This window comes from Brevundimonas viscosa (assembly GCF_900116065.1).
Lineage (GTDB): Bacteria > Pseudomonadota > Alphaproteobacteria > Caulobacterales > Caulobacteraceae > Brevundimonas > Brevundimonas viscosa.
In genome coordinates this window covers 657408-767044 of sequence record NZ_FOZV01000001.1, presented here as the reverse complement: position 1 = coordinate 767044, position 109637 = coordinate 657408, and the positions used below count along the sequence as shown (strand labels likewise).

General features: G+C 70.3%; 117 protein-coding genes, 1 tRNA gene and 1 pseudogene (2 of these 119 cut by a window edge). 60 read left to right on the top strand and 59 right to left on the bottom strand.

All coding sequences use genetic code 11. The annotated features are described in order from the left end of the window. On the bottom strand, window positions 1–136 hold the start of the coding sequence (locus BM333_RS03855; RefSeq protein ID WP_092307442.1) for an amidohydrolase. Its footprint begins 1169 nt before the window's first position; the window shows 136 of its 1305 coding nt (coding positions 1–136); the start codon lies at window positions 134–136; the stop codon falls past the left edge of the window. A gap of 84 nt (window positions 137–220) precedes the next feature. On the opposite strand from BM333_RS03855, the gene BM333_RS03850 reads away from it, so the two are divergent. Next, entirely contained in the window at window positions 221–1516 is a 1296-nt protein-coding gene (locus BM333_RS03850) for an MFS transporter (protein WP_092307440.1), read from the top strand. A 43-nt stretch (window positions 1517–1559) separates the two neighbouring features. Further along, window positions 1560–1991: an SRPBCC domain-containing protein gene (locus BM333_RS03845; RefSeq protein ID WP_092307438.1), complete on the top strand. Its 432-nt coding sequence runs from the start codon at window positions 1560–1562 to the stop codon at window positions 1989–1991. Window positions 1992–2241: 250 nt separating this feature from the next. Here the strand turns inward: BM333_RS03845 and BM333_RS03840 are convergent, their stop codons facing one another. The 10 genes from BM333_RS03840 to BM333_RS03795 form a co-directional block, all read right to left on the bottom strand. Next, window positions 2242–3231 carry a type II secretion system F family protein gene (locus BM333_RS03840; protein ID WP_092307436.1) on the bottom strand — a complete coding sequence of 330 codons (990 nt, stop codon included), beginning with the start codon at window positions 3229–3231 and terminating at the stop codon, window positions 2242–2244. Between the two features lie 9 nt (window positions 3232–3240). Continuing rightward, window positions 3241–4215 carry a type II secretion system F family protein gene (locus BM333_RS03835; protein ID WP_092307434.1) on the bottom strand — a complete coding sequence of 325 codons (975 nt, stop codon included), beginning with the start codon at window positions 4213–4215 and terminating at the stop codon, window positions 3241–3243. Between the two features lie 3 nt (window positions 4216–4218). Next, the gene (locus BM333_RS03830) at window positions 4219–5808 is read right to left on the bottom strand and encodes a TadA family conjugal transfer-associated ATPase (RefSeq protein ID WP_092307432.1); all 1590 of its coding nucleotides are present in this window, start codon (window positions 5806–5808) and stop codon (window positions 4219–4221) included. 3 nt (window positions 5809–5811) lie between these two features. After that, complete coding sequence (locus BM333_RS03825; RefSeq protein WP_092307430.1) at window positions 5812–7335, bottom strand: CpaE/TadZ family protein; 1524 nt, start codon at window positions 7333–7335, stop codon at window positions 5812–5814. Between the two features lie 5 nt (window positions 7336–7340). Continuing rightward, complete coding sequence (locus BM333_RS03820; protein ID WP_092307428.1) at window positions 7341–7997, bottom strand: CpaD family pilus assembly protein; 657 nt, start codon at window positions 7995–7997, stop codon at window positions 7341–7343. Between the two features lie 11 nt (window positions 7998–8008). Beyond that, window positions 8009–9430: a type II and III secretion system protein family protein gene (locus BM333_RS03815; RefSeq protein WP_092307426.1), complete on the bottom strand. Its 1422-nt coding sequence runs from the start codon at window positions 9428–9430 to the stop codon at window positions 8009–8011. After that, window positions 9427–10335: a Flp pilus assembly protein CpaB gene (gene cpaB / locus BM333_RS03810; RefSeq protein WP_092307423.1), complete on the bottom strand. Its 909-nt coding sequence runs from the start codon at window positions 10333–10335 to the stop codon at window positions 9427–9429. Before cpaB ends, BM333_RS03815 begins: the two co-directional genes overlap by 4 nt. Window positions 10336–10445: 110 nt before the next feature. After that, on the bottom strand, window positions 10446–10958 hold the full coding sequence (locus BM333_RS03805) for an A24 family peptidase (RefSeq protein WP_092307421.1): 513 nt from the start codon (window positions 10956–10958) through the stop codon (window positions 10446–10448). A gap of 104 nt (window positions 10959–11062) precedes the next feature. Then, entirely contained in the window at window positions 11063–11242 is a 180-nt protein-coding gene (locus BM333_RS03800; protein WP_092307419.1) for a Flp family type IVb pilin, read from the bottom strand. A 214-nt stretch (window positions 11243–11456) separates the two neighbouring features. Further along, window positions 11457–11636: a Flp family type IVb pilin gene (locus tag BM333_RS03795; protein WP_092307417.1), complete on the bottom strand. Its 180-nt coding sequence runs from the start codon at window positions 11634–11636 to the stop codon at window positions 11457–11459. A gap of 292 nt (window positions 11637–11928) precedes the next feature. Here BM333_RS03795 and BM333_RS03790 point away from each other — a divergent pair, with 292 nt between their 5' ends. Genes BM333_RS03790 through BM333_RS03780 form a run of 3 tightly spaced genes read left to right on the top strand, consistent with a single transcriptional unit; the run spans window position 11929 to window position 13425 of the window. Further along, window positions 11929–12348: a pilus assembly protein N-terminal domain-containing protein gene (locus BM333_RS03790; protein ID WP_092307629.1), complete on the top strand. Its 420-nt coding sequence runs from the start codon at window positions 11929–11931 to the stop codon at window positions 12346–12348. Window positions 12349–12358: 10 nt separating this feature from the next. After that, a complete protein-coding gene (locus tag BM333_RS03785) occupies window positions 12359–12895 on the top strand; it encodes a TadE/TadG family type IV pilus assembly protein (protein ID WP_281246032.1) in 537 nt (178 codons plus the stop codon). Further along, window positions 12892–13425: a TadE/TadG family type IV pilus assembly protein gene (locus BM333_RS03780; RefSeq protein WP_092307413.1), complete on the top strand. Its 534-nt coding sequence runs from the start codon at window positions 12892–12894 to the stop codon at window positions 13423–13425. The genes BM333_RS03785 and BM333_RS03780 overlap by 4 nt, the downstream gene beginning before the upstream one ends. Here the strand turns inward: BM333_RS03780 and BM333_RS03775 are convergent. From BM333_RS03775 to BM333_RS03760, 4 genes are read right to left on the bottom strand one after another with little or no spacing between them, the layout of a single operon-like run. Beyond that, entirely contained in the window at window positions 13422–14714 is a 1293-nt protein-coding gene (locus BM333_RS03775) for an anthranilate synthase component I family protein (RefSeq protein ID WP_092307411.1), read from the bottom strand. The two genes, BM333_RS03780 and BM333_RS03775, sit on opposite strands and share 4 nt — an antisense overlap. Beyond that, a complete protein-coding gene (locus BM333_RS03770; RefSeq protein ID WP_092307409.1) occupies window positions 14711–15490 on the bottom strand; it encodes a tyrosine-protein phosphatase in 780 nt (259 codons plus the stop codon). Before BM333_RS03770 ends, BM333_RS03775 begins: the two co-directional genes overlap by 4 nt. Before the next feature lie 42 nt (window positions 15491–15532). Beyond that, the gene (locus BM333_RS03765) at window positions 15533–15835 is read right to left on the bottom strand and encodes a winged helix-turn-helix domain-containing protein (protein ID WP_092307407.1); all 303 of its coding nucleotides are present in this window, start codon (window positions 15833–15835) and stop codon (window positions 15533–15535) included. A gap of 3 nt (window positions 15836–15838) precedes the next feature. Continuing rightward, window positions 15839–16459 carry a hypothetical protein gene (locus BM333_RS03760; RefSeq protein ID WP_092307405.1) on the bottom strand — a complete coding sequence of 207 codons (621 nt, stop codon included), beginning with the start codon at window positions 16457–16459 and terminating at the stop codon, window positions 15839–15841. Window positions 16460–16633: 174 nt separating this feature from the next. Here BM333_RS03760 and BM333_RS03755 point away from each other — a divergent pair, with 174 nt between their 5' ends. Next, window positions 16634–17416, top strand: a complete 783-nt coding sequence (locus tag BM333_RS03755) for an SAM-dependent methyltransferase (protein ID WP_092307403.1) — start codon at window positions 16634–16636, stop codon at window positions 17414–17416. Here BM333_RS03755 and BM333_RS03750 read toward each other — a convergent pair. Genes BM333_RS03750 through tsaD form a run of 3 tightly spaced genes read right to left on the bottom strand, consistent with a single transcriptional unit; the run spans window position 17383 to window position 19890 of the window. Next, window positions 17383–17760: a Rieske (2Fe-2S) protein gene (locus BM333_RS03750; RefSeq protein ID WP_092307401.1), complete on the bottom strand. Its 378-nt coding sequence runs from the start codon at window positions 17758–17760 to the stop codon at window positions 17383–17385. The two genes, BM333_RS03755 and BM333_RS03750, sit on opposite strands and share 34 nt — an antisense overlap. Beyond that, a complete protein-coding gene (locus tag BM333_RS03745; protein WP_092307399.1) occupies window positions 17757–18755 on the bottom strand; it encodes an NAD(P)H-dependent glycerol-3-phosphate dehydrogenase in 999 nt (332 codons plus the stop codon). Before BM333_RS03745 ends, BM333_RS03750 begins: the two co-directional genes overlap by 4 nt. Before the next feature lie 10 nt (window positions 18756–18765). After that, window positions 18766–19890, bottom strand: a complete 1125-nt coding sequence (gene tsaD, locus BM333_RS03740) for a tRNA (adenosine(37)-N6)-threonylcarbamoyltransferase complex transferase subunit TsaD (RefSeq protein WP_092307627.1) — start codon at window positions 19888–19890, stop codon at window positions 18766–18768. A gap of 42 nt (window positions 19891–19932) precedes the next feature. Here tsaD and hemC point away from each other — a divergent pair, with 42 nt between their 5' ends. The 21 genes and pseudogenes from hemC to pnp all read left to right on the top strand — a co-directional run bounded on the left by hemC (window position 19933) and on the right by pnp (window position 39383). Next, window positions 19933–20871 (top strand): hydroxymethylbilane synthase, encoded by a 939-nt coding sequence (hemC, locus tag BM333_RS03735; protein ID WP_092307397.1) that lies wholly within the window; start codon window positions 19933–19935, stop codon window positions 20869–20871. 20 nt (window positions 20872–20891) lie between these two features. Continuing rightward, a complete protein-coding gene (locus tag BM333_RS03730) occupies window positions 20892–21551 on the top strand; it encodes a uroporphyrinogen-III synthase (protein ID WP_245777130.1) in 660 nt (219 codons plus the stop codon). A 38-nt stretch (window positions 21552–21589) separates the two neighbouring features. After that, a tRNA-Thr gene (locus tag BM333_RS03725) sits at window positions 21590–21665 on the top strand. A gap of 94 nt (window positions 21666–21759) precedes the next feature. Then, window positions 21760–21909: pseudogene (locus tag BM333_RS16330) on the top strand (helix-turn-helix domain-containing protein); the annotation flags it as partial. A 112-nt stretch (window positions 21910–22021) separates the two neighbouring features. Then, a complete protein-coding gene (locus tag BM333_RS16085; protein ID WP_245777129.1) occupies window positions 22022–22282 on the top strand; it encodes a hypothetical protein in 261 nt (86 codons plus the stop codon). A 131-nt stretch (window positions 22283–22413) separates the two neighbouring features. Next, complete coding sequence (locus tag BM333_RS03715; RefSeq protein WP_092307393.1) at window positions 22414–22866, top strand: hypothetical protein; 453 nt, start codon at window positions 22414–22416, stop codon at window positions 22864–22866. A gap of 55 nt (window positions 22867–22921) precedes the next feature. Further along, window positions 22922–24118 (top strand): methionine adenosyltransferase, encoded by a 1197-nt coding sequence (gene metK / locus BM333_RS03710; RefSeq protein ID WP_092307391.1) that lies wholly within the window; start codon window positions 22922–22924, stop codon window positions 24116–24118. 71 nt (window positions 24119–24189) lie between these two features. After that, entirely contained in the window at window positions 24190–24885 is a 696-nt protein-coding gene (trmB, locus tag BM333_RS03705; protein WP_092307389.1) for a tRNA (guanosine(46)-N7)-methyltransferase TrmB, read from the top strand. 83 nt (window positions 24886–24968) lie between these two features. Continuing rightward, window positions 24969–25256, top strand: coding sequence for a hypothetical protein (locus tag BM333_RS03700; protein ID WP_218151405.1), 288 nt, complete (start codon window positions 24969–24971; stop codon window positions 25254–25256). 11 nt (window positions 25257–25267) lie between these two features. Continuing rightward, complete coding sequence (locus BM333_RS03695; protein WP_092307385.1) at window positions 25268–26983, top strand: methyl-accepting chemotaxis protein; 1716 nt, start codon at window positions 25268–25270, stop codon at window positions 26981–26983. 136 nt (window positions 26984–27119) lie between these two features. Beyond that, window positions 27120–27668: a ribosome maturation factor RimP gene (rimP, locus tag BM333_RS03690; RefSeq protein WP_092307383.1), complete on the top strand. Its 549-nt coding sequence runs from the start codon at window positions 27120–27122 to the stop codon at window positions 27666–27668. A gap of 3 nt (window positions 27669–27671) precedes the next feature. Next, window positions 27672–29426, top strand: a complete 1755-nt coding sequence (gene nusA, locus BM333_RS03685; RefSeq protein ID WP_092307381.1) for a transcription termination factor NusA — start codon at window positions 27672–27674, stop codon at window positions 29424–29426. An 18-nt stretch (window positions 29427–29444) separates the two neighbouring features. Further along, the gene (locus BM333_RS03680) at window positions 29445–30113 is read left to right on the top strand and encodes an RNA-binding protein (protein ID WP_092307379.1); all 669 of its coding nucleotides are present in this window, start codon (window positions 29445–29447) and stop codon (window positions 30111–30113) included. A gap of 88 nt (window positions 30114–30201) precedes the next feature. Further along, window positions 30202–33198: a translation initiation factor IF-2 gene (gene infB / locus BM333_RS03675; RefSeq protein WP_092307377.1), complete on the top strand. Its 2997-nt coding sequence runs from the start codon at window positions 30202–30204 to the stop codon at window positions 33196–33198. A 73-nt stretch (window positions 33199–33271) separates the two neighbouring features. Further along, window positions 33272–33781, top strand: coding sequence for a hypothetical protein (locus tag BM333_RS03670; protein WP_092307375.1), 510 nt, complete (start codon window positions 33272–33274; stop codon window positions 33779–33781). Between the two features lie 39 nt (window positions 33782–33820). Beyond that, on the top strand, window positions 33821–34501 hold the full coding sequence (locus BM333_RS03665; RefSeq protein ID WP_143105760.1) for a hypothetical protein: 681 nt from the start codon (window positions 33821–33823) through the stop codon (window positions 34499–34501). After that, a complete protein-coding gene (locus BM333_RS03660) occupies window positions 34498–35214 on the top strand; it encodes a DUF2459 domain-containing protein (protein WP_245777128.1) in 717 nt (238 codons plus the stop codon). The genes BM333_RS03665 and BM333_RS03660 overlap by 4 nt, the downstream gene beginning before the upstream one ends. 63 nt (window positions 35215–35277) lie before the next feature. Continuing rightward, entirely contained in the window at window positions 35278–35724 is a 447-nt protein-coding gene (rbfA, locus tag BM333_RS03655) for a 30S ribosome-binding factor RbfA (RefSeq protein ID WP_092307372.1), read from the top strand. Continuing rightward, complete coding sequence (gene truB, locus BM333_RS03650) at window positions 35724–36656, top strand: tRNA pseudouridine(55) synthase TruB (RefSeq protein WP_092307370.1); 933 nt, start codon at window positions 35724–35726, stop codon at window positions 36654–36656. Before rbfA ends, truB begins: the two co-directional genes overlap by 1 nt. 12 nt (window positions 36657–36668) lie before the next feature. Beyond that, the gene (rpsO, locus tag BM333_RS03645; protein WP_092307368.1) at window positions 36669–36938 is read left to right on the top strand and encodes a 30S ribosomal protein S15; all 270 of its coding nucleotides are present in this window, start codon (window positions 36669–36671) and stop codon (window positions 36936–36938) included. A gap of 213 nt (window positions 36939–37151) precedes the next feature. Then, entirely contained in the window at window positions 37152–39383 is a 2232-nt protein-coding gene (pnp, locus tag BM333_RS03640; RefSeq protein ID WP_092307366.1) for a polyribonucleotide nucleotidyltransferase, read from the top strand. A gap of 131 nt (window positions 39384–39514) precedes the next feature. Here pnp and BM333_RS03635 read toward each other — a convergent pair whose 3' ends face one another. Next, on the bottom strand, window positions 39515–40117 hold the full coding sequence (locus tag BM333_RS03635; protein WP_092307364.1) for an SOS response-associated peptidase family protein: 603 nt from the start codon (window positions 40115–40117) through the stop codon (window positions 39515–39517). A 244-nt stretch (window positions 40118–40361) separates the two neighbouring features. On the opposite strand from BM333_RS03635, the gene BM333_RS03630 reads away from it, so the two are divergent. After that, complete coding sequence (locus tag BM333_RS03630) at window positions 40362–40838, top strand: DUF421 domain-containing protein (RefSeq protein ID WP_143105759.1); 477 nt, start codon at window positions 40362–40364, stop codon at window positions 40836–40838. On the opposite strand, the gene BM333_RS03625 is transcribed toward BM333_RS03630, so the two are convergent. Next, a complete protein-coding gene (locus BM333_RS03625) occupies window positions 40835–41209 on the bottom strand; it encodes a DUF1622 domain-containing protein (RefSeq protein ID WP_092307360.1) in 375 nt (124 codons plus the stop codon). The two genes, BM333_RS03630 and BM333_RS03625, sit on opposite strands and share 4 nt — an antisense overlap. A 479-nt stretch (window positions 41210–41688) precedes the next feature. Between BM333_RS03625 and BM333_RS16080 the strand changes: the two genes are divergently transcribed. Further along, complete coding sequence (locus BM333_RS16080; protein WP_245777127.1) at window positions 41689–41841, top strand: hypothetical protein; 153 nt, start codon at window positions 41689–41691, stop codon at window positions 41839–41841. 1 nt (window position 41842) lies between these two features. On the opposite strand, the gene BM333_RS03615 is transcribed toward BM333_RS16080, so the two are convergent. Beyond that, window positions 41843–42568 carry a rhomboid family intramembrane serine protease gene (locus tag BM333_RS03615; RefSeq protein WP_177221786.1) on the bottom strand — a complete coding sequence of 242 codons (726 nt, stop codon included), beginning with the start codon at window positions 42566–42568 and terminating at the stop codon, window positions 41843–41845. Window positions 42569–42755: 187 nt separating this feature from the next. Here BM333_RS03615 and BM333_RS03610 point away from each other — a divergent pair, with 187 nt between their 5' ends. From BM333_RS03610 to BM333_RS03585, 8 genes are all read left to right on the top strand, one after another. Continuing rightward, window positions 42756–43112 carry an endonuclease domain-containing protein gene (locus BM333_RS03610; RefSeq protein ID WP_092307355.1) on the top strand — a complete coding sequence of 119 codons (357 nt, stop codon included), beginning with the start codon at window positions 42756–42758 and terminating at the stop codon, window positions 43110–43112. Between the two features lie 525 nt (window positions 43113–43637). Continuing rightward, window positions 43638–44144 (top strand): hypothetical protein, encoded by a 507-nt coding sequence (locus BM333_RS03605; protein WP_092307353.1) that lies wholly within the window; start codon window positions 43638–43640, stop codon window positions 44142–44144. Beyond that, window positions 44141–44341 (top strand): hypothetical protein, encoded by a 201-nt coding sequence (locus tag BM333_RS15595; protein WP_143105758.1) that lies wholly within the window; start codon window positions 44141–44143, stop codon window positions 44339–44341. The genes BM333_RS03605 and BM333_RS15595 overlap by 4 nt, the downstream gene beginning before the upstream one ends. 168 nt (window positions 44342–44509) lie before the next feature. Next, window positions 44510–44812, top strand: a complete 303-nt coding sequence (locus BM333_RS15590) for a hypothetical protein (RefSeq protein ID WP_177221785.1) — start codon at window positions 44510–44512, stop codon at window positions 44810–44812. Window positions 44813–44869: 57 nt separating this feature from the next. Beyond that, complete coding sequence (locus tag BM333_RS03600; protein WP_143105756.1) at window positions 44870–46123, top strand: TolC family protein; 1254 nt, start codon at window positions 44870–44872, stop codon at window positions 46121–46123. Window positions 46124–46155: 32 nt separating this feature from the next. Next, window positions 46156–47286, top strand: a complete 1131-nt coding sequence (locus tag BM333_RS03595; protein WP_245777126.1) for an efflux RND transporter periplasmic adaptor subunit — start codon at window positions 46156–46158, stop codon at window positions 47284–47286. Between the two features lie 12 nt (window positions 47287–47298). Further along, on the top strand, window positions 47299–50520 hold the full coding sequence (locus BM333_RS03590) for an efflux RND transporter permease subunit (RefSeq protein WP_092307349.1): 3222 nt from the start codon (window positions 47299–47301) through the stop codon (window positions 50518–50520). Continuing rightward, entirely contained in the window at window positions 50517–51113 is a 597-nt protein-coding gene (locus BM333_RS03585; RefSeq protein ID WP_245777125.1) for a cation efflux transmembrane domain-containing protein, read from the top strand. The genes BM333_RS03590 and BM333_RS03585 overlap by 4 nt, the downstream gene beginning before the upstream one ends. Window positions 51114–51125: 12 nt before the next feature. Here the strand turns inward: BM333_RS03585 and BM333_RS03580 are convergent, their stop codons facing one another. Then, entirely contained in the window at window positions 51126–51422 is a 297-nt protein-coding gene (locus tag BM333_RS03580) for a hypothetical protein (RefSeq protein ID WP_092307347.1), read from the bottom strand. On the opposite strand from BM333_RS03580, the gene BM333_RS16325 reads away from it, so the two are divergent. Beyond that, window positions 51383–51670 carry a helix-turn-helix domain-containing protein gene (locus tag BM333_RS16325; RefSeq protein WP_425425116.1) on the top strand — a complete coding sequence of 96 codons (288 nt, stop codon included), beginning with the start codon at window positions 51383–51385 and terminating at the stop codon, window positions 51668–51670. The two genes, BM333_RS03580 and BM333_RS16325, sit on opposite strands and share 40 nt — an antisense overlap. Window positions 51671–51719: 49 nt before the next feature. Here the strand turns inward: BM333_RS16325 and BM333_RS15875 are convergent, their stop codons facing one another. Next, window positions 51720–52088, bottom strand: a complete 369-nt coding sequence (locus BM333_RS15875) for a DUF6471 domain-containing protein (protein ID WP_177221784.1) — start codon at window positions 52086–52088, stop codon at window positions 51720–51722. A gap of 158 nt (window positions 52089–52246) precedes the next feature. Between BM333_RS15875 and BM333_RS03565 the strand changes: the two genes are divergently transcribed. Further along, window positions 52247–53932 carry a transposase gene (locus BM333_RS03565; RefSeq protein ID WP_092307343.1) on the top strand — a complete coding sequence of 562 codons (1686 nt, stop codon included), beginning with the start codon at window positions 52247–52249 and terminating at the stop codon, window positions 53930–53932. Here the strand turns inward: BM333_RS03565 and BM333_RS03560 are convergent. After that, window positions 53904–54464: a hypothetical protein gene (locus tag BM333_RS03560; RefSeq protein WP_092307341.1), complete on the bottom strand. Its 561-nt coding sequence runs from the start codon at window positions 54462–54464 to the stop codon at window positions 53904–53906. The two genes, BM333_RS03565 and BM333_RS03560, sit on opposite strands and share 29 nt — an antisense overlap. Before the next feature lie 602 nt (window positions 54465–55066). On the opposite strand from BM333_RS03560, the gene BM333_RS03555 reads away from it, so the two are divergent. Next, a complete protein-coding gene (locus BM333_RS03555) occupies window positions 55067–56017 on the top strand; it encodes a DUF2971 domain-containing protein (RefSeq protein WP_092307339.1) in 951 nt (316 codons plus the stop codon). A 113-nt stretch (window positions 56018–56130) separates the two neighbouring features. Here the strand turns inward: BM333_RS03555 and clpB are convergent, their stop codons facing one another. Next, window positions 56131–58719: an ATP-dependent chaperone ClpB gene (gene clpB / locus BM333_RS03550; protein WP_092307617.1), complete on the bottom strand. Its 2589-nt coding sequence runs from the start codon at window positions 58717–58719 to the stop codon at window positions 56131–56133. Window positions 58720–58867: 148 nt separating this feature from the next. On the opposite strand from clpB, the gene BM333_RS03545 reads away from it, so the two are divergent. Continuing rightward, window positions 58868–59515 carry a LysE family translocator gene (locus tag BM333_RS03545; RefSeq protein WP_245777124.1) on the top strand — a complete coding sequence of 216 codons (648 nt, stop codon included), beginning with the start codon at window positions 58868–58870 and terminating at the stop codon, window positions 59513–59515. On the opposite strand, the gene BM333_RS03540 is transcribed toward BM333_RS03545, so the two are convergent. Continuing rightward, a complete protein-coding gene (locus tag BM333_RS03540) occupies window positions 59516–61798 on the bottom strand; it encodes an outer membrane beta-barrel family protein (protein ID WP_092307337.1) in 2283 nt (760 codons plus the stop codon). It abuts the gene before it with no gap. A 299-nt stretch (window positions 61799–62097) separates the two neighbouring features. Then, window positions 62098–62496 carry a DUF6766 family protein gene (locus BM333_RS03535; protein WP_092307335.1) on the bottom strand — a complete coding sequence of 133 codons (399 nt, stop codon included), beginning with the start codon at window positions 62494–62496 and terminating at the stop codon, window positions 62098–62100. Between the two features lie 111 nt (window positions 62497–62607). Here BM333_RS03535 and BM333_RS03530 point away from each other — a divergent pair, with 111 nt between their 5' ends. Then, on the top strand, window positions 62608–64224 hold the full coding sequence (locus tag BM333_RS03530; RefSeq protein WP_092307333.1) for a serine hydrolase: 1617 nt from the start codon (window positions 62608–62610) through the stop codon (window positions 64222–64224). Window positions 64225–64229: 5 nt separating this feature from the next. After that, window positions 64230–64511, top strand: a complete 282-nt coding sequence (locus tag BM333_RS03525) for a hypothetical protein (protein WP_092307331.1) — start codon at window positions 64230–64232, stop codon at window positions 64509–64511. A gap of 6 nt (window positions 64512–64517) precedes the next feature. Here BM333_RS03525 and BM333_RS03520 read toward each other — a convergent pair whose 3' ends face one another. The 6 genes from BM333_RS03520 to prmC all read right to left on the bottom strand — a co-directional run bounded on the left by BM333_RS03520 (window position 64518) and on the right by prmC (window position 69004). Then, window positions 64518–64919, bottom strand: coding sequence for an SPFH domain-containing protein (locus tag BM333_RS03520; RefSeq protein ID WP_092307329.1), 402 nt, complete (start codon window positions 64917–64919; stop codon window positions 64518–64520). Window positions 64920–64988: 69 nt separating this feature from the next. Further along, window positions 64989–65687, bottom strand: coding sequence for a DUF4893 domain-containing protein (locus BM333_RS03515; protein WP_092307327.1), 699 nt, complete (start codon window positions 65685–65687; stop codon window positions 64989–64991). A 50-nt stretch (window positions 65688–65737) separates the two neighbouring features. Next, window positions 65738–66391, bottom strand: a complete 654-nt coding sequence (locus tag BM333_RS03510) for a DUF4893 domain-containing protein (RefSeq protein WP_092307325.1) — start codon at window positions 66389–66391, stop codon at window positions 65738–65740. Between the two features lie 98 nt (window positions 66392–66489). Next, on the bottom strand, window positions 66490–67416 hold the full coding sequence (locus BM333_RS03505; protein ID WP_092307322.1) for a DUF4167 domain-containing protein: 927 nt from the start codon (window positions 67414–67416) through the stop codon (window positions 66490–66492). A 279-nt stretch (window positions 67417–67695) separates the two neighbouring features. Then, on the bottom strand, window positions 67696–68100 hold the full coding sequence (locus tag BM333_RS15585) for a hypothetical protein (RefSeq protein ID WP_143105754.1): 405 nt from the start codon (window positions 68098–68100) through the stop codon (window positions 67696–67698). A gap of 10 nt (window positions 68101–68110) precedes the next feature. After that, a complete protein-coding gene (prmC, locus tag BM333_RS03500) occupies window positions 68111–69004 on the bottom strand; it encodes a peptide chain release factor N(5)-glutamine methyltransferase (RefSeq protein ID WP_092307320.1) in 894 nt (297 codons plus the stop codon). A gap of 140 nt (window positions 69005–69144) precedes the next feature. On the opposite strand from prmC, the gene BM333_RS03495 reads away from it, so the two are divergent. Next, window positions 69145–70311, top strand: coding sequence for a YihY/virulence factor BrkB family protein (locus BM333_RS03495; RefSeq protein ID WP_245777123.1), 1167 nt, complete (start codon window positions 69145–69147; stop codon window positions 70309–70311). Between the two features lie 3 nt (window positions 70312–70314). Here the strand turns inward: BM333_RS03495 and prfA are convergent, their stop codons facing one another. Further along, window positions 70315–71382 carry a peptide chain release factor 1 gene (gene prfA, locus BM333_RS03490; protein WP_092307316.1) on the bottom strand — a complete coding sequence of 356 codons (1068 nt, stop codon included), beginning with the start codon at window positions 71380–71382 and terminating at the stop codon, window positions 70315–70317. Between the two features lie 152 nt (window positions 71383–71534). Here prfA and BM333_RS03485 point away from each other — a divergent pair, with 152 nt between their 5' ends. Further along, entirely contained in the window at window positions 71535–72314 is a 780-nt protein-coding gene (locus tag BM333_RS03485; protein WP_092307314.1) for a sulfite exporter TauE/SafE family protein, read from the top strand. On the opposite strand, the gene BM333_RS03480 is transcribed toward BM333_RS03485, so the two are convergent. The 5 genes from BM333_RS03480 to BM333_RS03460 all read right to left on the bottom strand — a co-directional run bounded on the left by BM333_RS03480 (window position 72311) and on the right by BM333_RS03460 (window position 79024). Beyond that, window positions 72311–72907, bottom strand: a complete 597-nt coding sequence (locus BM333_RS03480; RefSeq protein ID WP_092307312.1) for a glutathione S-transferase N-terminal domain-containing protein — start codon at window positions 72905–72907, stop codon at window positions 72311–72313. The two genes, BM333_RS03485 and BM333_RS03480, sit on opposite strands and share 4 nt — an antisense overlap. A 16-nt stretch (window positions 72908–72923) precedes the next feature. Further along, window positions 72924–74069, bottom strand: coding sequence for a flavodoxin-dependent (E)-4-hydroxy-3-methylbut-2-enyl-diphosphate synthase (ispG, locus tag BM333_RS03475; RefSeq protein ID WP_092307310.1), 1146 nt, complete (start codon window positions 74067–74069; stop codon window positions 72924–72926). Between the two features lie 58 nt (window positions 74070–74127). Beyond that, complete coding sequence (locus BM333_RS03470) at window positions 74128–75243, bottom strand: helix-turn-helix domain-containing protein (RefSeq protein WP_092307308.1); 1116 nt, start codon at window positions 75241–75243, stop codon at window positions 74128–74130. Between the two features lie 189 nt (window positions 75244–75432). Further along, window positions 75433–77637 (bottom strand): phosphoenolpyruvate--protein phosphotransferase, encoded by a 2205-nt coding sequence (gene ptsP, locus BM333_RS03465; RefSeq protein WP_425425115.1) that lies wholly within the window; start codon window positions 77635–77637, stop codon window positions 75433–75435. Window positions 77638–77749: 112 nt separating this feature from the next. Continuing rightward, window positions 77750–79024, bottom strand: a complete 1275-nt coding sequence (locus BM333_RS03460; RefSeq protein WP_092307612.1) for an aspartate kinase — start codon at window positions 79022–79024, stop codon at window positions 77750–77752. Between the two features lie 55 nt (window positions 79025–79079). Between BM333_RS03460 and ubiG the strand changes: the two genes are divergently transcribed. Together ubiG and BM333_RS03450 are read left to right on the top strand one after the other, a co-directional pair. After that, a complete protein-coding gene (ubiG, locus tag BM333_RS03455; protein WP_092307304.1) occupies window positions 79080–79883 on the top strand; it encodes a bifunctional 2-polyprenyl-6-hydroxyphenol methylase/3-demethylubiquinol 3-O-methyltransferase UbiG in 804 nt (267 codons plus the stop codon). Window positions 79884–79984: 101 nt separating this feature from the next. Further along, window positions 79985–80209: a hypothetical protein gene (locus tag BM333_RS03450; RefSeq protein WP_092307302.1), complete on the top strand. Its 225-nt coding sequence runs from the start codon at window positions 79985–79987 to the stop codon at window positions 80207–80209. Window positions 80210–80218: 9 nt separating this feature from the next. On the opposite strand, the gene BM333_RS03445 is transcribed toward BM333_RS03450, so the two are convergent. Genes BM333_RS03445 through BM333_RS03420 form a run of 6 tightly spaced genes read right to left on the bottom strand, consistent with a single transcriptional unit; the run spans window position 80219 to window position 83558 of the window. Further along, window positions 80219–80704, bottom strand: coding sequence for a GNAT family N-acetyltransferase (locus BM333_RS03445; RefSeq protein ID WP_143105753.1), 486 nt, complete (start codon window positions 80702–80704; stop codon window positions 80219–80221). A gap of 11 nt (window positions 80705–80715) precedes the next feature. Then, window positions 80716–81168 carry a DUF6265 family protein gene (locus tag BM333_RS03440; RefSeq protein WP_092307297.1) on the bottom strand — a complete coding sequence of 151 codons (453 nt, stop codon included), beginning with the start codon at window positions 81166–81168 and terminating at the stop codon, window positions 80716–80718. A 49-nt stretch (window positions 81169–81217) separates the two neighbouring features. Further along, on the bottom strand, window positions 81218–81649 hold the full coding sequence (locus BM333_RS03435; protein ID WP_092307294.1) for a DUF1178 family protein: 432 nt from the start codon (window positions 81647–81649) through the stop codon (window positions 81218–81220). Next, on the bottom strand, window positions 81646–82482 hold the full coding sequence (locus BM333_RS03430; protein WP_177221783.1) for a carbon-nitrogen hydrolase family protein: 837 nt from the start codon (window positions 82480–82482) through the stop codon (window positions 81646–81648). Before BM333_RS03430 ends, BM333_RS03435 begins: the two co-directional genes overlap by 4 nt. Beyond that, complete coding sequence (gene grxC, locus BM333_RS03425) at window positions 82482–82739, bottom strand: glutaredoxin 3 (RefSeq protein WP_092307289.1); 258 nt, start codon at window positions 82737–82739, stop codon at window positions 82482–82484. Before grxC ends, BM333_RS03430 begins: the two co-directional genes overlap by 1 nt. A gap of 24 nt (window positions 82740–82763) precedes the next feature. Further along, window positions 82764–83558, bottom strand: a complete 795-nt coding sequence (locus BM333_RS03420) for a ComF family protein (RefSeq protein ID WP_092307287.1) — start codon at window positions 83556–83558, stop codon at window positions 82764–82766. Here BM333_RS03420 and BM333_RS03415 point away from each other — a divergent pair. Continuing rightward, the gene (locus BM333_RS03415; RefSeq protein WP_092307285.1) at window positions 83557–84441 is read left to right on the top strand and encodes a methyltransferase domain-containing protein; all 885 of its coding nucleotides are present in this window, start codon (window positions 83557–83559) and stop codon (window positions 84439–84441) included. The genes BM333_RS03420 and BM333_RS03415 overlap by 2 nt on opposite strands. A 9-nt stretch (window positions 84442–84450) precedes the next feature. Here BM333_RS03415 and BM333_RS03410 read toward each other — a convergent pair whose 3' ends face one another. Genes BM333_RS03410 through BM333_RS03395 form a run of 4 tightly spaced genes read right to left on the bottom strand, consistent with a single transcriptional unit; the run spans window position 84451 to window position 87367 of the window. Further along, window positions 84451–84630 (bottom strand): Flp family type IVb pilin, encoded by a 180-nt coding sequence (locus BM333_RS03410; protein ID WP_092307283.1) that lies wholly within the window; start codon window positions 84628–84630, stop codon window positions 84451–84453. 18 nt (window positions 84631–84648) lie between these two features. Then, entirely contained in the window at window positions 84649–85047 is a 399-nt protein-coding gene (locus BM333_RS03405) for a (deoxy)nucleoside triphosphate pyrophosphohydrolase (RefSeq protein ID WP_177221794.1), read from the bottom strand. Between the two features lie 8 nt (window positions 85048–85055). Then, window positions 85056–86435 carry a bifunctional glutamate N-acetyltransferase/amino-acid acetyltransferase ArgJ gene (gene argJ / locus BM333_RS03400; protein WP_092307279.1) on the bottom strand — a complete coding sequence of 460 codons (1380 nt, stop codon included), beginning with the start codon at window positions 86433–86435 and terminating at the stop codon, window positions 85056–85058. After that, complete coding sequence (locus BM333_RS03395) at window positions 86432–87367, bottom strand: peptidylprolyl isomerase (RefSeq protein ID WP_092307277.1); 936 nt, start codon at window positions 87365–87367, stop codon at window positions 86432–86434. Before BM333_RS03395 ends, argJ begins: the two co-directional genes overlap by 4 nt. 238 nt (window positions 87368–87605) lie before the next feature. Here BM333_RS03395 and secA point away from each other — a divergent pair, with 238 nt between their 5' ends. Beyond that, the gene (gene secA, locus BM333_RS03390) at window positions 87606–90500 is read left to right on the top strand and encodes a preprotein translocase subunit SecA (RefSeq protein WP_092307275.1); all 2895 of its coding nucleotides are present in this window, start codon (window positions 87606–87608) and stop codon (window positions 90498–90500) included. Window positions 90501–90502: 2 nt separating this feature from the next. Next, window positions 90503–91672 carry an aminotransferase class V-fold PLP-dependent enzyme gene (locus BM333_RS03385; RefSeq protein WP_092307273.1) on the top strand — a complete coding sequence of 390 codons (1170 nt, stop codon included), beginning with the start codon at window positions 90503–90505 and terminating at the stop codon, window positions 91670–91672. A 118-nt stretch (window positions 91673–91790) separates the two neighbouring features. Here the strand turns inward: BM333_RS03385 and BM333_RS03380 are convergent, their stop codons facing one another. The 5 genes from BM333_RS03380 to BM333_RS03360 all read right to left on the bottom strand — a co-directional run bounded on the left by BM333_RS03380 (window position 91791) and on the right by BM333_RS03360 (window position 96241). Beyond that, window positions 91791–92684 carry a hypothetical protein gene (locus tag BM333_RS03380; RefSeq protein WP_092307270.1) on the bottom strand — a complete coding sequence of 298 codons (894 nt, stop codon included), beginning with the start codon at window positions 92682–92684 and terminating at the stop codon, window positions 91791–91793. An 87-nt stretch (window positions 92685–92771) separates the two neighbouring features. Then, the gene (locus tag BM333_RS03375) at window positions 92772–93236 is read right to left on the bottom strand and encodes a GNAT family N-acetyltransferase (RefSeq protein ID WP_092307268.1); all 465 of its coding nucleotides are present in this window, start codon (window positions 93234–93236) and stop codon (window positions 92772–92774) included. 4 nt (window positions 93237–93240) lie between these two features. Further along, complete coding sequence (locus tag BM333_RS03370; protein WP_092307266.1) at window positions 93241–94743, bottom strand: CoA-acylating methylmalonate-semialdehyde dehydrogenase; 1503 nt, start codon at window positions 94741–94743, stop codon at window positions 93241–93243. Between the two features lie 75 nt (window positions 94744–94818). Then, on the bottom strand, window positions 94819–95709 hold the full coding sequence (locus BM333_RS03365; RefSeq protein WP_092307264.1) for an alpha/beta fold hydrolase: 891 nt from the start codon (window positions 95707–95709) through the stop codon (window positions 94819–94821). 37 nt (window positions 95710–95746) lie between these two features. Continuing rightward, window positions 95747–96241 (bottom strand): Fur family transcriptional regulator, encoded by a 495-nt coding sequence (locus BM333_RS03360; RefSeq protein WP_092307262.1) that lies wholly within the window; start codon window positions 96239–96241, stop codon window positions 95747–95749. Window positions 96242–96322: 81 nt separating this feature from the next. Between BM333_RS03360 and BM333_RS03355 the strand changes: the two genes are divergently transcribed. Then, window positions 96323–98362, top strand: a complete 2040-nt coding sequence (locus tag BM333_RS03355) for a TonB-dependent receptor domain-containing protein (protein ID WP_245777122.1) — start codon at window positions 96323–96325, stop codon at window positions 98360–98362. An 82-nt stretch (window positions 98363–98444) separates the two neighbouring features. Beyond that, window positions 98445–99242: a SapC family protein gene (locus BM333_RS03350; RefSeq protein WP_092307258.1), complete on the top strand. Its 798-nt coding sequence runs from the start codon at window positions 98445–98447 to the stop codon at window positions 99240–99242. A 143-nt stretch (window positions 99243–99385) separates the two neighbouring features. Here BM333_RS03350 and BM333_RS03345 read toward each other — a convergent pair whose 3' ends face one another. Both BM333_RS03345 and BM333_RS03340 read right to left on the bottom strand, forming a co-directional pair. Further along, window positions 99386–99793, bottom strand: coding sequence for a hotdog family protein (locus BM333_RS03345; protein WP_092307255.1), 408 nt, complete (start codon window positions 99791–99793; stop codon window positions 99386–99388). A gap of 14 nt (window positions 99794–99807) precedes the next feature. Continuing rightward, a complete protein-coding gene (locus tag BM333_RS03340) occupies window positions 99808–100830 on the bottom strand; it encodes an NADP-dependent oxidoreductase (RefSeq protein WP_092307252.1) in 1023 nt (340 codons plus the stop codon). A gap of 312 nt (window positions 100831–101142) precedes the next feature. On the opposite strand from BM333_RS03340, the gene BM333_RS03335 reads away from it, so the two are divergent. Beyond that, complete coding sequence (locus BM333_RS03335) at window positions 101143–101523, top strand: hypothetical protein (RefSeq protein ID WP_092307249.1); 381 nt, start codon at window positions 101143–101145, stop codon at window positions 101521–101523. A gap of 69 nt (window positions 101524–101592) precedes the next feature. On the opposite strand, the gene phyR is transcribed toward BM333_RS03335, so the two are convergent. Beyond that, window positions 101593–102387 (bottom strand): anti-anti sigma factor/receiver protein PhyR, encoded by a 795-nt coding sequence (gene phyR, locus BM333_RS03330; protein ID WP_092307247.1) that lies wholly within the window; start codon window positions 102385–102387, stop codon window positions 101593–101595. A gap of 189 nt (window positions 102388–102576) precedes the next feature. On the opposite strand from phyR, the gene nepR reads away from it, so the two are divergent. From nepR to BM333_RS03300, 6 genes are all read left to right on the top strand, one after another. Then, window positions 102577–102771, top strand: coding sequence for an anti-sigma T factor NepR (gene nepR, locus BM333_RS03325; RefSeq protein WP_092307610.1), 195 nt, complete (start codon window positions 102577–102579; stop codon window positions 102769–102771). Then, entirely contained in the window at window positions 102768–103376 is a 609-nt protein-coding gene (locus BM333_RS03320; protein ID WP_092307244.1) for a sigma-70 family RNA polymerase sigma factor, read from the top strand. The genes nepR and BM333_RS03320 overlap by 4 nt, the downstream gene beginning before the upstream one ends. A 4-nt stretch (window positions 103377–103380) precedes the next feature. After that, a complete protein-coding gene (gene phyK, locus BM333_RS03315; protein WP_342741657.1) occupies window positions 103381–105150 on the top strand; it encodes a sensor histidine kinase PhyK in 1770 nt (589 codons plus the stop codon). A 40-nt stretch (window positions 105151–105190) separates the two neighbouring features. Next, on the top strand, window positions 105191–105328 hold the full coding sequence (locus BM333_RS03310; RefSeq protein WP_092307242.1) for an entericidin A/B family lipoprotein: 138 nt from the start codon (window positions 105191–105193) through the stop codon (window positions 105326–105328). 169 nt (window positions 105329–105497) lie between these two features. Then, window positions 105498–107165, top strand: coding sequence for an MFS transporter (locus BM333_RS03305; RefSeq protein WP_092307240.1), 1668 nt, complete (start codon window positions 105498–105500; stop codon window positions 107163–107165). A 34-nt stretch (window positions 107166–107199) separates the two neighbouring features. Beyond that, the gene (locus BM333_RS03300) at window positions 107200–108648 is read left to right on the top strand and encodes an NAD-dependent succinate-semialdehyde dehydrogenase (RefSeq protein WP_092307238.1); all 1449 of its coding nucleotides are present in this window, start codon (window positions 107200–107202) and stop codon (window positions 108646–108648) included. A 6-nt stretch (window positions 108649–108654) separates the two neighbouring features. Here the strand turns inward: BM333_RS03300 and BM333_RS03295 are convergent, their stop codons facing one another. Next, on the bottom strand, window positions 108655–109158 hold the full coding sequence (locus BM333_RS03295; protein WP_143105752.1) for a hypothetical protein: 504 nt from the start codon (window positions 109156–109158) through the stop codon (window positions 108655–108657). A gap of 59 nt (window positions 109159–109217) precedes the next feature. After that, complete coding sequence (locus BM333_RS03290) at window positions 109218–109499, bottom strand: ArsR/SmtB family transcription factor (protein WP_245777121.1); 282 nt, start codon at window positions 109497–109499, stop codon at window positions 109218–109220. Between the two features lie 97 nt (window positions 109500–109596). Here BM333_RS03290 and BM333_RS03285 point away from each other — a divergent pair, with 97 nt between their 5' ends. After that, a protein-coding gene (locus BM333_RS03285; RefSeq protein ID WP_092307232.1) for an SRPBCC family protein crosses the window boundary here: on the top strand, window positions 109597–109637 show its start. 436 nt of this gene lie beyond the right edge of the window; the window shows 41 of its 477 coding nt (coding positions 1–41); it begins with the start codon at window positions 109597–109599; the stop codon falls past the right edge of the window.

Below are 109637 nucleotides of genomic sequence, written 5' to 3'. Positions count from 1 at the left end.
CGCGCCGCCATTCCACCACCCTCGGCGTCGCCGTCTCGACGGCCGCCTCGATCCGCTCCAGCGGTACCTGGGCGACGGCGCCGGCGGCGGAGAAGGCGAGGGCCGTCGCGGAGAGGGCCAGCAGGCGAAGGGGCATGGCGTCGTCCTCGTCAGGGAGAGAGGCAACCGTCGCGGACCACGGCCGCTTCCGCAAGGCCCCGCTCCAGCCTACGGTCGCCGCGTGAACCTCCGCTCCCCCGCCTTCGCCATCCTGTTCGCGGTCAGCCTGATCGCCGCCGCCGGCAACATGGCGCTGCAGTCGGTGCTGCCGGCCATCGGCCGGGAGTTCGGCCTCAGGGACACCCTCGTCTCGGCGGCGTTCGCCATCTCGGCCCTGATGTGGACCCTGACCTCGCCCTACTGGGCGCGGCTGTCGGACCGGCTGGGGCGCAAGAAGGTCATCATGATCGGGCTGGGCGGCTTCGTCGCCTCGATCGGCGGTTTCGGCCTCGCCACCACGGCCGGGCTGCAGCTCTGGCTGGCCCCGCTGGTCGCCTTCGCCTTCATGACCGTGGCGCGGACGATTTACGGCGTCTTCGGCTCGGCCTCGCCCATCGCCGCCCAGGCCTATGTCGCCGACCGCACCACCCCGGAGCAGCGCACCCAGTCGATGTCCCTGCTCGCTTCGGCCCAAGGCTTGGGCACGGTCATCGGGCCGGCCATCGCCCCCTTCTTCATCCTGCCCTTCGTCGGCCTGGCGGGACCGATGTACGCCTTCGCCCTGTTCGGGGCGGTGGTGCTGTGGATCGTGTGGCGCCGCCTGCCCAGCGGCGACGTCGTACGCCAGCCCACGGGCCGTCCGGGCGAGGCCGGCAAGGGGCTGTGGCGCGACCCCCGGGTGCGCGACTATCTGCTGTACGGCCTGCTCGTGACCGGCGCCCAGGCGGTCAACATTTCGGTGCTCGGCTTTCACGTCATCGACGAGCTGGCGGCGACGGGCCTGTCGGTCCGCGACGCGCAGCCGTTCATCGGCATCGCCATGCTGGCCGGCGCCGCCGCGACCCTGATGGCCCAGTGGGGGCTGATCCCGCTGCTCAAGCTGCAGGCCGCCGACCTGATGCGCTGGGGCGCGGGCCTGGCCTTGGTCGGCAATGTCATGACCATCGCGGCGCCCGGCTATTACGGCGTGGTGGTCGGCTATGCGGTGATCTCGCTGGGGATAGGCTTCGCCCGTCCCGGCTTCACCGCCGGTTCCTCCCTCTCGGTCGGCCGGCACGAGCAGGGCGCGGTGGCCGGGCTGATGATGTCGCTGGCCGGGCTCAGCTTCCTCGGCCCGCCGGTGATCGGCGTGGCCCTCTACGAGCTGGCCGAGGCCGGACCGTTCGTGGCCAACATCCTGCTGCTCGGCCTCGCCACCCTGCTGTGCTTCACCAGCGCCCGCCTGCGGCTCGGCCCGCCAGACCTCCCCGATCGGGACGAGACGCCGTCCCCGGAGACTCCGCCTGCGTCCCAGCCGGGACCGGAGGGGGGCCGGTAAGCGGCGTCTTTTCAGCGCCGGAAAGGCGTGTCAGACCGTCGTCATGGACATCGCCCGCATCGAAAAGCGCATCGGCGTGCGCGCGCCGACCGACCGCATCTGGGACATCATCGCCGACCTGCCCGGCTGGGATCGCTGGAACCCCGTCGAGAAGGCCGCGGAGGGGGCCATCGCCTACGGCGGCCAGATCACCCTGACCGAGTCGTTCGAGGAGCTGCCGGAGCGCCGCGTCGTCGCCAAGGTCGGCGAATGGCAACCCTACGCCCAGCTGGTCTGGACCGAGAGCCGCGGCGTGTGGTTCCGCTCGATCCGCTATTTCGAGATCGAGGAGCTTGAGCCCGGCAGCTGCATCGTCTCCAACGGCTTCATCTTCTCGGGCCTGCGCGGCGAGATGTTCTTCGACAAGCATCGCAAGCGGCTGCGCCACGGCGTCGACGCCATCGCCGAGGCGTGGAAGGCGGCGGCCGAGGGCTGATCGCGCGTCAGGAATAAATTCCTTGTCCCGTCTTGTCCACACGATCTCGCCCGCCCATCTCCCGGGCGGGTCTTTGACAATCGAGCGTGATCGGCGCCGGTCAGGCGCCGGGAGTTTCCGATAATCTGGCAGGGTGCCACGCCGCGCGCGCAGGTTTCTTTCGGGAACTCCGCAAGATAAGCCGTGGCACGGTGGCAGGTTTGGCGCCCCGAATTGGTGACACAACCCCCGCTGTGGGCATCCCCGGCCTCTAGCCGCCCTTGGCCATGGTGTCCTGGATGCTGATGATCGCCGGCGTCAGGATGACGATGAACAGCACCGGCAGGAAGAACAGGATCATCGGCACCGTCAGCTTGGCCGGCAGCGCGGCGGCCTTCTTCTCGGCCGCCGACAGGCGCAGCTCGCGGTTTTCCTTGGCCATGGTCCGGAGCGCCGCCCCCAGCGGGGTGCCGTAGGTCTCGGCCTGGGTCATGGCCGTGGCCACCGACTTCACACCCGGGTGATTGGTGCGCTTGGCCAGGCCCTCGTAGGCCATGCGGCGGTCGGGCAGGTAGCTCAGCTCCGCCGACAGCAGGGTCAGCTCCTCCGCCAGGTCGATCGACGAGCCGCCGATCTCCTGCCCGACCTTCTGGATCGCCGCCTCGATCGACATGCCGGCCTCGACGCAGATCAGCAGCAGGTCCAGGGCGTCCGGGAAGGCCTGCATGATCGAGGTGCGGCGTTTGGCGATGCGGTTGGCGAGGAAGATGTTCGGCGCATAGAAGCCGGCCACCGCCGCCGCCATCACCGCCGTCACCCGGGTCATGAACGGCAGGCCGAAGTCATTGAAGATGAACAGGTAGAAGGCCGCGATCGCCAGGAAGACGAAGGGCATGGAGAAGCGGAAGAAGTAGAAGGTCGTCAGCGGCTTGGGCCCGCGATAGCCGGCCTGGGCCATCTTGTCGGCGACCTTGGGATCCTCCAGCAGCTTGGTCAGGTTCAGCTGCTCGACCACCCGCTTCTTGAAGCCCTCGTCGGTGTGCCGCAGCCCCCCCGGGCCCTGCCCCTGGGCGGCGATCGCCTGCCGCGACCGGCGCTTCAGCTCCTCGCGGCGGACCGCAACCGCCTTCATCCGGCCCTCGAGCTTCGCCCCGCCGCCGACCGAGCCGAGCAGGGTCACCAGGGTGGCGAACACGAGAAAGCCGACCACCATGCTGAGGATGTTCACGGGATCGGTGAAGAAGGGAATGAGGCCCGGCATGTCTGGTCCTCAGAACTTGAAGGAGATCATCTTCTTCATCACGAAGACGCCGAAGCTCATCATGACGACGGCGACCAGGAGCATGAACTGGCCGCGGGGATCGGTGAACAGCTTGGCCATGTAGGCCGGGGTGGTCAGGCTGACGAGGATCATCACCGCCGGCGGCAGCGAGCCGATGATGCCGGCCGAGGCGGTGGCCTCCGACGACAGAGCCTTGATCTTCTCGCCCATCATCTTGCGGGCGCGCAGCACCGCCGAGAGGTTCGACAGCGCCTCGGCCAGGTTGCCGCCGGTCTTCTGCTGGATGCCGATGACGATGGAGAAGAACTTCAGCTCCGGCGTCGGCATGCGCTCGTACATCTTGTCCAGCGCCTGCGGCAGGGTCAGGCCGACGCCCATGCCCTCGACCAGGCGCTGGAACTCCGGCCCCAGCGGCGCCGGGCTCTCGCGGGCGATGATCTTGAAGCAGTCGTGCACCGGCAGGCCCGACTTGATGCCGCGCACGATGACGTCGACGGCGTCGGCGAAGTGGCTGGAGAACTTCTTGCAGCGGCGCTTGCCCAGGAAGCCGACCACCCAGCGCGGCAGGCCGAGGCCGAAGACCAGTCCGAGACCGAGGGCGATCAGCGGGTTGAGGCCGAAAAGCATGGGCAGCAGGGCCGCGACCACCCCGAGGACGGCGCTGACGATCCAGAAGGTCTGGACGTTCATGGACAGCCCGGCCTGCTTCAGCTTGGCCGGAAGGGTGAGCCGTGCCTTGCGCTCGAGCCGGTCCGCCTCCTGCAGCTGCTGCATGATCTGCTTGCGCCGCGCCTCCGGCGTGTTCGCCGCGGCCTTGCGCGCCGCGGCGGCGTTCTGCTTGGGGGCGCCGAAGGACTGGGCGCGCTTGACAGCGGCGTCGCTCGAGTCCCCGCCGCCGACGAAGGCCCAGCCGAGACCGCCGATGGTGATGAAGGCCAGAACGGCGGCGAGGACGGGAAGCATGGCCTACTCCGCCGCGTCCAGGGCTTCCGCCAGTTCGCGTTCGAGCCCGTAGTAGCGGGCGCGGTCCCAGAAGCGGGGGCGGGCGATACCGGTGGAACGGTGACGGCCGACGATCTTGCCGTTCTCGTCCTCGCCGGTGATCTCGTAGAGGAACAGGTCTTGGGTGACGATGACGTCGCCCTCCAGCCCCACCACCTCGGTGATGTGGGTGATGCGGCGCGAGCCGTCGCGCAGGCGGGCGGCCTGGACGATGACGTCCACCGAGCCCACGATCATCTCGCGGATGGTCTTGGACGGCAGGCCGTAGCCGCCCATGGTGATCATCGACTCCATCCGGCTGATGGCCTCACGCGGCGAGTTGGCGTGCAGGGTGCCCATGGAGCCGTCGTGGCCGGTGTTCATGGCCTGCAGCAGGTCGAAGGCCTCGGGTCCGCGGACCTCGCCGACGATGATCCGCTCGGGACGCATGCGCAGGCAGTTCTTGACCAGATCGCGCATGGTGATCTGGCCCTGGCCCTCGAGGTTGGGCGGACGGGTCTCGAGACGCACCACGTGCGGCTGCTGCAGCTGCAGCTCCGCCGCGTCCTCGCAGGTGATGACCCGCTCGGTCGGGTCGATGAAGGCGGTCAGGGTGTTGAGCAGCGTCGTCTTGCCGGAGCCGGTGCCGCCCGAGATGATCAGGTTGCATCGCGACGCGCCGATGACCCCGAGCACGCGCGCGCCCTCGGGACTGATGGAGGCGTACTCCACCAGGTTCTTCATCGTCAGCTTGTCTTTCTTGAACTTCCGGATCGTCAGCGTCGGGCCGTCGATGGCCAGCGGCGGGGCGATGACGTTGACGCGGCTGCCGTCGGGCAGGCGGGCGTCGCAGATGGGCGAGCTCTCGTCCACGCGGCGGCCGACCTGCGACACGATCCGCTGGCAGATGTTCATCAGCTGGCCGTTGTCGCGGAAGCGGACATTGGTCAGCTGCACCTTGCCGCCGACCTCGATGAACACCCGGCCGGCGCCGTTGACCATGATGTCGGCGATGTCGTCGCGGGCCAGCAGCGGCTCCAGCGGGCCGTAGCCGAGCACGTCGTTGACGATGTCCTGGACCAGGTGCTCCTGCTCGGCCACCGACATCGAGACGTTCTTGATCGCCACCAGCTCGGCGACGATGTCGCGGATCTCCTCCGCCGCCGCCTTCTGCTCCAGCTGGGCCAGCTGGGCCAGATCGATGGTGTTCATCAGCGCGTTGAAGATCGTCGTCTTCGTGGCGTGATAGTAGTCGCTCTGCTCGCGCACGATCTCGGCGACCGCCTGGGCCTTCTTCAGCTGCTCGAAACCCGGCGTCGCCTTCGGGCCCGGCCCCTGGGTCTTCGGCGCGGGAGCCTCCGGCCGCGGCCGGCTGGCCAGGGCGTCGAGGCGGTCGGCGGCCTCCGAAGGGGGACGGCGCGACGCTTCGGGACGTTCGATCTCGGCGACATCCGCACCCATCGAGAAGGCCTGGGTCTGCAGACCCTGCGCAGGCTGGGCCGCCGGCGGGGCGGCCGGCGCCGGCCGCGGGGCGGGCGCGGCGGTTCCGGGCTGGGCTGTGCGTTTGCCGAACACGGCCTAGGTCTTCTTCCTGAACAGGCCCGAGAGCATCGACCTGGCCGCGGCCTTCCCCTTCGGCGCCGCCAGCTGCGGCAGCTCACGGCGCGAGACGATCTGGGCCAGAGTCTGGAAGGCCTCGGCGGCCTTCGACTTGGCGCCCGCATCGAGAATCATCTGGCCGTTGTTGGCTGCGGCCCCGAAGACCTTGGCGTCGAACGGGATGATCAGGCTGGGATGGACTCCGAGCGCATTGCCGAACTCCTTGGCCGGGATCTCCGGCCGACCGGGCACGCCCACCTGGTTCAGCACGAGCCGCGGCGGCGCGTCGTTGGGACGGCCCTGCTTGATCAGGTCGATCATGTTCTTGGCGTTGCGCAGCGAGGCCAGGTCGGGCGTGGCCACGACCACCACCTCGTCGGCGGCGATCAGGGTCCGCCGCATCCAGCTGGACCAAAGATGCGGCAGGTCGAGGATGACGAAGGGCGCGGTGGAGCGGATCTGGGTGGTCACCTCCTCGAACGCCTCGGGCGAGACGTCCCAGTCGGTGTCCAAGGTCGCCGGGGCCGCGAACAGGCTCAGCTTGTCGGTGCAGCGGACCATCATGCGATCCAGCAGGACCGGATCGAGGCGGTCGGGCTGGCTCAGCGCGTCCGCGACGCCGTTCAGCGGATCCTGGTTGAAGTCCAGGCCCGCCGTGCCGAAGGGCAGGTCGTAGTCGACGATCACCGTGTTGGCGCCGATCCGCTCGGACATGGCGTAGGCGGTGTTGTGGGCCACGGAGCTGGCCCCCGCCCCGCCCCGGGCGCCGACGAAGGCGATCGAGCGGCCGACAAAGGGCTGGGCCGGGTCGGCGAACAGTCCGCCGATGGCGGAGATCAGTTGCAGGGGCTGGATGGGCGCGACCAGGTATTCGCTCACCCCCCGGCGCATCAGCTCCCGGAACAGCAGGATGTCGTTGGTGGCGCCGATGATCACCACCTTGGTGCCGGCGTCGCAGACCTCGGCCAGCTGATCGACCTCCCACAGCAGGGTCTGCGGGTCCTTCAGGCATTCGACGATGATCAGCGGCGGTGTCGGCTCGTGCCGGTAGGCCTCGATGGCCGCCGCGACGCCGCCGACGCGGATCTGGGTGGTGGCGCGGGACAGGCGGCGGTCCTGCCCGGCGCGCTCGGCGGAGGCGAGGGTGTCCTGACGCTCGGCGAAGACGTGGATGGCGATGCGCGGCACCGACACCTCGGCCGCATGGGCACCGAGCGCCGGCGGTGAGAACGCCGCCGCGGCCCCGGCGACCAGGTCGCCGACCGGATTGAAGTCGGAGACCGCCGGAACCTGCGTCGCTTCGCCGGCGGGATAGGCCGACGGACCGGCGGGCGCCGCCGAGACCGGCGCCGAGAAGCGGAGCGGCGCCCGGTCGTCCGCGACCGGGTGGGACTCGATCGCCCCTTCGGTCGGGACGGGACCGTCCGGGTCGGCGTAGCCCATGTCGAGGTCGAACTCGTCCTCGATGTCCTCGAATGGGCTCGGAGCGAAGGCGTTGCTCATGCGCGCTATTCCACGGCCCGGGCGATGCGGCCCTGGACAAGGGGTTCCTGGGGCGTCGAAGCCTCTTCGCCGGCGCGATAGTTCTGGAACACGACGGCGGCCCGGCCGGAATCCGCAGGGCTCATGGCGCGCGCTCCGAGGATGTCGCGGGGATCGGCGATCTGGGCCGCCATGTTGGCGGTGATGGCGCAGCCCAGCCCGGGCGAGGATTGGTTCGAATAGCGCGGCCCCATGCTGCGCGGCTCCGCGGCGCAGTTGGGTACGACCGCCTGAACGGTGTCGAAACCGGCCAGGACGGGCGCGCGGGGATCGGGCGCATCGTAGGATGTCACGCGGATCCTGTCGGCAGGAACGCCGGCGGCCTCCAGGGCGGCGCGAACCGCCCAGGTCTGGCGCGCGGCAGCCGGGTCTTCGCCGACCGGACCCTGCACCTGGACCCAACCGGTGCCGGTCGCGCCGTAACGTCCGGCCAGGGCGCGGAGGGCGGCGTCCTGGTTGGGCGAGAGACCGTCTTCATGGACGGCGAGCGCGATACGATCGAGTCCGGGTTCGACCTGCAGGGCGTAGCGGGACAGCGGCGTCAGCGGCGGCGGGGAGCCGGTGGCCCCGGCGCAGCCGCCCAGTGCGGCGGCGAGGGCGAGGCAGGGCAGCAGGAAGCGCATCGGGAGCGGCCTCATTCGATCACATAGCCGACGGGGCCGTTCCAGCCGCTGCCCGGGGCCGCCTGGGCGACGTCGCGCGGGGCGTAGTGCTGGTTCAGCTGGCCGAACAGGATGGTCTGGGCGTCGTTGGCGATCTGCAGCCCGTCGGCCGGCGTCTGCAGGCGGCCGGGCGAAGTCGGCGAGACGATGTAGGCCTCGACGATGATCACCAGTTCGGTTTCGCCCGACAGGTAGTCGCGGGACCGGAACAGCGTGCCGAGCACGGGCAGATCGCCGATGCCGGGCAATTGGTCGATATTCTGGCGGGTGTCTTCCCGCAGCAGGCCGGCGATCATCAGCGACCCGCCGGACGGCAACTCCACGGTATTGGAGGCGCGACGCACGTTGAGGGCCGGGATGACCAGCCCGTCGTCGGCCGTGCCGCCGAGCGTGAACGCGCCTGCGGTGGTCAGCTCCGAGACCTCGGTCGACAGCTGCAGCGAGATGCGTCCCTGGGACAGGACGATCGGCCGGAAGGCGAGGCGGACGCCGAACGGCTTGAACTCGATGCCCACCGTCACCTGGCCGGTGGTGGCGTCGACGCTGCGTCCGGTCGGAACCGGAAACTCGCCGCCGGCGAGGAACTCGGCGTTCTCGCCGTTCACCGAGGTCAGGTTCGGCTCGGCGAGGATCCGCACCAGGCCGGCGCGCTCGAAGGCGCGCAGGTTGGTGTCGAGCACATTGCCGTCGCCGGAGCGGTCGATGAAGTTCAGGATCCCGCCGCCGAGCTGGCTGCCGGAGACCGCAAACGTGGCGTTCTGGGAGAAGCTCAGACCGTCCCCGACGCTGCTGAGCACGGCGTCGACGTCGAGACCCAGTTGCTTGATGGCTGTGCGCTGCACCTCGACGATGCGCGCCTTGACCATCACCTGGTCCGACCCCTCGATCGTCATCATGTTGATGATCTTCTCGGGCGCGGAGACGAAAGCCCGCGCCACCTGGCTGGCCCGGTCCGCCTCGCCGGGGCTGGACACTAGGCCGGTGAGGATGACGCTGTCGTTGACGGCCTCGGCCCGCACCCGCGATCCCGGCATGACCCGGTCGAGGGTGTCCTGCAGGGCGGAGACGCCGGCGTCGACGCGGATCCGCAGCGAGAGGATGGTGCGGCCGGCGTTATCAAGGACGACCGCGTCGGTTTCACCGGGCGCGAGGCCGATGACGGTGATCCGTCGCGGCGAATGCAGCATGGCCTCGGCGACCGCGGGGTTCGGCACGATGACGTCGCGGGCGTCGGCGGGCAGGTCGATGGCCATCGACGAACCGCGCGGCAGGTTGATGAGCTGGGATTGCGACCCCATCGACACGGCGGCGCGGGTCTGGGCGGCGGCCCCGAGACCCGGCGCGGCGACGACGACGGCGAGGCCCGCGACAGCCGCGGCGATCAGGCGCTTCATTGGACCACCACCACTTCAGGGGCGCCGCCCCGGTAGACGCGGACGGCCGAGACATCCCGGCGACCGCCTGCGACCGCGCCCGAGGGGCCGCCGGCGTCGGCGTAGGAACGGAGAACGAGACTGAGCTCGCCCTCGGACTTGGCCAGCGCCAGGGCCTCGGCGTCGCCGGGGCTGACCTCGAGGGTGGCCGTCGCGCCGACCACGGCCTGGGCGTCGTCGCCCGCGCGGGTCGACTGGTCGATGGCGAGAACCTTGATGTTGCGCATGACGGTGGCGGAGGTGAACTTCGAGCGGTCGCCCTCCTGGGCGCCCATGTTCGACAGGTTCGTCTCGCGGGTCAGGACCACGTCGACCCGGTCCCCCGGCAGGATGAAGCCGCCGGCGGCGGTCTCGACCGTGACCCGGATGGCCATGGCCCGCATGCCCGGCTCGAGGTAGGCGGCCATGTAGCCGCTGTCGCCGGCGCGGACGATCTTGCGGGCGGTGATCGGCTCTCCGGCGGCGATCGGGTCGCGGACCACAGAACCGACGTAGTCGGCCTTCGCGCCCCCTCCGGCCAGGTTGGCGGCGGCGCGGGTCACCGAGGCGACCGCGCCCTCGGGCTTGTTCTCCGCCTCCGCCGCATCCGCCGCCTCGAGCGGCGTCGATCCGTCGGTGATGAAGGCGGCGCCGACGGCGTCGACCGGCCATTCTTTCCACGCCATATCGCCCTCGGTCAGGCGCTGCCCGGGCTGAAGGTCGCTCGCCGCGACGAGCACCCGCGCCATCGGCTGCGTCTCCACAGGCGCCGCCGTGGCCACGGCGGCCGGTTCGCCGGACGGTGAGCCCATGGCGCGCACGACCAGCGCCAGACCGATGGCGGCGACAGCGGCGATGCAGATGACAATGATGCGGGCGGGCTTCATCAGCGGTCTCCGGCGGGACCGGGCCGACCCGGACGGTTCGGCGGCCTCCTACCGTTAACGACCATGCCCGTCCGGGAGTTAACGACGGCCTAAACCGGCCAGGCGCGCCGTCAGAAGCCGATGAATCGGATCATCAAAGGCGATTCCGGCCACGCCAGGAGCGCTCCGGCGGCGATCGCGACGCCATAGGGGATGTCGCCTTTCGGCTCCATCAGATGGACGATCCATCCCGGCGCGTTGGCGAGATAGGGGCGAGCGTGAAAGCGCGCGAACAGAAGACCGAGGCAGAACACGCCCCCGACGACGCCGGTCCACAGCAGGAACATGCCCGAGCCGGCGAGCCCGAGCCAGAGACAGGCCGCCGCCATCAGCTTGGCGTCGCCGCCGCCGATCCAGCGCAGGGCGAACATGCCGGCGCCCGCCAGCAAGGCCGCGACCGCCACGCCCACGTGCGCGGCGAGCTGGGGCAGCGGCAGGCCGACCGCGAAGGCGGCGGGGAAGAAGAACAGGACGAGAAGCCCGGAGATCCAGTTCGGGATCTTCATCGTGGTCAGGTCGTTGAGCCCCCCCACGATGACGAGGGCGGGCATGACGCCGAGCAGGGCGAGGGTCAGCAAGTCCATGCCTTCCCCGTGGCATGGCCGCTCTTAAGGTTAGGTTGCGGCCAGAAAGAAGGCCGGAGCGTCGCCGCCCCGGCCTTTTCGTCGCTTCAGACAGGCCCTCTCGCTTATTCCCCAGCGGCACCGCCCATCTTCGTCACGATGGTGTTGAAGTTGGTTTTGATCGTGGTGCCGAGGGCCGTGACGGCTGAAATGATAACGACGGCGATCAGAGCGGCGATGAGGCCGTACTCGATGGCGGTGGCGCCCGACTCGTCGGACACGAACTGCGAAACGAACTTGATCATCAGAATCCCTCTCCCGTTGGGGTCTATCGACAGCCTTCGGGGAAGTCGGTCATCCGCCTGCCCCCAGAACCGCCCTCAGCTTGGAGGGGCCCGGTTAAGTCCGGACCTACAAACGTGTTTAGCGGCACCTTTACGCCGAGCGCCGCCGAAGCCGACGAGAAAGGGCCGGCGCGTCGCCGCGCCGGCCCTTCGCAGTACGAACGACCGCCCCGACTTATTCGCCGGCGGCGCCGCCCATTTTCGTTACGATGGTGTTGAAGTTGGTCTTGATCGTGGTGCCCAGGGCCGTGACGGCCGAGATGATGACCACGGCGATGAGGGCGGCGATGAGGCCGTACTCGATGGCGGTGGCGCCCGACTCGTCGGACATGAACTGCGAAACGAACTTGGTCATGGTCTGTATCCTCAGGTTTGGATCTAGCGAGCTAACTGACGCGGGGGGAGCCGGCAGCCCGCTTGACCCCCAGAACGCAGGATGGTTATCGCCCGTATGGGTTAAGGGCGGGTCGCCGGGCGTGGTTACTCTCCTGTTTACTCAAACCGGCGACGCCATGGGCCTCGCGACAGCTTGACCGCGCGGACTTCCACGTCCTGTCGCCACGCGCCTGTTTCAGACTTTCTTGAGGTTTCAGCGGCAGTGTCCGGACCACACTTTCGCGCGCGCCCGTTCAATGGAAGACGTCGCCATGACCCCTCCTCTCCGCCATCTCGCCATCGCCGCGGCGCTGGCCATGCTGGCCGCCCCCGCCGGGGTCGCGGCCCAGTCCCGGCTCAACGTCGAGATCGACCAGGCCCAGCGGGTGCAGCTGCGCGGGCCCGCCGGCTCGGTCATCGTCGGCAACCCGCAGATCGCCGACGTGACGGTGGTCGACGCCAACACCCTGTACATCACCGGCAAGGGCTACGGCGTCACGGAAGTCGTCGCCGTCGACCCGATCGGGCGGACCGTTTTCCAGAGCCAGGTCGTGGTGACGGCCGGGGACGGCTCAGGCCGGGTCCGCGTCTGGCGGGGAGCCCAGGCGACCGAGATGGCCTGCGCCAGCTCCTGCTCGCCGTCGATGCGCGGCCCGACCGGGCCCGCGCCGGCCGATGGCCCCACGCCCTGAGGAAGAGCGCTTGAGGGTCGGGGGCAGAAAAAAACGGGGGGGCCGTCGCAGCCTGCTGCGGGCCGAGGAGGGCGCTACCGCCGTCGAGTTCGGCATGGTCGCCCTGCCGTTCTGCCTGATGATGTTCGCCATTCTGGAGCTGGGCCTGGTGTTCGTGACCGACTCGGTCCTGGAAAACGCCGCGATCGAGTCCGGCCGTCTGATCCGCACCGGACAGGCCAGCGCGCAGAACATGACGGCGGAGCAGTTCAAGTCGGCAGTGTGCAGCCGCATGAGCATCTTCAGCGGCGACTGCCCGAGCCGGGCAAGCGTGGACGTCCGCGTCATTCCCCAGTTCGACGTCGTCCCGCCGGACCCAATGGCGGGCGGAACGTTCGACGAGGCGGCCCTGACCTATGCGAACGGCAACCCGGGCGATCTGATCCTCGTGCGGATCTGGTACCGCCAGCCGTTGCTGACCACATTCCTGGCGCAGGGTCTGTCGAGACTTGACGACGGCACTGCGCGTCTGACCGCCACCACCGCCTTCCGGAACGAACCGGCATGACGCGGCTCCCGCTCAAACGCCTGGTCGGGGACGAGCGCGGCGTTTCCGCCGTCGAGTTCGCCATGATCGCCCCGGTGATGATCTTCTTCTATTTCGGCCTTGCGGAGTTCTGCCAGGGCTACATGGCGCAGAAGCGCATGGGCCACGCCTCGGCCATGGTCGCGGATCTCGTGGCGCAGGAGGAGTCGGTCACCGCCGCCACCGTCGACGACATCTTCGACATCGGCGGACTGATCATGAAGCCGTTCCCGGTGGCGGCGCTGAAGCAGCGCGTGAGCAGCGTCATGCGGACCGACGGCGTCGCGCGGGTGGTCTGGAGCCGGGGCGACGGCATGACGTCGCGAACCGTCGGTTCGACCGTGACGCTGCCGGCCGACCTCATCGCCGACGGCGAGAGCGTGGTCATGTCGGAAGCGACCTACGACTACGACTCTCCGGCGGACTATCTGATGCCGGCGGTCACCCAGTTCTCGCACAGCTACTATCTGCGTCCCCGCACGTCGGTGCAGACGACCTGCGCCGACTGCTAGGAGCCGACCAAGGCCTCCCGCAAGGCGCGGATCTTCGAGTCCGTTTCCGCCAGTTCGGCCGCCGGATCGCTGTCGGCCACGATGCCCGCGCCGGCGAGGGTCCGGAAGCGCCACAGGTCGCCGACGCGTTCGAAGGCGGCGGTGCGGATCAGGACCGAAGCAGTCATCCGGCCGTCCTCCAGATGAAACAGGCTGCCGCACCAGGGTCCGCGGGGCGGCTCGTGCGATGCGATGACCTTCATGGCCTGATGCTTCGGGGCGCCGGTGATCGAGCCGGGCGGGAACGTCGCCTGCAAGATGTCGGCAGCTCCCACGCCCGGGCGGGCCCTGGCGGACACCGTCGAGACGAGGTGGTGGACCGTGGGCAGGCGCTCGACCTCGAAAAGACGTTCGACGCGCACAGATCCCGGGGTCGCGACGCGGGACAGATCGTTCCGCATCAGATCGACGATCATCAGGTTTTCCGCCCGGTCCTTGGCGCTGGACGCCAGTCCCTCAGCCAGTGCGGCGTCGAGGGCGGGGTCGGCATGCCGGGGCCGGGTGCCCTTGATGGGGCGGGTTTCGATACGGCCCGTCGTGGGGTCGAAGGTGAGGAAGAGCTCGGGCGAATTGGAGACCAGCGCGCGGTCGCCCAGACGCCAGTACGCACCGTACGCCGAGGCCCGGCCCGCCAGCCGCAGCACGACGTCGAAGGGCTCGCCCTGCCTGCGCAGGCTTCCAGACCAGGAGCGCGCCACATTGGCCTGGAACAGTTCGCCGGCGGCGATCCGCTGGACGACGTCGGCGACGGCGGCGGTGTAGGCGTCCGACGGGGCGTCGGCGTCGAAGGAAGCGGCCGGCGGCGGCGGCGGCGCGGTCGGGCTCACAGCCGCTTCCAGCCACCCCTCGGCGCGATCCGCCGCAACGATGGCCGCGGGACGCCCGGGGCCGCGCCCGATGGCGATGACTTCCTGCCCCGCGTGATCGAAAGCCAGCATCGCCGGATAGCGCGCCAGGATCAGGTCGGGCCACGCGGCAGGCCGCGGCCCGGTCGCCGGCCGGGCGCCGGCGTCGTAGGCCATCAGCCCGACCGTCTGACGCACCCAGTCCGGCTGACGGAGCAACTGCAGTCCTTCATCGAGGCCGCCGACATGGATCTGGTCGGGATCAGCCGCGACGAACGACCAGCGGCCGAGAGAGCCGCAGTCGGACAGCAGGGCTATGGCGCCCGGCCGGTCCTTCAGACGCCGGGCGACCGCCAGCGGTTCGCGCCAGGGAAGGATGCGGCGCTCGATGACCGAGAGATTCACGCCGAAAGCCGCTCGCCGATGCGATCCCGCAGACGGGCATCGACGCCGAGCGCCCGTTCCAGATAGGCGTCGACCGAGCCGTATCGGGCGGCGACTTCATCGAGTGCGGCCTCGAGCCAGGCGGCCTCGACCCCGAGGAAGGCGACCACCGCCTCGTGGCTGGCGGACCGGCCCGTGAACGTCTCCAGCTGCCGTGCGATAGCCGGCGCTCGGGCGGCGAGGTCGACGGCGGTGTTGGTCAGCAGATAGTCGGCCAACATGTCGTCGCGGTGCACGTCGAGCAGGTGATGGGTCAGCGCCGCGAGCAGGCCGGTGCGGTCCTTGCCGGCGGCGCAGTGGATGAGCACCGCGCCTTCTGCGTCCGCCAGCACACGAAAGTAGCGGGCGAACAGGTCGAGGTGCGGCGGCTCGAAGGCCAGCTGGCGGTAGACGCCCGACATGAAGCCGCGCGCCGACTCGACGGTCAGGTCCGACGTCTTGAGGAAGGTGATGTGCGGCGCCTCGCCGCCATCGTCGTGGTCGCTCTCGATGATCTGACCCGCCCAGCCCGGCGGCCGGCGGGACGGCTGCTCGCGTCGCTCTCCCGGGCGGCGCAGGTCGACCACCGTCGAGATGCCGAGGCGGGACAGTCGTTCGAGGTCGGCCTCGCTGACCCGCGCCTGGTGGGCGGAACGGAACAACCGGCCGCGGGAGACCCGGCGGCCGGCGGCGGTTCCATAGTCGCCATAGTCGCGGAAATTCTCGAGCGCCTCGAAGCGGTGGATGCGGCCGGTCATGGCTGCGGTCTAGACGCTCGCCGGCCGCCCGTCACTGCCGATTCAGCCGCTCCTGATCAGCCCCTGCATGGCGTCGAGGTAGGCGACAAACGCCTTCCGCCCGGCGGGGGTCATCCGCGCCTCCGTCAGGGGCTTGCGCCCCTCGAATCGCTTGGTCACGGCGACCAGACCGGCCTCCTCCAGTTTCCTCAGATGGACGGACAGGTTTCCGTCCGTGGTCTGCAGCCGGGCCTTGAGCTCGTTGAAGTTTGCGCTCTCGACCCCTGACAGGAAGGCCATGATGCCGAGCCGGATGCGGCCGTGGATCACATCGTCGATGCGGGAAATATCGAAGTCGTCGGCCACGGTTCAGGCCTCCGCCGGTTCCTGGCGCATCAGCGCCAGCCCGGGGATGAGCGCGGTCACGACCATGAACGCGGTGAAGGCCAGGTAGATGACGGGATCGCCGATCAAGGCGCCGAACAGGATGGCGCCGGCATAGGCCAGCAGGCCCGTGGCGGTCATCCAGCGGCGGCCCGCCATGGCGCCGGAAACGATCCACGCGGTGCCATAGGCCGTCGCCACGACGCTGGGCATGGCCCACATCATGGTCCAGTCGCCCGACCGGAAGCCGACGGCCATCAGGCTCAGCCACATCACGAAGATCCCGAACCCGATGCCGGACCACGCCGCGCCCACGGCCTTGTTGCCGTGCGAACCGTAGCCGGGCTTGCGGCTCGCGCGGCGGATGAGAAGGAACAGCGCGACGGCGAAAACGGCGCCCGCTCCCAGCCAGACCCAGAGCTGCACCATGGGATCGACTACCAGCACGCCCGCCTGGATCGCCCATTGCACCCCGTTTGCGGCCCCGAAGATCAGACCCGCAGCCACCATGACGGGGCCGTTCAGCAGGGGCGCGTCGCGACCCTCTTCAGCCAGACGACGCATCCACGCGATGTCGGCGGCAGGGTCTTCGATGTTGGCGTTCATGGATTTGCTCCTCCTCACGCGTCGGGCTCCCCGTCGCATAAGGAGACCATCTCACAAGTTCTTTATGTTGTAAAGTTCTTCGTTGCCGGCCCCGTCCATCGGGCAGGACGGGGCGGGCGGATGGCCGCTTCCTGCGCGCCACAGGACAGGGCATGGATGCGTGAGGAGACGCCCATGCTGAGCTACAACCAGATCGCCTATCGCGGGCTCGAGGTCTGCAATCCGGTGGAGCCCGGCCGGATCGAGGCGGCCGTGGAGCGTACAGGACTGGGCGCTGGCGCGCGGGCGGCCGACGTCGGAACGGGCACCGCCGCCCTGGCGATCCGGCTGGCGCGACGTTTCGGCTTCGCCGTCACCGCCATCGAGTACAATCCGGATATGGCGGCCCTTGCGCGGGCCAATGTCGTCGCCGCGGGTGCGGAGAAGGCGGTGGAGATCGTCGAGGGTGCGGCCGCCGACGTTCTGACGGCGATGGAGGCGCCCCGGCTGATCGTGGCCCTGGGGACAACCAACGTGACCGGCGAAGGACTGCCGACGCCGGAGAGCGCCTTCGCCTTCCTGCGCGAGCGCCTGCCGCCCGGCGGATGGCTGCTGTGGGGCGACCTGACGTGGACCGCCGAACCGCCCGCGCCGCTGCGGCAGATCACCGACCTGACCAATCTGTTCACCGACGACGCCGGCTGGAAGGCCGCGGCGGCCGCCGCCGGCCTGGAGCTGACGTGGAGCGAGCTGTCGCCGCAGCCGGTGATCGATGCGTTCACCTCGGCCACAGATGCGGCCGTGCGCGCCTGGCTGGAGGCCAACCCCGAGGCGCCCGAGGCGGCGGGGATCCGGTTGAGCGCCGACCGGGTTCGGGCGGTCTTCGGTTTCGGCCGCCCCTGCATCGGCTTCGGACTGTACCTGTTCCGCCGCCCACCCGAGGTTCAGGCGGTGCGGATCACGCCGCCGCAGGACTGAACCGGCCACGGCGTGAGGCGGCCGCCGGCGCACGGGCCGCCGACGCATTCGCCGGTGAGCGGCTCGAACACGGCGCCATGCCATCCGCACAGGATCAGCGACCCGTCCGGCGTGAGGTAACGATCCAGCTCGAGGGCGAGCGGGAACCCCTGGTGCGGGCAGCGATCGACATAGCCCGCCACCTCTCCGGCCTTGCGGACCACGAAGCCGTGGAAGAAGGCGTCGCCAATCTGCAGCACGAAGGCGCGGGCGCCGGGGTCGGCGATGTCCGCCTCAGCGCACAGCGGCACCTCCGGCGGGGTCTTCCAGACCCGCTTGCGGTCGGTCGGCGGCCCCTCGGTCAATGCCGCTCGACCTTGAGCGGGCGCGACAGCAGGCCCTCGATGGCGGCATCGACAGTGGTTTCGCCGGCCAGCAGGGCGGCGACCGCCAGCGAGATCGGCATGTCGACGCCGGTCTTCTCCGCCAGCTCCCGCACCGCCGGGGCGCTCTCGTAGCCTTCCGCCACCGAGCGCTTGCCGGCCAGGGCCTGCTCGATCGTCTGACCCTGTCCGAGCGCCAGGCCGAGGCTCATGTTGCGCGACTGGGGGCTGGAGCAGGTCAGCACGAGATCGCCGAGGCCGCACAGGCCGGACACGGTCTCGGCGCGGCCGCCCAGCGCCACGCCCAGCCGGGTCATCTCGGCGAAGCCGCGGGTGATCAGGGCGGCGTGGGCGCTGCGGCCCAGTCCCTTGCCCTCGCTCATGCCGCAGGCGATGGCCAGGACGTTCTTGATCGCGCCGCCGACTTCGGCGCCGATCAGGTCGTCGGCGAGGTAGGGGCGGAAGGTCGGGGCGGACAGGGTGTTCATCAACGCCTGACCCAGCGCGTCGTCGGCGCAGGCGAGGGTGACGGCGCTGGGCAGACCGCGGGCCACCTCGCCGGCGAAGCTGGGTCCGGACAGGACGGCGGCCGGGGCTTCGGGCAGGGTTTCCGCCAGCACCTCGGTCATCAGCTTCAGCGAGCCCCGCTCGATACCCTTCGAGCACAGGATCACCGGAACGCCGGGGCGATGGTGGGGGGCGAAGGCGGTCAGCGTCGAGCGCATGTGCTGGGCCGGCGGCACGGCGAGGACCAGGTCGCAATCCGCCAGATCGGCCAGGTCGGCCGTCACCTCCAGCCGCTCGTCCAGCTGGACGCCGGGCAGAAAGGCCTCGTTGATCCGGCGGGCGCGGATGCTTTCGATCACCTCCGGCTCGCGGGCCTGCAGCCGGACCTCGAGACCGGCCCAGCCGGCGACCTGCGCCAGGGCCGTGCCCCAGGCGCCGGCGCCGATCACCCCTGCCCGTTTGAACTGCATGCGCTCTCCCTCAGGCCTTGGCGCCCTTGCGGCCCGCCTTGTGAACCGGATCGTCGATGGCGCGCCGTTCATCCAGCGGCCAGCGCGGCCGGGCCGCCACGTCGATGTCGGATATCCAACCCTTCCGCAGCCGTTCCGCTCCGGCCAAGGCGATCATGGCGGCGTTATCGGTGCAATAGGCCATCGGCGGGGCGAGGAAGGCGAAGCCGTTGCGCGCCGCCGTCGCTTCCAGCGTCGCCCGCACCGTGCGGTTGGCGGCGACCCCGCCCGCCACCACGAACAGGCGGTGATCGTGAGCCCCGGCGTAGGCCTTCATGGCCCGATCGGACCGCTCGGCCAGCTGGCGGGCGATGGCGGTCTGCACCGCGTCGGCGAGATCGGCCCTGTCCTCGTCGGTCTCGCAGGCGGCGGCCAGGCGGGAGGCCGCCGTCTTCAGTCCCGAGAACGAAAAGTCGCAATCCTTGCGGCCGAGCAGGGCGCGGGGCAGATCGAAGCGCGAGCCGTCGCCGCTCGCCGCCAGCCGCTCCAGCGCCGGACCGCCCGGGTAGCCGAGGCCAAGCGCCTTGGCGATCTTGTCGAACGCTTCTCCCGCCGCGTCGTCGATGGTCGTGCCCAGCCGCGTCATCTCGCCGACCCCGCGCACCTCGAGCAGCTGGCAGTGGCCGCCGGAGACCAGCAGCAGCAGAAAGGGGTAGTCGACCGGTTCGCCCAGACGCGCCGACACGGCATGGCCTTCGAGGTGGTTGACGGCCACCAGGGGCAGGCCCCGGGCCAGCGCCACGGCCTTGCCGAAGCTCAGCCCCACCATGACGCCGCCGACCAGGCCGGGGCCGGCGGTGGCGGCGATTCCGTCGAGCCCGTCGTAGCCGACGCCGGCCTCGTCCATGGCGCGGGCGGCGACCCCCGCGATCATCTCGACATGGCTGCGGGCGGCGATCTCCGGCACCACGCCGCCATAGGCGGCGTGATCGTCGATCTGGCTGTGCACCGCCGAGGACAACACCTCGGCCCGGCCCTCCGGCGACAGGCGGACGACCGCGGCCGCGGTCTCGTCGCAGCTGGTCTCCAGTCCGAGCACGACCAAGGGTCCGGTTGCCCGCCCCGGCCCGCTGCTATAGTCCGCCGCCATGGTCATCGGGTCGGAGGTAGCGACCCGGCCGGGCACAGGCAACGTTTCATGGCACCACTCGTCCGCATCGGCACCCGTCGCTCGAAGCTGGCGCTGACCCAGTCGGGCATGATGCAGCGCGCCATCGGTCGCGCGCTCGGGGTCGCCGACGCCGATCTGGCCGAGGCCGTGCCGCTGGTCGAGATCGTCACCACCGGCGACCGGGTGCAGGATCGCCGCCTGCTGGAGATCGGCGGCAAGGCCCTGTTCACCAAGGAAATCGAGGAGGCGCTGCTGGACGGTCGCGTCGACGTGGCGGTGCATTCGATGAAGGACGTCCCGGCCGAGCAGCCGCCAGGGCTGGCGATCGCCGCCGTGCCGGAGCGCGAGGATGCGCGCGACGCCTTCCTCAGCGAGACGGCCGCGACCTTCGGCGACCTGCCCATGGAGGCGCGGCTCGGCACCGCCTCGCTGCGCCGTCAGGCCCAGGCGTTGGCCCTGCGCCCCGACCTCAGGATCGAGATGCTGCGCGGCAACGTCGACACCCGCATGCGCAGGCTCGCTGACGGCGAGTTCGACGCCATCCTGCTGGCCGTTTCGGGCCTCAACCGGCTCGGCCTCGCCGGCGCGATCCGCGAGCGGCTGTCGCTCGACCGCTTTCTGCCCGCGCCGGGCCAGGGCGCACTGGCGCTGCAGACGCGGGCGGAGGACATCGGCGCCGCCTGGGCGGGCGCGTTGAACCATGCCGACACCGCCCTGGCGATCGAGGCGGAGCGGGGCGCAATGACCGCGCTGGAGGGCTCGTGCCGCACCGCGATCGGGGCGCATGCCGAGATCGTCGCCGGCCGTCTGCGCCTGACCGTCGAAATGCTGGCGCCCGACGGCTCGGCGCGCTGGCGGCGGGCGGGGGAGATCGACCAGCCGACCGCGCAATCCGCCCGCGGGCTGGGCCTGCGGCTCGGAGCCGAGGTGCACGGGGACGCCGGCGACCAGAAGGTGGAGTCCTGACACGAGCCCGCCGGGTCTGGGTGACGCGGGCGCAGCCCGGCGCCGCGCGGACGGCCGGCCGCCTCGCGGCGCTGGGCTTCGCGCCGGTGGCGGCGCCGGTGCTGGAGATCCGGCCGGTCGCCGGGCCGGAGCCGGACCTTAACGGAACTGGCGCGCTCGCCTTCACCAGTCCGAACGGCGTCGACGCCTTCGCCCGCCTGACGCCTCGCCGGGATCTGCCGGTGTTCGCGGTCGGCGACGCCACCGCCGCGGCGGCGCGGGGGGCGGGGTGGAACGACGTGGTCTCGGCCTCGGGCGCCATTGAGGACCTCGCACGGCTGCTCGCCGACCGGGCCTCGGGACCGGTCCTCGCGCCCGGCGCGCGGGAACCGGCCGGGGACCTCGCCGGACTGCTGGCGGGACGGGTCGAGGTGCGGCGGCTGGTGGTCTACGAGGCGGTCGAGACGCAGGCGTCGCCGCCGGCGGACTGGGACGTCGTGCTGGTGCATTCCCCGCGCGCCGGACGCGCGATCGCGGCCGCTGTCGGGGTCAACGGCGCGCGGGGCCGCCGGGCGGTGGCCATCTCGACCAACGCCGCGGCGCCGCTGCAGCCGTGCGGGTTCGATCGCCTCGACATAGCCGCCGCGCCCGCCGAGGCGGCGATGCTGGAGGCGCTTGGCAACCCCGACGCCGACGTATAAAGAACCCGCCTCGCGCGGACCCCGGTCCGACGCCCAAGGCCGCTTTAGCTCAGCCGGTAGAGCACCTCATTCGTAATGAGGGGGTCGCGTGTTCGAGTCACGCAAGCGGCACCACCTTTCCATTCATGATCGTACCGTCCGGCCGGCTCGCGCGTCTGGACGCACGACGCGGCGCAGCCTAGGCAGACTCCGGAACAGGAGGTTGTCGATGCCGTCGCGGCTCAGCGCGCGCCAGGAGGAGTGTCTCAGGCTCACCGCTTTCCTGACCGACAAGGAGATCGCTGCGCGCCTCGGCCTCTCCGAGGCCACCGTCAAGAAGCATGTGCACGAGGCCTGCCGACGGCTGGGCGTCAATCGCCGGAAGGCGGCGCTGGCGCTGCTGGAACGAAACGTACCAGGGTCTACGAAAGACTCCATTGTCGTCGGCGCACAGGCCCCGTCTCCTCGCCGCCCAGTCAGGGAGGCCGGCGATGGCGAAGATGGACAATCTCCTTCCCCAGTGGACGTGGGAGGATCTGGAGGCGGTGCTGGACGGGTTCGCGCCGCCGGGCGCCGGCGATCCGGTGCGCGAGCACCTGATGCGGGGGCTCGCGGAAGACGCCCGGCGCGCGACGCCGCGGGAACTGCTGCAGCAGGTGCTGAGCGCGGGCTGGGTGATGGCCCAGATGGGCGCGCAACAGGGCGGTTCGGCTACCGACCTCCCCCGCGCGGCTGGGGCGTCCGCCTCCTGATCCTGCTGCTCGCGACCGTGTTGCTGGCGGTCCTGATCAAGGCGGTCGCCGATCTCGTGGTTGGATACACCCATCAAGCTCGCGAGATTGAGCGTATCACGCAGCAGCGCTGAGAGCGGGCGGAGTTCGCGATGACGCCTTTTCAGCTTGCACTTCTGGTTCAGTTCATCGTCGTTATCGCCGTCGGCTGGGTATGGGGCGGGCACGTCGAACGCCGCGTCACAGTCTGGGTCCTTCTGGTTGAGCTGCTGAGCGGCGGCCCCCTTCCGACTGTCTGGTACAGGGGCGTCCTTCCGCTCGAGGTGCTGCTCGACACAGCCTTCACTATGGCGACGATCCGTCTTGCGCTGACCGGCAATCGCTGGTGGCCCTTCGGCGTCGCCGGGACGCTTCTGCTCATGCTGACGCTCCACCTCTACGTGGCGCTCCAACCCGACGTCGCGCGCGCGACCTACATTTCGGCCCAGATCGGTCTGGCCGCCTTGCTGTTCCTCATGCTCCCTCTCGGAGTGTTCGAGCGCCTTCTCGCCGGTGAGCCGCCGCGCAGCCCCGGCGCGCGCTGGCGTCGCACCAAAGCGACTTGAACATATAAAGATATCTTTATATCTCTGGCCGCCACCACGCGCCCAGGAGCTTCCCTTGTCCCGATCGTCCTTCCTCTTCACCTCCGAAAGCGTTTCCGAGGGCCATCCGGACAAGGTCGCCGACCAGATCTCGGACGCCGTCGTCGACCTGTTCCTGTCCAAGGATCCGGAGGCCCGGGTGGCCTGCGAGACGCTGACCACCACCAACCGGGTGGTTCTGGCCGGCGAGATCCGCGGCAAGGGCATCATGGATGTCGAGGGCAACTGGGCCCCCGGCGTGAAGGACGAGATCGAGGCGACCGTGCGCCGGGTGGTGCGCGACATCGGCTACGAGCAGGCCGGCTTCCACCACGCCAACCTCGCGTTCGAGAACCACCTGCACCCGCAGTCGGCGCACATCGCCCAAGGCGTGGACGCCGGGGCCGACAAGGACGAGGGAGCCGGCGACCAGGGCATCATGTTCGGCTACGCCTCGAACGAGACGCCGGAACTGATGCCCGCCACCCTCCAGTACAGTCACAACATCCTGCGCAAGCTCGCCGAGGCGCGCCACGCCGGGCGCGAGCCGGGGCTGGAGCCGGACGCCAAGAGCCAAGTGACCCTGCATTACGAGAACGGCCGCCCGGTCCGCGCCACCTCGATCGTGGTCTCGACCCAGCACAAGGCCGGCCTGACCCAGGACCAAGTGGCGGCCATCGTGAAGCCCTACGTCCGCGAGGTGCTGCCGGAGGGCTTCATCACCAACGAGACCGAGTGGCACATCAACCCGACCGGCTCGTTCGAGATCGGCGGGCCCGACGGCGACGCCGGCCTGACCGGCCGCAAGATCATCGTCGACACCTATGGCGGCGCGGCCCCGCACGGCGGCGGCGCCTTCTCGGGCAAGGACCCGACCAAGGTCGACCGCTCCGCCGCCTACGCCTGCCGCTACCTGGCCAAGAACGTCGTGGCCGCCGGTCTGGCCGACCGCTGCACCATCCAGGTCAGCTACGCCATCGGCGTCTCGAAGCCGCTCAGCGTCCATGTGGACCTGCACGGGACGGGCAAGATCGAGGAATCGGTGCTGGAGGCCGAACTCCCGAAGCTGATCGGCGGGGCCAGCCCCCGCGCCATCCGCGAGCACCTCGGCCTGAACCGGCCGATCTACCGTCGCACCGCGGCCTACGGCCATTTCGGACGCGCGCCGGACGCCGACGGCGGCTTCAGCTGGGAACGGACGGATCTGGTCGAGAAGCTGAAGGCGCTGGCCTGACAGGTTCCAGGGATCGCCAGGGCGCGCCTTGGCGCCTAGAACCCGGGACCTTGCACCTTTAAAGCCCGCCCATGTCCTCCCCTTCCGCCCCCACCTGGGGTCCGCTCCGCTCATTCGGCCGCATCAAGTCGCGCACCCTGAAGCCCCGCCAGGCGGCGCTGTTCGATACGCTGTTGCCGACGATCGCCGTGCCCGACCCGGCGGCCGGCCCGATCGATCCGCAGGCGCTGATGCCCGGCGCCCAGTCGGTCTGGCTGGAGATCGGCTTCGGCGGCGGCGAACATCTGGCGGAGCAAGCGACACGTCATCCAGAGGCGCTGATGATCGGCTGCGAGCCCTTCCTCAACGGGGTCGGCTCGGCCCTGCGCCACGTCGACGAGCGCGGGCTGAAGAACGTGCGGCTGCACGCCGGCGACGCGCGTGACGTCATGGCGGCGCTTCCCGAGGCCTCGCTGGACCGGGTGATGATCCTGTTTCCCGATCCGTGGCCCAAGGCGCGGCACAACAAGCGCCGGCTGGTGCAGGACGAGACGGCGGCCGAGATCGCCCGCCTCCTCAAGCCGGGCGGGCGACTGCGTTTCGTCACCGACTGGAAGGACTACGCCGACTGGGCGCTGGAGCGGTTCGAGCGCACGCCGGGGCTCGTCTGGCAAGCGGAAGAGGCTGACGATTGGCGGACCGCGCCGGCCGACCATGTGGTCACCCGCTACGAGGAGAAGAAGCTGGGCGACACCCCGCCGATCTTCCTGGAGTTCGTGCGGAACTGAGCGCCGCGGCGCTCTGCCGCGCACAGCCACGCTAGACGGATAATTAACGCAGCGGACCTAGTCAGTCCGTAATGAAGCGTTCGGTGGGCCTCGTTCTGTGTTGTCTGGCGATGGGCGTGAGCCTGGCGCCGGCCGTGGCCGTGGCCAGCGCACCACGCACCCCGTTCACCGTCGCCGCGGTCTTTCCGCCCTGGTGGACGCCGGATCGTATCGACCGCGCGGCCGACGCCCTCGGGGTGGTCAGCGGCCGCGGCGCTCTTGCCAACGTCGTCGTCATCCACGGAGACGTCGACCTGCTGCAGCGGGCCCGTCGGAGCGGCGCGCTGTGGCTCGCGGACCCTGCCTTTCTCGCCTTCTGCGTCTCCTCCTGAGGCTTCCGGACATGCTGCAAGCTCGCAATCTCGACGACCAGCGTCGGCTTGGCGCGGACGCCATCGCAGCGACCTCCTTCCTCATGGCGGTGGTGACCGGCGTCACCGGCTTCCTCATGACCGGCGGGTATCTGGTCGCGCTCTGCGCCCTGGCGATGGCCGGGATCGCACTCCTCGGCTGGCGACTGAGCCGCGAGGGCGAAGCCACCCGGCTGCTGTCGGCGGTGCTTCTGATGGCCCAGGTCTCGCTGCTGGTCGCGGCGGCAAGCGGCCATCCGTGGCAGATCGACCTGCACATGACCTATTTCGCCATGCTGGCGGTGCTTGCGGTCTACTGCGACTGGAAAGCCATCGTCGCCGCTACGGCGACGGTCGCGGTCCACCACCTCGCGCTCAGCTTCCTCCTGCCGGAACTCGTCTTTCCCGGCTCGGCGAGTCTGGGCCGGGTCATCTTGCACGCGGTCATCCTTCTGCTGGAAGCGGGGATGCTGATCGCCGTCACCGGCAACGTCGCGCGGATGTTCGCCCTTTCGGGTGAAGCCCTGACCAGGGCCGAGGCGGCGGTGTCGCAGGCGGAGGCCGCCCAGGCGGAAGCCGAGAACCTGCGCGTCCGGGCAGAAGCCGAACGCCGTGAAGCGGCGGATCGCGATCGGGCGGTCATGGCCGAACAGACCGCCGTGGTCACCCTGACCGGAGAGGGCCTGAGAACTCTCGCCGAGGGGGATCTGACCGTGCGCCTGGGCGACGACGTCCCGGCGGCGTACGCCCAGCTCCGGGACAGCTTCAACGCCGCCGTCGCACGGCTGCAGGCGGCCATGGCCGACATCGCCGCCAACGCGGGGGCGATGCGCGCCGGTTCGGGCGAGATCAGCCACGCCGCCGACGACCTGTCGCGTCGCACCGAGCAGCAGGCGGCGAGCCTGGAGGAGACGGCGGCGGCGCTGGACCAGATCACGGCGACGGTGAACCGCACCGCCTCGGGGGCGCGTCAGGCCTCGGACGTGGTGCAGGCGGCGCGCGGTGACGCGGAGACCTCGGGCGTGGTGGTGCGCGACGCGGTGGCGGCGATGAGCGCCATCGAGCAATCGGCCCGGCAGATCAGCCAGATCATCGGCGTCATCGACGAAATCGCCTTCCAGACCAATCTGCTGGCGCTGAACGCCGGGGTCGAGGCGGCCCGGGCCGGCGACGCCGGGCGCGGCTTCGCGGTGGTGGCCTCGGAGGTGCGGGCCCTGGCCCAGCGCTCGGCCGACGCGGCGCGCGAGATCAAGACGCTGATCTCGGCCTCGACCAGCCAGGTCGGCTCGGGCGTGCAGCTGGTCGGCCAGACCGGCGAAGCGCTGCAGCGCATCGTCGGCCGGGTGGCCGAGATCGACGGCCTGGTGTCGGAGATCGCCGCCTCGGCCCAGGAGCAGGCCACGGGCCTCCAGCAGGTCAACACCGCGGTCAACCAGATGGACCAGGTGACCCAGCAGAACGCCGCCATGGTCGAGGAATCCACCGCCGCCAGCCACTCGCTGGCCCAGGAGGCCGAGAGCCTGGCCGCCTCGGTGGCGCGCTTCCGCATCGGCGACGAGGCCCCGGCCGCCGCGGCCCGGACGGCCCCGGCCCCGGCCCGCAGCGAGCGCACCGCCCGCACCGTCGCCCAGCTGAAGACGATCGGCCACGGCGGCGCGGCGCTGAAGCCGGCCCCGGCCGCCGCCGAGGACGGCTGGGAGGAGTTCTGACCCGGCGCCACGACAGGGGCTGACAAGTCCCTCGTCGTGGCCTATATGCCGCCCCACATCGTTAGACCGGCGTCCTAACGGCGCCGTTTGAAGCGGCGGCCCGGACGGCCCGCCGCTTTTTGTTTGGATCGCCCGCGTGAAGGCCAAGACCGCCGAAGACCGCGCCCTGCTGGAGCTCATCGAGCCCGTGGCCGAAAGCCAGGGGCTGGAGATCGTGCGCGTGCGCCTGATGGGCGGGACCCAGCGCCGGCGGCTGCAGATCATGGCCGAGCGCGCTGCAGACCACGACATCGCCGTCGAGGAATGCGCCCGTCTGAGCCGCGCTGTGTCGGAAGTGCTGGACGCCGCCGACCCGATCTCCGGCGAATACCTGCTGGAAGTCTCCTCCCCCGGCATCGACCGGCCGCTGACCCGGCTGTCGGACTTCGAGCTGTTCGAGGGCTACGAGGCCCGGCTCGAGACCGACCGGATGATCGAGGGCCGCAAGCGCTTCAAGGGCGTGCTGGCCGGGACCGACGGCGACAATATCGCCATCGACCTCGAGGGCGAGGAGGACACAGCGCTGATCCCCTTCGCCTGGCTGTCCGACGCCAAGCTGGTGCTGACCGACGAACTCCTGAAGGCGGGCGCCGAGAAGCGCGCCGCCCGCAACGACAACAATCCGACCGAAGAAACTGAGGACTGAGGCATGGCCGTCACCGGTGTCGCCGCGAACCGTCTCGAACTGCTGCAGATCGCCGATGCGGTCGCGCGCGAGAAGAACATCGACAAGGAGATCGTCGTCGAGGCGATCGAGGAAGCCATCCAGAAGGGGGCCAAGGCCCGCTACGGGGCCCACCACGACATCCGCGCCAAGATCGACGTCAAGACCGGCGAACTGGCGCTGACCCGGCACGTGACCATCGTCGAGGACGACTGGCAGCCGGAGGACGAGCTGGAGGAGTTCAACGACTCCGCCATGGTCCGCCTGAAGGACGCCCTGAAGCGCGATCCGGAGGCGGTCGTCGGCAAGGAGTACGTCGAGGAGCTGCCGCCGTTCGAGTTCGGCCGGGTGCAGACCCAGATGGCCCGCCAGGTGGTGACCGGGAAGGTCCGCGAGGCCGAACGCGCCAACCAGTACGAGGAGTTCAAGGACCGCGTCGGCGAGATCGTCAACGGCACCGTCAAGCGGGTCGAGTACGGCAACACCATCGTCGACCTGGGCCGCGGCGAAGGCATCATGCGCCGCAACGACTCGATCCCGCGCGAGATCTTCAACATCGGCGACCGGATCCGCACCTACATCTACGACGTCCGCCCGGAGGCGAAGGGCCCGCAGGTGATGCTGAGCCGCGCCCATCCGGGCTTCATGGCCAAGCTGTTCGCCCAGGAGGTCCCCGAGGTCTACGACGGCGTGATCGAGATCCGCGCCGCCGCCCGCGACCCGGGCTCGCGCGCCAAGATGGCCGTGCTGTCGAACGACAGCTCGATCGATCCGGTCGGCGCCTGCGTCGGCATGCGCGGCTCGCGCGTGCAGGCGGTGGTCGCCGAACTGCAGGGCGAGAAGATCGACATCATCCAGTGGAACCCGGACGAGCCGACCTTCATCGTCAACGCCCTCGCTCCGGCCGAGGTGTCGAAGGTGGTGCTGGACGAGGAGGCCGACCGCGTCGAGGTGGTGGTGCCGGACGAGCAGCTGTCGCTGGCCATCGGCCGCCGCGGCCAGAACGTCCGCCTGGCCTCGCAGCTGACCGGCTGGCAGATCGACATCATCACCGAGTCCCAGGACTCGGAGCGTCGCCAGAAGGAGTTCGCCGAGCGCACCGCCCTGTTCCAGGAAGCGCTGGATGTCGACGAGGTCATCGCCCAGCTGCTGGTCACCGAGGGCTTCGCCACCGTCGAGGACCTGGCCTGGGTCGAGCCGTACGAGATCTCGGACATCGAGGGCTTCGACGAGGAGACCGCCGAGGAGCTGCAGGCCCGCGCCCGCGACTTCCTCGAGAAGCAGGCGGCCGAACAGGACGCCAAGCGCAAGGCGCTGGGCGTCGAGGACGGCGTGCTCGAGGTGCCGGGCGTGACCCTGCCGATGGCGGTCGCCCTGGGCGAGGGCGGCGTGAAGACCGTCGAGGACCTGGCCGACCTGGCCACCGACGAGATCCGCGGCGGCTACGAGATCAAGGGCGGCGAGCGGGTCAAGGTCCCGGGCGTGCTCGAGAGCTTCAACCTGGCCCAGGAAGAGGCCGAAATGCTGATCCTGCAGGCGCGCGTCGCGGCCGGCTGGATCGACGCTTCGGAGCTGCCGCAGCCCGAGCCCGAGCCGGAGTACGAGGAAGAAGAGTACGCCGAGGGCGAGTATGACGCCGACGCAGTCTTCGCCGATCGGGGCGAGGAGACGGACCAAGGCGCGGTCGACGGCGATGCGGAGGCTTCCGACGAGGCCGCCGACGAACCCGAAAACGCGTGATGGGAGACCGGGCCGTCCATGGGAGTTCGCGAAGCGACGACTGAGCGGGAGCGCCGGGACCTGGTGACGCACCAGGTCATGGATGAATCCCGCCTGATCCGTTTCGTGGCCGCCCCGGACGGCACGGTCGCCCCCGACCTGGCGCGCAAGCTGCCGGGGCGCGGCCTTTGGGTCGCCGCCGATCGGGCCTCGGTCGAGGCGGCGGTGAAGAAGAACCTGTTCGCGCGCGCGGCCAAGGCCCCGCTGAAGCCGGCCGGCGACCTCGCCGACCGGGTCGAGAGCCTGCTCGCGCGGCGGTGTCTTGAGCAGCTGGGGCTTGCCCGGCGCGAGGGCGTGCTTATCTCCGGGTTCGAAAAGGCGGCGGCGGCGATCCGCGCCGGTCGCGCCGCCTGGCTGGTCGAGGCGGCGGACGGGTCCGCCGACGGACGGGGCAAGCTTCTCGGCCTGGCGAAACACCAGCCAACGCCGCCGAAAGTGTGCGGAGCCTTCACCGCTGACGATTTGAGTTTGGCCCTCGGGCTGGAAAATGCGATACACGCCGTCCTGCTTGAGGGCGGGCGGGCCGATCGCTGGACCTTCGAGGTCGAACGACTGGCGGGATTTCGACCGTTGACGCCGCCCGGATGGCGCGGGGATACGGCCGGGGCCCCGGATGGATTTCAAGACGGGCGGGGTTCTGCTCCCTGATCGGGGGCGGAGCGCCGCACGGCTTTTTGTGTTTGACGACCCTTGTGACGAGACGGCGGACGATCCGTCGTCAAAGTAAAGCGACCGGATGACTGACGAGAACGACAAGACCAACGACGGCAAGCCGACCCCTCCGACCACGGGGCCGCGCGCGCCGCTGAGCCTGAAGCCGCGGGCGGCGGGGTCGGTTTCGACCGGCACCGTGCGCCAGAGCTTCAGCCACGGCCGCACCAAGACCGTGGTGGTCGAGACCAAGCGCCGCGTCGGGCCCGCGCCCGGCGGCCACCAGCGTCCGCAGGGCTTCGATGTGGCGCGACCGCGCCCCGAAGGCCCCGCTGCGCCGCAGGCTCCGCGTCCGGCCGCGCCGGGCGAAGGTCGCCTGTCGGCCTCCGAGCAGGAAGCCCGTCGACGCGCCATCGAACTGGCCACCCGACAGCAGGCCGAGCGCGAGCGCGCCGCCGCCGAGGAGCGCGCCCGCAAGGACGCCGCCGCCCGCGAACAGGCCGCCGCCGCCGAGCGCGCCGCCAGCGCCGCCCAGGCCGAGGCCGCCGCCGCCAAGGCCGCGGCAGACGCCGCACGCAGCGAGGCCGCCAAGCTGGCCGCCTCCGCGCCGGCTCCGACTCCCGCGCGTCCGGCCGCCGCCAAGCCCGCCGCCGCGCCGGCCGAGCCGGTCGCGCCGACGCCGGCCCCGCCCCCCGCTCCGGCTCCGACGCCGCGACCGGCCGCGCCGGCCCGCCCGACCGTCAACTTCGGCCAGCGCGCGCCCAAGCCCGGCGCGCCCAAGCGTCCGCAGCCCCCGGCCTTCGGCGGACGTTCGGCCCGGGAACAGGCCATGGGCGGCGGCGAGCGCAGCTTCACCGACCGGGCCGCCGGCGCCGGCCGCCCCCAGGGCGACCGCCCGCAAGGCGCCCGACCGGGCGGCGCCCGGCCGACCCAGCCCGTCCGCTACTCCGCCCTCGATCCGCGCCCGGCCCCGGGCGCCCGCACCGGTCCACGCACCGGCCCCGGCGCCCGTCCGGGCCCGAACCAGCCGCCGGCCGAACCGACCGTCGCGCGGCCCGCCCGCGCGGGCTTCGGCCGTCCCGCCGGAACCGGCCGTGAGGACGATCGGGACAAGCGCTTCGGCGACGGCGCGCCCGGCAAGGCCGTGTCGCGCACCCGTGGCGAGCCCAAGCGCCGCGAAGGCCGCCTGACCATCCAGGCCCTGGCCGGAGGGGACGAGGACGCCGCCGAGCGCATGCGCTCGCTGGCCTCGGTCCGCCGCGCCCGCGAACGCGAGAAGGAAAAGCGCAAGGGCGGCTCGACCGATGCGCCGAACCGTCCGCGCGAGGTCGTCATTCCCGACGTGATCACCGTCCAGGAGTTGGCCGGCCGCATGGCCGTGCGCGGCGTCGACATCATCAAGTTCCTGATGCGTCAGGGCATGATGATGAAGATCACCGACGTGATCGACTCCGACACCGCTGAACTGGTCGCTGACGAGTACGGCATGTCGGTCAGGCGCGTCTCGGAAAGCGACGTCGAGGAGGGCTTCCTGGCCGAGGACGACGACGCCGACGCCACCGCCGCGCGCGCGCCGGTCGTGGCGATCATGGGCCACGTCGACCACGGCAAGACCTCGCTGCTCGATGCGCTGCGCACCACCGACGTGGCGGCGGGCGAGGCCGGCGGCATCACCCAGCATATCGGGGCCTACCAGGTGCGCCTGGAGGACGGCCAGCGCGTCACCTTCCTCGACACCCCTGGCCACGCCGCCTTCTCGGCGATGCGCGCCCGCGGAGCCAACGTCACCGACATCGTTGTGCTGGTGGTGGCCGCCGACGACGGCGTCATGCCGCAGACCATCGAGGCCATCCAGCACGCCAAGGCGGCGAATGCGCCGATGATCGTGGCGGTCAACAAGATCGACAAGCCCGACGCCAATCCGCAGAAGGTCGTCAACGAGCTGCTGCAGTACGAGGTCATCGCCGAGTCCCTTGGCGGCGACACCCAGATCATCGAGGTGTCGGCCAAGGAGCGGATGAACCTCAACGGTCTGATCGACGCCATCCTGGTGCAGGCCGAGGTCATGGACCTGCGCGCCAACCCCGATCGTTCGGCCGAAGGCGTGGTCATCGAGGCCAAGCTCGACAAGGGCCGCGGACCGGTGGCGACCGTGCTGGTCAAGCGCGGCACGCTGAAGCGCGGCGACATCGTCGTCGCCGGCTCGGCGTGGGGCAAGGTTCGCGCCCTGCTCAACGAGCGCAACGAACAGCTGCAGGAAGCCGGACCGTCGGTGCCGGTCGAGATCCTCGGCCTCGACGAGGCTCCAAGCCCCGGCGACGTGTTCGCCGTGGTCGAGAGCGAGGCCCGCGCCCGCGAACTGACCGAATACCGCGCGCGCGTCCGTCGCGAGAAGGCCATGGGCGGCGGGGCGACCTCGGTGTCGCTGGTCGACATGATGGCCAAACTGGGCTCGAAGAAGATCTCCGAGCTGCCCGTGGTCATCAAGGCCGACGTGCAGGGTTCCGCCGAGGCCATCGTCGGCTCCCTCGACAAGATGGGCAACGACGAGGTCCGCGCGCGTACGGTCATGTCCGGCGCCGGGGGCATCACCGAGAGCGACGTGCAGCTGGCCAAGTCGGCCGGCGCGCCGATCCTCGGCTTCAACGTCCGCGCCTCGAAGCAGGCCCGCGACCTCGCCGACCGCGAGGGCGTGGAGATCCGTTACTACTCGATCATCTACGACCTGCTCGACGACATGAAGGGCGTGCTCTCGGGCATGCTGGCGCCGCTGCAACGCGAGACCTTCCTGGGCAACGCCCAGGTGCTTCAGGTCTTCGACATCTCGAAGGTCGGCAAGATCGCGGGCTGCCGGGTCACCGAGGGCGTGGTGCGCAAGGGCGCCAAGGTCCGCATCATCCGCGAGGACGTGGTGGTGCTGGAGCTGGGCACGCTCAACACGCTCAAGCGCTTCAAGGACGAGGTCAACGAGGTCCCGTCGGGCCAGGAGTGCGGCATGCACTTCCAGGGCTTCCAGGACATCAAGGCCGGGGACTACATCGAGTGCTTCACGGTCGAAGAGATCAAGCGGACGCTGGACTAGACGCTCGCAGGATCACCGGGACGGCGGCGCGCAGGCGCCGCCGTTTCGCCATCCGCATCGGGGATCAAGACGCATGCGCCGCATCCTGACCGCCGCCCTCGCCCTGTCGTTCGTCGCCGGCCCGGCGTCTGCCGAAATCCGTTATCTCGCCTATGACGCGTCGGACCGGATCACCCAGGCCCTGACCCGCGGCGTGACCCTGGAGGCCAATCGCGGCCTGTTCGGCGCGATCAGCGTGCGCAGGATCATCTCGACTTCCAACCGCGGCTCGGCCGAGGTGCGGCGCGGCGGACCCGAGGCGGTTCGGCGCGCGCTGCCGGAAGGCGCCGCCGAAAGCGCCATCTACACCATCTCGCCCGAGGGCGACGGCCGCGGCCTCACCCGGGCCCTCTGTCCCGGAGCCGACGAAGCGTGGCTGGTCAGCGGGCGGGTCCGTCTCGCCCGGCCGCTGACGCTGCAGGCGGTGGGGCGCTGGGCGGATGGAACCTACCGGCACTGCGTGACCCTGTCCTACACCTGGCGCGGGGAATGGGCGTCGCTCCCGGCCCCGGCCGCGGGCGACGACGCACCTGTCGGGCGATAGGCCTTCGCGCCCGCCCCACAGCCCGCTAGGGTTGCGGCGATGAGCGCTATCGCCCCCGCCAGCCGGACCGAACGATCCCGCCGCCGCAGCCTGAAAGGACTGGCGAGCGTCCTTGGCTTCCTGTGCCTCGTGCTGTTCCTGCTGGCGATCGAACAGAAGCATGCCCTGTCTGCGTGGCAGGCGGTGCGTTACGGCGCAGGGCCAGCGGTCGCCCGGGCCGGGAGCTGGATGGCCGAAGGCGCCGCCGACGGATTGGGCGGCCTGCAGACGGCCGTGGCGGCGCCGAACCAGCCGTTCGCCGCCGCCGACGCGGACATCCTCCTGACCGGCGAGTTCGGGCCTGCCGACGAGGCGACGCGCCAGACCGTCGGCGGCGCCGTCTTCGCGGGCGCGAGCATTCGCCTGGAGAACGGGGCGACCCTGTCGACCCGGCCCCTGCGCATCGCCGCGGCGCGCGAGGCCTATGTGTTTGGCGAGACCTTTGCGCGGACGTGGAACGCGCCGGCGGAGGCCCAGATCGAACTGCGCCGGGTGGTTCCCGCCGACGGCGCCCGGTCCGTGCCGCCGTCGCCCCTGTGCGGCGGCGAGGCGCCGGGGGCAGTCGCGCTGCTGCACCGCCGCGACCGGGTCGACTTGATGCTGTTCCGCGATCGCGCCCCGATCGGCCCCGACGCGCCGGCCAGCGCGATATGTGGCACGTGGAGCTTCGAACGGCGGTGAGGCGCAAGCGCAGTTCGACCAGCCTCAAGCGCCTGCTGTTGGCCGCCGCCATCGGCGTGATCGCCGCCCTCTGGACCTGGGTTCGGCCTGGGAACGGGATCTGGTTCGAGCCGGACCAGGGCGTCGAGGCCTCCCTCCTCGACAACGGTTTCCACACCGACCTCGCCCTGCCGCGCGCGGCGCTGGAGGCCCGCGGCGGTCCGCTGGCCCAGGCGGTGCGTTCCTTGCCGCCGGGCGACTGGATTCTGATCGGTTGGGGCGACGCCAAATTCTACGTTGACCAGAGCCCCATCCACCACCGCCTGCCCGACGGCGCTCGCGCCTTCTTCCGGCCCGGTAACGCTTCGGTGGTCATGCTGGACCCGGCCCAGGCCGATCCGCGCCGGATCTTCGCACCGGAGGGGCGCGAGGATTTCCGCCTTTCGGATGAAAGCTTCCGAGCCCTCGCCGCCCGCATCGAAGCCTCGCTCGACCTGGGTTCGGGCGCGCCGCGCGTCGCGGCCGCGCGGGCCGGGGATGACGCCCGGTTCTTCGCCAGCCGGGAGACCTTCTCTATCGGCCACCTGTGCAACCATTGGACGGCCGATCTCCTGAACGCGGCCGGTCTGCCGATCCGGCCGTTCCAGTCCATCACCTCCGCGGAAGTCATGGCTTCCGTCCGACGCGGCGGACGCGACAGGACCGAATTGGACAGGGGAGCGCGGCGGGACTAGACCCCCGCCCTTCGCTTCGAGCCGGGTCCGAGCCCCGGCGGGCGACGTCCAGAGGAGGCCGCCATGGGCCGCAAACAGCACACCCGAAACGCCTCGGGGGCCCAGGGGCCGTCGCAGCGCCAGTTGCGCGCCGGCGAACTGATCCGCCACGCCCTGGTTGAGGTGCTGCGCGAGGAGGAGATCCACGACCCGGCCATGGAGGGGGTGTCGGTGACGGTGACCGAGGTGCGGCTGAGCCCGGACCTCAAACACGCCACCTGCTTCGTCGAGCCGCTCGGCGCCGGAGTTGAGACGGCGCCCACGGCCGGCCACGTCGACGAGATCGTCAAGGCGCTGAACGCTCACGCCAAATTCCTGCGCGGCGTGCTCGGACGTCATATCGACATGAAGTTCACCCCGGACCTCAGGTTCCGGCACGACGAAAGCTTCGACGCCGCCGGCCGCATGGACCGGCTGTTCAACGATCCCCGCGTCCGCGCCGACCTCGAGCGCGACGGGGACGAGGACTGATGGGTCGGCGGAAGCGGGGGCAGGTGGTCGACGGCTGGGTTTGCCTCGACAAGCCGCTCGAGATGGGCTCGACCGAGGCGGTGACACGGGTGCGTCGGCTGTTCGACGCGCAGAAGGCGGGCCACGCCGGGACGCTTGACCCGCTGGCCTCGGGCATCCTGCCGATCGCGCTGGGCGAGGCGACCAAGACTGTGCCTTTCATGATGGATGCGGAAAAGGTCTACCGCTTCACCATCCACTGGGGGATCTCCACCGACAGCGTCGACCGCGAGGGCGACATCACCGCCCGGTCGGACGTGCGGCCGGGGGTGGAGCAGGTGAAGGCGGCGCTGGCGGCTTTCGTCGGCGAGATCGACCAGGTCCCGCCGGCCTTCTCGGCCATCAGGATCGACGGCCGCCGCGCCTACGACATGGCCCGGGACGGGCTGGAGGTCGAGCTGAAGGCCCGGCGGGTGACCATCCATGAAGCAGCGGTGACGGCTGCGCCCGATCCCGCCCACGTCGAGATCACCATGCGCACCGGCAAGGGCGTGTATGTGCGTTCGCTGGCCCGCGACCTCGCCGCAGCGCTGGGCGCGGAGGGGCACGTCTCGGCGCTGCGACGCGAGCGGGTTGGGCCGTTCTCGGTCGAAAACGCCGTCACGCTGGATTCCCTGGCGGAAATGGTGCATAGGGGCGCCGCCCCGGAAGGCTTGCTTCCCGTCGCGACCGCCCTGGACGACATCCCGGAGCTGGCCGTAACGGACCAGGACGCCTTCCAGCTTCGCCAGGGACGGCCGATCGTTCTGCTCCCCCGACAGGTCGAAACGCTCAAGGCCCGCCTTCGGGAGGGATCGCGAACCGTTTCGGCCTTCCAGGACGGAACCCTCGTCGCCCTCTGCTCGATGCGGGCCGGTCGGCTCGAACCCGACCGCGTCTTCAATCTCCAATGACGGAGTCATACGATGTCGGTTACTGCTGAGCGCAAGGCTCAAATCATCGCTGATAACGCCCGTGGCGAAGCCGACACGGGTTCGGCCGAGGTCCAGGTCGCGATCCTTTCGGAGCGCATCACCAACCTTACCGAGCACTTCAAGACCCACAAGAAGGACAACCACTCGCGTCGCGGCCTGCTCAAGCTGGTCTCGCAGCGTCGGCGCCTTCTGGACCACCTGAACAAGACCGATAGCGCCCGTTACCAGGCGATCATCGCGAAGCTGGGCCTGCGCCGCTAACAGCCAGGTTCTGGAAGGGCCCGCTCGCGGGCCCTTCTGCTATCCGCCCGCGCGCCGCGGGCTCATCCCGGCGCATACGCAGAGGGCCTCACCGGTCCTCATCCACCCGCCCGGTCCGGCATCCGGCCGTCCGGGTCCACAGGGACCGAAGGACTGAACCCCTGAACGCCCGCCCCCGACGGCAATACGGCCTCGGGATGAGAAAGAAGAAAAATGTTCGACATCAAACGCAAGACGATCGAATGGGCCGGCCGGCCGCTCACCCTCGAGACCGGCCGCATCGCCCGTCAGGCCGACGGCGCCGTGCTCGCCACCTACGGCGAGACCGTGGTGCTGGCCACCGTCGTCTACGCCCGCCAGCCGAAGCCCGGCCAGGACTTCTTCCCGCTGACCGTCAACTACCAGGAAAAGACCTTCGCCGCCGGCAAGATTCCGGGCGGCTACTTCAAGCGTGAAGGCCGGCCGAGCGAGAAGGAGACCCTGGTCTCGCGCCTGATCGACCGTCCGATCCGCCCGCTGTTCGTCAAGGGCTTCAAGAACGAGGTGCAGGTGGTCTGCACCGTGCTGCAGCACGACATGGAGAACGACCCCGACATGGTCGCCATGGTCGCCGCCTCGGCCGCCCTGACCATCTCCGGCGTGCCGTTCATGGGCCCGATCGGCGGCGCCCGCGTCGGCGTCATCGACGGGGAATACGTGCTGAACCCGACCGTGGACCAGATGGAGTCCTCGGATCTCGACCTCGTGGTCGCCGGCACCGCCGACGCCCTGATGATGGTCGAGTCGGAAGCCAAGGAGCTCTCGGAAGAGAAGATGCTCGGCGCGCTGATGTTCGCGCACCGCGGCATGCAGCCTGTGATCGAGGCCATCATCGAGCTGGCCGAGCACGCCGCCAAGGAGCCGTTCGACTTCGCCGGCGAGGACGTCTCGGAAGCCGTGGAAGCGATCAAGAAGCTGGTCGGCGAGGACATCAAGGCCGCCTACGCCCTGCCGGGCAAGTACGACCGCCGCTCGGGCGTCGACGCCGCCAAGAAGGCCGCCGCGGCCCAGCTGGTGGCCTCGGAAACCAACCCGGACGGCTTCGAGCCGAACAAGTTCGCCACCGCCTTCAAGGAGTGCGAGGCCGAGGTCCTGCGTCGGGACATCATCGAGAACGGCCACCGCGTGGACGGCCGCGCGCTCGACAAGGTCCGTCCGATCGTCTCGGAAGTCGGCGTCCTGCCGCGCACCCACGGCTCGGCCCTGTTCACCCGCGGCGAGACCCAGGCCCTGGTGGTCGCCACCCTCGGCACCGGCGAGGACGAGCAGTACATCGACGCCCTGCAGGGGACCTACAAGGAGAAGTTCCTCCTGCACTACAACTTCCCCCCCTACTCGGTGGGTGAAGCGGGCCGCATGGGCTCGCCGGGCCGTCGCGAGATCGGCCACGGCAAGCTGGCCTGGCGCGCGCTGCGTCCGATGCTGCCGACGAGCGAGGAGTTCCCCTACACCATCCGTCTGGTGTCGGAGATCACCGAGTCCAACGGCTCGTCCTCGATGGCCACGGTCTGCGGCGCCTCGCTGGCGCTGATGGACGCCGGTGTGCCGCTGACGCGCGCCGTTTCGGGCATCGCCATGGGCCTGATCCTCGAGCCGACCGGCGAGTTCGCCATCCTGTCGGACATCCTGGGCGACGAGGACCATCTCGGCGACATGGACTTCAAGGTGGCCGGCACGCGCGAGGGCATCACCTCGCTGCAGATGGACATCAAGGTCCCGGGCATCACCGAGGAGATCATGACCAAGGCCCTGAACCAGGCCTCGGCGGGTCGCCTGCACATCCTCGACGAGATGGCCAAGGCCATCGAGGGCTCGCGCCAGGAGCTGGGCGAGTTCGCGCCGAAGATCGAGACGATGAAGATCCCCGTCGACAAGATCCGCGACGTGATCGGCACCGGCGGCAAGATCATCCGCGAGATCGTCGAGAAGACCGGCGCCAAGATCAACATCGAGGACGATGGCACCATCAAGATCGCCGCCTCGGAGCAGGAGAAGATCGACGCCGCCAAGGACTGGATCAAGTCGATCACGTCCGAGCCGGAAGTCGGCATGATCTACACCGGCAAGGTGGTGAAGGTCGTCGACTTCGGCGCCTTCGTGAACTTCTTCGGCGCCAAGGACGGCCTCGTCCACGTGTCGCAGATGGCGCTGGAGCGCGTCGCCAACCCGGCCGACGTCGTGTCGGAAGGCCAGGAGGTGAAGGTCAAGTTCCTCGGCCTCGACGACCGCGGCAAGACCAAGCTGTCCATGAAGGTGGTCGACCAGACCACCGGCGAGGACATCACCGACCGCATCAACGCCGAGCGGGCCGAGCGGGGCGAGCCGCCCCTGTCGGACGACACCGGCGGCCGTCCGAAGCGCGACGGCGACCGCGGCGGCGACCGCGGCCGGCGCCGCCGGGACTGATCGTCCGGCGTCATCGCTGACTGACCATGGGGGCCCCGGCGGAGACGTCGGGGCCCTTTGTCATGCGCTACATCGGCGGGTGGAAAAGCGAGACATCGCGGGGGCGAAAGGCGCGACAGCGGCGAAAGGCGCTACTTCGGCCGCGGGGCCGGTTCGGCGGCCAGGGTCCCGGCCGCCGGCGGGGCCAGCAGCTCTTCGGCCGGACGGCGGTCGAACAGCCAGTCGGCCCAAGCGGCCGGCGGCAGGGGGATGACGCCGCGGTCGTGGTAGGGGGCCACGTCGGGGCCCGGCTCGGCGGTGAGCAGGGAGAAGGCGTCGGGCGCCCCGTCGGCCCCCGCCCGCCAGATCGACGCCAAGGCCACGAACGGCTGGTCGACGCCGCGCAGGGCCCAGCGGGTCTTGGGGTACTTCGTGCCGGTGAACTCGTAGAAGGCCGACACCGGCACGAGGCAGCGGCCGCCGGAGGGGCCGTTGGAGAAGCGGCGGCCTTCCGACCGGAAGTTGATCACCGGCGGGCGCTTGGGGGCCGGGGGCGGGAAGCCGAAGCGCAGTTCGGCCAGCTCGGCGCCTCCCTCCCCGGCGGCGCGGACGGCCCGCGACAGGTCGGTGGGCCGCACCTCCTCCACCGGCTCGATGTTGGGCAGGCCCTTCGGGAAGCGCAGCGGCGCGCCGTGGCGGTCGAAGGCCTCAACCAGCTGGGTGACGGAGTATTTCGCTTCGTAGGAGGCGCACATGGGCTCGGCCGGGGCGGGTGGGGGAAGGGAAAACAGAGTCCACATCGTCCGCGGAGTCCACCGCGCGAGGCCGAGGCGGACTCAAAAACACAGTCCGATGCGTCCGACCCGTCCGATGCGTCCGCGTCTCCCCCGTCGGCGCCAAGGGAGACCCTACGACCCGGATGCGTCAGGTCCGGACGTACCCCAGCGGCGGCGAACGAAGCGGGGCGCGGGCCGTTGGGAGGAGATGGATCTTTCCGGCATGCTTTTCCAGGGCTGGTCCGGCCCGGCCCGCACGGTGCTGGTCGGCGCCCTCGCCTACGTCGGCCTGGTCGTCTTCCTGCGCGTCTCGGGCAAGCGCACCCTGTCCAAGCTGAACGCCTTCGACCTGGTGGTGACGGTGGCGCTGGGCTCGACCCTGGCCACCATCCTGCTGGACGAGAAGGTCCCGCTGGCCGAGGGGCTCATCGCCTTCGCCGTCCTCATCGGCCTGCAGTTTCTGGTGACCTGGAGCTCGGTGCGCTGGAAACTGTGGCGCCGCGCGGTGCGCTCGGAGCCGGCCGTGCTGGTCCGCGGCGGCGAGCCGCTGCCCGCGGCCCTGCGCCGCGAGCGGATCACCGAGGGCGAGCTGCTCAGCGCCGTGCGCAGCGCCGGCGGCCGGGAGATCGCCGAGGCCGAGGTGGTGATCCTCGAGAGCGACGGCACCCTGACCGCCATCCTGTCGTCGTCGCGCGGCTAGCGTTCGGTCTTCTGCTCCTCCTCGGCGGCGCGGCGCCACGGCCAGCGGCCGCCGATCTCCATCTCCAGCGACACCGAGACGAAGGTGCGGATCGCCACCACGGCGGCGAGCAGGCCGAGGCTCTCGAAGCTCAGCGGGGCGGTGATGGTGGCGATGATGTCGGCCCCGACCAGCAGCTCCAGCCCCAGCAGGATGCCGCGCCCGAGGTTGGCGCGCAGCCGGTCGTAGGCGTCGCGGCCCGGCGTGCGGCGGAAGAGGTCGCGGGCGAACAGGGCGGCGGCGAGCAGGACGCCGGCGAGGATGACCGCGACGCCGGCCACCTCCAGCGCCCGCGCCGCCGTCTCGATCCACGGAATGCCGGCGAGGTCCATGGGGAGGGGAATGGCGGGGGAAGCGGGGCGGTTCCGGGAAGGGCCATCGCGGCGACGGCGAAACGGGCGCCCTCCGGCGCGGAGGTCCTCTTCAACCCCTTGCGGAGATCGTCGCCGGGCGGTCGGAGGGCGTCAAGGACGCGCCCGCCCGGGCGCGCCGCTGCGCGGTGGCCGCAGGCCATCCTTGACTCCCTCCGACCGTCCGGCAGCCTGGCCTGCAAGGGATGAAGGCGGCTCGTGCGCCCGCGGGCGCCGATCTTCGTGGAAGGACGGGATGGGACGCTATCTGGGGGTGTTCACCAGCGACAAGGCGGGACCGAAGTGGCGCGCCTGGCGGGCGATGAGCGAGGCCGAGCAGGCGGCCACGGCCGAGGCCGGCGTGGCGGCGGTGCAGGCCTGGGGAGGACGCGCACCGCGACGTCATCGACTACGTCGGCGGACCGCTGGGGCCGACGAAGCGGATCGACGACGCCGGCGAGGTGACCGACGTGGTCAACCTGCTGACCGTGTTCATGGTGGTGCGCGCCGACAGCCACGAGGCGGCGGCGCGGCTGTTCGAGGGCCATCCGCACATGGCGATCTTCCCCTGCGACGGGGTGGAGGTGATGCCGGTGCTGGGGGACCCGGCGTAGGTCAGACGGTCGCCGGCGGCGGGGTGCGCGGGGCCAGCCAGGGCATGAAGAGCAGGCCGAACAGGAAGCCGCCGGCGTGGGCCTCCCACGCCATGCCGCCGATGCCGGCGTCGCCGAGGCGGACGAGGGCGAAGATGATCCCGTAGAGCAGAGCGTTGAGCAGGGCGAAGTAGAAGACCTCGTCGCCGACCTGCCGCGAGCGCAGCGGCGCGAAGCTTCCGTCGGCGCGGATGCGCGACACCGCGCCCCACAGGCCGAAGATGGCCCCCGAGGAGCCGATCAGGGCCGGGCCGGTCGGGTTGAAGGCGAGGAACAGCGCCGCCCCCGCCAGTCCCGCGCCGAGGTAGAGCAGGGCGAAGCGCCGCCAGCCGTCGGGGCCGGGCCCCAGCCGGACCATGACCAGCGCGGTCAGCGGCAGCAGGGCGGTGGCGTTCAGCAGCAGGTGCGCCGGGCCGGCGTGGGCGAACAGGTGGGCGACGGGGGCGTGCCAGCCGCCGTGGGCGAGGGCGTGGCCCGAAAGCACCCAGACCTCAGGGCCGGTAACGTAGGTCTGCACCGCCAGCACGAGGCCGAAGACGACGAGCAAGGCCAGGCCGGGCAGGCCGGCGGGGGAGGCCAGCAGCTTCCACGTGCGCGGATCGTGAAACGGCGGCCCGGCCATGCGCTGCCCGCGCCGGTTGTAGCGGCGGCCGAACAGCGGCGGACGGACGGCGGCCGGGTGGGTCATGGGGGGAGTGTGCGAGGCGCGACCAAGGTTGTCACCCTCCCCTCTCCCATTGGGAGAGGGCTTGAGGCTCGCAGAGCGAAGCAATGCGCCAGCCGAAAGGGTGAGGGGTGGGTCTTTGTTCGGATTGCGCCTCCACTGATCCGGGCCTTCTTCCCCCGCACCCGGAACAGATGTAGAACATCGTTCCATGACAGCCGCCCGCCTCACCCCGCGCGCCCGCGCCCTGCGCCAGACCGGCGGGCTGGCCGAGCAGCGGCTGTGGGCGCGGCTGCGCGGCGGGGCGGTGGTCGGGTGGAAGCTGCGGCGGCAGCACCGGATCGACGGCTATGTGGCCGACTTCGCCTGCATCCCGCTGCGGCTGGCGATCGAGATCGACGGCGGCGTGCATCAGCGGGACGACGTCGCCCTGCGCGACGTCTACCGGCAGCGGGCGATCGAGGACCGTGGCTGGACCGTGGTCCGGTTCACCAACGACCAGGCTTTGCACGAACCCTGGCGGATCGACGCGGCCATCCGCGAGCAGGCGAAGGCGCTGGGGTTCTGACCAACCCTGATCCCTCTCCCGATGGGAGAGGGCTTGAGCGCCCGTGAGCGCAGCGAGCGGCTGCGCGAAAGGGTGAGGGTCGGGTTCCGGAGCGGCAGCGGCGCGAGCGGCGCGGCGGCTTGCGCCGAAAGGATCAGCCGACCCTCATCCGGCCGCTGCGCGGCCACCTTCTCCCATTGGGAGAAGGTATCTGGCTCCGATCCCTCTCCCGGCGGGAGAGGGCTTGAGCGCCCGCGAGCGCAGCGAGCGGCTGCGCGAAAGGGTGAGGGTCGGGTTTCGGGGCGGCAGCGGCGCGAGCGGCGCGGCGGCTTGCGCCGACGGGCCAGCCGACCCTCATCCGGCCCTTCGGGCCACCCGTCGTCGGTTCGTATACGAACCTCCTCCACCCACAGGGAGAAGGAGAACGGTGCGCCCCCCTCTCCCATTGGGAGAGGGCTTGAGCGCCCGCGAGCGCAGCGCGGCTATGGGTAGCAAACACACCTTGACAACCGAGACCGTGGGAACCCCTGCCTTTATGGTGGAGGCATGGCAAGTTCGATCATCCCTTTCGGCACCGAGCATTCTGTCGCCCTTCACACCCTGGTCCGCAAACGCGCCGAGCTGGACGGGGAGTTGGAGCAACATCAAGGGCTCATCCGCGACCTTCAGAAGACGATCCAAAACCTGGACGCGGTCCTTGTCCTGCTCAAACCCGACATCGACATCGGCGAAATCGCCCCGAAGCGGGTCCGGCCAATTCACGCCGCTGCGCCGGGAGAGATCACCAGCATCGTCGTCGATTGTTTGAGAGAAGCCGAAGGAGCGCTCACGTCGAGGGCGCTGGCACAGGCGGTCGTCGAGAAGCGAGACCTCGACCCCGCAGACATGAAGCTGGAAATCACGATGGCCAAACGCGTTCGGGCCTGTCTGAGGCCCCTGCGACTGGCCGGACGAGTGCGCGCTGTGTCGATGGCGTCGGGACCGCAGGGCTGGGTCCTGGCGACCAAGCAGGTCGAGCAGCCTGTTACTGTCTCGCTGGAGCTGACTCGATGAACAGCTTGTCCTTCTTCCACGGAAGCCAGCTCTGCCAGATCGCGCCTGAGCGCGATGGCCGAGGCTTCATTGGACTGCGAAACGGCCGAGTTGTCGCCACCGCGCCTGATCGCGCCAGTGTGGCTCGGGCGTTGATCAAGGCGGCGCGCTGGCGCAAGGACTTGACGGATGAAGCGGTGGGCCCACCCAAGACGTGAACGGTCAAACCCGTAGCAAAGACGTCGTGAACGCCATACGCCAGAAAAACAGGGAGGGCTGAAACGTCCGCGCTCGCGCTGCGACCTACCGGTTCGTTGATGTTGCCGCGAACCGTGCTAAAGGGCGGCATGGTTCGATCGAACAGACGCGGCATTATGGCGGCGCTCTTGGCGCTGTTCGCCGCCGTGTTCGTTCTGATCCCGACCGTCGATGCTGCGGCCTGTGCTGTGGAACTGGAACCCGCTCATGCGGCGGCGTCATTCGCCGACGACGGTGGCGATCTGCCGTCTGACCCCGACGACCATGCCATCTGCTCGCACGGCCACTGTCACCACAGCGGCACCGCGATGCCGTCCTCGCCCCAATCAGTGGCGGTGACAGCGGCCATTTCGCCGAACCTGCTGCGCCCGGCTGACGAGCCCTTGGCGTCTCGCGCGCCCAGCGGCTTGGAACGCCCTCCCAGAGCCTGACGATACCCTGCGCCTTTTGGCGCGAGTCAATCGTCTGGAACTTCTGGGATATGGAACATGCCACCCCTAAAATCTGGTTGGTCGCGTCTCGCGGTCAGCTGCGCCGTGGTCGCGATGGCGACGGCGGTCACCGGCCCTGCTTGCGCCGATCCCGCGCCCTCATTCGAGGCGCTGCTTGAACGCATCGGTCTGACACCGACGATCATGGAAGCCGACGCGCTTCTGGACGCCGCCGAGGCGCGCATCCGTCAGGCGCGCGTCCGGCCCAATCCGGAGTTGGGGCTGGAGGCCGAGAACGCCTTCGGCACCGGCCCCTTCCAAGGTTACGACAACGCCGAGACCACCCTCTCCCTCAGCCAGGACCTCGAACTTTGGGGCCGCCGCAGCGCTCGTGTCGGTGTCGCCCGTGCTGAAGCCGGGACCGCCGCCCTGCGCCGGGACCTCGCCGACGTCGAGGCGGCGAGCCGACTGGCGCTCGTCTACGCCGAGGCCGAAGCGGCCGAGCGCCGGTTCCAACTCGCCGAGGAGGCGCTGACCGTCACCATCGCCGACACCCGTGCGGCCCTGATCCTCGTGGAGGAAGGCCGCGAGCCGCTTCTGCGCGGCATCCAGGGCGAGACGGAAGCGGCGGCGGCGCGCGCGACGCTGGACGAGGCGCAGGCGGAACGCGACGCGGCCTTCGCCCGTCTGACCGCCGTGGCCATGCTGCCGACGCCGGTCACCTCGATCGATGGAGGTTTGCTGGATAGAACCCCGGCCGGTGTGACCGTCGCCGTCGGGGAGGCTCCCGAGGTCCAGGTCGCCGAGGCGGAACGCGCCGCCGCAGAGAGCCGCATCGAGGTCGAACGAGTTCGCGCCCGCCCCGACGTCACCGCCTCCGTAGGCATCCGGCGCTACGAAGCCGAGGATGCCACGGCCCTGACTTTCGGCGTGAGCATGCCGTTGCCGCTGTTCGACCGGAACCGGGGCGCCATCGACGCGGCCCGCGCCGAGTTCCGGGCGGCCGAGGCCAGGCTGATCGGCGCCCGTCAGGAGGCCGAGGCGGACCGCAACGCCGCCGAGGCACGGCTTCGGGCTTCGGCCAGCCGGGTCGCCGCCGCCGATGCGGGCGTGACCGCCGCCGAGGATGCCTACCGCCTTTCGCGGATCGGCTTCGAGGCGGGGCGCATCTCCCAGCTCGAACTCCGCTCTTCGCGCGCGGCCCTGATCAACGCCCGCAACGCCGCCGTGGACGCCCGCCTGGCTCGCGTCCGCGCCGAAATCGAACTCGCGCGCCTGCAAGGCCGCGCCCCGTTTGGAACACAGCAATGAACCGTTTCCCACAAATCAATCGGACGTGGCTCATGGCAGGGGTCGCCGCCATCGTCGTCCTCGGCAGCGCGGGCATCTATGTTCTCACCCGCCCTGCGGCGGACCCGAGCGCCGCCGTGTCGGCTGAGGCTGAACACGTTGAAGAGGAGGCCCAGGCAGGCGTTCTCCTTCTGACGCCGGCGCAGATCGAGGCTGCCCGTATCGCGGTCGTGGCGGTCACCGGCGGCGGCGGCGGCGAAACCCGCCTGTCCGGGCGGGTGGAACCCATGGTCGACGCTCGGGCGGCGGTCGCCGCCTCCGTGGGCGGACGGGTCGAGCGGGTCCTGGTGGCGCCGGGACAGTCCGTCCGCGCCGGTCAGCCCCTGGCGGTATTGGTCAGCGGAGACGCGGCGGGGCTCCGGGCCGAGGCCGACGCCGCCCAAGCCAACGCGGTGGCCGCCGAGCAGGCCCACGAGCGCGAGGAAAGCCTCGCGGAGCAAGGCGTGGTGGCTGAGCGGGACGCCGAAATCGCCCATGCCCAGGCCCTGAGCGCCGAGGCGGCCGCGCGCGCGGCCCGAGCCCGGGCAATCGCCGCCGGGTCTCCCAGCGCATCCGGCCGTCTCGGCGTCACGAGCCCGATCAGCGGCGTCGTCACCAGCGTCCAGGTCGGCCCTGGCGGCTTCGCGCCGCAGGGTGGGGTGATCGCCGAGGTCACCAACCCGGCGCGGGTGGAGATCGTCTTCAGCGCGCCCCCGGCGCTAGCCGGTCAGGTTCGCGCCGGCTCCGCGATCCGGGTGCAGGGTCCGGCAGGCGAGTTCGACGCGGTCGTCACCGGCGTGGCCGCCGGCGCGGGGGTGGGGAACGGCGCAGCCGTAATTCGCGCCCGCCCCACCGGCTCGCTGCTTCCCCCCGCAGGGTCGGCGGTGACCGGCGTCATCGTCACCGGCGAAACGTCGGCAACCCCGACCGTGCCGTCCGAGGCCGTGCAGACGGTGGAGGGCGCGACCGTCGTCTTCGTGCGCACCCCGACAGGGTTCCGCGTCGCGCCCGTGCTGGTCGGCCGCCAGGCCGGCGATCGGACCGAAATCCTGCGCGGTCTCATGGGCGATGAGCGTGTCGCCGGCGCCAACGCCTTCCTCCTCAAAGCCGAACTCGCCAAGGGCGAGGCCGAGCACGGTCACTAGGGAGCGACGCGCATGTTCAACGCCATTATCGCGGCGTCGGTCCGGTTTCGCTGGTTCGTCGTCATCGCTGTCGCCCTGGTCGCTGGGCTGGGACTGTTCGAGCTGACCAAGTTGCCGATCGACGCGGTGCCCGACATCACCAACCGGCAGGTCCAGATCACGACGGTCGCACCGGCGCTGGCCCCGGAGCAGATCGAGCGCCAGGTCACCTATCCGCTTGAGACTGGTCTGTCTGGCATCCCCGGTCTGACCAGCACACGATCACTGTCACGCAACGGCTTCAGCCAGATCACGGCGATCTTCACCGACGAGACGGACATCTACTTCGCGCGCCAGCAGGTCGCCGAACGGCTGGCGGCGGCGCGGGAAGGACTACCGGAAGGTGTCGAGCCCGCGATGTCGCCGATCACCACCGGTCTCGGCGAGGTCCTGATGTGGACCGTCGATTACGTCCCGTTCAACAGCGACAATCTGGCGCGACCGGGGCAGCCGGGATGGCAGCCAGGTCGTGTCTATCTGACCCCGGAAGGGGAGCGGCTGGCCACGCCAGAGCAGCGCGCCACCTATCTGCGAACGGTGCAGGACTGGATCATCGCGCCACAAATGCGCGGCGCGGAAGGCCTGGCGGGCGTCGATACGGTCGGCGGTTACGTCAAGGAATATGCCGTTCGTCCCGATCCCGCCCGCCTCTCCGGTTATGGTCTCGGCCTCGGCGATCTGGTCGAGGCGCTGGAGCGCGCCAACACCCAGGCCGGCGCCAGCTACATCCAACGCGCCGGAGAGGCGCTGGTCGTCCGCACAGATGCCCTCGCGAGCACAGTCGAGGATCTGGCCCAGGCCCCGGTGGTCAATCGCGGAGGCCTGGTGGTCCGCGTCGCCGACGTCGCCACCGTCGAGATCGGACAGGCGCCGCGCCTCGGCGGGGCCAGTCGCGACGGTCATGAGGCGGTCCTGGGCACTGCCCTGATGATCGCGGGTGGCAACAGCCGCACGGTGGCCCAGGCGGCGGCGGAGCGACTGGCCGAGGTGGACGATAGCCTTCCGCCAGGCATCGTCGCCACGAGCGTCCTGAACAGGAGCGAACTGGTCAACTCGACCATCGCCACCGTCGCCCGCAATCTCACCGAGGGAGCCTTGCTCGTCGTCGTGGTGCTGTTCCTGCTGCTCGGCAACATCCGCGCGGCCACCATCACGGCGTTGATGATCCCGCTCAGCTTCCTGTTCGCCGTCATCGGCATGAACCGCTTCGGCATCAGCGGGAATCTGATGAGCCTCGGCGCCCTGGACTTCGGCCTGATGGTCGATGGCGGCGTCGTCGTGATCGAGAACACCTTGCTCATGCTCACGCAGCGGCGTGCCCAACTCGGCCGTATGCTGAACCGCCACGAACGTCTGGACGTGGCCGTGCAGTCCGCCCGGCAGATGGTCAAGCCGGCGGCGTTCGGACAGTTGATCATCCTGCTGGTGTTCGCGCCGCTCCTGATGCTCGAAGGTGTGGAGGGCAAGACCTTCCAGCCGATGGGCGCGACCGTCATGTTGGCGCTGGTCGGAGCCTTCATCTTCTCCTTCACCTTCGTGCCGGCGATGACCGCCCTTCTGGTGCGCGATCCCAAGTCCGTCCACGTTGGACCGGACGGCCAGGTCGTCGAGCATGAGACCCCCATCCTCCGCTTCGCGCGCCGCTATATTCAGCCGGCGATCCAGGCGGCGGTGGCGCGGCCGAAGGTGGTGCTGATCTCCGCCCTGGCGGCGCTCGCGGTCGGCGCGGTGTCCTTCATGGCGCTGGGCCGCGAGTTCATCCCGACCCTCGACGAGGGCGACATCGCCATGCAGGCCCTGCGCGTGCCGTCGGCGTCGCTCGAACAGTCGCTGGCGATGCAGATGGCTCTGGAGCGCGCCATCACGGCGCAGCCCGAGGTCGAGACTATGTTCTCGCGGACGGGAACGGCAGAGGCGGCCGTCGATCCCATGCCGCCCAACATCTCCGACAGCGTGATCGTCCTGAAGGACCGCAGTGAGTGGCCTGATCCGGGGTTGGAGAAGGAGGCGCTGATCGAGCGCATCGAGGAAGTCGCAGGCCAGCAGATCGGCAACAATTTCGAGTTCAGCCAGCCGATCGAACTGCGCTTCAACGAACTCATCTCGGGCGTGCGCACGGACCTCGCCGTCATGGTCTATGGCGACGACTTCGCTACCCTCCAGCGGGTGGCGGATCAGGTCGCGGGTTCACTCCGCGAGACAACAGGGTCGGCCGACGTGCGGGTCGAGCAGGCCTCCGGCCTGCCCACCCTGACCGTCAGCGTCGATCGCATCGCCGCCGCCAGCTATGGCTTGTCGGCGGCCGACGTCAGCGAAGCGGTCTCCGTTGGAATCGGTGGGGCCGAAGCGGGGACCATCTTCGAAGGCGATCGGCGTTTCGACGTCGTCGTGCGCCTGCCCGAAGCCGCCCGAAACGACCCGGCGGCGCTCGCGGCCCTGCCGGTCGTCTCGGACTCCGGCGTGATTGTGCCTCTGTCTTCGGTGGCCCGTATCCAGACCGGCGAAGGTCCGAACCAGATCAGCCGCGAAAACGGCAGCCGCCGCATGGTGGTGCAGGCCAACGTCAGGGGTCGAGACCTCGGCGGCTTCGTCGCCGACGCTCAGGACCGGGTGGCGGAGATCGAATTGCCGGCCGGCGTCTACCTGGACTGGGGCGGACAGTTCGAGAACCTGAAACGTGCTGAACAGCGCTTCAGCATCGTCATTCCGGTCGTGTTCGTCCTGATCGGCGTTCTGCTGTTCCTGGCGCTCGGCTCGTTCGCCGAGGCAGGACTGGTGTTCGCCTGTGTCCCGCTCGCCCTCGTCGGCGGCGCATTGGCGCTCTTGCTTCGAGGGATGCCGTTCTCGGTTTCGGCGGCGGTCGGCTTCATCGCCGTCTCAGGAGTCGCCACCCTGAACGGTCTTGTGCTCATGCAGGCCATCCGCCAGCGACTGAACGAGGGTCTGCCCGCACGAGAGGCGGCGATCGAAGGCGCCGCGAGCCGGCTGCGCGCGGTGTTGACCACGGCCTTGGTCGCCATCGTCGGCTTCATCCCCATGGCCTTGGCGCACGGAGCCGGGGCCGAGGTGCAGAAGCCGCTCGCAACGGTGGTTATTGGCGGCCTTCTGACGGCGACGGCGTTGACCCTGCTGGTGTTGCCGACCTTCGCTGCCAGGGCGGTCCGGCACCGGGCTTCGGAAGGACTGGAAGATTGAGCAAATTGACCTCGGCGGACCATCAGCAGCGGCGGACGCTGCTGGTGGTTCTGATCCTCAACGCCTTGCTGTTCCTGGGCCTCGGTGTCGGCGGCATCCTGGCGGACTCCAGCGCGCTGCTGGCCAACGCCGTCGATAATGCCTCGGACTCCGTCGTCTATTTGATCAGCTTCGTGGCGATCGGCCGCGCCGCGTCCTGGAAACGGAGCGCGGCGCGCCTGTCCGGCATCCTGTTGCTGGTTTTCGCCGCCGGGGTGCTGATCGACGTTGGCCGGCGCTGGTGGTTCGGCACGGAGCCGGTCGGCTGGACGATGATGGGCATGGCGCTGGTCGCGGCGATCGTGAACCTGATCTGCCTGGTGCTCCTGCGGCGGGACCGGTCCGGCGACGTCAACATGGAAGCTGCCGAGACGTTCAGCCTGAACGACTTCGCCTCGAACGGCGGCATCCTCGTCGCTGGCGGGCTGGTCATGTGGCTGGACCAGGCCTGGCCGGACCTGGTCGTGGGTCTTGTCGTGGCCGGGATCGCAGTTAAAGGCGGCATCGAGATTCTTCGGAATGCCTCGGGCGATGTGGAGGACGGGTCGCGGTGACGCGGGCGGTTCCTACTCGATGATCTCCAGTCCGTCGTAAGGCGTGGCCGGCGGCCCATCGGTCCACTGATAGGTCTCCTGCGTGCGCTGCATCGCTTGCATCCGCTGGGCGGGAACGGCCGGGATGTTGGTCGGAACTTCATCAGGCGAGTTCGACGACGCGAGGTTGATGGTGAACTGGTGCGGGGCGCCGCCGAAGTTCACGTCGACCAGAATCGCGCGGGCGCTCCCGTTCGGGATCAACAGTTGGTCGGCATAGATGAAGCCCGCTGTGGCTGTGCCCGGATCGACAGTCGTCGTCTGGAGCACCAGCCGCCCCCTGTTGGCGATCGCCCGGTGCAGGTGAAACTCGATGGCTTGGGTCGAGAGGTAGAATTCACCGGACGCTCGGCGGAAGGCGATCTCGGTCCGACGCGGTTGCCGGCGAAGCGGGCCTCGCCATGCGGCATCTCGGCCGGATTGAGCGCGGCGAGGGCAACCCGACCGTCGCGATCCTTGGTCGGATGGCAGAGGTTTTAGACGTGCATCCAGCCGCGTTTTACGCCGATCATTCCTGAATGCTGGACGACCCAACGCGCGATAGCCTCGGACGCGCTGCGGGTCGGGTCACTCCTTCTTCGAGGCGCCTACCAATGCTGCGACCATTTCAGGCGTCATTCTAACCTGCGGAAGATTCTCCAATAGTTCGGGCGGCAGTGTGAATTCCCCGGTCAACTGAGGCTTGAAGGGGATCAGGTTGACCCCAAGCACGTGCATGAATTGCAGCATGAAGGTCGCCGGGAATGTCCCTCGGCTGATCTTGTTGCGGACGCTGACCTCGGTCTCTTCGATCCCTATCGCCTGCATGCGCTCCGCGATGTCGGCGTAGGTGAGATTCTGGCGACGCTGCTCGACCCGCAAAAGCGTTCGCGCCTTCTCCCGCCAAGCGTTTTCGGGATCATCAACATCGGCGGGGGTTCCGGCGCGCTTAGCCATGACTGTTCATGCCATCACTTCTCCCGGCGATCAACCGACGCGACTTATCGCTCGTTGAAGCGATAAAAAGCGCATATATGCGACAAAGTTCTTGACGAACCCCTGCGCGATGACTATCGCACATACGCGACAAACCTCCCGTATGTGCGTTGACATCATTGGCTCTCCTTCAAGGCCCGGCGCATGCCGCGACGCCGACCGAGGTCGCCGAACTCTCGGAAGAAGAAGCGCGTGCTCTGTTTCGCCGTTATCGATTCGCTGAAAACGGCGGGGAGCCGTTCTGCAATCGCTGCGGATGCCCCGCGGCCTGGGCCTACCAGGACGGCAAGCTCTACAAGTGCAAGCAGTGCTTGAGGCAGTTCACCCTGACCACCAACACGCCGTTCGCCTACCGCAAGCTCCCGTTCAAGACGATCCTGCTGATTCTCGCGCAGTTCAATGTCGCTTATCAAGGGCGCAGCGCCTTGGAGATCAGACGCGACCTTCGCGCCAAGGTGAAGAACTACAAGACGATCTTCGTCTGGCTCCACAAAATCAGATGCGCAATGCAGGCCTTCGAGCGACGCACGATCCTGCGCGATGAGATCGAAATCGATGGCAAGGAGCTGAAAGGCTACATCCGCCCCAAGAACGTGCGCGGTGAAAAGGACCACTACCGTTTTCCATATGGGGCGCCGGACCGGACGTTGCGGGTGACGCTGGCCCGCCAGCGGGCTGGTCCCGCCCGCGCGTGGGTCGCCAAGCAGGAGCATCACCCGATCCCGCCGTTCATCGACGTGGTCGATCCGAACGCCGTCGTATTTGCCGACGGCGGGCACTGGGGCCAGATTCGCGAGCATTGCGCGCTGAAGCGGGTCATCCACGACCACCACTTCTACACGCCGGAGTCCTGCACCAACTGGGCCGAGAGCGGTTTCCGCGTCCTTGAGGGCATGCGGATGATCTATCGTCGCATCCTTGGCAACTACCTCGACCTCTACACGGCTCAGCTTACATGGCGGTTGAGCCACACAGCCGGCGGTCCGGACGACAGCTTTGCGGCGCTCCTGGGAACGATGATGACCCCAGGCCGCTCGCCGATGGCTGGGTATTTCCTCAAGAAGAAAGCCGGCGGTTCCAAGCGCCGTTGCGAAATCATCAATCAGGACGGCGCGCCGATCGAGTGGAGCCCGCCGAGCGCCGAGGAGCGGCGGCGGGCGCGCAAGGAGGCCAAGCGCGCCAGCGGAGAAGCGGAGACCCCGCGCGTCGCCGACGCCCGATCCGCTAAACGTTGGCGCAAGGGGTTCGAGTTCATGTCGGCGGGCGAGTTCATGGACGATCCCAAGCGGATGCCTCTGAGCCCGGGTGTCTACGGCTTGTTCCTCCGGAGTGGCGAACGGCTCTTCAACCTTGCGGGCTATTTCCCTGATCCGCAGCTTCCGGCGTGGGACCACGGGGTGTGGCGTAACGGTTACGTCGGCGAAAGCTACTCTCTACGCGAAAGGCTCGCCGCTCACCTGCTCGGAAGCATGGGGGACTCGCCGTTCCGCCAATCGATCTTCGCCATCCACTGGGTGGCGGGGACCGGCGAGCTGGGCGACCTGAAGAGCCGTCAGGCGAGCGAAGCGGCCATGAATGAATGGCTGCGCGGCGAAGTGGTGATCGGATACAAGGTCTGCGGCTATCACAAGACGGTGGAGAAGGAGATGCTGAAGCGCACCGCCGCCCCGTTGAACATCCGGGATCGCGATCCGTCGCCGTTCGGCCGCCTGCTTTCTAGCCTGCGCCAACGCTTCCGCGAAGCTGTGGTGGTCGCAGCGTGGGAGCCGCCACCGCCTAGCAATCGTCCTCGGCAGCGGCGCTAGCCTCATTCCCGCGCTGTCGTGACTCAAGCGCCCATCGCGGCGGTTGTCCCCCATCATTCACCAATCCGCGCTGCGCGCGCTGCAACGCCGCGTTGATGGCACCGTATGCCTGAACATAGGCGGGACCGTCATCCACGCTGAGGTCGTGGCGCTCGACCACGCAGTCAAGCATCTCCCTCACCGTCAGCCAGTCGCCGTTCTCTCTCAACACGTCGTAGGCCGCGTCCGCCCATCCGTGCGGCGGACGGTTCGGCCCCCGGCGGAGCGGCCTGATCAGCTTTTCTTGATCGGGGTCCCATTCCGGATCGAACATCTGGATCACGTAAACGATGTGCGGAAGCGCCTCCCTGATCTCTTCAGCCCTCGTTTCGCGCTCGGCGGCCTTGGCTGCGAACGCCTCGCCTCCCCGCCACTTCTTCTGCCTCAGCTTCGGCGGGTTCTCTATCCAACGGAGTTCGCCGCCCAGCCGGCCATAGAGGCGCTTCAGATGGCTGGTCAGTTGCTTCCCGCTGTTCCTTCGCCCCAGCGCCACGTGAGCCCCTCAGAATGATGAGCCAAGGACTTATTCGAGCTTAGGTGTGTTTGCTACCCATAGCCGGCGCAGCGAGCGGCTGCGCGAAAGGGTGAGGGTCGGGTTTCGGGGCGGCAGCGTCGCGACCGGCGCGGCGGCTTGCGCCGACGGAGACAGCCGACCCTCATCCGGCCCTTCGGGCCACCTTCTCCCATTGGGAGAAGGTATCGGGCTCCGATCCCTCTCCCAGCGGGAGAGGGCTTGAGCGCCCGCGAGCGAAGCGAGCGGCTGCGCGAAAGGGTGAGGGTCGGGTTTCTCAGAACGTCAGCGGCGCGAGCGGCGCGGCGGCTCACGCCGAAGGGACCAGCCGACCCTCATCCGGCCCTTCGGGCCACCTTCTCCCACAGGGAGAAGGTTCAGTGTGTGCGCCCCTCCCCTCGCCGGAATCGTCGCCGGGCGGGGCGGAGGGCGTCAAGGAGGGCCTGCGGCCCCCGCGCCGCGGCGCGCCCGCACGGGCGCGTCCTTGACTCCCTCCGACCGACCGGCAGGCTGGCTTGCAAGGGGTGGGGACATCCGCCCGGTGCCTAGGCGACGCCACTCCCGACTCGATCTATCGTTGTTCTATGGACGACATAGACGAACAGCTGGCGGGCCTCTTCTTCCCGTACGCCACGAAGAAGCAGAACGACGTACGAAGTGGCAAAACCCGGTTCGTACACTACACCACCGCCGAGGCCGCAGTTCGAATAATTCAGAATCGGGAAGTTTGGATGCGCCGCACGACAACCATGAACGACTACATGGAGGTGGAGTACGGGTTCGAGTGCCTAAACGCCGCCTACAAGAGCGAAGCGGCAACCAAGATGAAGACCGCTTTGGATGAGGAATTCCCTGGAACATGCGATGAGCTTGAGAAGCGCTTCAATCTTTGGCTGCCCGCATTTCGGGGAGAAACCTATGTTACTTGCATCTCAGAGCATGACACCAATGAAGACGATATCGGCCGGCTATCTATGTGGCGTGCTTACGGATCAACTGCCGGCGTCGCTATTGTGTTAAACAGTACGGCTTTCGCTACAGCGAGCGATGCCATTCGAGCTTACACGAGTCCCGTTGCCTACCTCAGCAATGCACAGTTCGAACGGGAGTTCGGCCTGATCAGCGACAACATCGCGAACAGCCGCGAGTTGTGGCGCCACCTTGGACAAGAGAGCGTGATAGACGCGGTCTTTCAGATGATGCGGTTCTCTACTGTCTGCACCAAGCACCCAGGGTTCCACGAGGAACGTGAGTGGAGGATCATCCACACACCCGCACTAGAGGCGACTGATCGGCTACCATCGAATGTGGAAGTGGTGCGAGGCGTCCCGCAGTGTGTTCACAAGATTCCTCTGAGAAACTACCCCGAGGAAGGGTTTGTAGGGGCCGAGGTCCCAGAACTTATAGACCGCATAATCATCGGGCCGGCCGTGGACGCTTGGTCGATGCGCGATGCATTCGTTAGGCTGCTAGAAGGCGCTGGGACGGAGGACGCCCGCTCTCGCGTGGTAATATCTGACATCCCGCTTCGCTGAGGCGGTGCAACCCCACTGGCTCTAGTCCGAGATAGTCGAAGCTTAAGCGTCTTGTCCGCTCCACATTCCCGATCCCGTCTCCGCTTGCGCGGCCCGGAATGGAAAGGGAGGTGTTAGTGCACCCGCGCCTTCCCGATCTCCAGCCCGCCCTCGCCGGCTGACACCGCGATCACCGACCCGTCCTCGATCTCGCCGGCCAGCAGCTTGCGCGCGATCGGGTCGACCAGCTCCTTCTGGATGACGCGCTTGAGCGGCCGGGCGCCGTAGACCGGGTCGTAGCCCTTGTCGGCGAGCCAGGCGGCGGCCGCATCGTCCAGCGCCAGCGTCAACCGGCGGTCGGCCAGCAGCTTCTCGAACCTCGCCAGCTGGATGCGGACGATGCCGGCCATCTGGTTGCGGCCGAGGCGCTGGAAGAGGACGATCTCGTCGATGCGGTTGAGGAACTCGGGGCGGAAGTGGGCGCGGACGGCATCCATGACCATGGGGCGCGCGGCCTCCACGTCGTCGCCTTCGCCCTGGGCGGCCAGGAACTCCGAACCGAGGTTGGAGGTCATGATGATCAGGGTGTTGCGGAAGTCGATGGTGCGGCCCTGGCCGTCGGTGAGGCGGCCGTCGTCGAGCACCTGCAGCAGGGTGTTGAAGACGTCGGGGTGGGCCTTCTCGACCTCGTCGAACAGCACGACCTGATAGGGGCGGCGACGGACCGCCTCGGTCAGGGCGCCGCCCTCGTCGTAGCCGACGTAGCCGGGGGGCGCGCCGATCAGGCGGCTGACCGAGTGCTTCTCCATGTATTCGGACATGTCGAGGCGGGTGATGGCGGCCTCGTCGTCGAACAGGAATTCGGCCAGCGCCTTGGTCAGCTCGGTCTTGCCGACGCCCGTCGGGCCGAGGAACAGGAAGGAGCCGAGCGGGCGGTTGGGGTCGTTGAGGCCGGCGCGGGCGCGGCGCACCGCGTCGGAGACGGCGACGAGGGCCTCGTCCTGGCCGACGACGCGGGCGCGAAGGGCGTCCTCCATCTTGAGCAGCTTCTCGCGCTCGCCCTCCAGCATCTTGTCGACCGGGACGCCGGTCCAGCGATTGACGACGGCGGCGATCTGTTCGGCGTCGACCACTTCTGGCGTCAGCGGGCCGGACTTGTCGGCCTCGTTGGCCTCGGCCTCGGCCAGCTGCTTCTCGATCTGTGGGATCTGGCCGTAGGCGATCTCGGAGGCGCGGCCGAGGTCGCCGGCGCGCTGGGCGGCGGCCAGTTCGGCGCGCAGGCGGTCGAGGGTCTCGCGCAGCTGGGCGCCCTGACCGACCTTTTCCTTTTCGGCCTTCCAGCGGGCGGTGAGATCCTCGCTCTCGCCCTCCAGTTCGGCGATCTCGTCCTCAAGCTTTTCGAGCCGGGCCTTGGAGGCCGTGTCGGTCTCCTTCTTCAGGGCCTCGCGCTCGATCTTGAGCTGGACGAGGCGGCGGTCGATCTCGTCGAGCGCCTCGGGCTTGGAGTCGACGGCCATGCGCACCCGGCTGGCGGCCTCGTCGATCAGGTCGATGGCCTTGTCGGGCAGGAAGCGGTCGGTGATGTAGCGGTTGCTGAGGGTGGCGGCGGCCACGATGGCGCCGTCGGCGATGCGCACCCCGTGGTGGACCTCGTACTTCTCCTTCAGTCCACGGAGGATCGAGACGGTGTCCTCGACCGAAGGCTCCTCGACCATGACCGGCTGGAAGCGGCGGGCCAGGGCGGCGTCCTTCTCGACGTGCTTGCGGTACTCATCCAGCGTGGTGGCGCCGACGCAGTGCAGCTCGCCGCGGGCCAGGGCGGGCTTGAGCAGGTTGGAGGCGTCCATGGCGCCGTCGGTCTTGCCGGCGCCGACGAGGGTGTGCATCTCGTCGATGAACAGGACGATGCCGCCTTCCGCCGCGGCCACCTCGTTGAGCACCGCCTTGAGCCGCTCCTCGAACTCGCCGCGATATTTCGCGCCGGCGATCAGGGCGCCCATGTCCAGCGCCATGACCTTCTTGTCCTTGAGGCTCTCGGGCACGTCGCCGTTGACGATGCGCAGGGCCAAGCCCTCGACGATGGCGGTCTTGCCGACGCCGGGCTCGCCGATCAGCACGGGGTTGTTCTTGGTGCGGCGGGCCAGCACCTGGATGGTGCGGCGGATCTCCTCGTCGCGGCCGATGACCGGGTCGATCTTCTGGTCGCGGGCGGCCTGGGTCAGGTCGCGGGCGTAGCGCTTCAGCGCGTCGTAGGCATCCTCGGCGGCGGCGGAGTCGGCGGTCTTGCCCTTGCGCACCTCGGCGATGGCGGACTCGAGCTTCTCCGGCGCGGCGCCGACCGAGGCCAGCACGGTGGCGGCGACGCCGCCCTCCTTCGCAATGGCCCAGAGCAGGCGCTCGGTGGTGACGAAGGCGTCGCCGGCCTTCTTCGCCTGGGCCTCGGCGGCCGAGAAGACGCGGGCGGTGTCGCCGTCGAGGTAGAGCTGGCCCGAGCCGCCGGTGACCTGGGCGCGCTTCTGCAGGGCGGTCTCGACGGCCTGTTCGGCCTTCGCCGCGTCGCCGCCGGCGGCGCTGATCAGATTGCGGGCGAGGCCGTCGCGCTCCTCGAGCAGCACCTTGAGCAGGTGCTCGGGGGCGAACTGCTGGTGGCGGCGGGCGAGGGCCAGCGACTGGGCCGACTGGACGGCCTGTTTGGCGCGGTCGGAGTAGAGATCGAGGTTCACGGACATCCCCTGTCAGGCGGATAGACACCCTGACGCCCCGGGAGCGGCGGCGTCTTGAGATGACGCAAATCTGGGTGTGGCGATCGGGTCACACAAGGGGGTGACGGGCCGGAAGCGGAACGCCTAGGATCGGCGCGAGGAGGCGTCCGTGATCCCCCATTCCGCCTGGCCGGTCGATCCCGGCGTGCTCCTGCCGTTCCTGATCGCCGTGGCCCTCGTCGAGCTGACGCCGGGGCCGAACATGGGCTGGTTGGCGCTGGTCTCGCTGGACCGCGGGCGGGCGGCGGGCTTCGCGGCGGTGGCGGGGATCACGGTCGGGCTGGGAGCGTGGATGCTGGCCGCCGCCTTCGGCCTGACCCAGGCGCTGATCGCCTGGCCGCCGATCTATCAGATCATCCGCTGGGCCGGCGTGCTGTTCCTGCTCTGGCTGGCGTGGGAGGCGTGGCGCGGCGACGGCGATCCGGCGGAGGCCGACGGGGTCGATCACCACTCGAGCCTGCGGCTGTTCCTGCGCGGCATGACCGGCAATCTGCTCAATCCCAAGGCGGCGCTGTTCTATGTCGCCCTGCTGCCGACCTTCATGCGGCCGGAGCGCGGGTCGCCGCTGACCCAGGCGCTGGTGCTGGGCGGCCTGCATCTGGCCGTCGCGGTCGCGATCCACGCGCTGATCGTGGCGGGCGCGGCGGGCGCGCGCGGGCCGGTGCTGCGGCGGATGCAGGGACGGCGGATGCGGGCGGCGATGGCGCTGGGCATCGCCGCCGTGGCCGTGTGGATGGCGTGGGAGACGCGTCTCTGATCAGCCGCCCGTGGTGGGAGCGGAGAAGTCGAACTGCTCGGGCCGTCGCTGACCCGAGCCGAAGCTCCAGGTGACGCCGATGTAGGCCGCGCGGCCGCCGAAGGTCTGGCTGGTGCGGTCTGTGAAGGTCGGGGTTTCGAGGGTGCTGGTCGCGCCGAACTCGTCGAACAGGTCGCGGACGGTGACCTGCAGCGACCAGTCGCGGTTGAGCTTGCGGCGGTAGCCGAGGTTGACCAGCTGGGCGGTCTCGCGGACGCCCTGGGCGAGAAGCTGGTCGCCGCTCCAGATGCCGGACACCTGCAGGAAGTCGTCGGGAGTCGGTTGCCAGTTGAGAGTCAGGCGGCCGGAGACGCTCTCGCCCTCGCGGTCGGCGGCGCCGGGGATGCCGGCGGCGTCGATCTCCTGGCGGAAGGCGTTGATGCTGGCGTTGTAGCGCAGGGTCGGGTGCAGGGCGCCGTTGGCGACCAGTTCGATCCCGCTCGACCGGCTGGAGCCGAGGTTCTCGGGCCGGGTCAGGAAAACGCCGCCGCCGATGTCGGTGGTCACCTGGGTGAAGGCGTCCCGGGTGTCGCGATGGTAGAGGGTGGCCTGGTAGAAGGTCTGCTGGACCCGCTTCTGCCACGACAGCTCGAAAGAGTCGGTCTCCTGCGGCAGCAGGTCGGGATTGCCCGAGCGGTAGTTGAGGTTGTCCTGATAGGTCAGGAACGGGTTCAGCTCCTGAGGGCCGGGCCGCTGGATGCGCCGGCTGTAGCTGCCGCGCAGGGTCTGGCCCTCGGACAGGGTGTACGACAGGTGGAGCGTCGGATAGGCGCGGAAATAGTCGTTGGACGACTGGATGTTGGTGGTGACCTGGTCGAGGTCGATGTTCGCCTGCTCCAGCCGCAGGCCGAACTGGGCCGACAGCTTCTCGCCGAACGGCTTCTCCCAGGTGGCGTAGAGGGCGTGCACGGCCTGGTCGACGTGGAACTCGTTGGAGACCAGCGGGTCCGGAACGAGGAGGCCCGGGGCCGGGCCGCGCGAGAAGGCGTTGTCGAGCGCGACGTCCAGCGCCTGCAGCTCGTAGCCGAGGCGCAGCCGGCCGCCGTCGGCCATCGGGCGGACGTAGGCGCTGGTGATCCCGAGAATGTCCTGGCGGTTCCTGTTCTCGACCTCTTCGTAGAACAGGGGCGCGGGCGGGGTCTGCTGGTCGACGACGGTGTCGAAGCCGAAGGTGAAGCGATTGCGGTCGAAGCGGACCTCGTTGGACCACTCGTGGCCGGCGTCGTCGAACCGGCGCAGCACGCGGGCGGTGGCCCCGGAGAACTGGCCGAGGAAGCCGCCGCTGGAGTCCCGACGATAGGCCGCCGCAATGCCGCCCAGGGCGTCGTCCGCCTCGTAGAGATCGACGGCCTCGGCAAGGCTCTCGACGTCGGTGTGGCGCAGCTCGCCGACCAGCTGGGTCCTGTCGTCCAGATTGTGCTCGGCCGCGAGACGCACGAAGACGACGTCCGAGGCGCCGTCGACCTCCTGGGTCTGGCGCGACTCGAGGAACTGGCCCGAGCCGGCGTCGAAGCGGGTGCGCTGCCGCTCGATCTCCTGCAGGAAGCCGTCGTGGCGGACGCCGACATCGGCCGTGAGGGTGGTCTTGCCGATCACATGGGCGACGTTGCCGCCCAGGTTCCAGCGGCCGGCGTCGCCGACATTGGCGCGCACCGAGCCGGTGGTCGTATTGCCCTGCCGCACCGCGTTCGGCCTGGAGATCAGGTTGATCACCCCGCCCGAGCCCTCGGGGCTGTAAGCGGCGGACGGGTTGGTCATCACCTCGATGCGGGCGTACTGGCTGGCCGGAATCTGCAGCACCATCTGGCCGCGGCTGGGCCCGTTGAACTGGGTCGAGGGCCGCCCGTCCACGAGGATGGTGACGTTGGCGTCGCCGCGCAGGCTGATGTTTCCGTCGGGGTCGACCTCCACCGAAGGGATGTTGCGCAGCGCCTCGGCCAGGGTGCCCGTCGCGGCCTGCAGGTCGTCGGCGAGACTGTAGCTGACCGAGTCGATCGAGGTGCGGACATCGGTCGCGCGCCCCGTCACCTCCACGACGCCGAGGGCGGTGGCCTCCTCGGCCTCAGCCTCAGCCTCGACTTCGGCCTCCCCGTCCTCGTCAGTTTCCTCGGCCGGTTCGGCGGGAGCGGGCTGCGACGCCGGCGGCGGCGGGGTCTGCTGCGCCGGGGCGGTCTGCGCCAGCGCCGGCGGGGCGAGAAGGACCAGCGCCACGCCGCCGAGTAGAAGGGTCCGGAAAGAAGTCACGAGCGGTCGACCTTGCGAGAAGACATGGCCGGCGAAATGCGGCCCCCTGAAAGCGCGTATCAGCGCTCCGGCCGGCCACACAGTTACTTCTTCTCCATGCACGATTACTTCTTTTTCATGTTCCCGCTTGGGCGGGCAGGGCTGTAACCTGAGTCCGCTGCAGGCAGTCGCTGTCAGTTCGCACATTTCCATCGCCTCTCCCTCGCGGGGCCGTCGCTGTGGAGATCGAGGAAAGGCGCGTCCCGGCTGAGACGCATGAGCGGCGGGTGAGGCTTTCGTGAAAAAGGCCGGCGGCGACGCTAGTCGCCGCCGTGCCCGTGCACCCGGGCGTGGCCGTGGTGACGCAGGTGCTTCTCGTCGAGCTGTTCGATCAGGGCCTTGCCGCGATCCTCGCCGACCAGTTCAAGCAGGGCGTCGATCTTGGCCTCCATGCGGTCGTCGTTCTCCTTGGAGGACGGGGAGCCGACGTAGAGGAAGTAGGCCAGGCCGACGACCTGCCAGAGCAGCTGGAGGAACTCCGACTGCCAGTTCTCGAAGGTGTCGCGGCTCATTTCGATCATGTAGCCGGCCAGTTCCGGCGTGTGGCCGTGCTCGCGCGCCTCGTCCGCGAAGGCGAACCAGCCGAAGGTCCAGTGCAGGCCGAAGGAGACGGCAAAGAAGCCGAGGGTGAGCCAGGCGTAGGCGTACTTCTTCCACATGGTCGTGCTCCTGATGATGGGCGGAAACCTCGCGGCGGAGCGGTTTGTTTCGGCTTGGCGCGGACGACGGGGGCGGGCTAGCGTCGCCGGCGAACTGTCGGGAGCGTCTGCATGTCCATCCGCCTTACGCGCCGCGCGGCGCTGGCCTCCACCGCCGCGGTCGCCGGCGTCGCCCTGCCCGCCGTCGCCCGGGCGCGCCAGCCTGCCGACGACGCGGCGCTGGCGGCCGAGGTGGACGCCTTCGTGCGCCGGGCCATGGCGGCCTGGCCGGACCAGCCGGCGGTCTCGGTGGCGCTGGTCAAGGACGGGCAGCCGCTGCTGACCCGCGGCTACGGGGTCCGCAAGTCGGGCGACCCCCGGCCGATCGACGAGCACACGCACTTCGCCATCGCGTCCAACACCAAGGCCGTGACCTGCGCGGCCCTCGCCATCCTGATCGACGAGGACAAGGTGAAGTGGGACGAGCCGGTGCGGACCTACCTGCCGGAGTTCCGCCTGTCGAAGCCGGAGCTGAATGAGCTGGTGACGGTGCGCGACCTCGTCAGCCACCGCATCGGCTTCGGCCTCGGGGCCGGCGACCTGCTGTTCTGGCCGAACAGCGACCGGAGCCGGGCGGAGATCATGGCGGCGGTCGAGCACGTGCCGATCGAAGACCAGTTCCGCACCTCGTACCACTACTGCAACCTGATGTTCGTGGTCGCCGGCGAGGTGGTGGCCGCGGTCTCGGGGATGCCGTGGGAGGACTTTGTCCAGACCCGCATCCTGACCCCTCTCGGCATGACCGGGACCCTGCCGCTGATGACGGCGGCGGACCCGGCCAGCTCGGCCCTGCCGCACGGCCGGCTGGGGCCGCCGCTGCGCTACCAGGGCGAGATGCAGACGCTGGCGGAGTCGATCCAGGAGGTCTGGGACTGGAGCGCGGCCGGGGCGGCCGGCGGTTTCGTCACCCACCCGGTCGACTGGGCGAAGTGGATCGCGGTGCAGCTGAACAAGGGGGCGCTGCCGGACGGGACGCGGCTGTGGTCGGAGGCCCGGGCCAACGAGATGTGGCGGCCCAACATCATCGTCTCCAGCTCGGGCGGACCGACGCCGGACATGCCGGGCCGGTCGATCGCAGCGACCTACGCCACTGGCTGGCAGGTGATGGACTATCGCGGCGAGCGCTTCATCACCCATGGCGGCGGCGCGCCCGGCTTCGTCTCGGGTACGGTGCTGCTGCCGGGCCGCAACGCCGGCTTCAGCTACTTCACCAACGCCGAGGAGGGCATGCTGACGCGCGCCCTGCGCAGCGGCATCGCCGACATCGTCATGGGCAAGGCCGGGTTCGACTGGATCGCCGACGGCCAGCGGCTGGAGGCGGAGAACAACGCCAAATCGATCGCGGCCGCGGCGGAGATCGACGCGAAGCAGGCGGCCGGGGCGCCGCCGTCGCTGCCGCTGGAGGCCTACGCCGGCGTGTGGCGCGATCCGTGGTACGGCGACATCGTCATCCAGCGGCGGGGCGAAGGCCTGTGGCTGGCCTTCAGCCGCACGCCCAGCCTGAAAGGGCCGCTGGAGGCCTACGACGGGGAGACGATGCGCACCCGCTTCCCCGACAAGCGGGAGGAGGACGTGTTCGTCACCTTCGCGCTGGAGAACGGCCGCCCGGTCACGGCGACGATGAAGGCGGTCAGCCCGGACGCGGACTTCAGCTACGACTTCCATGACCTGCGGCTGACGAGGGTCTGAGCGCGGTGTTCTTCGTCGGCTACGTCCCGCTCCTCGTGATCGTCGCCCTCGCGATGGCCTTGCTGCTGGTCGTTTGGCGAAGTCCGCTGGTGGTTCGTCTCATCGCCGGCGCGGCGCCGGGCTACCTCGCGGTCATCCTTGTCCGCGACGCAGCGACGACCACGGAGAGCCTCGGCGTCCTGCTGTGGCCGCCGGCGCTTCTGTTGACGGCCGTCGTGCTGGCCTGTCTCGTGCTCGGCGGCCGGCCGCGCCGCGATGATGAACCGCCCGTCGCGGCCGGATCCTGAGGCCCGCTACTGCCCCGAACGCCGCCCCGCCTCGAGGATGGGCATGCCGGCTTCGGTGGGGATGTAGATGACCTCGCGGCCCTGCTTGCCGGCGGTCTCCTCCAGCATGTGGATGTAGGACCAGCGCAGGTAGTTGTCGGGGCCGCCGAGGCTTTGGGCCATGATGCGGTTGGCCTCGTTGGTGCCCCTCGCGCGCTCGATCTCGGCCTGGGCGGTGAGGCGAGCCGAGTCCAGCGCGGCCTGCGCCTCCAGCACCCGGATGCGGCGGTCCTGCACCGCCTGCTCGTAGGCCGCCTTGCCGGCCATCTGCTTCGAATAGACGTTGTAGGTCGGCAGGCCGATCAGGATCAGCGCCCCGATCACGACGAGCCCGATGATGGAACCGATGGTGAATCCCGCGCCGCGCATGTGATGCTCCCCTAACTGCGATCCGACGGCAGACTCGGGAAGGGCGGCGGCGGGGTCAAGGGCGGGGGGTCACCTCGCCAGCTCGAGGAGCTCCAGCTTGGCCTCGACCCGGGGCCACGGGATGACCAGCCGCCAGCGCTCGGGGCCGATGCGCTCGAACACGCCGACCTGGTCGCGCTCGGGCATCTGGCCATAGGTCGGCCAGCCGGCCTCGTCGGCGCCGAGGGCCTGGGCGCCGACGAAGACCAGCCGTCGGTCGCTGTCGGGATAGAGCAGGCCGCGGGTCCGTTGGGAGCCGGTGGACTTGGTCAGCACGAGGTCGCCGCCCGGGGTCAGTTCGACGGTGCAGCGGAACCAGGGGTATTCCAGGAAGGCCATTCCGCCGGGACTGCTGGAGCCCAGCTTGATGGTGCGGCAGCGATAGGCGCCGGGGGCCGGCTGCAGGCGGCCGGCGAGGCCGGCGTTCGGATCGACCAGCGGCCCGAGCGCCTCCACCTGTGGCGCGAAACCCTTGTCCTCGGCCTCGGCCCGCGCCAGCCGCCAGGCCTGGTCGAGCCGACCGAGCCGCGAGGCGTCCCCGGTGGAGACGATTTCGCGCCAGTCCGACGTTCCGCCCGGCTCGCCGTCAGCCGCCTCGTCCGGCGCGGCTGCGGCCGGGGGCGCCACGCCGTCGGGCGCTGACGGGGCCGAGGGTCTCTCGCCGGGCCCGGATCGCTCGCCGCAGGCGGCGACAAGCATGAGGGCGGCGAGGGCGGCTGCGGTCCGCATGGCAGGCTCCGGCTGATGGCGTTGCCGGAACGGCTGGCGGCGCTGACGGTTCAGGCGGGGACGAGCTCGATAAGGTCGAGATTGGACTCGTTCTGCGGCCATGGGAGCACCAGCCGCCAGCGTCGCTCGCCGATCCGCTCCAGAACCGCGACCAAGTCGCGGTCGGGCCGCTGGCCGTAGGAGTTGGCCGCAGGTTCCGAGGCGAGGGCCATGGAGCCGAGCAGGATCATCTGCCCGTCGTCCTCGGGGAACAGCAGGCCGGCGGGGCGCTGGCTGCCGGTCAGCTTGACGAACTTGAGACCGTTCGGGGTTTGCTCGATGCGGCAGGCGAACCAGCCGTAGACGACGTAGCCGAGGCCCTGCTCGCCGCCCTGGGAGCCGAGTTTGACGGTGCGGCAGCGATAGTCGCCGATCGGGGGCGCGACAGAGGCCCGCCGGGCGTCGGGAACGATCAGCTCGCCGAGGCCGCGCAGGTCGCCGGAGCCGGGCTGGCGTCGCGCCTGTTCGAGCGCCAGCGACCAGGCGGCGCCGATGCGCTCGTAACGGTCGCGGTCGCGGGCGGTGACGATGCCGCGCCAGTCGCGCAGCACCGGCGCGGAGCCGGGCGCGCCCGGCGGCGGCGGGGGCGCGGGCGTCGCCGCGCAGGCGGCCAGCGCCAGGGCGGCGGCCGCGGCCAGAAGGGGGACTCGGAACAGGCGAGGCATGGGCGCTCCCGAAGGGCTGAAGCGTGTCTCAGCCTTCCTTGGACCGGCGGGGGCCGTCCGCGTCAACCCGCCTCGCGCAGGGCGGGCGGATCCGCGGCTCAGCTCTCGTCGGCGGGGACTTCGGCCTTGCGACGGGGGGCGCGGCGCTTCGGCGCCGGCGCCTCGTCGGCGTCGCCGGCGGGCGATTCGACGGCGACGGCGGGCGCGGCCGACCGGGTCAGGAAGCCCGGCAGGGCGGCCGGGGTCTCGTCGGCGGCCTCGTCGCGACGCGGACGACGGCCGCCGCGTTCGCGGGCCGGACGGGCCTCGGGCGCGGTTTCCGCCGCCGGCGCGGGGGCGGCGTCCTCGCGGATCTCGTCGGTCTGCGCGGCGGGGGCCTCGCCGCCTTCGCCGCGTTCGGTCTCGAAGCGGCGGTTGCGCTCCTCGCGGCGACGTTCCCAGCGTTCGCGGCGGCTCTCGCGGCGCCCACCCTCGCGGGCCTCGCCGCCCTCGCCCTCGGCGCGGGGCTCGCGCGGTTCACGCGGCTCGCGGTCGTCGCGGTCGCGCCACTCGCGGCGCTCGCCGTCCTGGCCCTGCGACTGACCCTGGCGCTCGCGGCGCTCGTCCTGTTCGCGCTGGCGGCGCTCCTGCTCGGCGGCGCGGTCGGCCTCGGCCTGCTGGGCGGCCATGATCGCGGCCGCCTGGGCCCCGGACTCGTCCTCGAAGTCGATGTCGAAACCCTGGCCGGCCAGCTCGCGCTGGGCGATCTCGCTCACCGGACGCTGCGGCTGCAGGGCGCGGAGGACGCGGAAATAGTGTTCGGCGTGCTGGGTGTAGTTCTCGGCCAGAACCCGGTCGCCGGAGGCGGCGGCGTCGCGGGCCAGCTGCATGTAGCGCTCGTAGACGGTCTGGGCGTTGCCGCGGACCTTGATGTTCTCGGGGCCCTGCGAGTCCCACGAACGGTTCGGATTGGTGGCGTTGGCGTTGCCGCCGCCCGGCTTCCTGTTGCGTCCGCGCTGACGCTTCATGCCCTTGAAATCTCTCATCGGACGCTACCGTGCCTCGGTGGGTAAGGGCGGACCGGAGCGTTGTGCGCCCGGCGCCGTCCGTCTTCGTCTTCCGCTTCGGTCGGGGCCCATCCCCGCTGACGATGTGATCGGAATTCGGGTCGTCGCCCTGTGGTCCGCCGGGCGACCGGCCCGACCGTCACTGCCCTGGACGCGCGCGCGGCAGGACCTTCAGCGGTCCGGGCGTGCGGTTTGGGTGGGAGACGAGACAGACTTAGCGCGGGATCGTGGCGTTTCCAAGAGGCTTTCGCGCGGCGGTCAGCCGCGCCGCCCGCTCCAGTCCGCCGTTCCGTTGCGGCCGCGACCGCGGGCGCGCAGTCCGACGACCCGCCCCTCATGCAGGAGCGGCCGACCGACGATCCACACCTCGGCCCCGCCGAAGTCGCGACGGAAGTCGTGGTGGCAGGAGGTGACCGGCGAATAGACGGCCAGCCGTCGGCCGTGGCCCTGCTCCAGCCAGCCGACCGGGACGCCCCAGCCCGGGGCCGGCGGTTCGGACGCTCCGGGCGCCCAGCGCCCGGCAAAGGCCTCCGTCCCGGGGGGCAGGTCGGCGGGCCGTTCGGGGAAGATGGTGCGGACGACGCCGGCCGGGCCCGGGCAGGCCAGGGCCGGAACGGCGGAGCCGGCGAGAAGGGCGGCGGCGAGGAAGACGAGGGCGCGCATGGCCGCGACCCTACATCTTGGGGACGGGGTTTGTCCTCGGATCGGGGCCGTTGGTGACCACCCTGTCACGATCCGACAGGTCCTTGACGACGATGACGTCCTCGAAGCCCGCGGCCTCGAACATGGCCTTGACCTGCGGCCCCTGGTCCCAGCCGATCTCGACCGCGAAGACGCCGCCGGGCCTGAGGACGCGGCGGATCTCGGGAGCCAGTTCGCGATAGGCCTGCAGCCCGTCGGGACCCCCGTCCAGCGCCAGGTGCGGGTCGTGGTCGCGCACCTCGGGGTCGAGGCCGGCGATGTCGGCGGTGGGGATGTAGGGCGGGTTCGACACCACCAGGTCGAAGCTGTGATCGGCCACACCGGTCGCCCACTCGGTGCGAAGGAAGTCGCAGCGGTTGTCGAGGCCGAGGTTGGCGGCGTTCTCGCGGGCGACGGCCAAGGCCTCGGTGGAGACGTCAGTGCCGACCCCGCGGGCGCCGGCGCGTTCCGCCAGCGTGGCCAGCAGGATGGCGCCCGAGCCCGTGCCGAGATCGATCATGGTGAAGGCTTCGTGCGGGGCGTAGGCCAGCATGACCACGTCGAGGATGGCCTCGGTGTCGGGGCGGGGGCTGAGCACGTCGGGGGTGACGTTCAGCATGATCTTCCAGAAGCCCTTGCGGCCGAGGATGCGCGACACCGGCTCGCGGCGCAGGCGGCGGTCCACGTAGCCGTCGAGCGTCGTCTGCTGCTCCGCGGTGAGGGTGCGATAGGGGTCGGTAAGAATGTCGGTGCGGGTGCAGCCGGCCGCGACCTCGAGCAGCAGGCGGGCGTCGATCGACGGGCTGTCGATGCGGCCGGCCTTGAGCCGGGCCTGGGCGGCCTTCCAGGCGGTGAGCAGGGTCGGGGCGGCGGCGGCGTCGGTCATGCGGAGGGCTTGGCGCGAGCGGCGGCGGATTTCAAGCGCCGCCGCCGCTGGAACGCGCCGCCAGCGCAGCCGTTGTCGCGCGGATGCAGGGAAAGTCGGGACGAAGGGCCGGCCTCGGCCTCTGGGGAGCGATCGGAGCCGTGGCCGGAGGACTGGCCGCGGGCGCCGGCGCCGCGCACCTGCTCTACACCCGCGGGCACAGGTACGGCATCGAGCTGCGGCCGCCGCGGCCGGAGCCGCTGCCGCCGGCTCCGCCGGTTCCCGAGGATTTCGAGGCGAAGGAACCCGGCCGCGGCCGGCTGGCCGACCGGCCGGAGCGCATTCCGCACAAGGGCTGGATCGACATCCTGTGGCGGGTCGCGGCCTCCTACTTCGGCGACCGGGTCGGCTTCGTCGCGGGCGGGGTGACCTTCTTCGCGGTGTTGTCGCTGTTCCCGACGCTGGCCGCCTTCGTGACCATCTACGGCCTGTTCGCCGATCCCTACGACGCGTGGGGCAGGCTGAGCTTCCTCTATACGGTGCTGCCGCAGGGGGTGGCGGAGTTCATCGGCGGGGAGATGCAGCGTCTGGCCGAGAACTCGACCACCGAGCTGACCTTCACCCTGGTGTGGACGCTGGCGCTGTCGCTGTGGACGGCGAACGGAGCGATCAAGGTGCTCTTCTACGGGCTGAACGTCGCCTACCACGAGGTCGAGCGGCGCAACATCGTCAAGTACAACCTGGTGTGCATGGCCTTCACCCTGTCCGGCCTGTTCGCCGTGCTGATCACCGCCGGCCTGGTGGTCGGCGTGCCGGTGGTGCTCGGCGTGTTCGGCCTGGCCGAGGAGTGGGCCTATCTGTCGCCGCTGCGCTGGCCGGTGCTGCTGGCCGTGTACGTCGCGGCCCTGACCGTCATTTACCGCTTCGGCCCGTGCCGGGCGCGGGCGAGGTGGCGCTGGCTGACCCCGGGGGCGCTGTTCGCCGCCCTGCTCAGCCTGACCCTGTCGCTCGGATTCAGCTGGTACCTGCAGACCTTCGTCCGCACCGCTTCCTACGGTCCGCTGGCGGCGATGATGGGTTTCCTGCTGTGGACCTGGCTGAGCGTGCAGATCATCCTGATGGGGGCCGAGCTGAACGCCGAGATCGAGCACCAGACGGCGCTCGACACCACCACCGGGACGCCGATGCCGATCGGCGAGCGGGGCGCGGTGATGGCCGACAGCGTCGGCCCGCGGCGCGGCAACCCGGCGGCGCTGGCCTTCACCCTGAAGCACGCCGAGGCGCTGTCGGACCGGCTGTTGCGGCGGAAGATCCGGCCGCCGAAGTAGGCGTCAGGCGAACTCGGCCTCGAGGTCGGCGAGGCGGGCGGCCTGGTCCTCGGCGATCAGGGCGTCCAGCATGGGGTCGAGGTCGCCCTCGAGGATCTGCGGCAGGCTGTGCAGGGTCAGGCCGATGCGGTGGTCGGTGACCCGGCCTTGCGGGAAGTTGTAGGTCCGGATGCGCTCGGAGCGGTCGCCGGAGCCGACCTGGGACTTGCGCGCGTCGGAGCGGGCCTGGTCCTTGGCCTGGCGCTGCATGTCGTAGAGCCGGACGCGCAGGTTCTTCATCGCCTTGTCGCGGTTGACGTGCTGCGACTTCTCCGAGGAGGTCACCACAATGCCGGTGGGCAGGTGGGTGATGCGGACGGCCGAGTCGGTCTTGTTGACGTGCTGGCCGCCGGCGCCGGAGCTGCGGTAGGTGTCGATGCGGATATCCTGGTCGCGGATCTCGATCTCGACGTCCTCGACCTCGGGCAGGACCGCCACGGTGGCGGCCGAAGTGTGGATGCGGCCGCCGGCCTCGGTGACCGGCACGCGCTGCACCCGGTGGACGCCCGACTCGAACTTCAACCGGCCGAACACGCCTTCGCCGGTGATGGTGGCGACAATCTCCTTGTAGCCGCCGGCCTCGCCCTCGGAGACGCTGTCGATCTCGACCCGCCAGCCGCGCGACTGGGCGTAGCGCGAGTACATGCGAAACAGGTCGCCGGCGAACAGGGCGGCTTCGTCGCCGCCGGTGCCGGCGCGGACCTCCAGCACGGCCGAGGCGTTCTCGTCGGCGTCGCGCGGGGCCAGCAGGAGGGCGACCTGACGCTCCAGCTCGGGCAGGCGATCCCTGAGCGCCTCCAGCTCCTCGGCGGCCATCTCGGCCATCTCCGGATCGTCGGCCATGGCCTCGAGGTCGGCCATCTCGGCGCGGGCGCGGGCGAGCTCCTGCACGGCGTCGGCGACCGGCCTGAGCTCGGCGTGCTCCTTCGACAGGCGGACGATCTCGGCGCCGTCGGCGGCCGCGCCCATGCGCGCCTCCACCTCGTGGAAGCGGTCGAGCACCTGATCGAGCCGGGCCTGGGGAAGTCGCAAGGGAGTCTCCGAAGGGGCCGTTCTCCTATCCGTCCGACCGGCGCCTGTCCAACCCGGGCGGCGGCGGCGCCTGACGCAAAAGTGAAAGCGTGACCATTACAGCGGAAGGGATCAGGCGTTAGCTGGCGGCGCGGACGCATCGCCGGGACCCGATGGAAACCTTCCTGCTGTTCTTCATGGTCGGCGTGCTGGCCCAGTCCGTCGACGGAGCCCTGGGCATGGCCTACGGGGTGATCTCCTCGTCGGTCCTGCTGGCCTTCGGGGTGCCGCCGGCCATGGCCTCGGCCAGCGTGCACGGGGCGGAGGTCTTCACCACGGCGGCGTCCGCGAGCAGCCATGTGGCGCACCGCAACGTCGACTGGCGTCTGTGCGTTCCGCTCGCGGCGGCCGGCGTGATCGGCGGCTGCCTCGGCGCCTATGTGCTGACGGGGTTCGACGGCGACACGGTCAAGCCGTTCGTCGTCGCCTACCTCGCCCTCGTGGGGATCTACATCCTGTGGCGCAGCCGGCACGAGCTGCCCCTGCGCCGGCTGCGCGCAGGGTGGACCGCGCCGCTGGGGCTGGTCGGCGGCTTCCTCGACGCGGCCGGCGGCGGCGGCTGGGGACCCACCGTCTCCTCGACCCTGCTGGGCGCCGGTCAGGAGCCGCGCCGCGCCATCGGAACGGCCAACACCGCCGAGTTCTTCGTCACCACGGCGATCAGCGCCGCCTTCGTATGGGCGCTCGTCACCGGACACTGGCGCGAGGCCGGCGCCCTGCAGAACCACGCAGCCGCGATCGCCGGCCTCATCGCCGGCGGCCTGATAGCGGCGCCGTTCGCCGGCTGGATCGTCAAGCGCGTGCCCCGGCGCGTGCTGGGCATGGCGGTGGGAGGACTGCTGGTGCTGCTCGCCGCCTTCCAGGGGCTGCAGCTGGCGGGCGTGGTCGGCTAGGCCGGCCGGGTCGCGGCGAAACTCGGCCGCCGCTCCACGGCCGCGGTGAAGGCCGCCAGACGGGGGCGGCCCCCGGCCCAGTCAAGATCGGGGTGGCGGAACCCGATCCACGTCGCAGCCGCCGCGGCGGTGATCGTTCCCACGTTCAGGTCGTCGGGCTGCAGATCGGCGGCCTCCAGCGCGTCCAGCGCCCGGGCCATGTTCTCCGTCCAGCGCGCGATCCACATCGGCGAACGCTCGTGCTCCGGCCGGCGCTTCTCCAGCACCAGCTTGACGCCCATCTCCAGCGCGCCGTTGGCAAGCGTCTCCAGACGCCGCACCCGCAGCCGCTCAGGGCCGCCTTCGGGCAGCAGCCGCGGGCCGGTGCCCAAGGCGTCGAGATATTCGCAGATCACCGGGCTGTCGTTCAGCGGGAGGCCGTCCTCGGCGATCAGGGTCGGCACCTGCACCACCGGGTTGGCCGCCAGCAGGGCGGGGTCGTTGGCGTAGGGATCGGCGACGATCTCCTCGATCCGCTCGGCCAGCCCCTTCTCACGGGCGACGATGCGGCACTTGCGGGCGTAGGGCGAGGCGGTGGAGATATAGAGTTTCATGCCTTCTCCGGCGCCCCTATTCCGCAGCCACTGGCGTCAACGCGGCCGCCCGCGCCGCCTCGAGCTCGGCGGCCTTCGCCTCCACCCGGGCGACGATCTCGTCGATCATGCCGGCATTGGCCTGTTTGCCGGCGATCTTGCCGTTCAGGTACATCATGCCCGAGCCCGCCCCGCCGCCGGTGAAGCCGACGTCGGTGTAGAGCGCCTCGCCCGGGCCGTTGACCACGCAGCCGATGATCGACAGCGACATCGGCGTGGTCACATGGGCCAGCTTCTCCTCGAGGATGCCCACCGTCTCGATCACGTCGAAGCCCTGCCGGGCGCAGGACGGGCAGGCGATGATGTTGACCCCGCGGTGCCGCAGCCCCAGCGACTTGAGGATGTCGAAGCCGACCTTGATCTCCTCGACCGGATCGGCGGCGAGGGAGACGCGGATGGTGTCGCCGATTCCGGCCCACAGCATCGAGCCCATGCCGATAGCCGACTTGATAGTGCCGGTGCGCAGGGGCCCCGCCTCCGTGACGCCGAGGTGCAGCGGGCAGTCGATGGCCTCGGCCAGCTGCTGGTAGGCGGCGACGGTCAGGAACGGGTCCGAGGCCTTCACCGAGATCTTGAACTCGTGGAAGTCGTGGTCCTGCAGGATACGGGCGTGGCTCAGGGCGCTCTCGACCATGGCCTCGGGGCAGGGCTCGCCGTACTTCTCCAGCAGGTCGCGTTCCAGCGAGCCGGCGTTGACGCCGATGCGCATCGAGCAGCCGTGGTCCTTGGCCGCCTGGATCACCTCGCGGACGCGGTCGGGCGAACCGATGTTGCCGGGATTGATGCGCAGGCAGGCGGCGCCGGCCTCGGCCGCCTCGATGCCGCGGCGGTAGTGGAAGTGAATGTCGGCGACCAGCGGGACCTTCGCCTCGCGGGCGATGGTGCGGAAGGCGGCGGTCGAGTCCTCGTCCGGGCAGGAGACCCGGACGATGTCGGCCCCCGCCTCTTCGAGGCGTCGGATCTGGTCGATCGTCGCCGCCGCGTCGGCGGTCGGGGTGTTGGTCATCGACTGCACGGTGATCGGCGCGCCGCCGCCCACGGGCACGGAGCCGACCATGATCTGGCGGCTCTGGCGGCGCTCGATATGGCGCCAGGGACGGACGTGGGTGTGATCGAGGCTCATGCGGGGGCGAACATAGGCACGGGATTGCGGCATGGCCACGACGCAGACGGTCGCAAGGTCAACCGCCGGCGGCGGAGCTCACCACGGCCTGCATCGAGGCGGCCTGAAGCTCCGCCTGATCCTGCACCTCGTCGCGGGCGCGGGCGGCCGCGGCGCGGGCGGATTCGGCGCGGGCGGCGACTTCCGCGGCCGCCTGCCGGGCGAGGCTCTGGGCGCGGGCGTTCAGCTGCGCGAGCGGCGTGAGGCTGGTTTCGAGAGCGCCGCCATGCTCGCCGTTCAGGTAAACGTCGAACGCGGCGGGGTCGGAGACGTCGACCGTCGCCGCCACGCCGAGGGGCGCGCGCCAGGCGTCGCCGGCGGCCAGCTGGCGGGCGAACAGCACCCGGCCGTCGGCCATCCGCACCACGAGACCCGCGGCCTTGCGGGCCTGGATCACAACCTGGGAGGCGTTGGCCGAGGCGCCGTAGATGGCGCCACGCGGGTTGAAGGCCTTCTGCACCGGAGGGGCGGCGAGGGCCGCGGCCGCCACGGCCTCGGGCGACGCCGGATCGACCCCGGTGAGCTGGGCTTCAAGCCCGGGCGTGACATATAGCGCCGGCACGGTCTGGTCCGGCGGGGCCGGCCGCGGCGCGGCCAGGCGGACCAGCTCCCCCTGCCCCGGCACCTCGCCCAGCCGCCAGCTTTCCGGCACCTCGGCGATGTCGGACGGCTGCGGCGCGCGCATCAGGCTGACGCGCTGGAACACGTTCCAGCCGACGACGGCGACCACCAGGGCCAGGCCGGCGGCGATCAGGCGGGGCGAATAGCGGCGCACCTCCTCGAAGGCGACGCCGACCGGGGGCTGCAGCGGCACGGAAGGATCCGGCGTCTCGCCCTTGAACCGTTCCACCGCCAGCTGTTCGTCGAGCCCGAGCGCCGCGGCGTAGGCGCGGACATAGCCGATCGAGAAGACCCGGTTCGGCAGCACGGAGAAATCGTTCTGTTCGAGCGCCGCGAGGTAACGCACCGGCACCCGGGTGACGCTGGACAGCTCGACCAGCGACCGGCCGGAGCGCTCGCGCGCGTCCCGCAGGCCGTCGCCGAGAGTCGGGGCGTCGGTGATGGGGGGAATGACGTCCCGCCAGTCCGACTGGGCTCCGTACTCTTCCGGGCCCTTGCCCGCATCCAGCGCCATAACGCCCCACCCAACGCTCGGCGGCGCGGAAACGCCGCCCGCCGTACTCGAACCCGGGCCCTGTACCATATCGGGATGACAGTCCGGGCCTGCCCCCGCGGACCCTTCGAGCTCGCCTTGTGGATAACCCATTAGCGTCGACCGATCAACGATTTGTTAAGCACCCGGGCCGTGCCGGCGGGGCGCCGATCAGATCGTGACGTTCAACTTTCGCGCCAGACTCTCCAGCTCGCCGCGGACGGAGGCCGAGGAGGAGCCGAGCAGGTTGGCCATGCCGCGCCGGGCCGCGCCGAGGTCGGCCGAGAGGATCATCCGCTTCACCGGCCCGACGCCGCCGGCCGGCGCGGACAGGCGGGTGAAGCCGAGGGTCAGCAGGGCGAAGGCTTCCAGCGGCCGTCCGGCCAGCTCGCCGCAGACCGAGACCGGCGTGCCGGTGTCGGCGCAGCGCCGCTGGATCTCCGCCAGCGCCCGCAGCGCCGGCGGCGACAGCGGATCATAGCGGTCGGCCACCAGCGGATTGGTCCGGTCGGCGGCGAACATGTACTGGAACAGGTCATTGGTGCCGACCGAGACGAAGTCGGTCAGCGGCAGCAGGGCGTCGAGGTGCCACAGCAGCGACGGACACTCGATCATCGCCCCGACCCGCAGGAGGTCCGGCAGGGCCCGTCCGCGCCGCCGCGCCCAGGCGCATTCGACATCGACCAGCTCGCGGGCGTGGCGGAACTCGTCGACGGTGGCGATCATCGGGAACATGACCCGCAGCTCGCGGCCGGCGGCGGCGGTGAGCAGGGCGCGCAGCTGCAGCCGCAGCAGGCCGGGGCGGTCGAGGCCGAGACGAACGGCGCGCCGGCCCAGCGCGGGGTTCTCCTCGCGCTCGGTCTCCAGGTACGGCAGCACCTTGTCGCCGCCGATGTCGAGCGTGCGGAAGGTGACCGGGCGCCTGCCAGCGGTGTCCAGCACGCGCCGGTACAGCGCCGTCTGGCTGTCGAGGCGGGGCAGTTCGTCCGAGACCATGAACTGGAACTCGGTGCGGAACAGGCCGATGCCCTCGGCTCCGACCGCGTCGAGGTTCTCCAGGTCGACGGCCAGGCCGGCGTTGGTCAGCAGGGTGATGCGCTGGCCGTCGAGGGTGACGGCGGGGGTGTCGCGCAGGGCCGCGAACTCGGCCTCGCGCTGGCTGCGCACCTGCATGCGCGACTCGACGGCGGCCAGCATGTCCGGCCGCGGCCTGAGGTAGGCCTCTCCGGTCTCGCCGTCGGCGATCACGAGGTCGCCTTCCGACAGCCGGTCGCGCAGGCCCATCAGGCGGCCGACGCAGGGGATCTGGAGGGCGCGGGCGACGATGGCGGCGTGGCTGGCGGCCGAGCCCTCCTCGAGCAACAGGCCGCGCAGCTTGTGCCGTGGATACTCCAGCAGGTCGGCCGGACCGAGGTTGCGGGCCACGAGGATGGCGTCGTCCGGCAGCTCCCGCTCGCCCGGACGGTCGCCGGCCAGCACGCGCAGCAGCCGGTTGGCGAGATCCTCGAAGTCGTGCAGCCGCTCCTTGATGTACGGGTCGCGGGCCTTGGCGAAGCGGGCGCGATGCTCGTTGCGCACGCGGTCCACGGCGGCCTCTGCGGTCAGGCCGGTGCGGACCGCCTCGACCAGCGAGCGGTTCCAGCCGCGGTCGTCGGCGAACATACGGTAGGTCTCGAGCACCTCGAACGAGGGGCCGGCCAGCCCGCCCTGCCCGCCTTCCAGCATCTTGTCGATGTTGGCCTTCAGCCCGACCAGGGCCTCGTGCAGACGCACCTCCTCGGCCTGCGGGTCCTCCGCCAGAAGGTTCTCCGGCGGCACCGGGGCCTCGTGCAGCACCACATGGCCGAAGGCGAGCCCCTCGGCGAAGAGCTGGCCCTTCAGCCGTTCGGGCCGGTGCGGCGCGACCTCGATGTCGCGCAGCTCCTCCTGACCCAGCAGCTCGCCCGAGGCGACGGTCTCGGCCAGCACCATGGCGATGGTCTGGATGTCCTCGACCTCGTCCTCGTCGTAGCGCCGCTCGGAGCGGTTCTGGACGACCAGCACGCCGATAGCCCGGCCGCCGCGCAGCAGGGGGGCGCCGAGGAAGGCGTGGTAGGGATCCTCGCCGGTCTCGGGCCGGTAGGCGAAGCTGGGGTGCGCGGGGGCGTCCGAGAGGCTGATCGGCTGCGCCGAGCGCGCCACCTCGCCGACAAGGCCCTCGCCGGGCCGCAGGCGCGTCTTGTGCACCGCCTCGGGCTTGAGGCCCTGGGTGGCGAACAGCTCCAGCTCGCCCGAGGCGCGGCGCAGGTAGATCGAGCAGACCTCGGCCACCATCGACTGGGCGATGATGCGAACGACGGTGTCCAGCCGCTCCTGGGCCGGCGCCGCCCCCGCCATCGCCTCGCGGATCTGGCGAAGGAGGTTCCGGGGCCCCCTTGTCGTCAATCCGCCTCCCGGCATGGCCTCTCCTCGACTCCGCGCCCCAGATGGGCGCAGAAAAGCTTGTTCGCTAGACCGTTTCCAGTCCGTAGGCCGCGTGCAGGGCGCGCACCGCCAGTTCGGCGTAGGCGGCGTCGATCAGCACGCTGATCTTGATCTCCGACGTCGAGATGGCCTGGAACTTGATCCCCTTGTCGGCCAGCGCCCGGAACATGGTCTGGGCCACACCGGCGTGGCTGCGCATGCCGACGCCGATCACCGAGACCTTGGCCACGTCCTCGTCGACGCGGATCTCGTCGAAGCCGATCTCGGCCTGGGCGGCGCGCATCAGTTCGGCGGCGCGCGCCGCGTCTCGGCGGCCGGTTGTGAAGGTCAGGTTGACCGTCCCTTCCGTGCGCGACTGCGACTGGACGATCATGTCGACGTTGACGTTGGCCTCGGCCAGACGGGTGAAGACGTCGGCCGGGGCGTCGGTGCGGTCGGCGAGGCCGAGCAGGGTGATGCGGGCCTCGTCGCGGCTCATGGTCACGCCGGACACGATGCGCTTTTCCACGATCTCCTCCTCGTCGCAGATCAGGGTTCCGCCCTTGTCGGGCAGGACGCCGTCGGCGTCCGGTTCGATGAAGCTGGACAGGACCCGCACCGGGACCTGTTTCGCCATGGCCAGTTCGACCGAGCGGGTCTGCAGCACCTTGGCCCCCAGGGAAGCCATCTCCAGCATCTCCTCGTAGGAGACCTTTTCGAGGCGGCGGGCCTTCTGCTCAATGCGCGGGTCGGTGGTGTAGACTCCGTCCACGTCGGTGTAGATGTCGCAGGCGCAGCCCAGCGCCGCGGCCACAGCCACCGCCGAGGTGTCCGAGCCGCCGCGGCCGAGGGTGGTGATGCGGCCGTCGCGGGTGACGCCTTGGAAGCCGGGCACCACCGCCACCTCGCCGTCGTCGATGGCGGTCCCGATGACCTCGCCCGGCACGTCCTCGATGCGGGCGCGACCGTGGGCGTCGTCGGTAAGGATGGGGATCTGCCAGCCCATCCAGCTGCGCGCCTGGACCCCGAGATTGCGCAGGGTCAGGGCCAGCAGCCCCGCCGTCACCTGCTCGCCCGAGGCCACCACCACGTCGTACTCGTCGTCGGAGAGCGGAATTCCCTGGGCGGGGCGGCCCGCCCCGTCGGTCCAGGCCACCAGCTCGTTGGTCTTGCCGGCCATGGCGGAGACCACCACCGCCACCTTGCGGCCCGCCTGCACCTCGGCCGCGACGATGCGCGCCGCGCGACGGATGCGTTCGAGGTCGCCCATCGACGTGCCGCCGAACTTCATCACCAGCCGCGTGGCATCTGGCCGCGTCATCGTGGCGAACCGCTCCGTCTTGCATGGAGGGCCGCGGACGTTCATCCCTCGGCCCATGGTCGCTTCTAACGACCCGGCGGACGGCCGGGAACCCCAAAGCGCGGGCGAATTCAACGGGCAGGCTGAGGGCCCTTCCATCGACCCTGCCGACGTGGCGCGCTTCTCGGCCCAGGCGGCCGAATGGTGGGATGCGAAGGGGCCGTTCGCGCCGCTGCACCGGTTCAATCCGGCCCGGTTGGCCTTCGTGCGCGACCGCGCCGCGGAGCGGTTCGGCCGGGACGTCCGGGTGCGAGCGCCCTTCGCGGGCCTGAGCCTGCTCGACGTCGGCTGCGGCGGCGGGCTGATGGCGGAGCCGATGAGCCGGCTGGGGTTCGAGGTCACGGCCATCGACGCCTCGAGCGAGAACATCGGCACGGCCCGGGCGCACGCGGCCCAGACGGGGCTGGACATCGCCTATCGCGCCGCCACCGTGGAACAACTGGAGGCGGGAGGCGCGGGGCCGTTCGATGTGGTCCTGACGCTCGAGGTCATCGAACACGTCGCCGATCCCGCCGCCTTCGTGCGCACCTGCGCCCGGCTGGTGAAGCCCGGCGGCATGCTGGTCGTGGCCACGCTGAACCGGACGCTCAAGTCGCTGGCGCTGGGCAAGGTGGCGGCCGAGTACGTGCTGCGCTGGGTCCCGGCGGGCACCCATGACTGGCGACAGTTCCTGAAGCCCGACGAAATCCGCGAGATGCTCGCGCCGGAGCCGCTGACGGTGATGGGGCCCTACGGCCTCGTCTACGACCCGCTGTCCGACCGCTGGAGCGAGAGCGCCGACGCGGACATCAACTACATGATGGTGGCCTTGCGCGACTGAGGCCGCCTTACGGCGAATTCACCCAGCTTGCCGTCTTGTAACGGGACCTCCCACAGCGGGATGTGCGAACGGGAAGCTCCACCATTCACGGAGTCCTCCGCATGAAACGCCTCATGATCCTCGCCGCTGTTTCGGCCGCCGCCCTCACCTCGGCCGCCTGCGTCACCGTCATCGACGCCGACAGCGATTACGGCTGGACCGGTCACGGCGCCCAGCCTTTCGACGGGGCCCGCGACGAATGCCGCGCCCGCGCCGGTCACGACGAGGGCACGACCGCCTTCGTCACCTGCATGGCCGAGAAGGGCTGGACCCGCGGCCGCGAATAGGCGCCCGGATCAGAGCGGCCGCACCATGTAGCGGGCGCCGGGGCCGTAGCTCGCCAGCTTGCGCGTCATCGCCGGGGATTCCTCGACGGCGAAGCCGTGCCGCGCCCAGAAGGGTTCGGCGTCGTTCACCGCCACCAGGGCCAGCGCCGGCGAGCCGGCGGCGCGCGCGTCCCCGGCCAGTCGCTCGACGGCGGGCCGCGACCAGCCCTGCCCCCGCACCTGCGGATGCAGGGCGAGGTCGTGCAGATAGATCAGGTCGGCGTCGTCGGGCAGGGCGTCGATGAGCGTGTTCAGGGCCGGCGCCTCACCCGCCCGCCACGGGTAGGCGACCATGTAGCCCGCCGCCGCCTGACCGGGCCTGTCCGGCCCGTCCAGCACGAGACAGCCCTGCGGATGCAGCGCCAGGCGGTTGGCGAAGCAGTCGCGGCCTTCGTAGTGATCCGGAAAGGCGACGAGCGCGAGCGCGGCGACGGCATCGAGGTCGCCGTCCGTCATGGGACGCCAGCTCAGTCCGGGCATCGCGAGTTCAGCTCCGCGCTGCGGAAGCGCCATCCCATGGAGACCGGACGTCCCTCCATCTCGCCCTCGATGCGCGCGGACAGGATCTCGCCTTCCCGCTCGTAGACGATGCGCGTCGGGAAATCGTGAGCCGGGTTCTCGAACACCGCGCGGTTGTCGCCGATCTCGGTCGCCGCGAACACGGTCGCCGCCCGGCCGTTCGGTCGCGCGAAATACGCCAGCCCGTCCTGGCGCGGGCCGATGTGCGAGAGCTCGAACGTCGCCTCCCCCGACTGGAACGTCTTGCCGCGCCCGGCCAGCAGGCCGCCGCGCGGGTCGCTCCACGTCTCCGAAACCTCCCGGCCGTCCTCGCACGACAGCCAGTAGCCGGACATCCATGCGAGGGCGTCGGGCGTGGGGGCCTGAGCGGCGGCGGCGAGCAGGAAGGCGGCGAGGGACATGGCGGGCTCCGGGCGCAGAATGCCCGAAAAGGCCCGTGTCGACGACCGCCTAATTCAGCTTCCCGGGCTCAGGCGGCGCCGGCGGCAAGGGTGCGCAGGGCACGCCGTCGTCGCGCAGCTTCTTCACCTCGGTCGGGGTCGCCTCGCCGTAGATCTCGCGCCGCTCCGAGCGGCCCTCGTGGATGTCCCGGGCCTCGCGGGCGAAGGCGTCGCCGACGTATTCGAAGTTCTGCTCGACGTGCGAGCGCACCTCGCGGGCCGCCTGCATCATCATGGTCTGCATCTTCGCCGCCAGCTGGGGCGCCGCGGTCTTCCTCGTGCCAGCCACGGCCGGGGCCATGATCTGCTTGCTCACGGCCGACGAGCCGCAGACCGGACACTGCACCAGTCCGCGCGCGGACTGGGCGTCGTAGTCCGAAGACGAGGCGAACCATGCCTCGAACTCGTGAGCAAGATCGCAATGGAGGGCGTAGCGGATCATCGGGGCGGGTCGAAGTCGCGGTCGTGTGTCAGCTGTGGAACGGCCTGGCGGGCGCGGGCCACGGCGTCGAGGTCGAGCGTGGCGAACAGCACGCCGGGCTCGTCGTGGTCAAGCCTGGCGACGACCTCGCCCCACGGCCCGACGATCATGGACCGGCCCCAGGTGCGACGGCCGTCCTCGTGCGCCCCGCCCTGGGCCGGGGCGAGGATGAAACAGCCGGTCTCGATGGCCCGGGCCCGCAGCAGGGTCTCCCAGTGCGCCTCCCCGGTCGGCACAGTGAAGGCCGAGGGCACGGCGATCATCGAAGCGCCCGCCTTCGCCAGGGCCCGGAACAGCTGGGGGAACCGCAGGTCGTAGCAGACCGTCAGACCCAGCGAGCCCCAGGGCGTTTCGCCCACGACCGCCGCGTCTCCGGGTCGGATCGAGGCGCTTTCGCGCCAGCTTTCGCCGGTCGGCAGATCGACGTCGTAGACGTGCAGCTTGTCGTAGGTCGCGGCGATCGCCCCGGCGTCGTCGATCAGCAGCGAGCGGTTGGCCGCCCGGTCGTCTCCGGCCACGCCGGAACGGACGATGACCGAGCCGATCAGCAGCCAGACGCCCAGCTCCTGCGCCAGGGCCCGCAGCCGCCGGACGACCTCGTCGTCGTCTGCCGTCGCCAGCACCGCCTCGCGGCTCGGACGATCCTTGATGACGAAGTTGGTCGCCTCGGGGGTCAGGATCAGCCTGGCCCCGCCCGCCGCCGCCTCGCGGATCAGCGGCTCGACATGGGCGAGCGCCGCCGCCGGCGAGGCCGGGGTGCGGGTCTGGACGAGGGCGACCGGAAGCGTGGTCATCAGGCGGCGAGCAGCGGGTCCAGCCCGCCCTTGCGGTCGAGGGCGTGGAGGTCATCGGAGCCGCCGATGTGGCGACCGTCGATGAAGATCTGCGGGAAGGTCATGCGGCCGTTTGAGCGCTGGATCATCTCCTGCTTCTTCGCCGGGTCGTTGGAGGCGACGATCTCGGTGAAATCCGCGCCCTTGCGCTCGAGCAGGGCCTTGGCGGCCACGCAGTAGGGGCAGCCGGGCTTGGTGTAGATGACGATGTCGGCCAAAGGGAACTCCTGTAACTGTAGCCGCTATGTAGGCAGTTCCCGCGCCCTGCGCACCCGGGCGATGACGGCCAAGTCGACGGCGCGGGCGCCCGCCTCGAGCAGCGCGCGGGCGCAGGCCTCGGCGGTGGCGCCCGTGGTCAACACATCGTCGACAAGAAGGATGCGGCGGCCCCGCACCCGGCGCGCGCCCGCGTCGCTGACGGCGAAGGCCTTCCTGACGTTCAGGCGGCGGCCCCGCGCCGACTTGCCGCCCTGGCTGGCGGTGTGGCTGAGCCGGACCAGGGCGTCGGGCAAATAGTCGCGCCCGGACAGTCGGGCCAGGGGGCGGGCGATCTCGGCCGACTGGTTGAAGCGGCGCGACAGCAGCCGGAGCGGATGCAGCGGCACCGGAGCGATCGCGTCGGCGTCGGTGATCAGGGGCGCGGCGGCGCGGCTGATCCAGCGGGCGAACAGGGGCGCATACGGCTGGTGATCGCCATGCTTGAAGCACAGGATCAGGCCGCGCGAGGCCTCGTCATAGACGCAGGCCGCCCGCGCCCGGGCGAAGGCGTAGGGCCGGGCGAGGCAGGCGGCGCAGCGCTGGGAGGCGAACTCGCCGCCGTCCATCTCGAAGGCGCCGCCGCAGCCGTCGCAGACCGGATCTTCCAGAAAGCTCACCCGGCTCCAGGCGCTGGCGGTGAGACCGGCGCCGGCGGTGGGCTCGGGGCTGTCGTGGGCGAGCGGCGGCAACAGCAGATCGGCGAGGCCGCGACCGAACGTCCGCCCCGCCCCCGCCGCGGCTTCCCAACGCGCGCGCCAGACCCCATCCTGAGGCCGCATGAGTTCGTCCTCCGCCCCTCCCGTCATCTTCGACAGTCGCCGCCGGACGGCAAGACTGCATCGCAGCGAATCCGCCATCGGCGGCGCCGATTTCCTGCACGCGCGGGCGGCGGAGAACGCGGTGCACAGCCTCGAGGCGCTGATGCGGGAGTGGCCCGAGGCGATCGACCTCTCGGCCCACCCGGGTCCGTTCGCCCGGGCGCTGGCGACGAGCTCCGCCGCGGCGCGGGTGGGGCCGGTGAAGACCGTCGCCGATCGCGCCCGCCGCGCCGGCCCCGGCGAGACGCCGCTGGACCTGCCCGACCAGTCGCAGGATCTGGTCGTCTCGCTGATGAGCCTGCACTGGGCCAACGACCTGCCGGGGGCCCTGGCGCAGATCCGGCGGGCGCTGAGGCCGGACGGCCTGTTCATCGGCACCCTGCTGGGCGCGGGCACGCTGAAGGAGCTGCGGGCGGTGCTGACCGAGGCCGAGCTGGAGGCGCGCGGCGGCGCCCAGGCGCGGGTGTCTCCTTTCGCCGACGGCTTCGACGGAGCGGCCCTGCTGCAGCGGGCCGGATTCGCCCTGCCGGTCGCCGACGTGGACCGGCTGACGGTGCGCTATCCGGACCTGTTCGCCCTGGTGCGCGACCTGCGGGCCATGGGCGAGAGCAATGCGCTGGCGGGTCCGGTCCGCCCTCTCACCCGCGGCATCGCCGGGCGCGCCGCCCAGCTCTACGCCGAACGGTATGGGGACGCCGACGGCCGCATTCCGGCGACCTTCGAGATCGTGCATCTGGCCGGCTGGGCGCCGCACGAGAGCCAGCAGAAGCCGCTGCCGCGCGGCTCGGCGAAGATGCGGCTGGCCGACGCGCTGGGGGTGACGGAGCACACCGGCGAGGACTGACCCCGCCGCTCAGCCGCCCATCGCCGAGCGGATCGCGTCCATCGCCCCGTTGAAGATGCCGCTGCCGGTCGCGCCGAAGGCGGTCAGCGCCGACAGGATGACGAGGAAGATCAGGGCGATGATCAGCCCGTACTCGAGGGCGGTGGCTCCCCGTTCGTCCTTGCGCAAGCGGGACAGGAAACGTCGCATCGGCCCCCTCCCCGGCGGCTAGAGCAGGTCGCGCAGCCAGGCGACCAGCGGTTCGTCCGCCGGCGGCATGGGATAGTCCCGAAGCCGGTTCGGCCGAACCCACTTCAGCGCGGCGTGCTCGCGCGCCTGCACCGTCCCCGACCACCGTCGGCACAGATAGAGTGGCATCAACAGGTGAAAGGATTCGTAAGCGTGACTGGTGAACACGAAGGGGGCCAGACACGCCTCCCTGACGTCGATCCCCAGCTCCTCCTTCAGCTCGCGGATCAGGGCCGCCTCGGGCCGCTCGCCCGGCTCGACCTTGCCGCCCGGGAATTCCCAGAGACCAGCCAGCTGCTTGCCCTCGGGCCGCTGGGCGATCAGCACGCGGCCGTCGGCGTCGATCAGGGCGACGGCGACGACGAGGACGGTCTTCAGCGGCTCGCTCACGAGCGGTAGTCGCCGTTGATCTCGACGTAGCGCTTGGTCAGGTCGCAGGTCCACACGGTCGCCGAGGCCCGGCCGGAGCCCACGTCGACGGTGATGTCGATCTCCGCGTTCTTCATGTAGGCGCTCATCGTCGCCTCGTCGTAGGCCGGCGACGGGGCGCCGTCGATCGCGGCCACGTGCGGGCCGAAGCGGATCATCAGCCGGTCGCGGTCGACCGGCTCCTCGGTCTTGCCCACGGCCATGACCACCCGGCCCCAGTTGGCGTCCTCCCCGGCCAGCGCCGTCTTGACCAGGGGGCTGTCGGCGATCGACTTGGCCAGCTTTCGGGCCGAGGCGGGGCTGGCGGCGCCGTCGACGGTGACCTTGACGAACTTGGTCGCCCCCTCGCCGTCGCGCACCAACTGGTGCGCGAGGTCGAGCATCACCTGGTCCAGGGCCCGCGAGAAATCCTTCAGCCGGCGATCGCCGACGCGGCCGATGCGCGGCGCTCCCGAAGCGCCGGTGGCGAACAGCAGGCAGGTGTCGTTGGTCGAGGTGTCGCCGTCGACGGTGACGCTGTTGAAGGTGGTGCGCACGTGCAGGCCCAGCATGGCGCGCAGGACGTTCGGATGGATGTCGGCGTCGGTGACGATGAAGGCCAGCATGGTCGCCATGTCCGGCGCGATCATGCCCGATCCCTTGGCGATGCCGGCGACCTTCACCTTGACCCCCTCGATCTCGCACTCGGCGTAAGAGCCCTTCGGGAAGGTGTCGGTGGTCATGATCGCCCGGCCGGCGGCGGCCCAGTTGTCCGCCGACATTCCCGCCTCGACGTCGGCCAGGCGGGCGGCGATCTTGCGGTCGTCCAGCACCACGCCGATGACGCCGGTCGAGGCCAGCATCACGTCGCGCTGGCGGCAGCCGAAGCGCTTGGCCGCTTCCGAGGCGGTGCGCCGGGCCGCGTCGGCTCCCGCCTTGCCGGTGAAGGCGTTGGCGCAGCCGGCGTTGACCACCAGCGCCCGGACGTCCGAGCCGCCGCCCTCGGCCCCCAGGTGGCGCTTGCACCAGTCGACCGGCGCCGACCCGACCTTGTGACGGGTGAAGACCCCGGCGCAGGTCGTGCCCGGCGCGAAGCGGAACACCACCAGGTCATCCCGCTCGTGCTTGTAGAACCCGGCCCGGGCGGCGGCGATCTCCACGCCGCCGACCGCGGGGATGGCGGGAAAGGGCACGGCCAGGGGCGAAATCTCCAGCCCCGGCTTACCGGGCGCCCCCGGCGGGGTCCGGCCGGGAGCGGCGCGCTTGAGGGCCGAGGCGAGCGGATCCAGCGCCTTCTCGATGGCCTGTTCGATCTTCTGGCCGGTCGAACCCCGGCTGGCGACGGGCGGACGAGTCACGACGCGCTCGCGGCGGCCGGAGCGGACGCGGGAGGCGATCCCGCCGCCGGGGCGGCGGGGGCCGAGGCCGGCTCCTGAGGCCGGGCGGCGTCGCCGTTCAGCAGCACGTCGACCTCAGCCTTGCCCCGCAGGTCCTCGAGCAGCTGCCGCACGCCCTCATAGGTCAGGTACCGCACGATTTGCGGCCGGGCCTGCTCCAGCGTCGGCGGCGTCTCGCGGCGGCGGTCCTCGACCCGCAGCACGGCCCAGCCGCCCTCGGTCTGGAACGGCCCGACCGTCGACCCCGCCGGCTTGTCGCGCAGGGCGTTGGCGTAGGCCTGGGGCATGACGTCGAGGGTCGAATAGCCGAGGTCGCCGCCGGAAAAGCGTGTCGCCTCATCGACGGAGCGCTCCATGGCCACCGCCTCGAAGGCGGCCCCCTGGGCGAGGATGCCGACCACCGCGTCTGCCTCCTCCCTGGTCCGCGACAGGATCAGACGGGTGCGGATCTCCTCGGAGGTCCGCGCCAGACGCAGCTGCTCCTGGTAGAGCTCCTCGACCTTGCGCTCGGAGATGGTGTTGTTGACCACCGTCTCGACCAGCATGTCGCCGAGAATCCGTTCGCGCGTCGCCTCGAGCCGCCGCTGGGCGAGCGCCGAGTTGTCGAGACCGCGCCGCTCGGCCTCGCGGGCGAGCAGCTTCTGGTCTATGACCTCGTCCAGCACGCGGCGGAACAGGTCGGAGGTGACGTCCAGCGGCTCGCCCTCGCCGACCAGTCCTTGTGCCACAGCCTCGCGCTTGACGTCGGAGGCCCAGATGGTCTCGTCCTGAACCTTCGCGACAGCCCGGTCGCCCGGCTCTGGCGGCCGGGCGTCGCCGCCGCCGCGACCGCACGCGGCCACGGCCAGGCTGAGGGCCAGCACGGCGGAAAACAGGAGGCGGGAAGGCCGCATGCGGGCGCGCTCCGTCTGCGGGCGGCAATAGCCCTCGCGTTGACAGGGATAAGGCCGGTGCTTAAGTCCCGCCTGCGCCCAAGTCGAGGGGTTTTCGAATGTTCGCGCGGCCCCGTGCGACCGCCCGTCACGGGCTTCGCGGGCCGGCGTCGCCGAGGCCTCTCCGCGGCGTCTGACCGCCGCCCCTTCGGGACCTCGTACCAGAGCCATTCGACGCTCGCCCGCCTTCGGATCACCCATGCTCGGCATCGCCAAGAAGTTTTTCGGCTCATCCAACGACCGCAAGGTCAAGGACTTCATGGGCCGGGTCCAGAAGATCAACGCGCTGGAGGCGAAGTACGCCGCCCTGTCCGACGGCGAACTGCGCATGATGACGGACGCGTTCCGCGACCGCATCGCCCAGGGCGAGAACCTCGACAAGATCCTCAACGACGCCTTCGCCGTGGCGCGCGAGGCTTCCAAGCGGGTGCTGGGCCAGCGCCAGTACGACGTGCAGCTGACCGGCGGCATGATCCTGCACGACGGCGGCATCGCCGAGATGCGCACCGGCGAGGGCAAGACCCTGGTGGCGGTGGCGCCGGTGTACCTGAACGCCCTGCTCGGCAAGGGCGTGCACGTCATCACCGTCAACGACTACCTCGCCCGCCGCGACGCTGAATGGATGGGTCGGGTCTACCGCTTCCTCGGCCTCGAGGTCGGGGTGATCGTCAACGGCCTCAGCCAGGGCCAGCGTCAGGCGGCCTACGCGGCCGACATCACCTACGGCACCAACAACGAATTCGGCTTCGACTATCTGCGCGACAACCTGGTCTACGACCGGCGCGAGATGGTGCAGCGGCCGCACCACTTCGCCATCGTCGATGAGGTCGACTCGATCCTGATCGACGAGGCCCGCACGCCGCTGATCATCTCGGGCCCGACCGAGGACCGGTCCGAGCTCTATGTGACGGTCGACGCGATCATCAAGGAGCTGATCCAGGACAAGGCGACCTTCGACCTGGACGAGAAGCAGCGCCAGGCCTTGCTGACCGAGGAGGGCTCCGAGCGGATCGAGCAGATCATGGAGGAGCGCGGCCTGTTCGCGCCCGACACCACCGGCCTCTATGACGCCGCCAACATCACCCTGGTGCACCATATCAACCAGGCGCTGCGGGCTAACACCTTGTATGTAAAGGACAAGGATTACATCATCCGCGCTGGCGAGATCATGCTGATCGACGAGTTCACCGGCCGCATGATGCAGGGCCGGCGGCTGTCGGAAGGCCTGCACCAGGCCATCGAGGCCAAGGAAGGCGTCAAGATCCAGCCCGAGAACCAGACCCTGGCCTCGGTCACCATCCAGAACTATTTCCGCCTCTACGAGAAGCTGTCCGGCATGACCGGCACGGCCGCCACCGAGGCGCAGGAATTCCTCGACATCTACAAGATGGACGTGCTCGAGGTGCCGACGCACCGGCCGATCCAGCGCATCGACCACGACGACGAGATCTTCCGCACGGCCGCCGAGAAGAACCGGGCCATCGCCGCCCAGATCGCCGAATGCCACGTGCGCGGCCAGCCGATCCTCGTCGGCACGGTGTCGATCGAGAAGTCCGAGACCCTGTCCGAACTGCTCCAGACCTACGAATACGAGGTCCGGATCAAGACGCTGAAGCCGCAGCACGCCCACCTCGAGGCCGAGGCCCGGAGCGAGGACCCCAAGGTCCGCGCCGCCGCGAAGAAGGCCTACCACGCGCTCAAGGACGACGATTTCGACATCGAGATCAGGACGGGCCGCGGCATTCCGCACAGCGTGCTGAACGCCCGTCAGCACGAACAGGAAGCCTACATCGTGGCCGACGCCGGCCTGCCCGGCGCGGTGACCATCGCCACCAACATGGCCGGCCGCGGCACCGACATCCAGCTCGGGGGCAACCTCGAGATGCGGATGCAGAAGTGGCGCCTCGACCAGCGCAACATGGCCGTCGAGGTGACTCCCGAGATGGAGTCCGCCCAGGAGGCCGAGTTCAAGGCCGACATCGCGGTCCAGAAGGAGAAGGCGCTGGCCGCCGGCGGCCTGTTCGTGCTCGGCACCGAGCGCCACGAGAGCCGCCGCATCGACAACCAGCTGCGCGGCCGCACCGGCCGCCAGGGCGACCCCGGCACCTCGAAATTCTTCCTGTCGTGCGAGGACGACCTGCTGCGCATCTTCGCCGGCGACCGGCTGGACGCGATCATGCGCAACTTCGGCGTGGCCGAGGGCGAGGCCATCAGCCACCCGTGGCTGAACCGCGCGGTCGAGACGGCGCAGAAGCGGGTCGAACAGCGCAACTACGACATCCGCAAGAACCTGCTGAAGTACGACGACGTTGTGAACGACCAGCGCAAGGCCGTGTTCGAGCAGCGCCAGGAGTTCATGGACGCCGAGGACCTGTCGGAGCTGGTCGCGGAGTTCCGCAACGACGTGATCTCCGATCTCGTCGAAAAACACATGCCGCCCAAGGCCTACGCCGAGCAGTGGGACATCGAGGGGCTGGACGAGAAGGTCCGTCACACCCTCGGACTCGAGCTGCCGCTGGCCGAGTGGGCCGCCGAGGAGGGCGTCTCCAACGAGGAGATCGAGGAGCGGATCGTCGCCGCCGCAGACGCCCGCGCCGCCGAGCGGCTGGAGCTGGTCGGCCAGACGCAGACCCGCAACCTCGAGAAGCAGTTCCTGCTGCAGATGGTCGACATGCAATGGCGCGAGCACCTGGTCCACCTGGACCACCTGCGCGGCGTCATCGGCCTGCGCGGCTATGGCCAGCGCGATCCGCTGAACGAGTACAAGACCGAGGCCTTCAACCTGTTCGAGACGCTGCTCTACGAGCTGCGCCACAACGTCACCCGCTGGCTGATGACCGTCGAGTTCCGCTTCGAGGCGCCGCCGCCGATGGAGCTGCCGGAGTTCCAGGAGATCCACCTGAACCCCGGCACCGGCGAGAACGAGATGACCAATCCGTCGGCGCAGCTGCCCGAAGGTCAGCTGCAGGGCGAGGACCGCGCCCGCCTGCCAGTGGACGCCCTGCCGGTCGGCTGGGAGCGCACCCCGCGCAACGCCGACTGCCCGTGCGGCTCGGGCCGCAAGTTCAAGCACTGCCACGGCGCGCTGGTCTGACCATGGCGGGGGCGCGCAAGGACCTGTTCTCCCGCGCCCTGTCGCTCGATCCGGGCCGGCTGCATTTCGCGGCGCACAGCCATCACCTGTGGCCCGACGCCAGCTTCGACGGCCAGGTGCGGGCGTGGATCGAGGCCAACCACTTCGCCGACCGCAAGTGGGACCTGATCTTCGGCGAGGTCGTGCCGGAAGCGCAGGGCCACGTGGCGGCGGAGCTGAACCTTCCGTCGCCCGACACGGTGGTGTTCGCCTCCAACACCCACGACTTCCTGCTGCGCCTGGTCTCGGGCGTGGAACGCAAGCCAGTGCGCATCCTGTCGACCGACGGCGAGTTCCACTCGTTCCGCCGCCAGGGCGAGCGCTGGGAAGAGGCGGGCGAAGCCGTGATCACCCGCATCCCGCTGCACCCGTTCGACAGCTTCGCCGAGCGGTTCGTGGAGGCGGCGCGCGGGGGCGGATTCGATCTGGTGATGGTCAGCCAGGTGTTCTTCCGCACCGGGCAGGTGTTCGGTCGCATCGCCGAGCTGGCGGCTGTGGCCGACCCGGCCGGGCCATGGGTGGTCGTCGACGGCTATCACGGCTTCATGGCGATGCCGACCGATCTGTCGGCCGTGGCGGACCGGATCTTCTACCTGGGCGGCGGCTACAAGTACGCCATGGCCGGCGAGGGCGCGGCGTTCATGCACGCGCCCCACGGGTTCTGCCCTCGCCCTGTGATCACCGGATGGTTCGCGGAATTCGGCAATCTGACCGGCCCGCCCAACGGAGTGCAGTACCGGGAGGACGCCGGCCGGTTCTGGGGCGCGACCTCGGACTTCACCGCCCTCTACCGCTTCAACGGCGTGCGACGCATGCTGGACGAAGCCGGACTCGATACGGCGGCGGTGTCGGCCCACACCCTTGGACTGATGCGAGCCTTCCAGACCGCGTTGGGCGAAGGGCGGGCCGGTCGCCTGGCCGCGGCTGAGGTCCTCAATCCCCTCGGCGCGGACGCGGCGCACGCGCGCTTCCTCGCGCTGCGCCATCCGCAGGCCGCGGCGTGGAAGGCCCGCCTGCTGGAGGCCGGGGTCGTCACCGACGTGCGCGACGACGTCATCCGCTTCGGCTTCGGCCTGTACCAGGACGAGGCCGACGTGGAGCGGCTGATCGGGACCTGCGACCGGGTTCTTTGATCCCGGGGGGGGGGGGGATTTGGGAGACATCCCCGGAGGGACAGACGATACCTCCCCCCGGGGACAGCCGGTGCGTGGCGGACATGCGCGACACCCGCCGGGCCGGGCTCCGGGAGCGTCAGAAGAAGGTGGTGTCGTCGCTCTTCTTCGCCTTGGGAGGCGCCGGCGTCGCCGGCCGTGACGGGGCCGGGCGCGGCGCCGGCGCGGGCGCGTCGGCGGCGGGCGGCGGCGTGACCGCCGGGTCAGTCGGCACCGTCTCGCCGGCGGCGGGCGGAATCGGCGGCAGCGTGGGATAGGGCAGGCTGGCGTCGCCGCCGTCGGGATAAGGCAGGGGCTCCACCCCCGTCACCGGCGCGGGGTCGATCCGGTCCGGCGCATCGAGGTCGTCGCGGATGAAGGCCCACGAGCGGCTGTCGGAACAGGCGCAGGCCTTCATGAAGCCCTCGCGGTCGCGCCAGACGATCAGCGGATAGCGGGTCTGCAGCCCCGCGTCCCCGAGATGTCGCGACAGCGCCGCGACGAACTCCCGTCCGGCGTCCACCACCGCGGAGCGGGCCAGGTTGCCGTCGGCGGCGGGAATGCCGGCGGCGGTCCAGTTGCGCGACGGGGTGGCGGTCCAGCGCTGGTACAGCACCCAGTCGCGGGTCAGCCACAACTCGGCGACGGTGGCGCGCTCCGCCGCCGTGGACTGGGTCAGACCCTCGCGGTCGGGTCGGGCGAAGACGATGATGCGCGCCTCGACGCCGGCTGCGCGCAGCTTGGGGATCTCCTCGGCCTCGTAGCGCTGCATGGCCGCGGAGTCGCGATAGCCGACGATGTACAGCGGCGCCCCACCCCCGCCGGCGGAGATCCACGAGCTCTCGTCGAGCAGTTGCTGGATCTCGGCCTGGTGGCGGGTGACCGTCACCGGCTGGAAGCGCGCGTAGAAGTTCCAGTACGCCCAGTAGCCCCCGCCCGCGAGGGCGAGCCCGATCACGGCGGCGAGGGCGGACCAGACGAAAAAGCGTCGCATGCGAGGGAGCGCTCCAGCTTGGCGGTTCGTCAAGCCTAACGCCTAACACCGATTTGCGCTGCCGCGAACGCCGGAGAGGCGAACGGTTCAGGCCTCGCCCATCGCCGAGGGGGTCCAGCGCGCGATGACCTTCCCCTCAAGCTCGGCGCCGAGCCGCAGGTAGAAGCGCTGGGCCGCGTGATTGTCGGCGCTGACCTCCCAACGGGCCGTCAGTCCGTCCCTGGCCGCTTCGTCGGCGAAGGCCCGCATCAGGGCTTCGCCGACGCCGGCTCCCCGGGCGTCCTGGACCACGAACAGATCGTCGAGATTCAGATAGTCCCCGCCCCGCCAGATGCCGTAGACGCGGGTCCAGGAGACATAGCCGACCGGCCGGCCGTTGAGTTCGGCCAGCAGGAAGGCCGCACGCGGCGGCGTCGCCGAAAGGGCCTGCGCCAGGCTGGCGGGGGTCGCGGCCACGAAGGCCGCCAGGTCCTCGTGCTCGGCCAGCCCCAGCATCAGTCGGTGCAGGACCTCGGCGTCCGCGGCGGACGCCGGCCGGACGACGACGCCCACGGCGTCAACCCATCGTCGGAATGACGAAGGAGCTGTCGGCGTGCTCCAGCTCGCTGTCGGGCCAGCGGGCGGTGACCGTCTTGGTCTTGGTCCAGAAGCGCAGGCCTTCCATGCCGTGCTGGTTGATGTCGCCGAAGGCCGAGCGCTTCCACCCGCCGAAGGTGTGGTAGGCGACCGGCACCGGGATCGGCACGTTGATGCCGACCATGCCGACGTTGACCCGGGCGGCGAAGTCGCGCGCCGCGCGGCCGTTCTGGGTGAAGATGGCCACGCCGTTGCCGTACTGGTGCTGCGACGGAAGGTGCAGCGCCTCCTCGAAGCTGGCGGCGCGCATGATCTGCAGCACCGGACCGAAGATCTCCTCCCGGTAGGACTCCATCTCCGGCTTGACGTGATCGAACAGCGACGGGCCGATGAACCAGCCGTTCTCGTGGCCCTGCAACTTGAAGCCGCGGCCGTCGACGACCAGCTCGGCGCCTTCCTGCACGCCCTTCTCGATCCAGCCCTCGACGCGCGCCTTGTGGGCGGCGTTGACCACCGGGCCGTAGTGGGCGTCGGCGTCGGTCGAGACGCCGACCTTCAGCTTCGGGATCTCGGCGACCAGACGCTCGCGCAGTTCGTCGGCGGTCTTCTGGCCGACCGGCACCACCACCGGCAGGGCCATGCAGCGCTCGCCCGCGCTGCCGAAGGCCGCGCCGGTCAGGTCCTTGATGACCTGGTCCATGTCGGCGTCGGGCAGGACGATGCCGTGGTTCTTGGCCCCGCCCATGGCCTGCACGCGCTTCCCGTGCTCGGCGCCCATCCGGTAGACGTAGTGGGCGATGTCGGACGAGCCGACGAAGCTGATTGCATGCACCTGCGGGTGAGTCAGGATGGCGTCGACGGCCGCCTTGTCGCCGTGGACGACGTTGAGCACCCCGGCGGGGGCGCCGGCCTCGAGCATCAGCTCGCCCAGACGCACCGGCACCGACGGATCGCGCTCGGACGGCTTGAGGATGAAGGTGTTCCCCGCCGCGATGGCGACGCCGAACATCCACATCGGGATCATGGCCGGGAAGTTGAACGGGGTGATGCCGGCGACCACGCCCAGCGGCTGGCGCATCGAATAGACGTCGATGCCCGGGCCGGCGCCCCAGGTGTATTCGCCCTTCAGGGCGTGGGGGATGCCGCAGGCGAACTCGATCACCTCCAGGCCGCGCTGGATGTCGCCCTTCGAGTCGGCGACGACCTTGCCGTGTTCCGAGCTGAGCAGCTCGGCCAGCTCGGTCATGTTGGCCTCGACCAGCCGCTTGAACTCGAACATCACCCGGGCGCGGCGCTGGGGGTTGGTCGAGGACCAGCCATCGAAGGCGGCCTGGGCCGCCTGCACGGCGCGGTCGACCTCGCCGACGGTGGCCAGCTGGACCCGCGCCTGCACCTCGCCGGTGTTCGGATTGAACACGTCGCCGAAGCGGCCCGAGGCGCCGGTGAAGCTCGCACCGCCGATGAAGTGGTTGATGTCACGCATGATGCCGGCGTTTCCCTGACTGAGGCCTGTTCTTGTGGGCGGCGGTTTAGACCCTGAGGCGCGCCGGCGCCAGCGTCACACCGCCGCGTCGAACAGGGCGTCGCGGGCCACGTCCGCGTGCAGCATGGGGAAGAAGTGCGTGCCGTCGGCGACGGTCTCCACGCTCACGTGCGGCAGGCCATGCGGGCGCTCCGGCACATGGCAGGTCGAGCCGTGCGCGGCCTTGAGAATGCGCACCGGCCGGCCGACCCGCTTCAGCGCGCCCCACGGATCGTGGGCCTGGGCCGCGTAGTTGGAGGCCTCCCATTCGGGCGGGCAGGCGAGGGCGAAGCTGGCCTCCGTCTCGACCAGCCCGTCGGACAGGTAGTCCACCAGCATGGCGTCGGGCCAGCCGCGGAACGCTCCGCGTCCCCGGTAGGCGGCCAGCGCCTGTTCGCGGCTGTCGAACACCGCCCGGCGGCGCAGGGCGCCGCGCACCAGCGGAATGCGCCGGGCCATCCGATCGAACAGCGGCAGGCGCAGCATGGCCTGGCTCCAGCGGGTCCAGATCACCGGGTCCAGAAGCACGAGGCGCGAGGCCCGCTCCGGACGCTCGGCGGCGGCGAGCAGGACCGCGGTGGCCCCCATCGAATGCCCGGCCAGCACGGCTGGCGGGCCGTCGAGGGCGTCGAGCAGGGCGATCAGGTCGTCGCGATGGTCGGACCAGCCGCGCCGCCCGCGCGGTTCGACCGGCAGGACGCTGGCGCCGTGGCCGCGCAGGTCGGGCGCCCAGACCCGCAGGGCTCCGGACAGCGGTGCCAGCAGGCTGCGGTAGGTCATGGCGTTGAAGCCATTGGCGTGGACGAAGACCAGATCCACCGGCCGCTTCGGGTCGCCGAAGTCGAGCACCGCCATCTCCCCCTCGCCCCAGCGGTTGGCGACGGGCACGGTGATGCGGCGGGGCTGGGTCAGCCGGAGGGCGTCCATGCCGGCCAGATAGGCGTTCGCGCGGACTCCCGCCAGTTCAGGCGGCCTCGGCGGCGTCGCGGCAGGCGGGGCAGCGACCGTGCGCCTCGACCGTGGTCCGGACGATATCGTAGCCGGCGTCGTGCGCCGCCCGGTCGAGAGCACCGGCGAGCGGCGCGGTGACCTCCGCCGTCGCCCCGCAGCAGTCGCAGATCAGGAAGGCGGCGGCGTGGGCCGGGCCGCCCTCGGTGCAGGCGACATAGGCGCTGATCGAGGCGATGCGGTGGGCCAGTCCCTTGCGTTCGAGAAACTCCAGCGCGCGATAGACCGTCGGCGGCTTGGCCGGCTGGCCGTCCTCGCCGAAGCGGGCGATCAGATCGTAGGCCTTCACCGGCTCGCCGGCGGCCAGCAGCAACTCCAGCACCCGCAGGCGGGCCGGCGTCATGCGCTCGCCCTCGGCGGTGAGACGGGCGTCGGCGGCGGCCAGCGAAACCGACACCGCCTCGGCGCTGGGCGGACCGTCGTCGTGATGGTGATGGCAGGCGTCGCCCATGTCCTCGACCTAAGACCTTCGCCGCGCCGTCGCAACGTTCCCGCTTGACGCTCTGTGATGTTATCTCATAACAGTTCGGCCATGAGAACCTTCCGCGCCCTCCTCCTCGCCGCGCCCGCCTGGGCCGTTCTCGCCGCCGCCGCCTCCGCCCAGGAGCCGCCCGCCGGCCAGGTCGCCGACCTCGGGGAGGTGATCGTCACCGGCACCCCGTTCGGGGTGACCGACCGCGCCAGCCTGCTGGCCGTGGAGGTGCTGGACGAGGAGGCGCTGGCGATCGCCCCGGCCTCGACCCTCGGCGATCTGGTCAGCGGCCTTCCGGGGGTGCGCAGCACCGCCTTCTCGCCGGGCGCCAGCCGGCCGGTGATCCGCGGCCTGTCGGGCCCGCGGGTGCAGGTGCTTACCAACGGCCTGGGCATGATCGACGCCAGCTCGGTGTCGCCGGACCACCAGGTCGCCGTCGACCCGGCCGAGGCCCGGCGCATCGAGATCGTCCGCGGCCCGTCGACGCTGGTGTTCGGCGGTTCGGCCATCGGCGGGGTGGTCAACATCATCGACGACCGCATCCCGACGGAGCCGGCCGAAGGCGGCGTCGACGGCCACGTCTCGGCCCAGTACTCCAGCGTGGACGACGGACGCAGCTTCGGCGCGCGTCTGAAGGCGAACGCCGGGCCGCTGGTCCTGAGCCTGGACGGCTTCACCCGCGACGCCTCGGACTACGACGTGCCGGTCTTCCCGGAATCCGCGCGGCTGCTGGCCGAGGAGGGCGAGGAGCCCGGCGAGGAGCGCTCGGTCGCCAACACCTTCGTGGAGCTCGACCAGGTCGGGGCCGGCCTGAGCTGGATCGGCCCGCGCGGCTTCGTCGGGGCCTCGGTCAAGCACGTCGAGACCACCTACGGCGTGCCGGGGCACGCCCACGGGGACGAGGACCACGAGGAGGAGGAGGCCGGGCACGGCGAGGAAGGGGTTTCGATCGGGCTGGAGCAGACCCGGTACGACCTGCGCGGCGAGCTGACGTTCGACGCCGGCCCGTTCAGCGCCGCCCGCCTGTCCGCCGGCTGGGCCGACTACGCCCACACCGAGTTCGAGGGCGACGAGGTCGGCACGCAGTTCTTCTCCGAAGGCGGCGAGGGACGCCTGGAGCTGATCCAGCGCCAGCGCGGCGGCTGGCAGGGCGTGGTCGGGGTCCAGCTGCTGGACCGCACCTTCGACGCCGTGGGCGACGAGGCCTATGTGCCCCGCACCGAGATCGCCGAGCAGGGCCTGTACACCGTGCAGCGCTACGACCGCGGCGACCTGGGCGTCGAAGGCGGGGTCCGCGTCGACGAGCGCTCGCTGGAGAGCGCGGCGGCGAAGCGCGACTTCACCAGCGTTTCGGCCTCGGCGGGCGTCTTCCTGCGTCCATCGGACTCGTGGTTCCTCGGCCTGAGCGCGGCGCGCAACGAACGGGCGCCCAGCGAGGTCGAGCTGTTCGCCGAGGGCCCGCACGCCGCGACCGGGGCCTTCGAGGTCGGGGACATCGACCTGGACAGCGAGGTCGCCACCTCGATCGAGGGCACGCTTCACTTCGCCGCCGGCCGGTTCGAGGCCGACCTGCACGCCTACCACGCCGACTACGACGGCTTCATCGATCTGCGCCCCACGGGCGTGGACGACGCCGACTCCGGCCTGCCGGTGTTCGAATACGTCCAGACCGACGCCCGCTTCCGCGGTCTCGAAGCCGAGGCCGAGGTGCGCCTGTGGGAGGGTGGAGACCGCAGTCTGACCCTCGCCGGCGCCGCCGACTGGGTGCGGGCGTCCTCGGACCTCGGGCCGGTCGCCCGGATCCCGCCGTGGTCGGCCACGGTCGGGCTGGACTGGACCTCGCGCCGTTTCGACGCCGGCCTCGAGGTCCGGCACGTCGGCGAGCAGGACCGGACCGCCGCCTTCGAGCGGCCGACGGACAGCTACACCCTGGTCAACCTGAAGGGAGCCGTTCGGCCGTTCGCGGACCGCGACGTGACGCTCTTCGCCGAGGTGCACAACCTGACCGACGCCGAGGCGCGGGAGCACGCCAGCTTCCAGAAGGACATCGCGCCGCTGCCGGGGCGGAACCTGCGCGTCGGCCTGACCTACCGCTTCTAGGCCGGCGGAGGCGTTTGCCGCCCCGGACCATCCGGGCTAGAAGGCGCGCCTTCCCTTCCTCTCCAGAGCCTCGATCGCGTCCATGACCGACACCACCGCTTCCGCCCAGAACGGCGCCCTCTCCGGCAACGTCCTCTTCTACGGCCAGCCCGAGCCGCTGTCGGCCGAGGCGCACGGCAAGCTGGGCGCCAATCCGGTCGAGAAGCCCTACGCCTTCGTCGGCCAGACCAACCTGGTGCCGCTGACCGTCACCGAATTCGCTCCCGCGGCCCTCTCCTACCCGGTGATCTTCGTCGGCGACGCGCGTCAGCCCGTGGCGGTGATGGGCCTGCGCGCGGGCGAGAACCTGTTCGTCAGCGCCGAAGGCGACTTCCGCCCCGAGGCCTACATCCCCGCCTACGTGCGTCGCTATCCGTTCGTCTTCGCCAACGACGACGCGCAAAAGCGCCTGATCCTGTGCGTGGATCGCGCCGCGCCGTTCATCACCGAAGGCGGCTCCACGCCGCTGTTCGAGAACGGCCAGCCGTCGGCCTACACCCAGCAGGCGATGGAGTTCTGCAACAACTTCGAGCAGGAGCGGCAGCGCACCGACGCCTTCGTCCAGCTGCTGAAGGACCTGGACCTGCTGGACGTCCGCGAGGCCAGCTTCACCCCGCGCAATCCGGACGGAACGGCCGGTCAGCCGCAGAAGCTGGCGGAGTATTTCGCGGTCTCGGAAGACAAGCTCAAGAAGCTGCCCGCCGACAAGCTGGCGGAGCTGCGCGACAACGGCGCCCTGGGCCAGATCTACGCCCACCTGGTGTCGCTGCTGGGCTGGGATCGCCTGATCGCCATGGCCTTCCAGCGCGCCGCGGCGATGCCGGCGGCGGCGAACGCGTAAAGTGGCGAGTGGCTAGTGCCTAGTGGCTGGTGGAACTCAGCCACGTCCGAAGAACAGCCCCGTCGGTCCGCCGGCGGGGCTTTATACGTGCGCGCAAGCAACAGCGCCCTGCCCCTTCGACAGCAGCCACCAGCCACGAGCCACTACCTGCGGGCCAGCAGCGACCGCGTCAGGCACGAGAAGACCAGCCGCCCGGCCTCGTCGAGCAGGTCGTGCTGGGCGATGACGATGCCCTTGGCGTCGCCGACCGGGTCCTTGCCCATGATGGTCATGCGGCCGCGCATCAGCTCGCCGGCCGGCGGGTTGCGCTGGTACCTGAGGCCGTCGACGGCCAGCACCTTGGACTGGGCCCAGCCGGACGACTTGTCGGCGAACAGACGGCTCCACAGGGCGTAGACCATGGCGTCCGGCGCGCCGTAGGCCGGGTCCCAGCCGGGCAGGAAGCGTTCGATGAAGACGTCCAGCGCGGCCTGATCGACCGCGCAGGCGCCCAGCGGCACCACCTCCCCCACGCCCAGATCCTCGAAATGGACGTGCAGCGGCTCGCTCATGCCTCGGGACTCCGTCAGGCGGCCGGTTCTTCCGACACGCGCACCAGCAGCTTGCCGTCGTGGTCGCCGGTGAACAAGCGGTTCAGCGAGTCGAGGGCGCCTTCCAGTCCGTCGGCGACGTGCACCTTCCACTTGATGCGGCCGTCCACGACCATGGGAGCCATGCCGGTCACCATCTCCTTCGCGCGCGGCGCATAGTCCATCACCAGGAAGCCCTGCAGGTTCAGTCGGTGGGTGATGATCCGGCCGAAGTTCGGCGAGGGCGGCATGCGCGTGGCGTTATAGGCCGAGATCAGGCCGCACACGGCCATGCGCCCGTGCACCTTCAGGCGGTTGAACACCGCGATCATGATGTCGCCGCCGACGTTCTCGAAATTCATCTCGACCCCGTCCGGGGCCAGCCGGTCGAGGGCGTCGCCGACGTCCTCGTTCTTGTAGTCGATGGCCGCGTCGAAACCGAGTTCTTCAGTCAGCCAGCGGCATTTGTCGGGTCCGCCCGCGATGCCGATCACCCGCGCCCCATGCGCCCTCGCCACCTGGCCCGCGATCGAGCCCACCGCCCCGGCGGCGGCGGAGATCACCAGCGTCTCTCCGGCCCGCGGCTTCAGCACGTCGGTGACCCCGAACCACGCGGTCATGCCGGTCATGCCGAGCACCGACATGTTGGCGGTCAGCGGCAGGCCCGGCGCCCGATGCACCCGCGAGGCCTCACGGTCGGAGACCACCGCATAGTCCGACCAACCGCCGGCGGCGGTGGTCACCACCTCGCCCACGGCGAAGCGTCCGGACCGGCTCTCCTCGACCACGCCGAGGGTCAGGCCGCGCATGACGCCGCCCAGCGGCACCGGCGGCAGATAGCCTTCGGTGTCGTTCATCCAGGTGCGGTTGGTGGGGTCCAGCGAGAGATAGACGGTGCGGATCAGCACCTCGCCGTCGTTCAGGTCCGGGAGGGTCGCCTCGACGAGTTCGAGGTCGCCGGGCTTGATCAGCCCCATCGGCCGCTGACGCAGCACCCACTGACGATTGGTTCGGGCCACTGGCTCCTCCGGGTTTTCTTTGTGGACGCACATAGTGGCGCGCCGGGCCGGGCTGTCCAGTCGGGAAAGAAAAAGGCGGACCCGAAGGTCCGCCCGAAGTGGCATCATCGAGAATGAGGTGCGGAGGCGACAGACCAGCTGTGGCCGGTCTCAAGTCGGGGGGGCGTCGCCGCCTCCGCAGCGAGATAACGGGGGCGCCCCGGCGCGGTTCCGGCGCCGCCGCGATTTTTTTCGCCTCCCCGGGGAAGCCGGAACGGCGACGCTCGCGATCCGTTTCCCCTGCCACACCGAACCCGAGCCGGGAGGCGATCCATGACCCACGAATCTCCGCACGACCACTCCGCCGACGCCGTCCACGAAGGCCGGCCCGTCGAGGCCCAGTACGTCCGTCAGGGCCGCGGCGGAAAGCGCATCCTGATGGTGCTCCTGGTGGGGATCGCGCTGGTGACCATCGCCTTCGCGGTGATCTGGTTCGCCTCCGCCGGGCGTCTGTCGCAGACCAACGCCAACGACGGGGACCAGCCCATCGACGCCGCCGCCTTCCAGGGCGAGGGCGGGAGCCGGATCCCGGCCGCCGACGCCCCGACCACCGCCACCGGCGAACCGACCGCCCCGCCCACCGGCGAGGCGCCGAACGTCAACGCGCCGACCGTCGCCGCCGAGCCGGCGGCGACCCCGGTCGAGGGTCAATAGCGCCATGCGAAACGGCCCCGGTCCGGGACCGGGGCCGCTGTTGCAGGCGACGGATGTCGAGAACCCGCCTCAGGCGGCTTCCTTCTGCCGCGACGGATGGAAGAACAGGGCCTGGCTGATCGCCGCCTTCACCGTCTCCGGCTGGAACGGCTTGGTGATCAGGAAGGTCGGCTCCGGCCGCTCGCCGGTGAGCAGGCGCTCCGGGAAGGCGGTGATGAAGATCACCGGCACGTCGATGCGCTTGAGGATGTCCTTGACCGCGTCGATGCCCGAGGAGCCGTCGGCCAGCTGGATGTCGGCCAGCACCAGGCCCGGACGGTGGCGCGCGACGGCGTCGACCGCCTCGTCGTGGGTGGTGGCCGTGCCGGTGACGCGGTGGCCCAGTTCCTTCACCAGGCTTTCGATATCGGCAGAGATGATCGCCTCGTCCTCGATGATCAGCACGTCCGTGGCCAGTTCGGCGTCGATGTCGGACTGTGCCTCGCCGATCAGCCGCTCCACATCCTGGGCGTCGGCGTCGAGGATCTGGGCCGCTTCCGAGGGCGTGAACCCTTCGAGAGCGGTGAGCAGGAAGGCCTGGCGCGAGCGCGGCGCGATGCGCATCAGCCGGTTGGACGGATCGTCGCGGTTGTCCAGCCCGCTCTGGTCCTCCAGCCGTGCGCCGGTGGATGCCCAGATGGCGTGGAACACATGATAGAGGGCGACCCGCGGGGTCATCTCGGCGGGAAGCTGGCGTTCCCCGGCGGCGAGCGCCTCGAGCGCGACCCGGACGTAGTTGTCGCCCGTCGTCTGGTCGCCGGTGAGCGCCCGCGCGTAACGACGGACATAGGGAAGGTGTGGCGCAAGGCGTGCCAGCAGGCTCATACGTAAGTCCCCGACAGGATTCGGCCTCCGGAAGCGAGACCGCAGCAGTCCCCGTCAACGTATCAAATCGGTCACGGTTCCCGGGGGAGCGACCAGCTTGAGCATATTTCGACTCGCGGGCCGGAACCGGAGGGAGAGGCTGGCGTTTCCGGCTCAATCAATAGCGTCAGGGTGGCGACCGTTTTTTCGATGACAGACAATTCCAACCCCCCGGGCAAGCCGCCCAAGGGCGCCGGCCTGGAGGAGGCGCGTCTTCGCCAGCAGGCCATCGGCGTGAAGCTGCGGCATATGTTCGACGAGGTCGTGAACGAGCCTGTGCCGGACGAGTTTCTCGATATCCTCCGGCGCGCCGACAAGCGCACGGCCGGCGAAGGTGGCGCATGAGCGGTGCGTCCAACCCGCCGCCCAAGCCGCCCTCCGCCGACGACGACGCCTTCAAGAAGGAGCTCGTCGCGCTGATTCCGCACCTGCGGGCTTTCGCGCGCACCCTCACCGGAGATCCGACGGCGGCCGACGACCTCGCCCAGGACGCCATGATGAAGGCGTGGGACGCCCGGGCCAGCTATCAGATGGGCACCAACATGAAGGCGTGGACCTTCATGATCCTCCGCAACCAGTTCTACTCGGAGAAGCGGCGCTCGTGGCGCCAGTCCCAGCTGGACCAGGAAGCGGCCGAGCGGACGCTGGTGGCGGTCGACGACCCGGAGTCGCCTGTGGCTCTCGACGAACTGCGTCTGGCGCTGGCGACCCTGCCCGAGGAACAGCGCGAGGCCCTGATCCTGGTCGGAGCCGGGGGCTTCGCCTACGAGGAGGCGGCGGAAATCTGCCAATGCGCGGTGGGCACGGTGAAAAGCCGCGTGTCCCGGGCGCGCAAGGCCCTGCAGGCGACGCTCGAGAAGGGCGGCTACGCCCGTGACGGGCGCGCGGCCGGCGACGCCATGCGCTCCATTCTCGCAGACGCCGACCGCCTGAGCAGCGTTCGGGACTGAGGCGGTGGTCCGCCTCGGGCGAACGCTCGGACGGGGACTGGCCCGACCGGGAATCCACGGCATCCGCTTCCGGCTGGGCGTCGCCATGGCGGGCGCCCTGCTGCCGATCCTCGTGCTCGGGGCGGTGCAGGCGCAATCGCAGTTTCGCGAACAGGATCTCGAGCGGCGGACTGACCTGCAGCTGGCCGCCGAGCGAACCGCCGCCCGCGCCAAGACACGGCTCGACAGCGCCGGCGTGCTCCTCCAGGCCTTGCGGCCCGTGGGGCTGGAAGTCTTCTGCGAGCCGCGCCTGACGGATCTCGTCGGGCGCCTCGACGAACTGGACGGCCTCGCCCGGGTGACGGCCACCGGAGAGACCGTCTGCGCTTCGGGCGGGTCGACCGGAGCCTCTCCGGCCTGGTTGAACCGCGCCCGCGAAGCGCCGTGGTTCCGGCGCCTGCAGGCCGGCGAGAGCACCGTTCTGGCCCGAGCCCCCGCGATGCCAGGCCAGCCGCCGGCGATGATCATCGCCCAGCGCCTCGAGCGTCCGCTGGGCGCCTTCGACGGCGCCATGGCGGCCCTGATCCCGCTCGCCGCCCTGCAGCCAGATGTCGCGGACCCCGCCTTGCCCGAAGATTCCCAGGCGGCGCTGACAGACGCGACGGGGGCGCTTCTGATCGCCACCGATCCCCAGGCTTTCGCCCTGACCGGCGGACCGTCGCTGGCCGGCTGGGTCGAACGCGCGCGGGACAGCGGCTCGGCCGTCTTCGAAGCCGACACCTCCGAGGGACATCGGGTCTTCGCCGGCGCGGCCCTGGCCGGACGCGACGTGTACGCCCTGCTCTCGGCGCCCTCGCCCGGTCTGCTGTCCTGGGCGCGACTGAACCCTGTGGGCCTCCTGCTGCTGCCGCTCGGGGCCTGGCTGGCCGCCTTCGCCATGGTCATGCTGGTCAGCGAACGGATCATCATTCGCTGGCTGGACTATCTGGAGCGGGTCGCCGCCATCTATGCCCGCGGCCGCTTCACCGTCCGCCCCGTCCAGGCGGTCAACGCTCCGGCCGAGATCCGCCTGCTGGCGAAGACGCTGGATGACCTGGCCGAGACCATCACCACCCGCGACGCCGCCCTGCTGGCGTCGCTGGCGGAGAAGGACGCGCTGATGCGCGAGATCCACCACCGGGTGAAGAACAACCTGCAGATCATCTCGTCCCTGCTGTCGATGCAGCAGAGGGCGCTGAAGGACGCGCCGGCCCGCGCCGCGGTGGGCGACACCCGCCAGCGCATCGCCGCCCTCGCCCTGATCTACCGCACCCTCTACCAGAGCGACGACCTGCGCTACGCAGATGCGCGCGTCTTCCTGACCGAACTTGTCGGCCAGCTGATCGCCAACGAGAGCGGCCGCGGCCACCTGGTCACCTCCTCGGTGGAAGCGGACTCGCTGGTCGTGGATCCCGACAAGCTGGCACCCCTGGCCCTGTGGCTGGTCGAGGCGGTCACCAACGCCCAGAAGCACGCCTTCGCCGAACACGGCGGCGACCTCAAGGTTCGGTTCCGGGTGAACGGCGACACCAGCGTGCTGGAGGTCGAGGACAACGGACCGGGCGTCGACGACACCGTCCGCGCCGGCGTGGGCCGCACCCTGATGGGGGCCTTCGCCAAGCAGCTGCGGGGCGAGGTCGAGATGCTTCCTGCGCCCGGCGGCGGGACCATCGCCCGGATGACCTTCGCCACGCCGGAGGCCGTCGTTCCCTTGGATCCGGCGGATCTGGGAACCGGCCCGGGCCCGTCACGTTGATACGCCAGACGCCCTCCCCGGCCCCTCTGGAGTTTCGAACATGCGCAAGGTTTTCGTTCTGATCGCCGCCGCGGCCGCCCTGACCACCGCGGCCTGCAACACCATCTCGGGCGTCGGTCGCGACGCCTCGGCCGCGGGCGACGCGGTCACCGACGCGGCAGAAGACGCGAAGAACTGACGGTTCCCGGTCCGCGGTTTTCCCCCGACCCGCGGCCCGGTTGAGAAGAAGGCCCGCCGGCCCTCCCCCCGCCGGCGGGCCTTCGCCTGTCTGAAGGCCGCTCAGCCCTCTTGCGCAGGGACGCGCCCGCCTCCAGCATCCCGCCGGCACCGACGCGGGGAGGCGATCGATGGCGACAGGGGACGCGGCGGCCGGGCGCGAGCCGGGGCTGCGCACGGTGGTGACGGCCTCGGCCGCGGGCACCGCCTTCGAGTGGTACGACTTCTTCGTCTTCGGCTCGCTCGCCACGGTGATCGCACGGCACTTCTTCGCCGACGCGGGCGAGACCGTCGCCTACATCATGGCCCTGCTGACCTTCGGCCTCGGCTTCGTGGTGCGGCCGTTGGGGGCGCTGGTGTTCGGCTGGTTTGGCGACCGCACCGGGCGAAAGACCACCTTCCTCGTCACCATCACCCTAATGGGCGCGGCCACGGTCGCCATCGGCCTGCTGCCCGACTACGGCCAGATCGGCATCGCGGCCCCGATCCTGCTGCTGGTCATGCGCATGCTGCAGGGCTTCGCCCTGGGCGGCGAGTACGGCGGCGCGGCCATCTATGTGGCCGAGCATGCGCCCCAAGGGCGGCGCGGCTACATGACCGGCTGGATCCAGACCACCGCCGCCTTCGGCCTGATCGGGGCGCTGACCGTGATCCTCGCCACCCGCGCCGCCGTCGGGGCCGAGGCCTTCGACGCCTGGGGCTGGCGCATTCCCTTCCTGCTGTCGGCCCTGCTGCTGGCCATCTCGCTGTGGATCCGGCTGCGGCTGAACGAAAGCCCCGCCTACCGGCGGATGGAGGCCGAGGCGTCGGACGCCGACCACCGCGCCCCATACCGCGAGGCCTTCCTGACGTGGCGGAACGGCCGCTTCGTGCTGCTGGCCCTGTTCGGCATCATGATCGCCCAGGGGGCGGTCTGGTACTGCGGCTATTTCTACACCCGCTTCTTCATGGAGCGGGTTCTGAAGGTGGACACCAACACCGTCGACCAGCTGGTGCTGGCGCTGACCGTGGCGTCGGCCGGGCTTTACGTCTTCTTCGGCTGGCTGTCGGACCGGGTGGGCCGCAAGCCGGTGATGCTGTTCGGCATGATCCTGGCCCTCGTCGCCTTCTTCCCCGGCTTCCACGCCCTGACGCGCGCCGCCAACCCCGCCCTGGCCGAGGCCCAGGCGGCGGCGCCGGTGACCGTGGCGGCCGACCCGGCGACCTGCGCCCTGCAGTTCGACCCCATCGGCAAGGCCGCCTTCTCGAGCAGCTGCGACATCGCCAAGAGCGTGCTGTCCAACGCCGGGGTGTCCTACGCCAACGCCGCCGCCCCGGCCGGGTCCGTCGCGGTGGTGCGGATCGGCGCGACCGAGGTCAGGTCGGTCGACGGCCGCGCCCTCGACCCGACGGCGCTGGCCGCGGCCCGGGCGGACGTCGAGGGCCGCATCAAGGGCGCTCTCGCCGAGGTCGGCTACCCGACCGCCGCGGATCCCGCACGCATCAACCTGCCGCTGGTCTTCGCCATCCTGATGGTCTTCATGGTGGCCGCCACGGCCCTGTACGGGCCTCAGGCCGCGGCCCTGGTCGAGCTGTTCCCGACGCGGGTGCGGTACACGGCGATGAGCCTGCCCTACAACATCGGCACCGGCTGGGTCGGCGGCCTGCTACCGGCGGCCAGCTTCGCCCTCGTGGCGTGGTCGGGGAACATCTACTTCGGCCTGTGGTATTCGGTCTTCTTCACGCTGGTCGCCGTGATCGTCAGCCTGCTGTGGCTGCCGGAAACGCGTCACCGGGACCTGAACACGATCGCCACCTGAGACGTTTCCGTTCCTCCCCGAACCGGACGAAGCCATGACCCAAGCCCGAGACGCCGGCCTCAAGCTCCTGCGCGAGCACGCCCTCATCGCGGGCCAGCCCGTCACGGCCGACGCCCGCATCGCCGTCGACGACCCCGCCACGGACGAGATCATCGGCCACGTCCCCGACCTGGGCGCGGCTGAAACGGAGCGCGCGATCCGCGCCGCCCACGAGGCCTTCCCCGCCTGGTCCCGCTCCGATCCGCACCACCGCGCCGCCTTCCTGCGCGAATGGGCCCGGCTGATCGACGAGAACGCCGGGGGCCTCGGCGCCCTCATGGCGCTCGAGAACGGCAAGCCGTTCGAGGAGGCCAAGGGCGAGGTCGCCTACGCCAACAGCTTCATCAAATGGTTCGCCGGCGAGGCCGAGCGCCTGATCGGCGAGACCCAGGACAGTCCGCTGGGCCACGTCATCCTGACCTTCCGCGAGGCGGTCGGCCCCTGCGCCTTCATCACGCCGTGGAATTTCCCTGCGGCCATGCTGACCCGCAAGCTGGGGCCGGCCCTCGCCGCCGGCTGCACCGCCGTGGTCAAGCCGGCCAGCCAGACCCCCTTCACCGCCATCGCCCTGGCCGAACTGGCGTATCAGGCGGGCCTGCCCAAGGGCGTGCTCAGCGTCGTCACTGGCGACGCCGCGACCATCGGCGGCGTGCTCACCGCCTCGCCGCTGATCCGCAAGCTCAGCTTCACCGGCTCCACCCCCATCGGCCGGCTGCTGGCCGAACAGTGCGCCCCGACCCTGAAGCGGGTGTCGATGGAGCTGGGCGGCGCTGCGCCGCTGATCGTCTTCGCCGACGCTGACCTCGACCTCGCCGTGGCCGAGACCATCAGGGGCAAGTTCCGCAACTCGGGCCAGACCTGCGTCTGTCCCAACCGCGTCTACGTCGAGCGGTCGGTGGCCCACGACTACGCCCGCCGGCTGGCGGAAGCGGTATCGCAGATTCCCGTCGGCGGCGCCTTCGACCCCGGGGTCAAGGTCGGCCCCCTGATCGAGGACAAGGCCGTCCGCAAGGTCCAGGATCACCTCGCCCTGACCAAGGCCTCGGGCGGCGAGATCCTGACCGGCGGCGAGCCCCATGCGCTGGGCGGTCGCTTCTTCCAGCCGACTGTGACGCTGGGCGGCGACGACGCCCTGTTCCGCCGCGAGGAGACCTTCGGCCCGCTGATCCCGGTCTTCCCCTTCGACAGCGAGGACGAGGTTCTGGACAAGGCCAACGACAGCGAGTTCGGCCTCGCCTCCTATGTCTTCACGCGCGACCTCGACCGGGCGATGCGCATGGGACGGCGCATCGAGGCCGGCATGTGCGGCGTCAACACTGGCATCATCTCGACGGCCGTCGCCCCGTTCGGCGGGGTCAAGCAGTCCGGTTACGGCCGGGAAGGCTCGGTCCACGGCATCGACGAATATGTCGAAATCAAACAAGTGACGCTGGCGCTGCGCTGAACCGCGTCAGGCCAAAGCCCACCCTTCGAACGCCCCGTCGCCGTCCTCGGGTGGAGGCGGTGTCGGGCGAACCGGCCGGACCGCGCGCGCCGACCTCGCCAGCACAGCCGGCCACGCCCGCACCCTCGCCGCCACCAGCCGCACCCGTACGGCCAACGCCGCCCTGATGGGGCCGAGCCGGGTCCTGGCGGCGATCAGGCTGACGGCGGCCACCACCTCGACATAGGCGAGGACGTCCCCGGCCATCAGCAGCGCCAGTTCCACGCCGACGAGCTGCCAGAGAAACGCCGTCCCGATCACGATCAGGACGATGCGCAGACCCGGGCCGGAGAAGGCCCACAGCAATCCCGCCATGACCCGATCGCGCACACCGACGTTCAGGGCGCAACCCAAGGCCAGAATCGTCAGGAGGCCAGACAGGAACCCGCCCTCGCCCGCACCGGCGGCCGCGAGGCTCCACCAGCCGCTCAGCCCTGCGAAGGCGAACCACATGGCCACGGTCCTGTTCATTCGGTCACCCTCCGCGAAGTCCGACTTCAACATGGCGGTCCGCCGGACCAGGGCAAGGGTCAATCGGAGGTCTGCTCCAGATCGGTTTTCATCCGCTCCAGCACCTCGACCGCACGGGCGGCGTGCGGGCCGATCCAGCGGTCGTGGACCTGTTTGATCGGCAGGGGATTGAGGTGGTTCCACCGTTCGCGCCCCTTGCGCTGGACGATGATCAGGTCGGCGCCTTCCAGCACCTTGAGATGCTGCATCACCGTGCACCGGTCCAGCGGCCGGAAGCGCTCGCACAGGGCGCCGGTGGTCTGGGGCGCGTCCTTCAGCGCATCCAGCAGGGCCCGCCTCACCCCCGCCGACAAGGCCTTGAAAACCCGGTCCTGATTCGCCTCGCTTGACATGTTATAAGAATATAACATGATGACCTCGGAACAAGGAGCAGGCGCCATGGATCTGAGATTCAAGGTGTCCGGCCGCATCGCCCGGCC

Excerpts from the sequence above, each read along its gene's own strand:
- BM333_RS03845 (WP_092307438.1), top strand. The coding sequence starts at position 1,560 with ATGGACATCGCCCGCATCGAAAAGCGCATCGGCGTGCGCGCGCCGACC.
- BM333_RS03840 (WP_092307436.1), bottom strand. The coding sequence starts at position 3,231 with ATGCCGGGCCTCATTCCCTTCTTCACCGATCCCGTGAACATCCTCAGC.
- BM333_RS03835 (WP_092307434.1), bottom strand. The coding sequence starts at position 4,215 with ATGCTTCCCGTCCTCGCCGCCGTTCTGGCCTTCATCACCATCGGCGGT.
- BM333_RS03825 (WP_092307430.1), bottom strand. The coding sequence starts at position 7,335 with ATGAGCAACGCCTTCGCTCCGAGCCCATTCGAGGACATCGAGGACGAG.
- BM333_RS03820 (WP_092307428.1), bottom strand. The coding sequence starts at position 7,997 with ATGCGCTTCCTGCTGCCCTGCCTCGCCCTCGCCGCCGCACTGGGCGGC.
- BM333_RS03815 (WP_092307426.1), bottom strand. The coding sequence starts at position 9,430 with ATGAAGCGCCTGATCGCCGCGGCTGTCGCGGGCCTCGCCGTCGTCGTC.
- cpaB (WP_092307423.1), bottom strand. The coding sequence starts at position 10,335 with ATGAAGCCCGCCCGCATCATTGTCATCTGCATCGCCGCTGTCGCCGCC.
- BM333_RS03805 (WP_092307421.1), bottom strand. The coding sequence starts at position 10,958 with ATGGACTTGCTGACCCTCGCCCTGCTCGGCGTCATGCCCGCCCTCGTC.
- BM333_RS03800 (WP_092307419.1), bottom strand. The coding sequence starts at position 11,242 with ATGATCAAGTTCGTTTCGCAGTTCGTGTCCGACGAGTCGGGCGCCACC.
- BM333_RS03795 (WP_092307417.1), bottom strand. The coding sequence starts at position 11,636 with ATGACCAAGTTCGTTTCGCAGTTCATGTCCGACGAGTCGGGCGCCACC.
- BM333_RS03790 (WP_092307629.1), top strand. The coding sequence starts at position 11,929 with ATGACCCCTCCTCTCCGCCATCTCGCCATCGCCGCGGCGCTGGCCATG.
- BM333_RS03780 (WP_092307413.1), top strand. The coding sequence starts at position 12,892 with ATGACGCGGCTCCCGCTCAAACGCCTGGTCGGGGACGAGCGCGGCGTT.
- BM333_RS03770 (WP_092307409.1), bottom strand. The coding sequence starts at position 15,490 with ATGACCGGCCGCATCCACCGCTTCGAGGCGCTCGAGAATTTCCGCGAC.
- BM333_RS03760 (WP_092307405.1), bottom strand. The coding sequence starts at position 16,459 with ATGAACGCCAACATCGAAGACCCTGCCGCCGACATCGCGTGGATGCGT.
- BM333_RS03755 (WP_092307403.1), top strand. The coding sequence starts at position 16,634 with ATGCTGAGCTACAACCAGATCGCCTATCGCGGGCTCGAGGTCTGCAAT.
- BM333_RS03745 (WP_092307399.1), bottom strand. The coding sequence starts at position 18,755 with ATGCAGTTCAAACGGGCAGGGGTGATCGGCGCCGGCGCCTGGGGCACG.
- tsaD (WP_092307627.1), bottom strand. The coding sequence starts at position 19,890 with ATGACCATGGCGGCGGACTATAGCAGCGGGCCGGGGCGGGCAACCGGA.
- hemC (WP_092307397.1), top strand. The coding sequence starts at position 19,933 with ATGGCACCACTCGTCCGCATCGGCACCCGTCGCTCGAAGCTGGCGCTG.
- BM333_RS16085 (WP_245777129.1), top strand. The coding sequence starts at position 22,022 with ATGGCGAAGATGGACAATCTCCTTCCCCAGTGGACGTGGGAGGATCTG.
- BM333_RS03715 (WP_092307393.1), top strand. The coding sequence starts at position 22,414 with ATGACGCCTTTTCAGCTTGCACTTCTGGTTCAGTTCATCGTCGTTATC.
- trmB (WP_092307389.1), top strand. The coding sequence starts at position 24,190 with ATGTCCTCCCCTTCCGCCCCCACCTGGGGTCCGCTCCGCTCATTCGGC.
- BM333_RS03695 (WP_092307385.1), top strand. The coding sequence starts at position 25,268 with ATGCTGCAAGCTCGCAATCTCGACGACCAGCGTCGGCTTGGCGCGGAC.
- nusA (WP_092307381.1), top strand. The coding sequence starts at position 27,672 with ATGGCCGTCACCGGTGTCGCCGCGAACCGTCTCGAACTGCTGCAGATC.
- BM333_RS03680 (WP_092307379.1), top strand. The coding sequence starts at position 29,445 with ATGGGAGTTCGCGAAGCGACGACTGAGCGGGAGCGCCGGGACCTGGTG.
- infB (WP_092307377.1), top strand. The coding sequence starts at position 30,202 with ATGACTGACGAGAACGACAAGACCAACGACGGCAAGCCGACCCCTCCG.
- BM333_RS03670 (WP_092307375.1), top strand. The coding sequence starts at position 33,272 with ATGCGCCGCATCCTGACCGCCGCCCTCGCCCTGTCGTTCGTCGCCGGC.
- BM333_RS03665 (WP_143105760.1), top strand. The coding sequence starts at position 33,821 with ATGAGCGCTATCGCCCCCGCCAGCCGGACCGAACGATCCCGCCGCCGC.
- rbfA (WP_092307372.1), top strand. The coding sequence starts at position 35,278 with ATGGGCCGCAAACAGCACACCCGAAACGCCTCGGGGGCCCAGGGGCCG.
- truB (WP_092307370.1), top strand. The coding sequence starts at position 35,724 with ATGGGTCGGCGGAAGCGGGGGCAGGTGGTCGACGGCTGGGTTTGCCTC.
- rpsO (WP_092307368.1), top strand. The coding sequence starts at position 36,669 with ATGTCGGTTACTGCTGAGCGCAAGGCTCAAATCATCGCTGATAACGCC.
- pnp (WP_092307366.1), top strand. The coding sequence starts at position 37,152 with ATGTTCGACATCAAACGCAAGACGATCGAATGGGCCGGCCGGCCGCTC.
- BM333_RS03635 (WP_092307364.1), bottom strand. The coding sequence starts at position 40,117 with ATGTGCGCCTCCTACGAAGCGAAATACTCCGTCACCCAGCTGGTTGAG.
- BM333_RS03630 (WP_143105759.1), top strand. The coding sequence starts at position 40,362 with ATGCTTTTCCAGGGCTGGTCCGGCCCGGCCCGCACGGTGCTGGTCGGC.
- BM333_RS03625 (WP_092307360.1), bottom strand. The coding sequence starts at position 41,209 with ATGGACCTCGCCGGCATTCCGTGGATCGAGACGGCGGCGCGGGCGCTG.
- BM333_RS03615 (WP_177221786.1), bottom strand. The coding sequence starts at position 42,568 with ATGACCCACCCGGCCGCCGTCCGTCCGCCGCTGTTCGGCCGCCGCTAC.
- BM333_RS03610 (WP_092307355.1), top strand. The coding sequence starts at position 42,756 with ATGACAGCCGCCCGCCTCACCCCGCGCGCCCGCGCCCTGCGCCAGACC.
- BM333_RS03605 (WP_092307353.1), top strand. The coding sequence starts at position 43,638 with ATGGCAAGTTCGATCATCCCTTTCGGCACCGAGCATTCTGTCGCCCTT.
- BM333_RS15595 (WP_143105758.1), top strand. The coding sequence starts at position 44,141 with ATGAACAGCTTGTCCTTCTTCCACGGAAGCCAGCTCTGCCAGATCGCG.
- BM333_RS03600 (WP_143105756.1), top strand. The coding sequence starts at position 44,870 with ATGCCACCCCTAAAATCTGGTTGGTCGCGTCTCGCGGTCAGCTGCGCC.
- BM333_RS03595 (WP_245777126.1), top strand. The coding sequence starts at position 46,156 with ATGGCAGGGGTCGCCGCCATCGTCGTCCTCGGCAGCGCGGGCATCTAT.
- BM333_RS03590 (WP_092307349.1), top strand. The coding sequence starts at position 47,299 with ATGTTCAACGCCATTATCGCGGCGTCGGTCCGGTTTCGCTGGTTCGTC.
- BM333_RS15875 (WP_177221784.1), bottom strand. The coding sequence starts at position 52,088 with ATGGCTAAGCGCGCCGGAACCCCCGCCGATGTTGATGATCCCGAAAAC.
- BM333_RS03555 (WP_092307339.1), top strand. The coding sequence starts at position 55,067 with ATGGACGACATAGACGAACAGCTGGCGGGCCTCTTCTTCCCGTACGCC.
- BM333_RS03535 (WP_092307335.1), bottom strand. The coding sequence starts at position 62,496 with ATGTGGAAGAAGTACGCCTACGCCTGGCTCACCCTCGGCTTCTTTGCC.
- BM333_RS03530 (WP_092307333.1), top strand. The coding sequence starts at position 62,608 with ATGTCCATCCGCCTTACGCGCCGCGCGGCGCTGGCCTCCACCGCCGCG.
- BM333_RS03520 (WP_092307329.1), bottom strand. The coding sequence starts at position 64,919 with ATGCGCGGCGCGGGATTCACCATCGGTTCCATCATCGGGCTCGTCGTG.
- BM333_RS03515 (WP_092307327.1), bottom strand. The coding sequence starts at position 65,687 with ATGCGGACCGCAGCCGCCCTCGCCGCCCTCATGCTTGTCGCCGCCTGC.
- BM333_RS03510 (WP_092307325.1), bottom strand. The coding sequence starts at position 66,391 with ATGCCTCGCCTGTTCCGAGTCCCCCTTCTGGCCGCGGCCGCCGCCCTG.
- BM333_RS03505 (WP_092307322.1), bottom strand. The coding sequence starts at position 67,416 with ATGAGAGATTTCAAGGGCATGAAGCGTCAGCGCGGACGCAACAGGAAG.
- BM333_RS15585 (WP_143105754.1), bottom strand. The coding sequence starts at position 68,100 with ATGCGCGCCCTCGTCTTCCTCGCCGCCGCCCTTCTCGCCGGCTCCGCC.
- prmC (WP_092307320.1), bottom strand. The coding sequence starts at position 69,004 with ATGACCGACGCCGCCGCCGCCCCGACCCTGCTCACCGCCTGGAAGGCC.
- BM333_RS03485 (WP_092307314.1), top strand. The coding sequence starts at position 71,535 with ATGGAAACCTTCCTGCTGTTCTTCATGGTCGGCGTGCTGGCCCAGTCC.
- BM333_RS03480 (WP_092307312.1), bottom strand. The coding sequence starts at position 72,907 with ATGAAACTCTATATCTCCACCGCCTCGCCCTACGCCCGCAAGTGCCGC.
- ispG (WP_092307310.1), bottom strand. The coding sequence starts at position 74,069 with ATGAGCCTCGATCACACCCACGTCCGTCCCTGGCGCCATATCGAGCGC.
- BM333_RS03470 (WP_092307308.1), bottom strand. The coding sequence starts at position 75,243 with ATGGCGCTGGATGCGGGCAAGGGCCCGGAAGAGTACGGAGCCCAGTCG.
- ptsP (WP_425425115.1), bottom strand. The coding sequence starts at position 77,637 with ATGGCGGGGGCGGCGCCGGCCCAGGAGCGGCTGGACACCGTCGTTCGC.
- BM333_RS03460 (WP_092307612.1), bottom strand. The coding sequence starts at position 79,024 with ATGACGCGGCCAGATGCCACGCGGCTGGTGATGAAGTTCGGCGGCACG.
- ubiG (WP_092307304.1), top strand. The coding sequence starts at position 79,080 with ATGGTCGCTTCTAACGACCCGGCGGACGGCCGGGAACCCCAAAGCGCG.
- BM333_RS03450 (WP_092307302.1), top strand. The coding sequence starts at position 79,985 with ATGAAACGCCTCATGATCCTCGCCGCTGTTTCGGCCGCCGCCCTCACC.
- BM333_RS03445 (WP_143105753.1), bottom strand. The coding sequence starts at position 80,704 with ATGACGGACGGCGACCTCGATGCCGTCGCCGCGCTCGCGCTCGTCGCC.
- BM333_RS03440 (WP_092307297.1), bottom strand. The coding sequence starts at position 81,168 with ATGTCCCTCGCCGCCTTCCTGCTCGCCGCCGCCGCTCAGGCCCCCACG.
- BM333_RS03435 (WP_092307294.1), bottom strand. The coding sequence starts at position 81,649 with ATGATCCGCTACGCCCTCCATTGCGATCTTGCTCACGAGTTCGAGGCA.
- BM333_RS03430 (WP_177221783.1), bottom strand. The coding sequence starts at position 82,482 with ATGACCACGCTTCCGGTCGCCCTCGTCCAGACCCGCACCCCGGCCTCG.
- BM333_RS03415 (WP_092307285.1), top strand. The coding sequence starts at position 83,557 with ATGAGTTCGTCCTCCGCCCCTCCCGTCATCTTCGACAGTCGCCGCCGG.
- BM333_RS03420 (WP_092307287.1), bottom strand. The coding sequence starts at position 83,558 with ATGCGGCCTCAGGATGGGGTCTGGCGCGCGCGTTGGGAAGCCGCGGCG.
- BM333_RS03410 (WP_092307283.1), bottom strand. The coding sequence starts at position 84,630 with ATGCGACGTTTCCTGTCCCGCTTGCGCAAGGACGAACGGGGAGCCACC.
- BM333_RS03395 (WP_092307277.1), bottom strand. The coding sequence starts at position 87,367 with ATGCGGCCTTCCCGCCTCCTGTTTTCCGCCGTGCTGGCCCTCAGCCTG.
- secA (WP_092307275.1), top strand. The coding sequence starts at position 87,606 with ATGCTCGGCATCGCCAAGAAGTTTTTCGGCTCATCCAACGACCGCAAG.
- BM333_RS03385 (WP_092307273.1), top strand. The coding sequence starts at position 90,503 with ATGGCGGGGGCGCGCAAGGACCTGTTCTCCCGCGCCCTGTCGCTCGAT.
- BM333_RS03380 (WP_092307270.1), bottom strand. The coding sequence starts at position 92,684 with ATGCGACGCTTTTTCGTCTGGTCCGCCCTCGCCGCCGTGATCGGGCTC.
- BM333_RS03370 (WP_092307266.1), bottom strand. The coding sequence starts at position 94,743 with ATGCGTGACATCAACCACTTCATCGGCGGTGCGAGCTTCACCGGCGCC.
- BM333_RS03365 (WP_092307264.1), bottom strand. The coding sequence starts at position 95,709 with ATGGACGCCCTCCGGCTGACCCAGCCCCGCCGCATCACCGTGCCCGTC.
- BM333_RS03360 (WP_092307262.1), bottom strand. The coding sequence starts at position 96,241 with ATGGGCGACGCCTGCCATCACCATCACGACGACGGTCCGCCCAGCGCC.
- BM333_RS03355 (WP_245777122.1), top strand. The coding sequence starts at position 96,323 with ATGAGAACCTTCCGCGCCCTCCTCCTCGCCGCGCCCGCCTGGGCCGTT.
- BM333_RS03350 (WP_092307258.1), top strand. The coding sequence starts at position 98,445 with ATGACCGACACCACCGCTTCCGCCCAGAACGGCGCCCTCTCCGGCAAC.
- BM333_RS03345 (WP_092307255.1), bottom strand. The coding sequence starts at position 99,793 with ATGAGCGAGCCGCTGCACGTCCATTTCGAGGATCTGGGCGTGGGGGAG.
- BM333_RS03335 (WP_092307249.1), top strand. The coding sequence starts at position 101,143 with ATGACCCACGAATCTCCGCACGACCACTCCGCCGACGCCGTCCACGAA.
- phyR (WP_092307247.1), bottom strand. The coding sequence starts at position 102,387 with ATGAGCCTGCTGGCACGCCTTGCGCCACACCTTCCCTATGTCCGTCGT.
- nepR (WP_092307610.1), top strand. The coding sequence starts at position 102,577 with ATGACAGACAATTCCAACCCCCCGGGCAAGCCGCCCAAGGGCGCCGGC.
- BM333_RS03320 (WP_092307244.1), top strand. The coding sequence starts at position 102,768 with ATGAGCGGTGCGTCCAACCCGCCGCCCAAGCCGCCCTCCGCCGACGAC.
- BM333_RS03310 (WP_092307242.1), top strand. The coding sequence starts at position 105,191 with ATGCGCAAGGTTTTCGTTCTGATCGCCGCCGCGGCCGCCCTGACCACC.
- BM333_RS03305 (WP_092307240.1), top strand. The coding sequence starts at position 105,498 with ATGGCGACAGGGGACGCGGCGGCCGGGCGCGAGCCGGGGCTGCGCACG.
- BM333_RS03300 (WP_092307238.1), top strand. The coding sequence starts at position 107,200 with ATGACCCAAGCCCGAGACGCCGGCCTCAAGCTCCTGCGCGAGCACGCC.
- BM333_RS03295 (WP_143105752.1), bottom strand. The coding sequence starts at position 109,158 with ATGAACAGGACCGTGGCCATGTGGTTCGCCTTCGCAGGGCTGAGCGGC.